The sequence below is a fragment of the Arsenicicoccus bolidensis DSM 15745 genome (genome assembly GCF_000426385.1).
Classification (GTDB): domain Bacteria; phylum Actinomycetota; class Actinomycetes; order Actinomycetales; family Dermatophilaceae; genus Arsenicicoccus; species Arsenicicoccus bolidensis.
Window position 1 is genome coordinate 1 of record NZ_AUFG01000008.1, and the last position, 113,287, is coordinate 113,287.

Here is a 113,287-nt window from a genome sequence, read left to right on the forward strand (position 1 = left end):
GGCCCGCTGATGGACGGCGCCAAGGCGGAAGTGCTCGCCTTCGCGGCGTTCCCGCGCGAGCACTGGCGCAAGATCTGGTCCACCAACCCCCTTGAGCGGCTGAACAAGGAGATCAAGCGACGCTCCCGCGTCGTAGGCATCTTCCCGAACGAAGCCGCCGTCATCCGCCTCATCGGAGCCGTCCTGGCCGACACCCACGACGAATGGCAGGTCGATGACCGCCGCTACCTCTGCGAAGGCTCCATGGCCAAGCTCTACCCAACCCGCGATACTGAGACCGTCGCCCTCGAAAAGAGCGACCGGTAGGCAACGAGCATCACCTCAAAGCCCACCACTCAACGGGGCTCTATCGCGCTGGATGCCCTCGTGGTCTCGGATCAGCGCGGCCCCGTGATCGGGGTCGGCCTTGACCGTGATGATCGGCTTGTCCGGGTCTTCGGTGACGATCAGGAAGACCCTGCCCGCGACCTTGATGACGAGCAGGTGCTTGGTGAACGGGTGTCCCTCGGTCACGCCGGGCAGTGCTCGGGCGACGTCCAGAGCGGTCTGCTGCAGCCGCTCCCCGTCGAGGCTCACCGGTCTCGGCCGAAGGTCGCGGGGTCCACGGGCCGCTGCCGCCGGGGCAGTCCCTCGATCACCAGCAGGTAGGACTCAGTGACCAGGTCCTCGACGAGGCCGGGCTCGATGGTGTCGCCCGGGTGCACCGTGATCCAGTGCTTCTTGTTCATGTGATAGCCCGGCGTGACGTCAGGGTGCGCCTCGCGCAGCGCCTTCCCGTCCTCGGGTGCGGCCTTGAGGATCACGATGGATTCTCCGGTGATCTCGGTCTGCAGCATGAACACCCTGCCGCGGACCTTCCACACCTCCCAGTCCTCGCCGAACGGGTGGGTGAGCTCCGAGCCGGGGAGCTCCTCGGTGCGCCGCGCGGCGAGCGCCGCCAGCTCTGCTTCCTGCATGTCTGCGCCTCCTACAGGTTCGCCTCGGGCCGGCTGTGGTGGAGGAGTGGTTCAGGCGGCGAGGCGCTTCTTGAGGCCCATCAGCAGCAGCACCAGCGACACGGTCAGCAGGATGTGACCCAGCCCGGAGATGCCCGAGATGGCAGGGCTGGACGCCGCGGCGCTGCCCAGCACCTGCAGCGTCCCCTTGATCGTCAGCATGGCAACCGTGACGACCAGCCCGGCGTGGTACGCCACGAGGAAGGGCTTCCACTGCGCGGTGCGGCTCAGCGCGAACGTCCGCTCGAGCACCAGCAGGATCAGCCCCAGCAGCGTCCCGAGGGCGAGCAGGTGCGTGTGCACGACGGACAGCTGCGTGCTGCCCAGGTAGTCGTGGGCCTTGGTGAGCTCGCGGTAGTACACGCCACCGATCAGCCCCAGCGCCGTGTAGGCGACCACGCCCCAGTAGATCGGCGTGAGGGTGCCCGGGTTCGGGGCGTCGGTGCGGGAGGTGGCGGCGTTCGTCATACGGCCCATCCTCCCCGACGGCACCGGCCACCCCCTCCATCAGAAGGTTGACCGGGCCGCTCCCCTGCCCGGGTTCCTCTGCGGGGAGCACCCCTGCGAGGGACCACCCCTGCGAGGGACCAGGCCGTATGACGCGACGGCGGCCCCTCCACCAGGAGGGGCCGCCGCCGGGACGCTGGGGTCGCTCAGTCGCGACGCACGTCGTTGTCGCGGGGCTTGTCGGTGCCCGCGTTGTGGTCCATGGTCTGGCCGGCGCCGTCGTCCGTGCGGTCGAACGCGGTGGCGTCGGAGGGCGTCGTCGCGGCGAACTCCTCCTGGTCCTTGGCGTCCAGGATGACCGGCTCGGTGGAGACGGCGCTGAGCGGGTCGCCGGCCTCGTGGTCGGAGACGATCGCGTCGTCGGAGGTCGTGGCGGTGGTCGTCGACGCGTAACCCGTGGCGGCGCCGGCGCTCGTGCCGATCGTCGAGGAGGCCGGGGTGTAGGGGTCAGCGAGCGGCGTCGCCCACGGGTCGTCCTGCGGGGCGGTCTTCTTGTAGACGACGGCGGCCACGGCGGCAGCCGTGGCGAGCAGGCCGAGAGTCACGAGGAGCTTACCCTGCTTGCGCTCGCGCGCCTTCAGCTCCTTCTTGAGCTGGCGCTTCGACAGGTGGGTCTTGGGGTAGGAGTCGTCCTTGGCCTTGTCGGCGACCTTCTTGGTGGCGAGCAGGCCGAGCGCGGTCTTGCCGGCGTCCTGCGCCTTGTCGCTGGTGGCGGCCTTGGCGGCCGTGCCGGCGGCGAGGAGACCCGGCAGCGCCTCCATCAGGTCCTCGATCAGGCCGTTGCCCTTGTCGGCCTTGCTCGTCTTGGCCTCGACGACGTCGCTGCCGTGGGAGACGGTGTCCTTCACCTTGTCGGCAGCGGCGAGCGCACCCGAGGCGACCGCACCGGCCGCCAGCTTGGGGGCGGTCATGACGCTGTCCTTGACCTGGGCGGCCTTGTCGCCGGCCGAGCTCGTGAAGGCGTGCGCCTTGGCGGCCGCGTCCTCCTGGGCCAGCTCCAGCCGGCTCTTCTTCTCGATCTTGTACTTGTTGCGGAACATGTGTGTCCTCCTGGAGATCGATTTCGCGGGGCGTCGTGCGCCCATCTTGCCCGTGCGGGACAACGCGTGCACGTTTCCTTCGGTTCCTCCACCTACCCGGCCGAGCGGGGTCGTATGCCGCCAGTCTGTGGTGCCGTCACGACGCCTCCGCCATATGGGCTCGTCGTGCGAGGATGAGGCCCATGAACTGGACGCTGCACACCAACCACGGCGACATCTCGATCACCCTCTTCCCCGAGGCTGCCCCCACGACCGTGGGCAAGATCACGGGTCTGGCCAAGGAGGGCTACTACGACGGCCTGACCTTCCACCGCATCATCCCGGGCTTCATGATCCAGGGCGGCTGCCCGCAGGGCACCGGCACGGGCCAGCCCGACAAGCCGGGCTTCCCGTTCGACGACGAGATCTCCCCTGACAAGGACTTCACCAAGCCCTACATGCTCGCCATGGCCAACGCCGGCAAGCGCATGGGCCGCGGCACCAACGGCTCGCAGTTCTTCATCACGGTCGGCGCCACGACCTGGCTGCAGGGCAAGCATACGATCTTCGGCGAGGTCGCGGACCAGGCGTCGCGCGACGTGGTCGACAAGATCGCCGCCGTCCGCACCGGCGCCCAGGACAAGCCGGTCGAGCCCGTCGTCATCGAGAGCGTCACCGTCACCGACTGACCTCGACCCGCGCACTCTCCATCAGCGCACGGGGGCCCCGCGAGCACTCGCGGAACCCTCGCGCCCGACGGCCCGTTCCCTCTCAGGCAGCCACGTGCTGCCGACCGGGACGGGCCGTCGCGCTGTCCCGGACGACCTCCGCGCCTAGGCTCGGACCGACCACCCCCGCTCAGATCTCGACGAGGACGTGCCGATGAGCTCCTCCTACCCGCCGGTGAACCCGCCGATGCCGCCGACCCCCTCGGGGTCCTCGGGGCCCGGGGCCGGGCAGGCGCCGACCTGCCCGCGTCACCCCGACGTGGTGGCGTACGTCCGGTGCAGCCGGTGCGGCCGACCCGCCTGCCCGCAGTGCCAGCGCCAGGCGGCAGTCGGGATCCACTGCGTGGACTGCGTGCGCGAGAGTGCCCGCACCGCGCCGCGTGCGCGCAACCCGCTCGGAGGCTCGGCGTCGGCGCTGTCGATCGGCGGCGGCACCCCCGCGACCACGATCCTGGTGGCGCTGTGCGTGGTGGTCTACTTCCTGCAGCTGATCGTGCCCGGCCTCGAGCAGTCGCTGTGGTTCGCGCCGTATGCCGGGCGCGACGAGCCGTGGCGGTTCGTGACGGCGGCGTTCCTGCACGGCGGAATCACCCACATCCTGTTCAACATGCTCGCGCTGTGGACCATCGGCCAGCCGCTCGAGCGCGCGATGGGCGTCTCGCGGTTCGTAGCGTTGTTCCTGGTCAGCGCGGTCGGCGGCTCGGTGGGCTACCTGCTGATCGCGCAGGCCACCGCGTCGCCGGGGCAGGTGCTGACCCAGTGGCAGACGAGCTGGTTCCAGCCGACGGTGGGGGCCTCCGGCGCGGTGTTCGGGCTGTTCGCAGCCGAGCTGGTGCTCGCGCGCCGGCAGGGCCGAGACCTGCGGGCGATGCTGATCTTCCTCGGCCTCAACCTGGTCATCGGGTTCACGGTCCCCAACATCGCCTGGCAGGCGCACCTCGGTGGCTTCGTGACCGGCGCGGCGCTCGCGTCGGTGATGTGGGCGACCCGGTCGCGCGAGCGACAGCGGTGGCAGTGGCCCGGCGTGGCCGCGGTGCTGGCGATCCTGGTCGCCCTCGCCGTCCTGAAGTACGCCCTCTCACCGCAGCTCACCGGCTTCGTCGTCGGCGGCGCCTGACGCAGGTCCGCCTGGCGGCGGGGCTTCTGTCCACAGCCGGGATCGGCGATCCACAGACGTGACGCTCTGTCCCCACGTCCTCCCCAGGGTTGTCCACCGGGTTGTCCACAGTTCCTGTGGACAACCCGCCCCGGAAGCGTCTTACACACGTGTAATTACCCACACGGTGGGGATAACCCTGTGGATAACTTCATTGGCCATCCACCGGCTTCGCCGAGAGGGCGCAAGTGGCTGCGTCAGGCGCCTCGGGATCGCCATACGCACCCTGGTGGCGAGGATGTCTCGGGCTGCAGGGTGAGACGGGTGAGGCGCCGCGAGCCGGGGCGGCAAGACGCGAGAACCTACCTCGGGTAGTCACATCGACCTGGCGTGCGAAGCCAGGCGAGTGTGACTACCTGAGGTAGGTCCGGGAGAGGGGTGCGTCAGCGCCAGCGGGTCGTCATCATGAAGCCGATCAGCATGAGGCCGAAGCCGATCCCGAGGTTCCAGTACTGGATGTTGGGGATGGGGTACTGCCCGGCGGTGAGGTAGAACGCGACCACCCACACCAGCCCGATCAGCATCAGCGTCACCATCACCGGCGCCCACCAGCGGGGGCTGGGGGTCTTGATCCCCGCGCCCTTCTCGGCGGGCGGGGTGTACGACGCCTTGGCGCGGCGCTTGGACTCGGGCACGGCTCACTCCTCGTTGCGGGGCCCACCGGATACGGTAGGTCTCGGGGTCTGACGCACAGCCTAGCGAGGGGAGGAGGGGCCATGGGTGACACCAGCGCTCGCCGCGCGCGCCTCGGGCGGCTCCTCTTCGGGGGGCGTCCCACCGCGTGGGGGCTGCTCGTCCCTGTCGTCCTCGTCCTGGCGGGTCTGCTGTTCGCGACCAGCGCCGTCACCTCCCGGGGCAGCTCGTTGCGGCCGTCCGACACCCGTGACCTCGCCGGCGTCATCGACGCGCAGGACGCCTCGCTTGAGGCCAAGCAGCGCACGGTCAGCGACCTGACCACCCAGGTCGAGAGCCTCAGCACGCGCAACGCGCCGGCCGACTCACGGCTCCGCGCGATGACCCAGCGGGCCGCGACCCTCGACCGGGCGGCGGGCATGCAGGGGGCCACCGGGCCCTCGTTGACGGTGACGATGACGGACTCGACGCGCTCGGTCGACAGCTTCGGTGGTGAGTTCACGGCTGACGACCTGGTCATCCACCAGCAGGACGTGCAGGCGGTCGTCAACGCGATGTGGCGCGGGGGCGCCGAGGCGATGATGATCCAGGACCAGCGGGTGATCTCGACGAGCGCGGTCCGCTGCGTCGGCAACACCTTGATCCTGCAGGGGCGCGTCTACTCCCCGCCATTCGTGATCAAGGCGATCGGTGACGTCGACGGCATGCGCCAGACCCTCGACCAGGACCCCACCGTGCAGATCATCCAGCAGTACGTCGCGGCCGTCGGCCTCGGCTACGACGTCTCCACGCAGCCGTCGGCGACCTTCCCGGCCTATGACGGCTCTGCCGCGCTGCGGCATGCGTCAGTAGTCGAGTGAAGGCTGTTCGGGCGTTAACAGGGACTCTGGGTGAATTGCTCATCAGCCTCGGTGTGCTGACCTTGCTCTTCGTGGGATGGCAGCTGTGGTGGACCGATGTCGCCGCCAACGCCGTCCAGTCCGACACCGTCGGATCGCTCAGCGAGGACTTCCAGCGCCCCGGAGCGGTCAGCCCGGCGATCGCCAAGCTCAAGGACGTGCCCCTCGGCGAGGCCTTCGCGATCGTGCGGATCCCGGCGCTGGGCCGCGACTACGCCGTGCCCGTCGTCGAGGGCACCACCCGCGACGTGCTGCGCAAGGGCATCGGGCACTACGACGGCACCGCGATGCCCGGTCAGGTGGGGAACTTCGCCATCGCCGGCCACCGCATGACCTACGGCGGGCCCTTCCGCGACATCGAGCGGGTCCTCCCCGGCGACCGGGTCATCGTCGAGACCGCCGCCACCTACTACGTCTATCGGGTCGGCCCGCACACGCTCGTGCCCCCGTCGTACGTCGCTGCCATCGCGGCGATGCCCGAGCGTCCCGGCGTCCGCCCGGACAAGCCCTACATCACCCTCACCGCCTGCCATCCCAAGTACGCCGCCCAGCAGCGCTGGATCGTCCACGGCGAGCTGGAGCGCGCCATACCGCGCAGCCAGGGCCTGCCGGCCGGCTATCTGGACCTGGCGGGAGACCGCTGATGTATGCCGCACTGTGGCGCGCCCTCCCCGGCCCGACCTGGGTGCGGGTGATCCTGTGCCTGCTGCTCGTGGCGCTGGTGGTGTGGGCGTGCTTCCAGGTGGTCTTTCCATGGCTGGCGGACCTCATGCCGTTCAACGACCAGACGGTCGAGCCCTCCGGCTGACCCCGCGACTAGGGTTAGGGAGCCGGACCTCGTCCGCGGCACCCTCGCACCCGCATCCTCTCGCGCCAAGGCAGACCCATGACCCGCATCCTCGTCGTCGACAACTACGACTCCTTCGTGTTCACCATCGTGGGCTACCTCCAGCAGCTCGGTGCGCAGTGCGAGGTCGTGCGCAACGACGCGGTGACGGCGGCCGAGGGCGCGGCCTACGACGGGATCCTGGTCTCCCCGGGCCCGGGCACGCCCGAGGAGGCCGGGGTCTCGATGGCGATGATCGAGGCGTGCGCCGAGCGCGAGCAGCCGATGCTGGGCGTGTGCCTCGGCCACCAGGCGCTCGGCGTGGTCACCGGCGGCACCGTCTCGCGGGCGCCCGAGCTGCTGCACGGCAAGACGTCCGAGGTGCTGCACGACGGGCAGGGCGTGCTGGCGGGGCTGACGAGCCCGTTCACGGCGACGCGATACCACTCGCTGACGATCGAGCCGGAGACGATCGGCGCGGAGCTCGAGGTCACCGGCCGCACCGAGTCCGGCATCGTGATGGCCGTGCAGCACCGCTCGCTGCCGCTGCACGGCGTGCAGTTCCACCCCGAGAGCGTGCTCACCGTCGGCGGCCACCGCCTGCTCGCCAACTGGCTCGAGACGTGCGGCCTGGACGGCGCGGTCGCCGCGAGCGAGGGCCTCAGCCCGTTGATCCACCGCTGACCTCCGCCTCCGATCACGCAGCCGCAGCCTTCCACCCGGGGCCACGCACCGGGAGCCACGCCCTGCAGCCTCGCACCATTGGTCACCAATGACGTTGTGGAACGTTTATATCGGGGTCCCAGACGCCATTGGTGACCAATCGCGTCTGGAGGGGTGTGAGTGCGGCGCGGCTCGGCGCGGCTCAGGGCGTCGGCGGCGTGACCGGGCTCGTGGGGGGCGAGGTCGGCGGGGACGAGGTGGGTTGCGTGGACGGCGGCGTCGTCTGGGTGGGGCGCGGCCGAGGGGTTGTCGGCGTGGGAGCCGGAGCCGTCGTGGTCACCGTGACCGTCGGGACGGCAGCCGGCACGGCCACCGTCAGGGTGATCTTGGTGCCGGGTGGCTGCGAGCCCTCGCGGACGTCCTGGTCGAGGACGAGGTCGCGGGTGTCCCGGCTGGGCTCGTCCTTGCGCGCCACGCGGAAGCCGGCGTCCGTCAGCGTCTTGGCCGCCGACGTGTAGTCCTGCCCCACGACGTTGGGGACCGCCACCTTGCCGGTCGACACGAAGAGCGCGACCGTCGAGCCCACAGGCACGGTCTGCCCGATCGCCGGGTCGGTGCGCACGACCTGACCTGCGGGGATGGTCTTGTCGTCGATCTCGGTGACCTTGCCCGCCACGAGGTTGTAGTTGACGAGTCGTTGCTTCGCGGAGGCCACGGTGTACTTGGTGACGTCGGGCACCGCCGTGTCGCTCGGGCCGGTCGAGACCTGCACCGCGACGGGATACGCGGGGTCCTGCTGGGCGCCCGGCTGGGGGTTCTGCCCGACGACGATGCCCTTGGGCTTGTCGCTCTCCTTGGGCTGGAAGGACCCCTTGAGCTGGCTGGACTCGAGCAGCGAGCGCGCCGTGCCCTCGGTCTGGTCCATGAGGTTGGGGACCGTCTTGTACTGGATCGGGTCGGGCCGCGTCATCCAGTAGACGCCGAACCCCGCCAGCCCGATGAGTAGCAGCAGCGCGACGATCCACGCGATCCAGTTGCGGTCGCGCTCCTCGCCGATCGACGGGTAGCTGGACGTGTGGTGGCCGTCGCGGGGGGGTCCGGCGGCGACGTCGTCGCGCAGCACCGGCTCGGGGCGCTGGCCGGGATCGGGCCGTATGCCGCCCGCCGCCGCAGCACCGGCCGCCGCACCGCCGGCGGACCCGCCTGCTCCGCCGCCCGCCAGGGCGCCTCCGGCCAGGTCGCCTCCGGCCAGGGCGCCCGCAGCACCACCGGCCAGCGCGCCGCCGGCGCCAGCAGCCCCGGCACCGACAGCCGTCGCGGACGTCGCCCCGCCCGGGCGGCCCGCCAGCACGTCGGCCCGGTCGATGCTCTCGGTGGGGGCGAACAGGGCGGCGGCCGTCGCCTGCGCCGCCGGGCTGAGCGGGCGTCCCGCGCGCGCCGCCTCGAGGTCGTCACGGAACTCGTCGGCGGTCTGGTAGCGGCGGTCCCGGTCCTTGACCAGCGCGTGCATGATCACCGTGTCGAGCGTGCGGGGGATGCTGTGCTCGTGGCTGGACGGCAGCGAGGGATCCTCGCCGACGTGCTGGTAGGCGATGGCGAGCGGTGAGTCGCCGACGAACGGCGGCCGCCCCGTCACCAGCTCGAAGAGCAGGCACCCGGCCGAGTAGAGGTCGGAGCGGCCGTCGACGTCCTGGCCGCGGGCCTGCTCGGGCGAGAGGTATTGCGCGGTGCCGATGACGGCCTGGGTCTGGGTCATGGTGGCGGTCGACTCCCCGCCCCCGCGGGCGATCCCGAAGTCCATCACCTTGACGTCGCCGTCGTCGGTCAGCATGACGTTGCCGGGCTTGACGTCCCGGTGCACGATGCCGCGCTGGTGGGAGTAGCCGAGGGCGGACAGCACCCGCATGACGATGCGCATGGCCTCGTCGGCCGAGAAGGCGCCGCGGTCGTGCATGAGCTGGCTGAGGGTGTGCCCCTGGACCCGCTCCATGACGATGTAGGGGATGACCTCCTGCACGCCGACGCTGTTGGTGACGATGTCCTCGCCGGAGTCGAACACCGCGACGATGTGCGGGTGGTTGAGGCTGGCGGCGGCCTGCGCCTCGCGGCGGAAGCGTCCCTGGAAGGTCCGGTCGCCGAGCCGGCCGGCGTGGAGCATCTTGATGGCGACCCGGCGGCCGAGGCGGACGTCGTGCGCCTCGTGGACGGTGGCCATGCCGCCGCGGCCGATCTCCTCGCCGAGCTCGTAGCGGCCGCCGATCAGCCTGCTCACTTGCGGATCACCGCCTCCATGACCTGCTTGGCGATGGGGGCGGCGACCTTGTTGCCACCCGTCTCGCGTCCGGCGGACCCACCATCCTCGACGACGACGGCGACCGCCACCTGGGGCTGGTCGGCGGCGGCGTTCAGCGGCGCGATGGAGGTGAACCACGCGTGCGGGGCCTTGTCGTTGCCCTGCTGGGCCGTGCCGGTCTTGCCGCCGACCTCGACGCCCGAGATGCGGGCGTTGGAGCCGGTGCCGTCCTCGACGACGCCGCGCATCATCTGGGCGATCTGGTCGGCGACCTCGGAGGACACGGCCTTGGACAGCTGCTCGGGCTTGGTCTCGTCGAGGACGCTGAGGTTGTCGCCGCGCACGGAGGCGATGAGGTGGGGCTTCATGACGACGCCCTTGTTGGCGATGGCGGCGCTGACCATGGCGACCTGCAGCGGCGTGACCCGCACGTCGTACTGCCCGATCGCGGCCTGGGCGGACTGGGCCTTGTCCATGCCGGCCGGCACCTTGCTCGGCGTGACCCGCTGGGGGACGCGCAGCTCGTCGCCGAAGCCGAACTTCGACGCCTGCTCGACCAGCGCGTCACCGCCCAGCTTGATCCCGATGCCGCCGAACGCCGAGTTGCACGACGTCTCGAGCGCCTGCTGGAGCGTGATCTGGTCGGAGCCGGTGCACAGGCCGTTCTGCCAGTTGGTGAGCGGCACGGACGACAGCGGGAGCTTGAGCTGCGCGGGCGCCGGGATGCGGGCCTTGCCGTCATACTGCCCGGAGGTCAGGGCCGCGGCCGTGGTCACGAGCTTGAAGACCGAGCCGGGGGGATAGAGGTCGCCGCCGATGGCGCGGTTGACGAGAGGCTTGGAGCGGTCGGCGTTGAGGGACTTCCAGGCGTCGGTGACGGCGGAGAAGCGGTGGCTCGACAGCTCGGCGGGGTCGTAGGTCGGGTGGCTGACCATGGCGAGGATCGCGCCGGTGCGCGGGTCGAGGGCGACGACGGCGCCGCGCTGGTCGCCGAGGGCCTTCTCGGCCGCCTGCTGCACCTCGGGGCGGATCGTCAGCTCGACTGAGGCCCCGGCGGGCTGGCGTCCGCTGACCAGGTCGCTGATCCGGCGGTAGAAGAGCTTGTCGGAGCTGCCGGACAGCAGCTCGTCCTCGGCGCCCTCGATGCCGCCGCCCGCGCCGTAGGTGAACGAGTAGTAGCCCGTGACGTGGCTGTAGAGCCGCCCGGAGGGATAGGTGCGCTCCCACCTGAGCTCGTCGTCGGTGGCGACGGACTTGGCGATGGGGGTGCCCCCGACCAGGATCTGGCCGCGCTCGCGGTCGTACGACGCGAGCACGCTGCGGCGGTTGTCGCTGCGGTCGCCGAGGGCCTTGGCCTGGAAGAACATGATCGAGGTCGACGAGATCAGCAGGCTGCAGAACATGATGGCGGCCACGATCGCAAGCCGGCGGATGGGCGGGTTCACCGGGTCTTCACCACCTGGGTCGCCTCGTCGGAGCCGAGCGGCTGGTCGGGGTCGTCGCCGTCGTCGATCGGGCGCCGGGCCTGGTCGCTGATGCGCAGGAGCAGCGCGATGATGCTCCAGTTGGCGATCAGGCTAGACCCTCCGGCGGACAGGAACGGCGTGGTCAGACCGGTCAGCGGGATGACGCGGGTGAGGCCCCCGACGATGACGAAGACCTGCAGCGCCATCCCGAACGCCAGGCCCGCCGCGAGCAGCTTGCCGAAGCCGTCACGCACGCCGATCGCGGTGCGCAGGCCACGCTCGACGAGGATGGCGTATAGCGCGAGGATCGCGAACAGCCCGAACAGGCCGAGCTCCTCCGCGAGGCTCGCGACGATGTAGTCGGACTTGGCGAACGGTGTGATCTCGGGGTGGCCCTGGCCGAGACCGGTGCCGAGGAGCCCGCCGGACGCCATACCCATGATGCCCATCCCCACCTGCGACAGCCCCTTGTAGAAGGGGTCCATCCACAGGTCGACGCGCGTCTGCACGTGGCTGAACAGCAGCCACGCGACGTAGGCGCCGCCGCAGAACATCGTCAGGCCTAGCGCGATCCAGGACACGCGCTCGGTCGCGACGTAGAGCATGGCGACGAACAGGCCGAAGAACAGCAGGGAGGACCCGAGGTCCTTCTCGAAGACGAGGATGCACAGGCTGAACGCCCACGCCACGAGGATCGGCCCGAGGTCGCGGGCGCGCGGCAGCGGGAAGCCGAGCACCCGCCGGCCGACGAGCGAGAGCACGTCCCGCGTCTGGACGAGGTAGCCGGCGAAGAAGATCGCGAGGACGATCTTGGCGATCTCGCCGGGCTGCAGGCCGAACGGCCCGATGCGGATCCAGATGCGGGAGCCGTACTGCGCGTCGCCGATCACGGGCAGCAGCGGCAGGAGCAGCAGGATCACGCCCGCGGCCATGAAGGTGTAGGTGTAGCGCCGCAGCCGGCGATGGTCGCGCAGCCACAGCAGCAGCGCGATCGCCGCCACCACCGACACGGCGCTCCACAGCAGCTGGCGCGGTGCGAGGACGCCCTCCTGGGTGCCCTCGAGGTCGATGCGGTGGATCATCACCAGCCCGAGCCCGTTGAGCAGCAGCGCGATCGGCAGGAGCAGCGGGTCGGCATAGCTCGCCCGCCAGCGCAGCGCGAGGTGGAAGGCGACGCCGATCCCGAGCAGGCCGGCACCGTTGGTCACCATGTCGGTGGGCAGGCGGCCCTGGGTCTGCAGGCCGACGTTGGCATAGGCGAGCATCACGAGCGCGACGGCGAGCAGGGTGAGCAGCAGCTCGACGTTGCGACCGGTCCGAGGGCGGTATGACGAGACGGTGGTCACGGGGTCACCGCCGTGCTGGAGGCGCTGGTCGCCGCAGGCGGCGAGGCTGGGGTCGTGGCCGGCGTCGCGGCAGGCGTCGTGGTGGTGGTCACGGAGGGGCTCGCGCCGCCGGACGGCGTCGGCGCGGCACCCGGCCCACCGCACGGTCGGCCCTGGGCCTTGGCGGACGCGCAGGCCGTTGCCTGGGTCCGCAGGTCGGCGACCACCGCCCGGGCGGCCTCCAGGCTGCCGGCCGTGACGCCGTCGGTGACCCGCGTGCGATAGAAGTCGGGCAGGTCGGCGACGGGGATGTCGGTGCGCTCGGTCGTGCTGGACAGCGAGACCGGGCCGACCGTCTGGTCCAGGCCCCGATAGATGGTGACGCGGTCGTCCTGGGTGCCCACGTAGTACTGCTGCTGGGTCCAGCGCCAGCCGGCGTAGGCGAGGCCGGCGAGCACGACCAGGGTCAGGACGACGGCGGCGACGACCTTGGCGAGGCGGGACCATCGCGACACGCCGCCCTCCTCGGCCAGGGTGACCTGCGGCTCGGCGGTGGCGCCGCTCGCGGAGCGCGTCAGGGCGGCGGCGCGGGCGGCGGGGGTGTCGGGGATGGCGCGGGGCATCTGCCGCGCGGCGGCGGCCCCCACGACCTGCGGGCGCGTGGACGGGCCCTCCCCGTCGGACAGTCGGACGACGTCGGCGACGATAGCGGTGATGTTGTCCTGACCTCCGGAGCGCAGGGCGAGGTCGACGAGCCGGTCGGCGGCGCGGCCGGGGTCGGGCACGGTGGCGAGGATCTCGGCGATGGTGTCGTGCGCGACGAACCCGCTCACCCCGTCCGAGCAGACGAGGTAGCGGTCGCCGTGGCGCAGCTCGCGCCAGGACACGTCCGGCTCGTCGCCCGGCTGCCCGGTCAGCACGCGCGTCACCATCGACCGCTGCGGGTGGTGCTCGGCCTCGTCGGCCGAGATGCGCCCGTCGTCGACCAGCGTCTGCACATAGGTGTGGTCGTGCGTGAGCTGGGTCAGCTCCTCCCCGCGCAGCAGGTAGGCCCGCGAGTCGCCGATGTGCGCCAGCGCCAGCTTGTTGTCGGTGCGCAGCAGCGCCGTGACGGTCGTCCCCATGCCGTGCAGCTCGGGCTGCTCCTGCGCGACATCGTGCAGCTCGGCATTGGCGCTCGCGATGGCGTCCTCGAGGTGCTGCAGGGCCCGCGACCCGTGGGTGTCGTCGTCCAGGTGCACCATGGCGCCGATCGCCGTGGAGCTCGCCACGTCACCGCCCGCGTGGCCCCCCATGCCGTCGGCCACGGCGAGCAGGTGGGGGCCGGCATACCCGCTGTCCTGGTTGCTGTCCCGGACCAGGCCGACGTGGGATCGTGCGGCATAGCGCACGGCCATGGGCATGGGCTACTTCCTCAGCTCGAGGACGGTGCGACCGATCCGCAGCTGGCTGCCGACCCCGACCGGCGTGATGTCGGTGAGCCGCTCCTCGCCGAGATAGGTGCCGTTGGTGGAGCGCAGGTCCTCGACCTTCCACCCCTGGTCGTCGCGGTAGACGCGGCAGTGGCGCCCGCTCGCGAAGTCGTCGTCGAGGATCAGCGCGCACTCCGGGTTGCGACCGACGAGCACGCCGGACTCCTTGAGGTTGATCGTCGTGCCGCGCAGACCACCCTCGGTGACCACGATGCGGGTCGGCTCGTTGGACCGGCGCCGTGGTGCCACCGCCGGACGACGCCCGGCGCGGGGAGAGACGCGCGTGCCGTAGAGGTCGCGACGCAGCACGCCCGCCAGGCTGAACACGAAGAACCACAGCCCGACCAGCAGGCCCAGCCGGATGATCGTGAGGGTCAGCTCGCTCATGTCATCCCCGGCCCAGGCGGAAGGCGAAGGACGTCCGCCCCACGGTCACGCGATCGCCGTCGGCCAGGCGCTGGCTCGTGATCCGGTGGCCCTCGACGAACGTGCCGTTGGTGCTGCCGAGGTCGCGGATCGAGCCGACGAGGTGCGGGCCGTCGTGGGTGATGCGGATCTCGGCGTGCTGCCGCGAGATGCCCGGGTCATCGAGCACGATGTCGGCCACCCCGTCCCGCCCGACGACCGTGATCGCCCCCAGCAGCGGGTAGCGGTCACCGTCGATGTCCAGCCACGGCCGGCGGGTCGGGTCTGGGCGGCGAGGCTCGGGCGCGGGGCGGGCGGGCTGCTGCGGGCGAGTGGCCTGCAGGTCGTCGTAGTCGTCCTTGTAGGCGCCGAGGTCGTCGCGGTAGCCGATGTCGTCCCGGCCGTAGCGGTCCCCCGCGTCACGGTGGTCTCGGCGCTCTCGGTGGTCGCGGTCGCTGCGGTCGTCGTGCTCGAGCGGCCGGAAGGTGCTCGCCGCCGCTGCCGCTCCCGCCCCGGCTGCCGCGCCGCCCAGGCCTTGGCCGACGCCGCCGGAGACGCCCCCGGGGATGGCGGCCGAGCCCGGGCCGTATGCCGGCGCCCCGCCGCCTCGCGGGTCGGCGTCCTCGCGGCGGCGGTCGGCATACCCGCTCTCGACAGGACCCGGGGCGGGTCGGCGCGCGGGCCGCCGCTCGGCCGACACGGCCCACGGGTCCTTGGCGCTCGCCGGGCGCAGCTTGAAGACGCCGGTCTCGAGCTCGGCGTCCTCGCTGAGGATCACCCGCAGCGGCCCCGCCGGGCGGTAGCGCTGGCTGTCGGCGTGGTCCTCGGCGGCGGCGACGAGCTCGTCCGTCAGGCCGTCGGAGTACTGGCTGAGCTGGTCGTAGTCGCTCGGGCTGAGCGCGATCGTGTAGAGGTTGGGCACGATCGTGCGCCCCTGGCCCACCACCGCCGCCTTGTCGTCCATCGCCGTGCGGATCGCGCTCGCGATCTCCACCGGCTGCACGCTCGACTTGAACGCCTTGGCGAAGGCGCCGTTGACCATGGACGAGAGCTTGCTCTCGAGATTGTCGAACAGTCCCACCGGCGCTCCTCCCTCTGCGACCTACGGCGACACACGGACTCGTCTGGCATCGTAACGGCGGCGTCTGTCCGGCCGGTGGAGGCTGCCCTGGCGCGGGGTCTCGGTTTGGTGACTGGCGCGGGCATAGGGCAAGATGGGGCGTCGCACGTGATCCCCGGATCGCGCGCAGCCACGGGCAAGTGGCGGAATGGCAGACGCGCTGGCTTCAGGTGCCAGTGTCCGCAAGGACGTGGGGGTTCAAGTCCCCCCTTGCCCACCAGGGGTATTTCACGCAAGTGAGCCCAACTGCTTCACGAAACTCCCGACCAGAGATCATCTGGCCGGGAGTTTTCGTGTTCTCGGGCCTGTTTGTCCTCAGGGCTGCCTCCAGAGCGGGCCCACCGGTCGGGCTCTCAGGTCGGAGGCATGTAGAAGCCCCTGCCGGCGCGGGGCATCACCTTGCCTTGGACGTCCTCGGTGAAGTTGCCGCCGATGCGGCGGACAGCCTCCACGTTGATGCTGAGCAGAACCTCGGACGGCCTGGCGCCCTGTGGACGCGCGAGCAGCTGATTCGTCATCATGGCCCTGCTCATGGCGACGCCGAACGGGTCCAGGAACGTTACTACGGGGTCGTTGCCGACCAGGCGCCACGCCTGAGGTAGGCGATCCTCGACGTCGCCCTTCAGGACGGTGACACCGAGTCCGTGCGCCCGGAAGTGTGCCGTGTTCACCTCCAGCGCACTTGCTATCGCGGGGTTGCGCTCGATGAAGATGCTGTTGATGGTTTGCGTCTTGGCCAGTGACCGTGCTGTCTTGAGCATGACCAGCGGTGATCCTTCTGGATGCGAGGCTTCGGGGTTGTCTGACTCGTGGGCACCCGCACCTGCATGGCCGTCGATCACCCAGACGGGGGGAGGCCCCACGGCGCTCGCGAATACGCGCGTGTACTCGCTCAGCACCGCGTGTTTGAGGACCGCAGCGGGCTGCTTCTGCTGGAAGAACGACTCATGCTGGGTCACTGCGCTGTCCTCTGCGCTCTGGTCCGCTGGTGTTCACGCCCGGCGTCAGCCTGTCGCGTAGTCGACATGGCAGCCCCGCCCGTGGGTGTCAGCAACATCGTGGCATGACCGATGTCCGACTGGGCTTCCGTTTCAGGTTTGAGCGTCAATGAGAGCCCCGTTGGGCTTCGCCAAGAACCTTCAGTGCGCCTTCTGTCGGTACTGTCTGGCTGAATAGGAGCATGAAGTTCTGGGGCCTCGACGCGACTGCATGGACAGCCATCTACACACTGCTCACTCTCGGGCTGCTGCTCGTCGCCGCCGTCGCTGCGGTGGTTGCCTGGGGGCAGTGGAAAGCCAGCAGGGAGCAGGTCGCCGACGCCCGGCGCGCAGCCCAAGAGGCAAGCCGCCCCTACGTGATCGTCTCTGCGGTGGAGTCACGGGCAAGCAAGCACTTGTTCGATCTGTCGATCCACAACATGGGCGAAAGGCCCGCCTTCGATGTGAAGGTGGACCTGGACCCGCCCCCAAGGCGGGCCCGTGAGACACATGACGAGTTCATCTTGGCCAACATCAAAATGCTCAAAGAGCCCATCGCCATGCTGGCCCCCAGACAAGAGATGCGAACGTTCTGGGACAACCACATCGAACGCAACGGCAGGGACGACCTGCCGACCGTCCACCACGTGGAGGTCCACTACAAGGACAGCTCCGGGCGCGCTTACAACGAAACATCGGTGATCGACCTGGACGCCACGCGCGGCGCCCTGTTCACCAACATCGAGACCATCCACACCATCGGCAAGACGTTGGATGATCTGGCCAAGCACCTCAAGCAAGCCTCCGTGTTTGGCAAAGCAGGCGAGCTGGACGTCGGAGCCGTCGTGGAGACTCGTCCTGACTACCTAGAGCGCAAGAATCGGGAAGCCGTCCAGGAGCGTGCCGACATGATCCGGACACAACTGTGGGCCATGCGATGGGTGAACGACGCACAGCCCGGCGAGGCCGAGGAGCTTGAGACGCACCGCCGCCAGCTGACCGAGTTCCTGAAAGCTCACCCCGAGCTGGCTACCGAGGAGGACTTCACGGCCTACGGGGTGTCGCGCGAGACGGTGGTACATGCACTGCGTGTCCAAGGGCGGAGCAGGTGGCGGATGTACAAACTCATCGCTTCCCTACGTACCCGATACGAGCGGGGTGGCGGCCCAGCCCGTAGTCACAGGATTGTGTGAACTACCCACCAGATCGGCCCCGGATCTCGCCGTCCGGGGGCCGTTCTCTTAGCCCCCGTCACTCGCCCCGGCTGCCCCCAGTGCTTGGGTGAGGCGAACGGAGTCGCCGCTCGTTTGGACGCCGAGGTCTTCCAGGGTGAACCAGGCGACCTTGAGCCCTTCCTCGACGGCTTGCCGACCGAGGGCTTCGAGAGGAACGTCTTCCCGGTCCCCGACGGGTCGCACACCACCGGGTTCTCCCGTCGGCGGACCCACCCCTCAGGGTCAGCTCAGTTGGTGGCGGGGCTCAACGTGGCGCGGATCTTGTTGTTGGCCTTCTCGACGTCGAGACGACTGAGGAAGAACAGGATGATGGCGGTGGCGATGGCGGGGATCCACAGGTACATGAAATAGAGCATGTTGATCGCCGAGGCGCTCTGGGTAGCGGCCTTGCCGACGTAGCCGCTGGCGGCGAGCAGCCAGCCGGCGAGTGCGGTGCCGATGCCTCCGCCGATCTTCACACCCAGGGTGGTGCAGGAGAACATCATCCCGTCGATGCGCTTGCCCGTGCGCAGCAGCGTGTGCTCAGAGGCCTCGGCGATGAGGGCGTTCAGGGTGCCTTGCAGGGGGCTCATGCCGAACGAGGCGATCGCAGAGAAGGCGAGCATGAGGGGGATGTTGCCCAGATAGCCGCCGATCACGACGCCGATGCGGCCGACGACGGCGATGATGTAGCCCCACAGGTTGACCTTGTACATCTGTCCGAACCTGGCGACCAGGACCGGGGTGAACAGCAGGCCGAGGATGATCGGGATGTTGATGGCCCACGCGAACATGCCCAGAAGGGTCGCGTCGTTGAGGACGTAGGTCATGAAGTAGATGCCCATGTTCAGCGTCGCGGTAAAGATCTGCTGCACCAGGTAGACGACCAGGATGATCAGGTAGAACTTGTTCGCCAGGAGCAGGCGGGCGCCTTCCTTGAAGGTGTACGTCTCGGCGGCCTGGACGTCGCGTCCTTCGTCGAGCTCCGTGGCGGGCAGTTCCTTGACCGACAGCACCGACAGGGTGTTGACCGCCAGGCCGATGACGGCGTAGATCACGGCGATCCAGCGCCATCCGTCGGCGCCGCCTCCCAGGGCGCGCACGCCCTGGACCGTGAGGATCTGGATGAGCATGCTCGTGGTGAAGGCGAACATGAAGCGGATCGAGCCCATCTGGACACGCTCGGCGGGGTTCTTGGTGATGAGTGCTGTCAGCGCGGAGTAGGCGATGTTGTTGGCAGTGAAGAAGACGCTGTTGAGCAGGGTGTAGGCGATGAAGAACCAGACGTACTGGCTGGTCTCGCCGAGGCTGTCGGGGATGGCGAAGCAGGCCACCAGGGTCAGCGCGCAGCCGAAGTAGGGCCACAGCATCCAGGGTCGGGCCTTGCCCATGCGGGTGTGGGTCCGGTCCAGCAGGGCACCGAAGCCGATGTCGGTGACACCGTTGAACAGCTGGGCGACCATCATCAGTGTGCCGATGACGCCGGCGTTCAGTCCGACCTGGTCGGTCAGGTAGATCATGACGAAGGCCGACAGGAGGGCGTAGACGACGTTGCCGGCGACGTCGCCGGAGCCGTAGCCGATCTTGTTGCCCCAGGTCAGGTATTTCTTGTGCGTCAGGGACGCAGGGGATGCCGTGCTCATGGTCGTGTCCTTGTGCGATGGGGGTCAGCGGGCGACCGGGGTGAGGGTGAAGTCGATGAGGTACGTGTCGGCGTCGACGCGGTACTGCTCCAGCAGCTCGGGGCCGCAGCTGTTCGACCCGATGCCGGCCATCGCGTGGTCCAGGCACAGGACGGTGGATCCGCTGGGCTGGACCTCGGTGTCGTGCCGTGCTGCCTGGAGCGCTTCCTGGGTGGTGGTGGAGGCGTTGAAGGAGAACGGGGCGGTGCCGGTCACGGTCAGGGACGCGTTGCCGTCGGTCAGCCTCAGCCAGTCGCAGTCGCCGCGGCTGCCGTTCTCCTGCGGGCGCAGGTAGGGCGTGCCGAGGGTGTCGACGGTGCTGTCGAACCGGCCGTGCCAGCTGGCGCGACGCTTGTCGGGGTAGTTCTCCCCGGGGCCGAGCCCGATGTAGCAGACCTGGTCGACCTGGGGGGGCAGGAAGAAGCGCAGCCCCAGGCGTGGCAGAGGGGGAAACTCCGGCGCGCGGCGCACGTCCATGCGCACCCTGAGGGTGCCGGAGGCGTGGACGGTCCATCGAGTGCTCATCCGCAGGATGGGCTGCACGGTGGGGGCCACCATCGACATGTCGGCGTCGATGATCACGGCCCCGTCGGGGGTCGTGGTGACGTCGCACGTGTAGGCGCGTGCCTGTGCCTGGTGGTAGTGGGCTCGTTCCCACTCCAGGCGGATGCGTCGGTCGTTGTCGGTGGGAGCGCGCCAGATGTTCATCTCGGCGGGCCGCTCGAGCAGGTCCGTGCCGTTCACGCGCAGCGTCTGGGGCAGGCCGGTGGTCGGGTCGAAGACGTACCGGAAGCCCTCACCGGCGACGACGATGCTGCGGTCGGTGCGTGCCACGGTGGGGGTGGCGCCCCTCGCCGCGGGCTTCTCGGCCAGGGCGCGCTGGTTGCGGGGGTCGGCGGTGGGCACCTCGACCTCGTCCATCCCGAGCTCGTGACCGGCCGGGCGTATCCCGTCGTCGTGGCGCAGGTGGTAGCGGACCTGCAGGTGGCATCGTCCGGCCGCGGGGACCGCGGGTCGGCACGACACCTGCACGACCTGGTGGGGGGCCACAGGGCCGTCGAGGACGATGCCGTCCTGGGCGTCGACGACCTCGCCGTCGCACACGAGTCGCCAGGACAGGGTGGCGTGGGCGGCCAGGTCGGTGAAGTCGAGGTCGTTGCGTACGGTGAAGGAACCGTTGTCGTGGTCGTAGCCGAGGACGCGTGCGGGCCGCTGGACGTTCTTCAGCTCCAGCAGCCCCGGATGGGGGCGCCGGTCCGGCGAGACCAGCCCGTCGACGCAGAAGTTGCCGTCGTGAATCGTCTCTCCGGAGTCGCCGCCGTACAGGTACCGCGGTCGCCCGTCAGCGGTTCGGCCCGCAAGGACCGCATGGTCGCACCACTCCCACACGAACCCGCCGCACAGGCGCGGGTCGTCGTTGATCAGCTGCCAGTAGTCCTCGAGGTCGCCAGGCCCGTTGCCCATGGCGTGGCAGTACTCCACGAGGATCAGCGGCTTGTCCGGGTCGGTCTCCAGGTAGTCCTTCATCTCGGCCTGGGTGGGGTACATCCGGCTGTACAGGTCGATGTTGGAGTAGTCGTAGCGCCGCTTGGAGTCCCGATAGTAGGAGCTCTCGTAGTGGGTGAGGCGGGTAGGGTCGAAGCCCTTCATCCACTGCAGCGCCTGCTCCAGGGTGCAGCCGTAGGCGCACTCGTTGCCGGCAGACCACGAGATGATGCTGGGCCGGTTCTTCTCCCGCCGGACGCACAGCTGCACGCGGTCGACCGTGGCGCCGGTCCAGTCCGGGTTGTCGGCGATGAGGTCGTTCCAGTGCTCGACGACGTTGTCCCAGGAGTCGTCGGCCAGGAACTGCGTCTGGGTGCCGTGGCTCTCGTTGTCGGCCTCGGACATGACCAGGAAGCCGTACTGGTCGCACAGCTGGTAGAACCGGGGGTCGTTCGGGTAGTGCGAGCTGCGGACGGCATTGATGTTGTGCTGTCGCATGAGCGCCAGGTCGTGTCGCATGTGTTCCAGGTCGACCACCGGGCCGGTCTCGGGGTCGGAGTCGTGGCGGTTGACGCCACGGATGGTGACCGGGGCGCCGTTGAGCTGCAGTACCACGTCCTGGATCCCGACCTCCCGGATCCCGACCTGGTCCGTGATCACCTCACCGGGGGTCTGCACCTGCAGCGTGTACAGGTAGGGGGCCTCGGGGTTCCACAGCCGCGGCTGGTCCACCCGCAGCTCGCACCGGTGGGTGTACCCCTGCTCGTCTCCTCCCGGCCCCATGTCGCCGGTCGCGACGATCGTCCCGTCCGCGTCGGTCAGGGTGACGCGGGTGGGCACAGGCTCCCCCCGGTAGGTGCCGCGCACCAGGACGCACGCGTCCTCGATGCCCAGGGTGGTGGTGACGAAGTAGTCGAAGAGCACCCACTCAGGACGCGTGAGCAGGTAGACGTCGCGGATGATGCCGCTCGTGCGGAACTTGTCCTGGTCTTCCAGATACGTCCCGTCGCACCACTTGACGACGAGCACGACAAGTCGGTTGCTGCCGGGCTGGAGCATGTCCGTGACGTCAAACTCGCTGGTCGCGTGCGTCACCTGGCTGTAACCCACGTAGCGGCCGTTCAACCACACGTAGAAGCACGAGTCCACGCCCTCGAACACCAGGTAGGAGCGTGGCGTACCGGAGCGGGGCTCGTGCTCGAGGTCCAGGCTGTACACCCCGCACGGGTTGTCCTGGGGGACGAACGGCGGATCCAGCGGGATGGGGTAGCGCACGTTCGTGTACTGGTGCGCGTCATAGCCGGCGGCCTGCCAGGTGCCGGGGACCTGTACCGCGTCCATAGCCCCCAGGTCGCGCTCGGGCGAGCAGAAGTCGTCCGGGAGGTCGCGCACGCTGGCGTGATAGCTGAAGGCCCAGGTGCCGTTGAGCAGGCGCAGCCGGTCGGAGTCGCGACGGGCATTGACCACGTCGGGCAACGGGCCAGACCCGGGGACGTAGTAGGACCGCGCCGGCAGGGTGTTCTCGTGCAGGACGCTCAGATCTTCGTGGTGCTTCGGAACCATCATCGTTGGTGCTCCTGAACAGCTGGGGTGCTCGAGCTCGTGACAGTGAGCCACGAGGGGACTTTCGAGGCCGCGGTCGCCGCCAGGACCGCCCCCGGCCCCCGGAGGGACCCACGACGGACTCGGTCAGCGTCGACCGCGCCACACATATGTTTGCGTCACCATAAACGCGATTTCGTCAAGCATGCGCTCGACGTGGGCAGTTGTCAAGGGTTGCGCAACGGTTGTGATAGCGCAAACATAGGAGTGCTTCCGGTGCCCGTGTCGGTGATGGCTCGCGAGGGACGCATCGGAGGCGACGACAACGACGTCCGACCAGGCAGGGGAAGAAGATGGGTCTCGCACCAGCAGCATGGGATGACGCCGAGGGGGCCAGCAGGGCCCGAGACCTGTTCGCCAGCTGCTTCGCGGCCAAGACCGACGGTGTGTGGGCCGCGCCGGGGCGGGTGAACCTCATCGAGGACCACGTCGACTACAACCAGGGCCGGTGCCTGCCGATGGCTCTGCCTCACCGCACCTTCGTGGCGGCCTCTCGGCGGGGCGCCATCGTGCTGGCCCCCCAACAGTCCGCCAGCTCGATCGCCGTCGCCGTCCTGGAGGCTGCCTCCCGGGAAGGGCTCGCCGAGCCGGTGGTCCACCGGGCCGCCCCTGGCAGCCCAGCCGAGCGGGTGCTGTGATCTCGCCGGGCGCCCGGACGAGCAGGCCCGTGACGGTACCGTTGCCGCGTCCTACCGCCGCCATCGGCCGTGCCTCCGCGGCCACCACTTCCCAGAAGGGGCCCCGCCCATGACCCAGCTGAGCAGCACCGGGCGCCGCGGCGGCGTCGGATGGAGCGGGCGCCCTACCGCCAAGGACGTCGCGTCCCTCGCCGGCGTGTCCGCGCAGACCGTCTCCCGGGTGGCCAACGGCGCCGACAACGTCCTTCCCGAGACGCGCGACCGTGTGCTGGAGGTCATGGCCCGCCTGGGGTACACCCCCAACGCGGCAGCACGTGTCCTGCGTGCCGGCCGCTCCACCAGCCTCGGTTTGGTCGCGCATCACATCAGCCGCACCGGCGAGGCCAACATCATCGAAGCCGTCTGCGCCACGGCCCGCGAACGCAGCTACGACGTGTCCCTGACCATCGCTGCCACCGGCTCCGCCGACGACCTCAACCGCGCGATGCTGCGTTCGCGCCAAGGAGTCGCCGGCCTGGTCGTCCTGGGTCTGGAGACCGCCGAGATCGACCAACTGCGATTCCCCGCGAACATGCCCGTGGTCCTGACCGACTCCCGCACCCTGTCGCTGCCCACCGTCGGACTCGACCAGGCAGGTGGCGCGCAGCTGGCCGTCGAGCACCTGCTCGGCACCGGCGCCCACACGGTGCACCTGGTCGCGGGCCCCAAGAACTCGATCCAGTCCCAGCAGCGGCAGCAGGGGTGGCGACGAGCTCTTCAGACAGCCGGTCGCCCGATCCCCGAACCCCTCCATGGCGACTGGACCCCCGCCTCGGGATACCAGGCGGGACGGCACCTAGCGGCGCAAGACGGCGTCCGGGCCGTCTTCGTCGCGAACGACGAGATGGCCAGCGGTGTCATGCGCGCGATGCACGAGGCCGGGCTGCGAATCCCCGACGACGTCGCCTTGGTCGGTTTCGACGACGTCAGCGCAGAGTGCCTCTGGCCTCCCCTGACCAGCGTGAGGCAGGACTTCCGCGCCATCGGCGAGCACCTGGTCACCCTCCTGCTTGAACGCCTCGACAACCCACCTGCCCAAGGCGCCATCCCAGTGTCCCAGGCCATCGTCGTCCCACCGCGCCTGATCGTCCGCGCGAGCACCGCACGACGGTGATGACCGGCCGGACGGGATCGGCGGTGTCGCCCAGCGTGATCGCATATCGGACCACCCGACGGCGCTGACGCCCGACGAGGAGCCGCCGACGTTCCAGCCGATCCCCTGGCCAACGTCCCCGCCTCCGCCTGACCGGTGCTCACGAGATCGGGGCTGCTCCTGGTGATAGCCACCAGAAGCAGCCCCGATCTCGTGCGTTCGCCCCGTCCGGGCGGGTAGGGCGGCTCGGCATACGAGCGTCTCTGGGCTCTCCCGGTCCGGCGAGACGGTATGACGACGCGCCCGGAGCAGGCCCTGCCGCCGTCAGCTCGCGACGGTGAAGCGCTCGCCGCGGTGGGCGGGGCGCTCGAGCTCGTCGATGAGGGCCACCGCGAAGTCCTCGGCGCTGACCTGGTCGCCGGCGGGCACGTCGAGCTCGACGGTGTAGCGCCCGGTCCGCTCGCCAGGCGCGATGACCGGCGCGGGGGCGAGCATCGTCCAGTCCAGCCCCTCGGCCGCGCGATAGAGGTCGAGCACGGCGGCGAAGGTGTCGGACTCGGGCTTGTACTCCGCGGGGAAGCCTGGGGTGTTGCGCAGCTGGGTGTCCCCGACCTGGAGCGCACCGGCTCCGCCGACGACGACGAGGCGACCCTCGGGACGTGCCTCGATGAGCGCGCGGTGCGCGGCGAGGGTCGGCTCGTGGCTGCCGCCGTCTCGTGCCGGGGGCACCGAGATGACGGTCGCGTCGCTGGCGGCGATCTGGGCGATGACGACGTCGGTGTCGGACAGGTCGATGGTCAGGGCCTCGGCCCCGTCGACGGGAGTGCCGCGGCGCGATCCGGCGACGACCTCGTGGCCGCGGGAGAGTGCCTCCGCGACGACGCGCTGACCGACCATGCCGGTGGCCCCGATGACGGTGATCTTCATGTCTGCCTCCTGTGATGATGTGCTGCCTGGACCAACGATAGTATGGATAGGTAACCAAGTACCTCAAGGTAACCATCACCCCCAGGAGCAGATTCGTCGTGGACCGCCAGCCCCGCTTCGACGTCCTCGACCCCGGCTGCCCCTCGCGCAGCGTGCTCCGCCACCTCACCGACCGGTGGACCCCGCTGGTGGTGGGGGTGCTCGCGGAGGGGCCTGCGCGCTTCGGCGAGGTCCGGGACCAGGTGGGCGGCGTCACCGCCAAGGTGCTCACCCAGACGCTGCGCTCCATGGAGCGGGACGGCCTCGTGAGCCGGCGCGCCCAGCCGACGATGCCGCCGCGGGTGGACTACGAGCTCACCACGCTGGGGCTGACGCTCGTCGAGCCGCTGGACGCGCTGCGGGGCTGGGCGGAGCAGCATGCGGGCGAGGTGCTGGAGGCGCGATCGTCCTACGACCTGGGGCCTGCGCCGGCGCTTGACGGCGGCTGACCGCCGATCAGGACAGGACCCAGCCGTCGGGGGTCTCGCGGATCACCCGGTCCGCGCGCGACCGGGTCGCCCGGATCAGCTCGGCATTGACCTCGTCGACCTCGTCCACCCAGGCCCGTGCCGCTGCGGCCGCCTTGCCAAAGGCCATATGCCGGGCGACCAGCCGCTCGCGGCGCACCGCGTCGTCGAGCTCGACCCACCACACCTCGTCGCACGCGGCGCGCACCTGCTCCCACCCCGGCAGCAGGAGGTAGTTGCCCTCCGAGACGACGACTTGCGCCGCCGCCTCCATGACCAGGGCCGCTGCGAGGGGCTGCTCCAGCTCGCGCTCGAAGCCGGGCACGTAGACGTCCTCGTCGGCAGTGCTGACCCGGGCGAGGGTGGCGGCGTACCCGTCCCGGTCGAAGGTCTCGGGCGCTCCCTTGCGCTCGCGCAGGCCCAGCCGGTCGAGCTGCGCGTCGGCGAGGTGGAAGCCGTCCATCGGCAGGTGCGCCGCGAAGCCCTCGCCGTGCCGGGCGCGCAGCGCGTCCAGGAGGGCCAGCGCCAGCGTGGTCTTGCCGGCGCCGGGCGCCCCCGTGATTCCGAGGACGAGTCGCCGGCCCCCGCCCGGGCCGCGTTCGCCCGAGCCGGGCCCGCCAAGCCCCTCGAGGAGCGTGTCGACGAGCTGCGAGAGGGTGGCGGTCGTCATACGGGACCACCCGGGTGGGCGGTCGAGTCCGGCCGCCTCCCAACCCGGCTCACCAGATCTCGAACGACCCGCGGAACACCCGGGCGGCGTCGTCCTCGGTCACCTCCTTGGGGCAGGCGCTGAGCAGGCGCTGCTGCTTCATGGTGCCGGTGACCAGGTCGTCAACATCCGCGTCGCTATAGCCGACGGCGCCGAGCCCGTTGGGCAGCGCGATGTCGCGCATCAGGCGGGATAGCACGGTCGGCAGCAGGTCGGCCGGGTCGTCGGTCATCGGGGCGTCCGGGTCGAGCATCCGGGCGGCCTCGACGTGCCGGTCCGGGTTGGTGTCGAAGGTGAACCGGAAGGCTTCCGGCGCCGTCAGCGACACCGACATGCCGTGCGGCACCATCGGCTCGTCCCCCGCGTAGTCGTCGGGGTGGAAGTCCTTGACCTGCCCCGCGATCGGGTAGGCATTGGCGTGCGGCAGGTGCACCCCGGCGTTGCCGAAGCCCATCCCCGCGAAGGTCGCTGCGAGCGCCATGTCATAGCGCGCGCCCTCGTCGTCGCCGTGGTGCACCGCCTGGCGGAAGGCGTGCGAGAGCAGCTGCAGCGCGCGGCTGCACCACATGTCCGAGACCGGGTTGGCGCCGCAGTACGGCACGCGCTGCTCGGGCTGCTTGCGGGGGTAGGCGGCATACGGCTTGGCGGTCCAGCTCTCGAGCGCGTGGCACAGGATGTCCATGCCGGCGCTCGCGGTGACCCCCGCGGGCTGGGTCAGGGTCAGCCGCGGGTCCACGACGGCCAGGGTGGGGCGCAGCCGCGCGTGGCTGATCCCCGTCTTGACCTTCTGCGCGAGCACGTCGAGCACGCAGATGGTGGTGCTCTCGGCGCCCGTGCCGGTGGTGGTGGGGACGGCCACGAGCGGCATGAGCGGGTTGACGGGGTCGCGGCCCTCGCCGACGGGCACGTTGACGTAGTCCATGAGCTCGCCGGGGTTGGTCATCAGCAGGTTGATGGCCTTGGCGGTGTCGATGCTCGACCCACCACCGACCGCGACGTAGGCGTCGTAGGGGCCCTGCGCGCGGGCGTGGTCGATGGCCTCCTGCAGGCTCGCATCGGTCGGCTCCACGTGCACCTGGTCAAAGACGTCGGCCCGTATGTCGAACCGGGCCATCTGCTCGGCAACGCGCTGCGGGGTGCCGGTGGCGGCGATGCCGGGGTCGGTGACGACGAGGACGCGCTTGGCGCCCGTGAGGGACAGGTCGTAGCCGATCTCCTCCGACGCGCCGAGCCCGAACTTGAGCTGGGGGGCGCCATACGTGAAGACGGTCTCCTGGTGCGCGTGCTCGCTCACTTGATCGCCACCGGGTTGACGGGGGTGCCCGCGGCCTTGGCGACCTTGAGCGGCGCCGCGACGTAGAAGAAGGTGAACTGGCCGTCCTCGGCGCAGTCCGCGGCGAGCTCCTCCAGGTCGCAGATCTCGGTGAGGGCGACGCCGAGGTTGCGCATGAGCGCGCAGTGAAGCGGGAGCGCGACGCCCGAGCCCGGGTCGTAGGTGACCTCGTTGGCAATGGTGTCGGTCGCGAGGTTGGGGATCTCCATGTCCTGGAACCACTGGGCGAGCTCGAGCGAGTAGGTCAGGCCCGGCTCGCAGAAGTCGTCGTAGAAGGCGTCACCCTTGTCGAAGAAGTGCTTGAGGTAGTTGGTGCGGACCACGAGGATGTCGTGCTTCTCGATCGGGGTGCCCTGCGCCTCCGCGCACGCGACGAGGTCCTCGTGGGTGAACGTCTCGGCTGGGTCCAGAGCCTCCTTGCCGCGCCACCGCGCGATGTCGAGCAGGATGCCGCGGCCGGCCACGCCCCGCTCCGCGATCGGCATGATCGACGCCTTGTCGAGCCCGCCGACGGTGGTGTCGGCGTCGTAGCCGTTCCAGATCTTGCCGTCGTACCAGAGGTGGCCGAGGGCGTCATACTGCGTCGATCCCTGCAGGAAGGCGTCGAGCTTGTCGTCGGCGTAGTGCAGGCCGCCGGGGTACTCGGGGCCGCCCGCGCCGTCGTACCAGTTGGACTCGTCGAGGATCTGGGTGCGCACCGCGGGGGTGCGGCCGGGCCAGACCGGGTCGCCCTTGGGGTCGCCGATCATGCGCTGCAGCGTGAAGACGCGGCCGGTCCTGACGCTGCCGATCCCGCGCATCACCTCGCCCGGGGTGAGGTAGTTGAGGGCGCCGACCTCGTCGTCGGGACCCCACTTGCCCCAGTTGCTGGGGGCGTCCTTGAGCAGCTCGTTCATCGAGGGTGCATCGGTCATCGTCGTGCTCCTGCACTGAGGGGTGGGGCGCCTCGTCGCGGCCCTACGCACCAGTAGACCCCGTCGGCCCGGACACCGCTACTCCGGGATCAGGGCGTATGCCGGGGCCCGCCGCGCGACCCCGTGACGTGCTGGCGCCGTGGGGCAGCGCGTGGGCTAGCGTCCGGGCTAGTCACTCCGGGCTAGTCACTCTGGGCCATCTTTCAGGTCATCGAGGCACCTGGCGCGCACGAGGGTGGACTCGTCACGCAGGATGAACCCGTCGTGACCTCCCGATGACACCGACCACCCGAAGGGCCCACCCCGCATGTCCGCTGCCTCTGTCTCCACCTCCGCCTCTGCCGTGCTGGCTGCGGCCCTGGCCGTGTCTGTCGTCCCCGCCTCCGCTGCCTCGGCCGCTCCGGCCGCCGCGCCGCCCCCGCCGCCGCTGCAGCTGGCGAGGTTCCAGGCCGACGCGGGTGGCACCAAGGTCAAGGACGACAAGAAGAACGTCAACGGGGAGTACCTCCAGGTGCGCAACGCCGCCGCGAAGGCGATCAACGTCACCGGCTACTGGTTCCGTGACACCCACGGGAACCGGTTCGTCTTCCCGCGGGGGTCGGTGATCGGGGCGCGCACGACGGTCACGGTCTACACCGGCGTGGGCACCAACCGCGGCACCGCGTTCTACTGGAAGCAGGCTTCCACAAGTGGAACAACACGGGCGACACGGCCAGCCTCCACTCCCCCAAGAACGTCCGGCTTGACGTGTGCACCTACACGAAGAACGTCGTCGGGTTCGTCAGCTGCTGACCTGCTCGAGGCGAGCCGTAATGCGTGGGCGCCGCGTCCCGGCTGCGCCTACCACCGACGCATCTCCTCACGTCTGACAGCGGTGGTCCACGACGCCGACGACCCCGACCGCCGCGCCCGCTTCTGGGGCGCCCTGCTCGGGCGCACCGACGCGCCCGACCCCCGTGGTCCGCTGCACGCTGCAGACGCCGAGTGGTCAGGTGCCGTTGTCCGTGTAGGTCAGGCGCACGCCGTCGGTGGTCAGGAGGTTAGGCATGGATCTCCTTGAGGGGTCGGCTGTGCCCTGGGTGGCGCACCACGGGGAGAGGTCACGAGGATGACCCCGACGCAGGATCCGCTGTCAACATCTGAGCCACGGGTTCGCGTGGGTGGTCGGGCCAGTCCCGGCGATCAGGCCGTATGCCGAACTGCCCCCCATCCAGACTGGGGAATATGCGCTGGTCATGCCACTTGGCATAGTCATTATGGATCATCTCTGATGGCCAACATCGCAACTCGCAGCGGATGACACGGGCGGGCGCACATAATGAGTCGCTGGGGTTTTCGCCTCAGTTGGCGAGACGACCCCCCCCACATCGAGAGTTGGCCGACGTGATCAAGTACGCTAAGCCCCTCAGTCTGGCGTTGTTCATACCGCTCATCGGCGCTTGTGGCTCGGTGGGCGGGACGTCCGGCTCGATGAAAACCGTCACTGCGTCGCCTGCACCCGCCACCGTCACAGTGACAGCGACGGTGACGGCGGGTGGCGCCCCAACTGCGGAACCAACATCGACGCCCACGGCCGCGCAGGCTGAGGCGCCGGATGATCCGGGCGACGGTCACGGCATGAAAATGGGAACCGCCTTCCCCTTCAACAACACCTCGCGTCTCGATAGCTCAGAGACGGGCCAGGGGACGGTCACAGTGATCGCAGTGAAGGACAGGGACCGGTGCACTGATTCATATTGCTCGGTGGAGTCGGGAAAGCGCCTGTTCTCGATCCAAGTGAAGTACACGGGGACAAAGGGCGAAGTGCCCTACAACCCGTTCAACTGGTCCTTGGTGGACTCCGAGGGTCAGCAGTACAACGAAGGCTTCTTCCAGGATGTGGCAATGGGGCCGAAGCTCAACAGCGGCGATCTGGGTGCGGGTCGTACGGTCAAGGGTGTCGTCTCGTACGAGGTCCCGAAGGCCGCCAAGATCGTTAGCGTGGACTTCTCGAACATCGGTGACTGGAAGGTCGAGTAGCAGGGAGGCGGCCGCGCCTTGGCATTGCGGGTGGGGCGAGGCGCGCTGCTCGGCCGTTCCGCCGGTTGCGCCATCCGCCTCCGGCCTGCCTACGCAGCACCCCTTGATCTCCGCCTTCGTTGACCACGGCGGCCGACTTGCTGGCGTCGACCTGATGTGTACGTTATGCCGTACGCTGGATGTGGAGGGTGGTCCCATGACCGCAGTGAGCGCTACATCTGCGCGCGCCAGCCTGTACCGCCTGATCAACCAGGTCAACGAAGACTCCTAGCCCCTCACCATCACCGGGCAGCGCGGCAACGCCGTCCTGGTCGGGGAAGCGGACTGGAAGGCCATCCAGGAGACGATCTACCTGGAGACCGTGCCTGGATATGCCGAGTCGATCCGGCAGGCCCGCGCCGAGGGCGTCGAGGCGGGTTCGACAGAGCTCGACTGGTGAGAGGCTGGCGGCTGGTCTACTCGCGCCAGGCGCAGAAGGATGCCAAACATCTCGCGGCCTCGGGCCTCAAGCCCAAGGCCCAGCGACTCCTTAAGGCCATCGCGGACGGTCCCTTCCCGACTCCGCCACGTTACGAGAAGCTCGTGGGCAACCTCGCGAGCTGCTACTCGCGACGCATCGACATCCAGCACAGGCTGGTCTACGAGGTCCTGCCGGAGGACCGCGTCGTCCACGTCCTGCGCATGTGGACCCATGACGAGTGAGCGCCTCAGCTCCCGTATGCCGAACCGCCCGCGATGCCGGCGAGGGGACGCGGAGCGGCGGGACACGCCGTCATACGGGTCATGTGCGTCCCCTCGGGCCGAACGATCTCTTCATCTGCGAGGACTCGCACCAGACGGCGCAGAACCTCCGATGGGCGATGGGGATCCTCTCTGCAGGCGCGTTCACCGATATGGAGGGCGAGGACGAGGCGCACGGCTATCGATCGGCGCGCTCGGGACCCGTGCCCCACCTCATCGAAGCTCCGTCGATGGCGGGTGAGCTGGACATTGCCGCTGAGCTGATTCAGTCCTGGCTGCCGGGGTCCCAGCCCATGGCGGAGGGACGAGCGCCGGCACCCGAAGCGATCGCAGTGCTCGTGCCAGATAGGTGGGTCCGCAGCAACGTCGTCAACGGCCTGGCCGAGCGCGGCCTGGATGCGCGCTCGGTGGAGCAGGAGAACGTCAAGCCCGGCAAGCCCTTGGTGATGACCATGCATCGGGCCAAGGGCCTTGAGTTCACCCATGTGTTGCTCTTTGGCGTGCACGAGGGGGCCGTTCCTCGGGTCGTCAAGGACTATGAGGTGAGCGAGCAGGACAAGGCTGACGCGCTCCTGCGGCAGCGATCCCTCGTCTACGTTGCGGCGACGCGGGCCCGAGACGTCCTTGCTGTGACGTGGTCCGGGGCTCGCTCACCCTTCATAGGCTGACTCGCGTCCGTCTGCTCACGCGCCCGGTCCAGATCAGTCGGCGGGGCGAGGGCTGCTTCGCGTTGGGCGGTGGGAAGCTGTCGCCATGCTGAGTCTTGAGGACGAGACGCGCCTGCGGACCGAAGCCATGGCGTGGCTTGCCGCCCGGACGAACGATGGGCGGGACGCCATCACGCGCCAGGAGCTGACTCAGTTCGAGTTCGACGGGCAGCGACTCACGCTCATCGACACCGGTCGAGGCATCCGAAAGCCGAAAAGCTGCCGAGCCGCACTCACGATCATGACCGTCCACACGCCAGAGGGGCGCGAACGTCCCTACGAGGACGTGCTCGGATCTGATGGGCTGCCTCGCTACAAGATGCGCGGCGATGCGCGCAGTGGCGCCGACAACCGCGGCCTTCAGGCCGCCATGGAACTCGGTCTCCCTGTCATCTGGCTCGTCGGCGTCGCTCCAGGACTGTTTCAGACGGTGTTCCCGGTATTCCTCATCGGCGAGGAGCCGGCTCTGCATCAATACGTGCTTGCGTATGACAAGGATCAGGTTCATCAGGCACCCGACTCACCTCTGGAGGAGGTCATGCGGCGCTGGGCCACCCGCGAGACCGAGGTGCGGCTGCATCAGCGCGTCTTCAGATCCATGGTGATGCTGGCGTACAACACGACGTGCGCCGTGTGTTCGCTCAGGCACAGCTCACTTCTCGACGCGGCCCACATCGTCGAGGACAGGCACGCGCTGGGTGTCGCGGCCGTTCGGAATGGTTTGTCGCTCTGCAAGATCCATCATGCTGCCTACGACGCGGGCATCCTGGGCATCAGCCCCGAGCTCACCATCCACATCCGTGCGGACATCCTGGATGAGATCGATGGGCCACTGCTCGAGTACGGCATCAAGGGCCTGCACGGACAGAAGGTGTCAGTGCTGCCTGAGCGGCGTGGAGATCGCCCCGACCCTCAGCTGCTCGATTGGCGCTACCAGCGCTTCCTCTCGGCCTAGGCCGCGCGACCATCCAGGTGGGCTGTCGCGGCAAAAGCCGGCGCCTGACACCTTCTCTACGTTAAGTTGCAAGTTGTCACTCTATGTAGTTGGGCCAGTCGGGAGTCGAAGATGACAGACGTGTTGAGCCATGACGCCGCGACGGTGCGATCGGCGCTAGAGGCGGTCTTGCCTCCAGAGCCGGAGGCCTGGCCCGGCGGCTACCCCGACGATGTCGAGCTTGCGCTCATCGACGCAGTCCTATCGGTGAGGACTCATTACGGACAGCCCCACAACGGTGTGCGTGGGCGAACCGCGAAGTGGCGCGACCACAGGGCCGGCTCAGCCAACGACCTAGCGGCCTTGGCCGGGGACCCGGACCTCGCGGCGGTGCTTGATACCACGCAGAAACTCGGCGGCGGCAAGGTGCTCAAGACGGATGCGATTCGTGAGGCTGCTCGGCGTCTCAGTGAGGCAGGCCTGCGCACCGCTGCCGACGTGGTTGGCCAGCCCGCGATGGCCAGATCGGCCTACACGAGCGTCAGAGGGTTGGGCGGCGTGACGTTCGCCTACTTCATGATGCTGGCGGGCGCCGAGGGCGTGAAGGCCGACACCTGGGTGCTTCGGTTCCTGGAGCAAGCTCTGGAACGCCCCGTCGGCCCCACCGAGGGCGAGGAACTGCTCAGGGCCGCGGCGGAGCAGCTGGGTCACTCGCCCAAGCAGATCGACCACCTGGTGTGGAAGTACATGCGGGGCTGAGCAGCACGAGCTCAGCGTCAAGTGACGTTCGGCGCTGAAGGGTATGTCGGTGGGCGGCGCCATCATGTGAAGCATGCCCCTCATCAACGAGTTGCTCGCTGTGCAGCCGACTCCCGTCCCCACTCTGGTGTCGACGGGGTGGCCGACGCTCGACAAGGTCATGGGCGGGTTCCCCAAGGCCGGGGTCTGGGTCGTCACAGGCGGGCCGAGGAAGGGTGCCAGCACGGTCCTCGTCGAGTGGGTGGGGCGCCTCGCGCTCGCCGGCGCCCCGTCGTTGCTGACTGGACCGGAGCTGGACCCTGTCGCGACAGCTCACCTCCTGGCAGGGGTCCACCGAGACCGATCGGACTGGGGCGACGTGCCTCTACACATCGAGCGCTCCCCCTCGCTGCCGCGCAACGTGGCGACCTGGCGGGCGGTTGCGCTCGACCGGGCGGACCGCGTCCGTGGCGCAACTCCCGGCGCCATACGAGCGATGGCGGATGAGGGCCGGTGCGTCATCGCCAACGTGCCGCTGCGCAAGGTCGTGCATGGGGCTGGGGCGACGGCCGAGCTGGACCACGTGTGGGCGGAAGCGGCCGATGTCATCGTCGAGGTGGAGCTGTATCGCGGTCTGGGGAAGCAGCTCGAGGACCACGAGGTGACCCTGTCAGTGCTGCACAACCGGCACGGGCCGATGACCCAAGGCGCGGGGACGTGGCTCCGCGGGTATTCGCCGATCACGGAGTACGACTTCTGACAGTGGGATGCCTCGCGCCTGGCGGCATCACTCCTGGCTTGGCCTCAAGGGAAAGTCTGGGCCGGGGAAGTGCCGGACCTCCACCAGGTGGTTGCTCAGGTCTGGGACCGCACCCCTGATGGTCACCTCCACCAGCGCATCCCCCGACTTGCCACGCTTCCGCTGCCAGGCGGCGTGGTCGTAGTCGGCAAGGCGCTTGAAGGTGGTCTTGCCGCGGACGGGCGCGTTGGGCACGTGCGCCGAGCCCGAGTTGTAGGGCGACAACTCGATGAGGTCCTCGTAGCCAGACACCAGTGACGCGGTGTCGAGCGTCAGCACCACCTGCTGCATGGCGCGGTAGTGGCGCCCGTTGAGGAGCCGGAGCAGTCGCGCCTCGCTCGCCCAGAAGAAGCACCGGCTGTCGAGGATCTCGAGGAACTGCTCAACCGACGTCTCGTCGTCCAGCACCTGCGAGAGGAACTTCAGGGGCTTCTGATCGCGCAAGATGGCGACATGGCCCTCACCGGGCAGCGTGACGAGCTCAGAGTCAGCGCGGCGTGCGGACGGGGTCGACGCGCCGAGGCCGGCCGTGTCCCTGAGCTGGTTGGCCGGCAGCAGGCCGAAGCGCTGGATCGCCGGCCACGCTCGCGCGTCCGCCGTGTGGTAGATCCGCGGGTAGCGGCTGATCAGTTCGTCTGGGGTCACCGGCCGATCGTAGGGCCGGGCCTGCGGCGACCACGGACTGGAGGGTGTGCAGGGAGCCGGCCGCTGCACGTCTGAGGCGGGCAGGATGGAGGCATGGCTGCACGCTGCAAGGTCCTCAAGGTCACGCTCGTCAGCGGTCGCGGGGAGGACTTCGACCCCGCTCCGGGACGGGTCTTCGCGATCCCGCCGCGCACCACGTACGCGGTCCTCGCCGATGCCATCGACCGGGCGTTCGGCCGCTACGACCTGGGTCACCTCGTCCAGTTCGCATTCGAGGATGATCTGGTCGTCACGGACGAGGAGATGATCGACGAGCTCGACGACGGCAGCGGCACGCCGCGCTACAAGCCGCTGGAGAGTCCGCTGACCGAGCTCAAGGTGGGTGTCACGTTCACCTACACCTTCGACTTCGGCGACAACTGGCTGCACCACTGCGAGGTGCTGCCCACGATGGACCCGCACGAGGTGCTCGGCGGCCTGGTCCTGCAGGTCGTGCCCCTTGACGGGTGGGGTGACCTGCCCGACCAGCACGGGCGGGAGTCTGACCCCGACGAGCGACCCTAGATCGAGCCTGGCTAGGCGCTCGACCCAGTCCACGCACCATCACGAGCACGCTCGTCCGATCGGCGCGACGACCGAGGGTTAAGTCGGATACAACTATTCAGTCATGGGCTGTATCTGATGTTCCGATTTTGGGTTACCCTGGGGATGGGTGCTCGTGGTGACGAGGGGGGCGCGTGAGGCTCGAGTTCGAGGATGACGAGCTGCGTCGCCTTGCCGCCGGCGAGATCCAGGACGTGAAGCGGTGGCCGCCAGCGGTCACCAAGATGTTCCACCGCCGCATCCAGTTCCTGGCGGGTGCGGCGGACGACCGCGACCTCAGAGCGATGAAGTCACTGCACCTCGAGCAGCTCAAGGGCAACCGATGGCGTGGGCACTCGTCCATCCGCCTCGACCAGCAGTACCGACTCATCCTGCGCTTCTACACAGACTCGCAGGGCCGCGTGACCGTCATCGTCGACGGACTCGACTACCACAAGGGGTGATCAAGATGTCCACACAGAGCGTCATGGCCTTCCCCCCTGGCGACTTCCTCGCCGAGGAGCTGGAAGCGCGAGGGTGGACCCAGGCAGACTTCGCCGAGATCATCGGCCGTCCTGCGCAGCTCGTCTCGGGCATCGTCTCGGGCAAGAAGGAGATCACTCGCGAGACGGCCTGCGAGATCGGCACTGCCCTCGGCACGTCCGCGGAGGTGTGGCTCAATCTCCAGAACGCCTACGAGCTGTGGCTCCGAGAGAGCGACCCCAGCGCTGCCAGCAAGCTTGCTGACGTCCGCACGCGCGCCAAGATGAATCAACGCGCACCCATCTCGGTGCTGCGCAAGCGTGGCTTCCTCCCCTCAGGTCCCCTTGTCCAACAACGCGACGCGCTCCTCCGCCTGCTGGGCATCGAGACCTTGGACGACGAACCCGCGTTCGCGGCTGCAGCCCGCCGTCACAACTCCGGCCAGCCCATCACCTCCACGCAGTGCGCCTGGCTGGCCTGCGCGCGTGCGGTCTCACGCGACCTGCGCGTCGCTTCTTACGATCGGGATGCCCTGCTCAAGCTCGCCGCAGGGCTGACTCAAGACGTCCGATCGCCCGAGGACCTGGCGGCGCTTCCGGAGCGTTTCGCGGCTGCAGGTGTGCGGCTTGTCCATGTCGAGGCATTCCCGGGGAGTCGTCTCAGTGGGGCCTCGTTCTCCGAGGGCGATGGCGGCCCCGTCATCGCCCTGTCGGGCTATGGCAAGCGACTGGACCGGGTCGTCTTCACGCTCCTGCACGAGATCGCGCACGTCGTCCTGGGTCACCTGGTCGGCGGCCGCATTGTCGTCGACGAAGGCGTGGATGCCAGCGATCCCCAGGAGGGCGAGGCAGACGAGCTCGCCGGACGATGGGCGCTCCCGCATGTCATGGATCCACCGGCCAACGTCCGTCGCCCTTGGGTGTACGCCGAGGCGGACCGCCAGGGAGTGCACCCCATGATCATCGTCGGTCGGCTGCAGCACGAGGGCCGACTCGACTGGAAGACCGAGCTCGCACGGGGAGCGCCGACGGTCGACGCTGTCCTGGCTCGGTGGTGATCTATCGGGCCCAGGCGAAACATTGTGGCCTGCACCGCGACACAGGGCGGAAACGCGTGAGGCCTAGCTTCTCGGCATACGGCCAAGACACCCGCTGAGGAGCACCCATGCCGAGCACCGACCCCGCCCACCTCGTCGCCGCGCTGGAGCACGGGCTCGGGCGACGGCGCCTGCTGCAGGCCGCTGCCGCCACCGGGCTGGGCGTCACCGCCGCCGCCGTCGGGGCCGAGCAGGCGCACGCATCCCACCAGCTGCCAAGGGGATTGACCGAGGCGCCGCTCGCCTGGCGCAACCCCAAGGGCGTGCTGCAACCGCACAGGGGGCCGATCAAGGGGCAGCACTACCTGGCGTCGGAGACCGACGAGGTGCTGTGGGGCTACGTGCCGACGGTGCACGCCACGCCCGTGCTGAGCGTCCGCTCGGGGGCCACCGTCACGATCGACGCGCTGTCGCACGAGGGGATCCTCGAGGACCAGGGACGCGACCCGGTGGCCTGGTTCGGGTCCAAGGGGGTGCCGCGCGCCGGGGTGCTGCGCGACGCCGTCGACGTGGCGGCGCACTACGACCGCACGCCGCGCAGCTTCGACAAGGACGGGCCGCACGTCGTCACCGGACCGATCGCGGTGGCGGGCGCCGAGCCCGGCGACGTCCTCAAGATCGAACCCCTGCACCTGCTCCCCCGCGTCCCCTACGGCGTCGTGTCCTCCCGCCACGGCAAGGGCGCGCTCGCGGTCAAGGCGGACGGCACTGCGCCGGCGGGCATCTCGCTCGCCGAGGTCATGCCGCCGCGCGCCACCGACGGCCGGGCGAGCGGCGACCCGACGCGCTACGGCAACGTCTCGGCCTTCACCGGCATCGAGCGCGGCAAGGCCGTGATGCGCAGCGGCAGCCGCTCGATCCGGTTCCCGCTCAACTACTTCTTCGGGATGATGGGCGTCGCGTATGCCGACGCCAACGGCCTCACCGACCCGCTCGCCAACTCGGTCCCGCCCACCCTCGGCGGCGGCAACATCGACATCCGCCAGCTCGGGGTCGGCTCCACGTTCTACCTACCGGTGCGCGCACCGGGCGGGCTGTTCTACGTCGGCGACCCGCACATGGCGATGGGCTCCGGCGAGGTGGCGCTCACGGCGATGGAGGGCTCGCTGCGCGGCACCTTCCGACTGACGGTGTGCAAGAAGGGATCCGGCGACGCGCCCGCCGTCGCCCACCGCTATCCCTGGGCCGAGACCCGCGACCACTGGCTCCCCATCGGCCTGTCCGACCCCGACGGCTCCGGTGGCGGCATCAACGACTCCGACCTCGACGTCGCCATGCGCCGCGCCGTGGTCAACGCCCTGGACTTCCTCGAGCAGGAGCAGGGCATCGACCGCGCGGTGGCCTATGCCTACCTGTCGGCTGCGTCCGACTTCGTGGTGTCTCAGGTCGTCGACCGCACGACGGGGGTGCACGGCCTGATCAGCAAGGCCGACTTCCGCTGAGTGCCGTCCTCACTGCATTCCTCAGTGCATTCGTCACTGACATCACTGCATTCGGCACTGTTCAGTGAAGGAGGTAGCACGCCACTGATTGCGGAAGCCTGAGCACCGTCCAGCGTGCCCAGGCTTCCGCAATCGGGCCTGCTGAGGCCTTCACCGTGACGTATGCCGCTGCGGGGCGTCAGGACGATCAGGGGGTGTAGCGCTGCGCCGTGAATGCTGGCGCCGACCCGGAGCACCTGCCGATGACGTCCGGGTTGAGCACCGCTCCCTTGGCGCGCAGCTCGGAGCACAGCGGCACGTCCTGACCGGACCAGACCTTGATCCAGCGCCCCTTCTTGACGCCCCACATCGCCATGCCGCCGCCGCAGCCTGAGCCGAACTCGCTCACCATGGCCGAGCTCTGGGCGTCGAGGGTCTCCACCGTGATCGTCATGGGGCAGCCGTCGTTCTCCTTGGTGACCTGGGCGAGCTGAGCGCGGGCGAAGGCGCGAAGGCCGTTGGTGTTCGGGAGCTTCTGCACGTCGGAGGGCTCGGCGATGGTGAGATTGGGGCGCGTGACGGGGCCGAGGGCACCGGTCGCGCCCGTGCCGCCAGACGACCCAGAGGACGGGGCTGCCCGGATGAACCACGCCTTGGTGATGCGCTCCTTGGTGATCTTGCCGGTCTTGACGGTGTCGTAGCCCAGGGGCCCGCGTCGGGCGTACCACACGTCGCCCTCCTTGATCAGCCCGAAGTCATCGACGTTGCCGGGCGCCGTCAGCAGTGCCTCGCTCTCCCCGCCGCAGCCCTCAGAGCACGAGTACATGGCGGCGGTCTCCTGCGGGCCGGGCGGCCAGGCCCCGCCGGAGCGGATGAACCACCGGGACCCGTCGGCCAGCTCGATCCCGAGCGGCACGGGGTTGGCCGGCTTGGACGTCGTCGGCAACGTCCCGTCGACCGGGAAGCGAGTGGCCTTCCTGGCCCACGGCTGCATCGCGCACAGGATGTTCGAGCCACCGTTGTCCGCCACGCAGGCCACGGCGGAGGCGGCGCTCGCCCCGCAGTGATAGGTCCTCCCGCTCGTCGCCACCAGCGATGGCTCGCCGCCGCAGTTCAGAGCGTCGGCGGACTCCTCGACCTTCCACCCGCCGTCAGGGTTGGGCAGCGTGAGCACGATCTGCTTGGTGGCGGATCCCCCGGTCGCCGTTGAGGTCGCGGTGGCTCCCGACGTGGCCGACGCGCTCGACGCGCTCGCCGTGCCCGGCGCAGCGGTCGACGTCGGTGCCGCCGTGGTGCTCGTGCTCGTCGGCGATGCGGTCACCGTCACCGTCTTGGCGGACTGCGCGCCGGGCGACCCTCCGCCCCCGCACGCAGCCAGCAGTGCCGCGGTCAGCGCGGCGATTCCCCAGCGTCCTGCACGCATGTGAGCCCCCCTCAGAGATGCAGTGACAACACTGTGGCATCCCTGATCGCTCCATGTGAGCAAAATCCCCCAGCTGGCCGCCTGACCAGCGTCACCCCATACCCCGCCGCCCCAATCGACCAAGATTGCGGAAACCTGAGCACCGTCCAGCGTGCCCAGGTTTCCACAATCAGGTGTACCAAGGGTTCCGCTGTGTCTGCACGCGACGCCAGGCTGGAGGACCGGCAGGGTCATCTGGGTGGGTCGCTACATGATTTTTGGAGTAGGCCCCACGCGGCTCCGGGCAGAGCGGATCCACGACGGGCATGCAAGACCCAGGAGTGTGGCGCAGGTCACATCCACAGGTCTAGCGTGGGGACGTGGAGATCCAGCTCGTGCGATCCTTCCTCGCCGTGGTGCGGACGGGTTCCGTGACGGCGGCGGCGCGTGAGCTCGGCTACTCCCAGCCCGCGATCACCGCTCACCTCAACGCTTTTGATCGCCAGGCCGGCGGCTCGGTGCTCGAGCGTGGCCGGGGCGGCGCCATGCTCACCCCGCTCGGTGAGCGCATGCTCCCCCGAGCCGCGCGCGTGGTCGCCGAGCACGACGCGCTCCTCGCCGAGGCGTCCGACGCGGGCGGGACGGGCACGCACCTGGTCGTCGGCTACGCGACGTCGACGATCCTGCCGTATGTCGAGCGCCTGGCGCAGATCGCCGCCCGGGTCCTGCCGCGGGTGCGGCTCAGCGTGGTCGCGCTGGAGCGGCCCTCCCAGATCGGCAACGACCTGCTCGCCCACCTCGTCGACCTGCAGGTCGTGCCCGGTCCGCTCGACGACCCCCGGCTCGTCTCGCGGCTGCTGCACCCGCTGCGGGTGGGGGTCCGGGTGACGGCCGCCAGCCCCCTGGCCCCCATGGCGAGCGTGCCGCTGGAGGTGATCCTCGGTCGACCGCTGCACCGCCTGGAGGGCGTCCCTCTGGCGTGGGACCGCTACTGGTGCGCGTGGACCGGCCACGGCGGTCCGCCCGAGCCTGGTCGCGACGTCGCGACGTCGGGACGTTCGCCGAGTGCCTGTCGACGATGCAGGATCGGCGGCACGTGATGATCTGCCCGTCAGCGCCGTTCGTGGTGCCGCCCACCGGAGACGTGTGGCGCCCCCTCGCCGGCGTCGGAGAGGTCTGGCTCGAGATCGCCCACCGCGCCAACGACCACCGCCCGGCGGTCCGGGCGGTGGCCTCGTTGGCTCCGGCGACGGTCCGGTCGGCCCCCTCGGCGACCGTTCCCACCGCTGACGAGCCGGGTCAGGGCTGGGGAGCCTCGACCACGCTGGCGGCGAGGGTCTCGAGGACCTCCGCCATCGGATAGGACCGTCCCGCCTCGAAGGCGGGCGGCGCCGGCTCGCTCGGGATCACCACGTCGCGCGAGGGATCCGCGTCGTCGTGCAGCCACAGCCCCATGAAGAGGCACGCCGGCACGCGCAGCAACCGCTGCTCCAGCGGGGCCCCGCCGGCGAGGTCGCCGTCCAGGGACCGCGCCGCCTCGCTCAGCCTGGCGACGCCCTGGGCGAGGTCGCCATACGAGACCTGCCGGACCTCGGGCGACGCATCCGCCCGCACGTCCAGCTCGGCCAGCGCGGTCAGCCCGGCGCGCTGCACGACCGCCAGCCAGCCGATCGGCACGACCTGCGACAGCGCGTCGCCGGAGCGGAGGGCGTCGGCACCCAGGTGGTATGCCGGCCACGACGCCTGGGGTGCGGCACCGCCTGCCTGGTCGTCCACGGGTTCCTCCGTCCGGGCATCGATGAGATCGGTGACGGTGCCGGCGATCTCGTCGCCGAGGCCGGGCGGTGGTTCGGGCACGTAGGTGCTCATCGGCATACCTCTCAGCGTGTCAGGTAGGTGTGGGTCACCGAGCCGGTGCCCAGGTAGGAGCTGTGGAGCGTGGAGAGCCGCACGTCGGACGCGCCGTACCAGGGGTCCTCGACCCCGACGAACTGGTCCACCGCGAGGTAGCCGTCGACGACGACCGCGTGGCCGCCCCCACCGCTCCACTCGATGCGCACGCCGACCGGCCGGCCCCCGTCGATCTCGCCCCGCACGGTGTCGAAGCTCGGCCGCGACTCCGAGAAGCTCGCGAGGTGGCCGGCCGCCCGGATCGCGGCGCCCAGCCCGGTCTGCTGGTTGCACGGCCCCGCGCCGCCGGTCGCCGTGCAGCAGTCGGTGCGGCTGAGGTAGGTGTTGGCGAACGTGCACTGCATGAGGTTGGCGCCGTAGAAGTTGGCCACGCTGACCGCGACCGCGCACCAGCACCAGTTGGTCTGCTGCTGGTGCTGCACGGTGAAGGCGAGCCGCCGCCAGTCCAGCGGCGGATGCTGGGAGCCCCGCGGGCGGTCGAGCAGCACGATGTCGGTGACCACGTTGAGCGGTGCCCCCCACGCCACGTCCACGACGAACGTCACGCCGTGGTTGGCGTCGTAGGGCGGGCCGTGCGGCGTGACGTTGCGGACCGTGATGGTCGCGTCCCCGACGAACCGCTGCGACGTGGTGGGCGCCGCGCCGTTGGGCGTGTACTCCGACGCCGTCACGTAGACGGCCGAGTCAGCGTCGACCTGGTCCCAGTTGATGTTGAGCGGGACGCGACCCTTGAGGCCGCGCCAGTACTTGCGGATCGCGACGTCGCTCATGGCGTCCCGATCCAGACCGGCTTGGCGTCCAGGACGGTGATGTCGGTGACCACGTTGAGCGGTGCCCCCCACGCCACGTCCACGACGAAGGTGACCCCGTGGTTGGAGTCGTAGGGCGGGCCGTGCGGCGTCACGTTGGCGACGGTGATGCTCGCCGCGCCGACGAAGCGCTGCGACGTGGCCGGCGCGGCGGCGTTGAGGGTGTACTCCGAGGCCGTGACGAGCACGACGGAGTCGTGGTCGATCGCGTCCCAGTTGAAGTTGAGGGCTCGGCGGCCCTTCAGTCCGGTCCAGTGATGTCTGATGGTCTGGCTCATGACGGTGACGCTAGGGATGACGGGGGCGTCGTGGTCCGCATCATCACGAACCCTGATGACCTACCTCGGGTGGTCACACTCGGCCGGCTCGCGGCACGATGTGGTCATGGCTCGTTGCAAGCTCATCAGGGTCCAGCTCGTGTCCGGCCTCGGCCAGCGCCTCGACCCCTCGCCGGTCCGCCTGATCGTGGTGCCTCGACGAATCCCCTACGCGCAGCTGGCGATCGCCATCAACCACGCCTTCGCGCGCTGGGACGTGGACCAGCCGTGGACGTTCACGCTGCCCGACCGCTCGCAGGTGACGCACTCCCTCGACGGGGCAACGCCGCTGCCGGGGATCCTGCCGCCGTCGACGTCCATCGGCCCGCTCAGCGACCACCAGGAGTTCACGTTCGACTACGACCCGCAGCGCGGCTGGCGGCACGAGTGCCGGGTCCTCGTGACGCGAGAGTCCGTGCAGGAGTGGGGTCGTGAGATCACCGAGCCCACCGTCATCGACGGCTGGGGGCCCATCCCGGACCCCTTCGGCCGCGACGACCCGCTCGACCGGGTCGCGCGTCTCGCGCCGGAGGACGGCGGGCCGGAGGTGGCCCGGCTCGACCTGGGTGCGCTTCGTATGGCGCAGACGCCCGCCGACCTGGCCGCCGCCATCGGCTCGGCCGACGTCACGTTCGCGCTGCAGCAGGTGGGGCTGCGGCTGCTGGCGATGTGGCTCGACGACCGCGATGGTGCGGCGGAGGTGCTGGGCGACCTGACGTCTCGGCTGACCACCCAGATCCAGGAGCGGGAGTGGTACGGCGACGACGAGCTCGCCGCGCTGCTCACCCTGGTGCGGGACGGTGGCGCGCTGCCAGAGGGGGCGCTGGCGATCGACCTCCAGGAGGTGGCGGACGCGCCGGGTGGGGAGGGCGAGGACGGGGCCTACGTGAATCGCCATACGGGCGAGGTGGTCCCGGCGTTCCTGACCGAACCGGGGATGACCATGGACGACGAGCTGGTGGACGTCGACGGGCCGGAGTGGGTGCACGTCGTGCCGGACGGGCGCAGCGAGTACCGCGACATGGAGGTCTTCGCCGCCTGGGTGGAGGACGAGGACCCGCGGTTCGCCGACCTGCTGCGGCGCTCGATCCAGGGCCGCGGGGCGTTCCGCCGTTTCCGGGACGAGCTGCACCAGCAGGGCGAGTGGGTCGACCGCTGGCACTGCTTCGTCGAGGACCGCACGCTCGGCCGGGTGCGCCGCGACCTGACGTGGGAGGGCATCACGCCCCTCCCCGCCTGAGGTCATCCGTCTGGCCTGTAGTCCATGCACCGGGCAGGGCGGGCGGCTAAGCCGACTCCTCAGCCCTCAGCATCGCGGTGGCGGTCTCGACGTCCGTGATCAGGACGTTGATCCAGCGTCCCCGCACTGCGGCGCGGATCGCATCGACCTTGTTGCCACCGCCGGCCACGCCGATACGTCGGGGGATCTGCATGAACGACTCAGGAGATATGCCGAGAACGCTGTCGTTGAAGTCGGATTCGATCAGCTCGCCCTGGCTGTCGAAGTACCGCAGGAGCACGTCCCCGACAGCTCCAAGATCACGAAGCTGTTCCTGCTGTGCCGAGTTCACGGCGTTTCCGCTGCTGCGCAGCATTGGTGAGGGTTCCACGCTTCCGATACCGACCAGAGCGACGGTGAGTGCCGACCATGCTGCCTGCGTCTTGAGAGTTGCTGGGTCGCGTAGATAGACCGCCCGGTCCCCAGGGTCCGGGACTGAGGCAGGGGTGGGCAGGAAGAGGGGCTGCGCACCGGTCGTGGTCGCCAGCCGGTCCAGCAGTCGCGTGGCCGCCACCTGCACCTGGGGGTCCCCGAGCCCGCCGACCAGCTGGGCAACGAGGTCGACGACGGTCTTGTAGCGCGGCCGCAGCGCGTCCACAGTTGCGAGGAGGCTGGCACTCCAGGATGAGATGCCCACACGGTCGCCGCCGGTGAACGTCTCACCGAGGTAGGTCGCGGCGGCCGCGCCGAGCGCCGGAATCACATCGCCGAGAGCCCCCTCGGCATCTACGACGACGCTGTCCACCAGCCCATAGGTCTTTTCCAGGTGCTCCTCCACGTCGGTGTGCACGTCGGCGGGGAGGGTGACGATGGTGCGGACGATGCCGGCTTCCGCCGCCTGCGTGAGCAGCCGAGAGACGCGCGATTGGGAGATGTGCAGGTCAGAGGCAATCTGCGGCTGCTTGATCCCACGCTCGTGGTACATGCGGGCGACCTTGGCCATGAGTCGAAGTTGCTCCGGGCTCGTGAACGTAGGCACGGCTCGAGCATACGACTAGAAATTCACTCTTGACGCTCTATTCACACCGGTGTCAGACTCCTGCATACACGTTCAATGATGAATGGAGATGCATGATGGCAGGTAGGTTCGGCGGGGCATCCGCCGCGGCGGCGCCAGACCTCGTGCTGTCGATCGACCAGGGCACCAGCGCCACCAAGGCCGTCCTCGTGGACGCATCGGGGGCGATAGTCGGCAAGTCCGCGATCCCCTTGGCGCAGCACTTCCCTCGTCCTGGATGGGCCGAGCAGGACGCCTTTGAGATATGGACGTCCGTCCAGACGTCGGTCGCCGATTGCCTCTCCGGGATAGACCCGGCCCTCGTCGTGGCAGTGGGCCTGAGCACTCAGCGTGAGTCGACCCTCCTGTGGGACCGCGCAACCGGCGAGCCACTGGGGCCGGTGCTCGGATGGCAAGACACCCGTGGAGCAGGCTGGTGCGACCGTCTCAGGGCAGCTGGCCACGCCGACGAGATCCGCCGAATCAGCGGGCTACCCCTCGACGCGATGTTCTCAGCCGCCAAGGCCGCCTCCCTGCTGGATGAGCACGACCCCGACCGCACGCGCAGCGCGCGAGGCGAGCTGTGCCTCGGCACCGTCGATGCGTGGCTGTTGTGGCAGCTGGGTGCAGGGCATGTCACCGAGATCGGCAACGCCTCACGCACGCAGCTGCTCAACATCGACACGGGGCGCTGGGACCCCTGGCTGCTGGAGCTGTTCGGCGTGCCCGCAGAGGCCCTCCCGACCGTCGTTCCGTCCGTCGGTCGTATTGCCGACGCCCAGGGCTTGAGCCCTCTCCCTCCGGGGACCCCCGTTACGGGCGTGCTGGGTGACTCGCACGCCGCGCTGTTCGCCCACGCAGGTTGGCGTCCTGGTCGCGTCAAGGTGACCTACGGCACCGGCTCCTCGATCATGGGCATCACCGCGGGCCAGGGAGCTTCGAACGGTGTGGCACGCACCATCGGCTGGCAGGTCCATGAGCCCGCCTATGCCGTCGAGGGCAACATCCGCTCCACCGGGGCAACGCTCGTGTGGCTGTCCCGGATGTTCGGTCTCGCGCCGGCCGACGTGGCCGCACAGGCCGCCGCGGACAGCGACGGCGTGTTCGTCGTCCCTGCGTTCACCGGCCTTGGGGCCCCTTGGTGGGACAACCAGGCCCAGGCCCTGATCAGTGGTCTCAGCGAGGCGACGCAGGCCCCCCATCTGTTCCGAGCGGGTCTGGAGTCAATCGCGTTCCAGATCGAAGACGTGGTCGCCTCGTGCGAGGCGGGAGGCGCACCCATCGACGTCATCCTCGCCGACGGCGGCCCTTCGGCGAACCCCGACTTGATGCAGCTGCAGGCCGACACCTCGGGGCGGCGGGTCGACACCTCACAGGTCTCAGAGCTGTCGGCACTGGGGGCGGCCCACATGGCGGGGCTCGGTGTCGGCCTGTGGACGCAGGCCGATCTCGACCTGCTCGAGCGTCCACGCAGGACCTACCTACCCGTGCTCGACGACGACTGGCGAGCACAACGAACTACCGCGTGGCACAACGCCGTCCACGCGTCACGAACCGTCGGGAAAGGACTAGCGCCATGACGCACCACCGCTTTGAGGGCAAGGTCGTCGCCATCACGGGGGCGGCGAGGGGCATCGGCCGCGGCATCGCCGAGCGTTTCGCCGGGGAGGGCGCCTCCGTCGTCCTTGCCGACCGCGAGGAGCTGGTGATGGATACGGCATCGTCGATCCGCGAGGAATTCGGCGCGGAGGCCATCGGCGTTGTCTGCGACGTGACCGACGAGGCTGCGGTGGCAGCCTTCGCCGAGGCGACGGATGACCGATTCGGACGGCTCGACGTCCTCGTCAACAACGCTGGCGCCATCACCATCGCGCCACTGGATGAGCTGACCCTCGAGGCCTGGGATCGCGTGCTTCGCGTAAACACCACGGGGGCCTTCCTGTGTGCCAAGGCGGCCGTTCCGCTGATGCGGCGCGGTGGGCGCGGGGGCGTCATCATCAACGCCGCTTCCGGGCAGGCCAGGCAGGGCTTCATCTACACACCGCACTACGCCGCCAGCAAGTTCGGGGTGGTCGGGCTCACGCAGTCGCTCGCCAAGGAGCTGGCCAAGGACCAGATCCGGGTCAATGCCTACTGCCCGGGGATCGTCGGCTCGGACATGTGGGACTACAACGACCGTGAGTGGGGTCGCCTCCTGGGTGACTACGGCCCAGGTGAACTCATGGCCGAGTGGGTGTCGAACATTCCCCTCGGACGCCCCGGTAGCAACGACGACGTCGCCAATCTCCTGCTCTTCCTCGCCTCGGACGAGGCGGCCTACATCACCGGCCAGTCGATCAACATCGACGGCGGGATGTTCATGAGCTGACGGCTCAGATGACCACCTCGACCTTCTCCCCACAGGACTTCTCATGAGCACTGGACAAGCTGCAGCCCCCGCCCCCACCAAGACGACGACACGCACCAGCAGATCTGGTGGTCGCCTACGTCAGGTCCTCGGCGGAGCGGGCGGGCCCTTTCTCGGACTCGTCGTCCTGGCTGTCGCGCTCTTCATCGCGACGCCGGCTTTCCTCACCGTCAACAACCTCCTCAACATCCTCGACCAGATCACGATCCTTGGCGTGCTGGCGCTGGGCATGACCTTCGTCATCGTCACGGGTGGCATCGATCTCTCGGTCGGTGCGGTCCTCGCGTTCTCGATGATGGTGCTCGGTTGGACCTCGCACGATGCCGGGTGGCCACTGCCGCTGAGCATCCTCGCCGCGATCCTCGCGGGGGGACTGTGCGGGCTCGTGTCTGGCCTCGGCATCACGAGGGCCAAGCTGCCCCCGTTCATCGCCACTCTTGCCATGCTCTCGATCGCTCGCGGTGCCGCCAACGTCATCACGGACGGTCAGCAGATCGTCGGATTTCCGGACTGGTTCACGGGCCTGTCCACCACGCGCTATTTCGGATTCCTCACGGTCACGGCAGTCATCCTCGTACTCCTCCTTGTCGCCGGGTGGGCATTCATGAGGTACCGCCCGGGTGGCAGGGGGCTATACGCCATCGGCGGTAGCCCGGAGGTGGCTCGGCTGGCGGGCATCGACGTCAAGAGGGCCACCACCGGTGTCTACGTGACCATGGGCCTGCTCGCCGGCCTGGCTGGCGTGATCCTCGCGACCCGCCTCGACTCGGCCCAGCCGAGCGCCGCGAATGGCATCGAGCTGGACACTATCGCCGCCGTGGTCATCGGCGGAGCGAGCCTCAGCGGCGGGGTCGGCCGCATCACCGGAACCATCGTGGGCGTCCTCATCATCGGCGTGCTGCGCAACGGGCTGAACCTCATGTCCGTGTCCCCCTTCGTCCAGATGATCGTCATCGGCGTCGTCATCGCCCTCGCCGTCATGGTCGACGTTCTCCGCCGTCGTGACCAGGTCTGAACCAATTCTCATCCAGCGCAACTCGTCGAAAGGCAATCCCATGAGCACTCGAAAGATCGCCGTCCTGTCCCTGGCCTTCGCCGCCGCCATTCCCCTCTCGGCGTGCAATCGCGACAGCAGCGCCACCTCTGCGGCTGACAGCGGGGGGAAGCCTGTCGTCATCGGCCTGGCCGTGGCCAACCTGCAGGCCGACTTCTTCAACCAGATCAAGCAGTCGGTCGAGGCAGAGGCGAGCGCCAAGGGCGTGAAGGTTCAGGTCTCCGACGCCGGTGGCGACTCCGCCACCCAGGTCAACCAGATTCAGGACTTCATCTCCCGCCAGGTGAGTGCCATCATCTACATCCCCGCAGGGGCCACGGCTGCTGGGGTTCCCGTCAAGGCAGCGCAGCGCGCGAACATCCCCGTGATCAACGTGGACCGTAACGCGCCCGACGCGCCGGGGAAGACCTTCATCGCGACCGACTCCGTGGCTGCCGCCAAGACCTTGGGCGACTGGGTCGTCAAGCAGCAGGGCGGGAAGGGCAACATCGCCATCCTGCAGGGGCAGATCGGCACGACGCCGCAGGTCGATCGTCAGAAGGGGTTCCAGGAGGCGCTGAACGCCGCACCCGGCATGAAGGTCATCGCCCAGCAGCCTGCGGACTGGGCTCAGGACAAGGGATTCAACGTGGCGCAGGACATGATCCAGGCACACCAGAACATCAACGTCTTCTGGGGACAGGCGGACGCCATGGCCCTGGGAGCGGCCCAGGCCGCCTCCAACGCGAACCTCAACCCCAAGCCGCTCATCGTCGGCTTCGACGGTGACAAGGCGGGGATCCAGGCGGTTCGTGACGGCAAGATCGACGCCACGATGGTGCAGCAGACCCAGCTCATGGGCCGACTCGCGGTGGATGCCGCCATAAAGCTGGCCAAGGGAGAGCAGGTTCCCGCGCAGCAGCTCCAGACGGCCACCCTGCTCACCAAGGCCGACAGGGCCAAGGCGGACGAGTTCCTCGCCAAGCACCCGTGACCACCGGCGAGCCGTCCCCAGCAGGGAGTTGAGCACCATGACAACGAGCAGCCATGTGCCGGCGGGCCTGATTGTCCGCGGCGTCTCCAAAAGATTCGGTGCCACGCAGGCACTGCACAGCATCGACCTCGAGATCAGGCCGGGAGAGGTCGTCGCGCTCCTCGGTGAGAACGGGGCCGGCAAGTCGACCCTGTCCAACATCATCGCAGGCGTGTTCACGCCCGACACGGGTGAGATGACGTGGGACGGGAAGCCCTACGCGCCGACGGCCCCGCGGGATGCGCTCGACGCGGGCATCGGTCTTATCCACCAGGAGATGCGGCTGCTGCCTGAGCTGTCCATCGCCGAGAACGTCTTCGTCGGGCGACAGCTCATGTCCGGAGGCCGCATCGATACCAAGGAGATGGAGCGTCGCGCTCACGAACAGCTGCAGCGTCTGGGGCTGGACGTCTCGCCTCGCCGCAAAGTAGGAACTCTTCGGGTCGCAGCCCAGCAGCAGGTCGAGATTGCGAAGGCCCTGGCCCTGGAAGCACGGTTGCTGATCCTGGACGAGCCAACAGCCGCCTTGGGCGCCGAGGAGACCGACAACCTGTTCGCCCAGGTCGAGGCGCTCAAGGCGGAGGGCGTCTCGTTCATCTACGTGAGCCACAGGCTGGAGGAGATCGCGAGGATCTGCGACCGCGTCGTTGTCCTCCGTGACGGCCAGTGGGTGACGTCTCACGACACTGCGCAGGTGCCGGTGCGGACTCTTGTGGAGGGCATGGTTGGACGCAGCATCGACAACGTCTTCCCTGAACCTGTCGAGGCGACGGACGACGTCGTTCTATCCGTCGAGGGACTCACATCAGCCTCAGGCGCCTTTCGAGACGTGAGTTTCGACGTGCGCCGGGGCGAGATCCTTGGCATCGCAGGGATCGTGGGCGCTGGTCGCACAGAGGTCGTTCGGGCCATCGCCGGCGCGGACGGGGTCGCCGCCGGCACCGTCACGGTGGATGGGCAGCGACTCAGGTCTGGCGACATCGGCACGGCCATCAAGGCTGGAATCGTCCTGGTCCCCGAGGATCGCAAGTCCCAGGGCATCGCCCTGGACATGTCGATCGAGGACAACATCGCCTTGGCCAACGTCGAGAGCGTCTCGGGTCCAAGCGGATTCATCAAACCGTCAAAGGTGCGGTCGGTCGCGTCGGAGGCTTGCAACATCCTGACCGTCAAGGGGCGCCCGGAGCAGCCCGTTCGTGCTCTGTCGGGGGGCAACCAGCAGAAGGTCGTCATTGCCAAGTGGCTCGAGCGCAAGCCGAAGGTGGTCATCCTCGACGAGCCCACCAGAGGCATCGACGTGGGTGCACGAGCCGCGATCTATGACGTCATCTCAGCCCTGGCGGCCGAGGGCGTCGCGGTCATCGTCGTCAGCTCCGAGCTGGAGGAGGTCCTGGGCCTGTCTCACCGCGTCCTCGTCCTGGCACGCGGGCAGCAGAAGGGAGTCCTCGACCGTGGCGATGCCACCGACGTCTCGGTCATGCAGCTCGCCGTGGACTGATGCAGGTCGCACGGCGCCATAGCCCATCAGCAGAAAGGCAGGACATGAGCAACGAACCAGATTTCCGCCTGGACGGACGTACCGCGATCGTGACCGGCGCTGCCAGCGGCATCGGCCGGGCCATCGCCCAGGGCATAGCGTCGTCGGGGGCCAGCGTCGCGGCCTTCGACCTCAGCGGCCCCGGCTTGGACGAGACGGTCGCTCGTATCAACGACTCGGGCGGGCGGGCAATCGCGGTTCCGGGCGATGTGACCGACGCTGCCAGTCTCGGCGACGCGGTCGCCCAGACCCAGCGCGATCTCGGACCCCTCAGCCTCGCGGTGAACGCCGCTGGTATCGCCAACGCCGCCCCGGCGGAGGAGATGGCACTAGAGCAGTGGCAGCGGGTCGTCGACGTGGACTACACGGGCGTCTTCCTCTCCTGCCAGGCAGAGGGGAGGGCGATGCTCGCCAACGGCCGGGGATCCATCGTCAACATCGCCTCGATGTCCGGCAGCATCGTCAACCGGGGACTGCTGCAGGTCCACTACAACTCCGCGAAGGCTGCGGTGATCCACCTCGGCAAGAGCCTGGCCATGGAGTGGAGCGACCGTGGGGTCCGGGTCAACACGATCAGCCCGGGCTACACCGCCACCCCGATGAACACTCGACCCGAGGTCGCGGACCAGGTTCGTCAGTTCGAGCAGGACACCCCCCTCGGTCGGATGGCCACGGTCCAGGAGATGGTCGGGCCTGCCGTATTCCTCCTGTCGGACGCCTCCGCCTTCGTCACCGGCGTCGATCTCCTCGTGGACGGCGGCTTCGTCTGCTGGTGAGGTCCCCCGCAGCAGCAGTCAATTTCTCTACGCAACCCCCAGCAAACCATCACCTCCAGACCTGACCCATCAGGAAGGACGCAGTCATGACTGCCCTCAGCACCGAGCACGCGACCATGCCCGTCATGGGACGCTTGGCTCCGGACGCGCCCCGCGAGGAGCTCGTCGCTCATCTCGCCGAGGCCGCCCGCCAGATCCGCCTTCAGGACCTCAAGCTGGTGCACTACGCCAGCGCCGGACACATCGGCGGCGACTTCTCGGCCATCGACATCCTTGCGACCCTATACGGGGCTGTCCTCAACATCGATCCGGACGACCCGGAGGATCCGGAACGCGACCGATTCATCCTTTCGAAGGGGCATGTTGCCGGAGCGCTGTACACGACTCTCGCCGCGTTCGGATTCATCCCCGTCGAGGAGCTGGCGACCTTCCTGAAGCCACTCTCCCGCCTCAACGGTCATCCCAATCGCAACAAGGTGCCCGGCGTGGAGGCCAACACTGGCCCTCTTGGTCATGGTCTGCCCATCGCGGTCGGCCACGCCCTGTCCGCCCAGCTGGACTTCTCGCGGCGACGGACATTCGTCCTGACCGGAGACGGCGAGCTGCAGGAAGGCAGCAACTGGGAGGCCATGATGGCGGCCGCTCAGTACGAGCTCGACAACCTCACCGTCATCTGCGACCGCAACCGGCTGCAGCAGGGCGCCACGACCAAGGAGACCAACGACCTCGATCCCCTCGACCAGAAGGCTGCGGCGTTCGGGTTCGCGGTCGTCGAGGTCAACGGCCACGACCACGCCCAGCTCCTCGACGTCCTCTCCTCCACCCCGGTGCAGCCCGGCAAGCCGACGTTCGTCATCGCCCACACGCACAAGGGGCACCCCATCTCCTACATGAGCAGCAACGTCGCCTGGCACCACAAGGTCCCGAGCTTCGAGCAGCTGTCGTCCGCACTCGAGGAGCTCGACCCGACCCTCGCCACGAGCAAGTGAGGAACCACCATGACCACCGCTGAGCAGCATGACGTGACGTCCATCGTCGACCAGCCCCGTTTCGACTGCCGGAACGCCTATGTCGTGACCCTGGCGGAGCTTGCCAAGGCCGACGAGCGCATCGTCGGTGTCGTCAACGACTCCGTCGGTTCGTCCAAGCTTGATGCTTTCAAGAAGGCCTTTCCCGACCGCCTCATCAATGTCGGCATCGCAGAGCAGGACATGGTCGGTGTGGCGGCCGGTCTGGCCAACGGGGGCCGCATCCCGTTCGTGTCCGCAGCATCCTGCTTCCTGACGGCCCGTGCCTTGGAGCAGATCAAGGCCGACGTGGCCTACTCCAACCGCAACGTCAAGCTGTGCGGCATGAGCCCGGGGATGGCGTATGGGGAGCTGGGCCCGACGCACCACTCGATCGAGGACATCGCCTGGCTACGGGCGATCGACAACATCACCGTCGTCGTTCCCGCCGACCCGACCGAGACCGCCGCGGCGATCCGCTGGGCGGCAGAGACGGAAGGGCCGGCCTTCATCCGCGTGTCGCGGATGGCGGTGCCGGAGGTCAACGCCGAGGACTACACCTTCGAGCCGGGCAAGGCGCACGTCTTGCGTGACGGTGGTGACGTGACTCTCATCAGCAACGGCACTGTCGTCTGGCGATGCCTCGCAGCCGCCGAGAAGTTGGCACAAGAAGGGATCTCGGCTCGCGTGCTGTCGATCCCCACGGTGAAGCCTCTCGATGAGGTGGCCGTGCTTGAGGCCGCTCAAGAGACTGGCGGCATCGTCACGGCGGAGGAAGCCACCGTTGCCGGGGGACTCGGAGGCGCGGTCGCCGAGTTCCTCGCCGAGCGTCATCCCACGCGGATGCGACTGCTGGGCGTGACCGAGTTCGCCCCCACCGGCTCCGCAGACTTCCTGCTCGACCGATTCGGGATGTCGATCGATGGCATCGCGGATGCTGCTCGCAGCGTCCGGCAGGCCTGAATCGCGCTTCGTGATCGCGGAAACCTGAGCACCGACAGAGGTGCTCAGGTTTCCGCGTTGTCCCTGCGGGGGCGCGACCGCCGACGTCGTGGGTCGGGTCGCGGCCGAGCAGCCATGGGATGCCGCCAACAGGACCGACCCTTGACCGCCCCCGGAGCACCTCGCCACCTGCCGCGAGACGGCGGGCCGCGACCTGCAGGACCCCGCCGACGACCCCTATCCCGCCGCGCCGGCCCGCGCCGGACCCGCACCAGGCGCAGGTGCAACACCAAAGGGTCCGGGGATACACTGAGATATGCCGACCACCAGACCGCGCCACATCGTCACCGAGACCGATGACGTCGCCGCCGCACTCGATCGGGCCGCCCGCCGTTGGCCGGCCGAGTCTCGGGGGCGCCTCGTTGCACGGGTGCTCCAGGACTGGAGCCGTCACGCCGAGGGTCAGGAGCGCGCGGACGCCCACGACCGGGTCGCTGCTGTCCGCGAGGCAGCCGGCGCCGGCGCCGGTTACTACGGATCGACGTACCTCGCCGACCAGCGGCAGGAGTGGCCCTCGTGATCGTCCTCGACGCCAGCGTCGTGGTCGCCTGGCTCGAGCCGGAGGATCCGCAGCACGCCGCTGGTGTGAGTCTGCTGGAGGCGTCCGCCGCCGCGACGAGCGACCTGGCCCTCTCGACCCTGACGTTGGCAGAGGTGCTCGTCGGACCCGCTCGCGTCGGGGTCGGTGCGGTTGCCGCAGTCCAGCGGTCGCTCGCCGCGACGGGGATCCGCGAGGTCGCCCTGCCCGCGGCCGCCCAGCTGGCCACCGTGCGCGCGTCGTCAGGGTTGAAGATGCCCGACGCCTGCGTCCTGGCGACGGCTCAGCACCACTCGGCTCCGCTGGCGACGCTGGATCGGCGCCTCGCCCAGGCGGCTCGGGACGAGGGACTCGACGTCATCAGCTGAGGGCCCCGTGACCTCAGGGCTCGCCTCGAGCGTCAGAGCAGTCGTCAGCCGGACGACGTCATTCCGGAACGGGTGGGATCGGCCACCGTCATCGGTGGCCGATCCCACCCGATGGGGCGGCGGCAGGACAGGTGGCGTCAGTGGGCGCGCAGGAAGGGCTCGAGCGCATCGGCACCCGGGGCGGTTCGTCATACGACCGAGACCGGCTCTGCGACGACCGCGCTCGGCTCGGTGAGAGCATAAGGACCATGACAGCGACGTCTTCACCAGGCCAGACCGCCACCGAGGTCCGCCGCCGCGGGGTCGAGACCACCGGCATCGAGATCATCGACGAGTCCGCGCGCACCGCACGCCCGCACGACCTGTTCTGGCCGTGGTTCGCGGCCAACGTCAGCGTCTTCGGGATCTCGTACGGCGCCTACGTGCTCGGCTTCGGCATCTCGTTCGCGCAGGCTGCCGTGGTCGCCGTCGTCGGCGTGATCCTCAGCTTCGCTCTGTGCGGGATCATCGCGATCGCCGGCAAGCGCGGGTCCGCCCCGACGATGATCCTCAGCCGCGCGGCCTTCGGCGTGCAGGGGCAGAAGGTCCCCGGCGTCATGTCCTGGCTCGTGTCGATCGGGTGGGAGACCTTCCTCGCCATCATGGCCGTGCTGGCGACGTCCACGATCTTCGGCCGCCTCGGATGGGGTGGCGGGACGCCCACCAAGGTCGTCGCGACCGTCGTCGTCGCGGCGATCATCGTGCTCGCCTCGGTCGCCGGCTACCACATCATCATGCGGCTGCAGTCGGTCCTGACCTGGGTCACGGGTGCGGCGACGATCGTCTACATCGCCCTCACCGTGAGCCACGTGCGGTGGGATGCCGTGCGCGAGCTCCCCTCGGGCCCATGGCAGTCCGTCGTCGGCGCGCTGGTCATGGTGATGACCGGCTTCGGGCTCGGCTGGATCAACATCGCCGCGGACTGGTCGCGCTACCAGCGCCGTGACGCGTCCAGCGGCGCCATCGTCGCGTGGAACACCCTGGGCGGCGCCGTCGCTCCGACGCTGCTCGTGCTCTACGGCCTGCTGCTCGCCGGATCCGACCCCAAGCTCTCCGAGGGGATCACCGCCGACCCCATCGGCACGCTCGCCACGATCCTGCCCACCTGGTTCCTCGTGATCTTTCTCGTCGCCGCGGTGCTCGCACTCGTGTCGGGGGCCGTCCTCGGCATCTACTCCTCCGGCCTCACGCTGCTGTCCCTCGGTGTCCGGATCCCCCGTCCCGCAGCGGCTCTCGTCGACGGGATCATCCTCACGGCCGGCACGATCTGGGTCGTGTTCTTCGCCCAGAGCTTCCTCGGGCCGTTCCAGAGCTTCCTCATCACGCTGGGCGTCCCGCTCGCGGCGTGGGCCGGCGTGATGATCGGCGACATCGCCCTGCGGCGGCGCGACTACGACGACGACGCGCTGTTCGACGGTGGCGGGCGCTACGGGAGGTTCGACTGGACCTCGTTGGCGCTCATGGCGATCGCCTCGGTCGTGGGCTGGGGTCTCGTGGTCAACACCTTCGCCGCCGACGCCCCGTGGAACAACTGGCAGGGCTACCTGCTCTCCCCGCTCGGCCTCGGCACGCGCACCGGCGACGCGTGGGAGGGCGCCTGGCCCTACTCCAACATCGGCGTCCTGCTCGCCCTGCTGATCGGTCTCGTCGGCTGTCTCCTGCTGCGCCGCAACCGGGTTCGTCGACAGGAGGCCGGCACCTATGGCCGACTCGACGCCTGACGGTGACGCCTGGCTGGTGGTGATCGACCCACAGGTCATCTTCGCGTCGCCCGAGAGCGACTGGGGCTCACCGATGTTCGCGTCGATCGTGCCCCGGGTGCACGCTCTCGCACGGGAATTCGCGGGGCGGGTGGTGGTGACGCGCTTCGTCGCGCCGACGTCGCCGCAGGGGTCGTGGGCGGACTACTACACCCGGTGGCCCTTTGCGCGCGTCGAGGAGAGCGACTCCCTGTATGCCGTCGTGCCCGAGCTGGCGTCACTCGCGGCCGGGGCGCACGTGGTCACCGAGCCGACGTTCGGCAAGTGGGGTGCCGCCCTGCGCGAGATCGTCGGCGCCACACCGCGGCTCGTCCTGACCGGCGTCTCGACCGACTGCTGCGTCATCGCGACGGCCCTGGCGGCGGCCGACGCGGGCGCCAGGGTGACGGTGGTGACCGACGCGTGCGCCGGCTCCACGCCCGACGACCACGCGGCGGCGCTGCGGGTGATGAGCCTGTTCGAGCCGCAGATCACCCTCACCACCACCGCCGAGCTCCTGGCCTGACACCGCTGCCACGCGCCGACCTGACGTCGTGGGTAGGTCTGGTTACCAATAGCGGTGCCCAGACTTCCCCGCGATCAGCGAGGAGACCCGAGCGAACGTTCGGGCGCTCGGGTCTCCGCACTGGTGCTCGGCCGGGGCCTAACCGACGGTGATGGTCGCGGTGCGGGAGTAGACCTTGTCACCCACCTTCGCCACGACCGTCACCCGGACGAGGCCACGGCGGGTCGCCAGGAGTCGGCCGTCACCCGAGACCATCGCCCCTGCGGTGTTGGCCTCGTTCGGCGCCAGCCGGTAGGTGTAGCTCGTGTCGGCCGCAGCAGGCGTGACCTGTGCGCGCAGCCACACCCCGCGGCGAGCGTCCCGCAGCGCCAGCCTCTGGTCGGCGAAGGAGACCTGACCGTCCCCGATGACGACGTCGCCGTCCTGCAGTGCCCCGTCTCGCACGACCACGGGGAAGGTCGTGCTCTTGGTGCCGCCGTCAGCGGTGACCGTCGCGGTGATGTGCGCCTGACCGGCACCGACGGGACGCACGGTCCCAGAGGCGTCCACGCGAGCCACCTTGGCGTCTGAGCTCGCATAGGACACGCGAACCTTCTGCAGGTCGTAGAACGAGTCATCGTTGCGCGTGGCGGACAGGTTGGCGTGGATGACGTTGCTCGGAGCGTCGGTGTTGAGGACGACCCCGTCCGGAACGGCGGCCACGGTGCCGATCTGCGAGCGCAGGTGACCTCCGAGGGCGAAGGTCCCGCGAAGCCCCTGAGACGGCTCGGACGACGGGCCGACGTGCAGCCCCCAACGGCCGAGGTCGAAGGTCTTGCGGCCGGCGCGGGCGTCCCAGAACCACAGGTCCTTGGCGTCGACCTTCATCGTGACCCTGCGGGTCGCGCCTGCCGGTACGGCCACCTTGTCGAAGCCCTTCAGCTGGCTGTCCGGCCGCAGCTTCGAGGAGGCCTTCGGGGACGAGACGTAAAGCTGGACGACCTCGTCGCCGTCGACCCTTGAGGTGTTGCGCACGTCGACGCTCACCTCGAGGGTTCCGTTGACGTCCACCCGCGGACGCTTGACTTGCAGGTTGGAGTACCTGAAGCGGGAGTAGCTCAGGCCGTGTCCGAACGGGTAGGAGACGTTGCCGGTGAAGTACTGGTAGGTCCGACCCTCACGGCCGCCCGTCGGGGTCATCGTGTAGTCCCGAGGATCCGCGAGCTGCTCGATGTCGGCGTACTGCGTGAACGGCAGTTTCCCGCTGGGGTTGGCCAACCCGAACAAGACCCGGCCGACGGTGTCGCCCTGGTACATGCCGTTGTACGTCGACCACACGATGGCGGCCGCGTCGTTCTTGAACGGCTCGATGTCCACGGTGCTGACCGACTGGATCCAGGCGACCGTCCGTGGGTTCATCCTCGCCACGGTGCGCACTAGGTCGGCCTGTCCCCGCGGAAGGTCGATGTTGGGACGGTCCTCGTCCTCCGACGAGTCGGAGGGGTTGCCCGCGATCCTGGGGGTGGTGGAGTCGTTGCCTGCGATCGTGCCCACGTAGGCCACCACGGCGTCGGCCTCCCTGATCGCCTGCTGCTGCTCCGGGGTCAGCTCCGGGACGAAAGACTCGTTCTCGTAGACGAAGGAGAGGCGCTGGCGACCGGTCGGGCCGGCATAGGCCCCGGCCTGCGCAGTGCCGGGGGCCGGCACCTGAGCCACGACCCGTCCCTCGCGGCCACCGAGACGGACGTCAAATCGTCCGCCCTCGAGTGTCGTCGCGGAGCCACCCTGGACGACTTCGACCCGGCTCGTGCCAGCGGGCACGTCGACGTCGGTCTCGAACCAACCTCCCCAGGCGCCGAGCGTCTGCATGCTGTCGTATGCCGTCGCCGGGTTCGACCATGGCTGCACGCCGCGCCAGCCTGAGAACCTCTCGCTGCGCAGGATCGTCCCGGGGGTGACCCGTCCGAGCTCTGCTCCGGAGGCGTCGAGGAAGCGCACGGCGGCGGGGGTGGCGGTCTTCCCGGGCCCCGCAGCGACTCGCGCACCGATCGAGGGCTTGCGCTTGTTCTCCAGGCCGGACTTGTTCATCCCAGGGATGTAGGTCACCTGGGTGCCCGGTGCCGCCTCGCGGACCGCCTTCTGGATGCCCTGGAGGGCGTTCGAGCTCTCAGCAACACGGGTGGGCGAGTAGTCACCGTGGACCTCGGTGGTGGCGAGCGGCCCCACCACGACGACCTTCTTCGCGTCCTTGGCCGTCAGGGGGAGGGCCGGCGCGCTCGTGGTGGCGCCTCGTGGACGGTCGTTCTTGAGCATCACCGCGGCCTGGTCGCTCATCTGCCGGGACGTGGCCAGGTGATCGGGGCTGGAGACCTGGTTGGCGATCGTGTACCGGTCGTTGCGCCACGGCACCTTGGTGGCCGGGTCGAACTCGCCGGTGCGCATCCGCAGCGTGAAGGTGCGCACCAGGGAGACGTCCAGGTCCGCCTCTGTGACCGCGCCCTGAGCGTAGGACTGCTCCAGGTAGGTCGGGTAGTCCTGGTCCATGCAGTCCAGGTCGACTCCGGCCTTGAGCGTCCAGGCGACGGCCTCGGGCGCGGTCAGCGGTGTGGAGGAGCCGGGCGGTGCCCACTGGTGGTTGCCGGGCTGCCAGACGTCGCGGACGGCGTCGCAGTCCGAGGTGACTGCGCCGTTGAAGCCCCAGGTGCGGCGGGCGAGCTTCTCGACGAGGTTCTTGTCGGCCGAGACGGGGATGCCGTTCACCTCGTTGTATGCCGTCATGAGGGAGCCCGCCTTGTACTTCCCGACCAGGTCGGCGAAGGCCGGTGTGTAGTACTCCCGGAGCTCGGCCTGCGTGAGGTTCGAGCTGCCGGTGTGCCGGTTGTTCTCGGAGTTGTTCGCCAGGAAGTGCTTCGGCGTCGCGACCGTCTTGAGATAGGTGGGGTCGTCGCCCTGCATCCCTCGGACGAACTGGCCGCCGATCCGCGAGGTGAGGTGCGGGTCCTCGCCGTAGGTCTCCTCGGCGCGGCCCCATCGCGGGTCACGGTCCATGTTGATGGTCGGGGACCAGTAGGTGAGCCCCTTGTTCGCGGCGGCGACGCCGGGGGACGTGAAGTTGTTCATCGCGCGTGCCTCGTCGGATGCCGCAGAGGCCATGCGCCGCACGAGGTCTGGGTTCCATGTCGCAGCGATGCCGAGGCCGGTGGGGAACTCGGTCGCCTCGCCCCCGTCGTTGAGCTTGTGGTCCGGGTCCTCGGCGGCCCTGGCGACGCCGTGCAGCGCCTCGTTCCAGTAGTTGTAAGCCGGCACGTCCAGGCGTGGGATGGCCGGGGCGACCCCCTGGTTGTGCTGCCGCTCGGCGCGGAACTGCTGGATCTTCTCTGCCCTGGTCATGCGGGACACCAGGTCCGCCGCCCTGACGTCGAAGGGAAGGGACACGTTGCGGTAGGCGGGTTCCTGCTGCGTGGCGGCCTGGGAAGCGTGCGCGGCCGAGGAGATGGTCATGGTGCCGGCGCTGGCCGCCGGCGACGTCGCGGCCAGCGGGAGGAGCATCGCCACGGTGGTGAGGAGTCCGACCAGGGGGGTGCGCCGGGAGGGGTTGCGGTTGTCGCGTGACGTCATCGTCATCTCGTCCTTCGTCTGGTTCCTTGGGGGGACCGCGCGGATGGAGCGCCGGCTGTCGGCAGGGGTGCGCGGGGTGGGGGAACGAGCGCCGGCGTGGGCCTGGCTCGCTCGGGAGGGGAGTTGAGTCAACCGATTTGTTGCGTGATTAAACTAACCCGTGCAGCCCGTAGGGGCAAGAGGTGTCGCCCAGTTCTTTCTGGGCCTGTCCACAGGTGGCTCAACGGTTCTCGTGGTTGCCCCGGGGCGCCGCGCGTCCCGTGACGACGTCGGCCGCGCACCCCGAGTCAACGAGGTCGCGCGGCCGACGTGTGGCGCAAGGGGTCACGCAGAGGCGTTCCTGCGCTTGTTCATGAGGTCGAAGGCGACTGCGGCGAGCAGGACCAGGCCCTTGATGGCCTGCTGCCAGGCAGGGTTGACCGCCATGATGGACAGGCCCATGTTGAGCACGCCCATGATCAGGGCGCCGACGATGGCCCCGCTCACGCGGCCCACGCCACCGGTGACCGCCGTGCCGCCGATGAAGCAGGCCGCGATGGCGTCCAGCTCGAAGTTCTGACCGGCGGCGGCGATGCCCGCACCGGCGCGAGCCGTCGTCACGACGGACGCGACGGCGGCCAGCAGCCCCATGTTGACGAAGACCCAGAAGTTGACCTTCTTGACGTCGACACCGGACAGCACGGCGGAGTGCACGTTGCCACCGATGGCGTAGATGTGACGGCCGAAGACCGTCTGGCCCATGAGGAAGCCGTAGCCCAGGACGAGCAGCGCCACGAGGATGAGCACGTAGGGGAGGCCAATGGCGCTCGAGGCCAGCACCCACGTCAGGAAGACGATGAGGGCCCCGATGACGACGAGCTTGAGGACGAACATGCCGGTCGGTTCCATTGCGAGCCCGTGGCCACGCAGGGTGCGACGCGTACGCAGCTGGCCGAGCACCAGGCCGGCGATGGCGACCAGGCCGATGACGAGGGTCAGGACGTCTGCCTGGCCGAGGAAGCCCAGCCCGCCGAGCAGGCCACCGTTGGAGATGGACACGAACCCGCCGGGCAGCCCGGCGATCGTCTCGCCCACCACGATGATCGCCAGCCCGCGGAAGACCAGCATGCCGGCCAGGGTCACGATGAAGGCGGGCACGCCGACGTACGCGATCCAGAAGCCCTGCCAGGCGCCGATCGCGGCACCGAGGACCAGGGCGAGCAGCACCGCTGCGGGCCACGGGAGGTTCCAGCTCATCATGGCCACGGCGAGGACCCCGCCGACGAAGGCCACGACGGACCCCACGGACAGGTCGATGTGACCGGCCACGATGACCATGACCATGCCCGCCGCAAGGATCATCACGTAGGCGTTCTGCTGGATGAGGCTGGCCACGTTGTCGGCCATCAGCAGCTTGCCGCCGGTGAGGACCTGGAAGAGTCCGACGATCACGATCAGGGCGCCGATGATGCCGTACTCACGAAGGTTGATCCGGCGTCCCCTCGAGGTGGTCTCGGCCGTCGACGAGCTCTGCTCCTCGCTGGTCGCCACCGAGGCGCTCGCGTCTACGTTCGGTGCTGGGGTAGTCATCGTCCCGGCGCCTGCCTTTCCATGGTCATGAGGTGCATGAGTCCTTCCTGGGTGGCCTGCTCACGATCGAGCTCGCCGGTGATCCGACCCTGCGACAGGGTGTAGATGCGGTCACAGATCCCCAGAAGCTCCGGAAGCTCGGAGGAGATGACCAGGACCCCCTTGCCCGCGTCGGCCAGACGGTTGATGTGCGTGTAGATCTCGTACTTGGCCCCCACGTCGATGCCGCGCGTGGGCTCGTCCAGGATCAGCACCTCGGGCTCGGTGAACATCCACTTGCTGAGGACGACCTTCTGCTGGTTCCCGCCCGACAGCTGGCCCACCCCGGCATCCACCGTGGGCGCCTTGGTGTTCATCCGCCGCCGGTAGTCCTCCGAGACGTGGTACTCCGACCCGGCGTCCACGACGCCTCGCCGGCTCACCTTGCCGAGAGCGGCCGAGGTCGTGTTGTGGCGGATGGAGTCGATCAGGTTGAGCCCGAAGCGCTTGCGGTCCTCGGAGGTGTAGGCGATCCCGGCGCGGATGGCGCGCCGGACCGTGTCCACCCGGACCGGGCGGCCGTCGACGCTGACCTGACCGGAGATGCCGGTGCCCCAGCTGCGTCCGAAGATGCTCATGGCCAGCTCCGTGCGCCCGGCGCCCATGAGCCCGGCGATCCCCACGATCTCCCCCCTCCGCACGTGAAGGTTCGCGGAGTCCACGACGACCCGGTGCGGGTCCTGAGGGTGGTGCACCGTCCAGTCCTCGACGCGGAAGACCTCGTTGCCGACGACCGACACGTGCTCGGGGAAGCGGTTGTCGAGGCTGCGCCCCACCATCCCCTGGATGATGCGCTCCTCCGTGACCGGCACGGAGCCGTTCATCTGCAGCGTCTCGATCGTCTGCCCGTCACGGATGATCGTGACCGCATCGGCGATCGCGGCGATCTCGTTGAGCTTGTGGCTGATGATGATGCAGGTGATCCCCTCCTTGCGCAGTCCGCGGATCAGCGACAGAAGGTGCTCGCTATCGTCGTCGTTGAGGGCAGCCGTCGGCTCGTCGAGGATCAGCAGTCGGACGTCCTTGGACAGTGCCTTGGCGATCTCGACAAGCTGCTGCTTGCCGACCCCGATGTCGAGGACCTTGGTGTCCGGGGCCTCGCGCAGGCCGACCCGTTCGAGAAGCCGCGCCGCGGCGCGGTTGGTCTCGACCCAGTCGATGCGCGGCCCACGTCGCCGCTCGTTGCCGAGGAAGATGTTCTCCGCGATCGACAGGTAGGGGGACAGGGCCAGCTCCTGGTGGATGATGACCACCCCGTCGGCCTCGCTGTCGCGGATGCCCCGATACGCGCACGTCCTGCCGTCCAGGACGATCTCGCCCTCATAGCTGCCGTGGGGGTAGATGCCCGACAGGACCTTCATCAGCGTCGACTTGCCGGCGCCGTTCTCGCCGCAGATGGCGTGAACCGTGCCGCGCTCGACCGTGAAGGTGACGTCGGACAGGGCCTTGACGCCCGGAAACGTCTTGGTGATCTCTCGCATCTCAAGGATCACGTCACGTGTGTGCTCGCTCGACATCGTTGTCCTTTCGGGCCGGGCGCCGCGGCAGTCTCTGTCCGCGGCGCCCCGGAGGGTCACAGACCCAGGTCGGAGGTGCTGTAGAAGCCGGAGTCGACGAGCTGGGTCTTGACCGTGTCCTTCGTCACCACCACCGGCGCGAGCAGATAGGTCGGGACGACCTTGACGCCGTTGTTGTAGGTCTTCGTGTCGTTGGTCTCCACCGTCTGGCCCTTCACGACCTGGTCCACCATCTTGGCGACCTGGTCGCCGAGCTTCCGGGTGTCCTTCCACACGGTCATGGACTGCTTGCCTGCCAGCATGTTGATCACATTGGCCTTGTCGGCGTCCTGGCCCGTGACGATGGGGTAGCCGGCGCCGGGCCGGTATCCGGCGCCTTCCAGCGCCTGCACGATGCCCAGCGCCAGGGAGTCGTTGGGGGAGAGCACGACATCCACCTTCTTGCCGCCGGTGTAGAACGAGTTGAGGCGGTTCTGCATCTCGGACTGAGCCGTGTCAGAGGCCCAGTTGAGGACACCGATGGAGGTCCACTGGTCGTTCGTGGCCGGGGCCTTTCCTGAGGGCACGGTGATCTGCCCTGACTTGGCCAGCGGCGACAGCACGTCCCACGCGCCGGAGAAGAAGAACTTGGCGTTGTTGTCGTCGGGGGACCCGGCGAAGGGCTCGAGGTTGACCTTCTCGGCGCCGATCTTCTCCTTGATGAACTGCCCCTGCAGCTGGCCCACCTTGTAGTTGTCGAAGGTGGCGTAGAAGTCCACGTCGGGGGTGCCGTTGATGAGCCGGTCGTAGGCGATGACCTTGGCTCCCTTGGCCTTCGCGGCGGCCAGCGCCGGCGCGAGGACCTTGCCGTCGATGGCCGCGACCACGAGGATCTTCGCACCTTGGTTGGCCATGTTCTGGACCTGGGTGATCTGCTGGTCCGGCTTGTTGTCGGCGTACTGCAGGGTCGTCTTGTAGCCCGCCTTCTTGAGCAGCCCTTCGAGGTGGGCGCCGTCCTTGTTCCAGCGCTCCAGTGACTTCGTGGGCATCGCGATCCCGACGAGCGTGTCGGATGCCCGTGCAGAGCCGTCTGCAGCCGGGGCCTCGGTGGTGCGGCTCGAGCTGCACGCGGTCACGGACAGAGCGAGAGCGACCGAGGCAGCCAGTACGGAGCGGGTCGTCAGGGTGCGGGTCATCGTTGACTCCTTGAACTCAGGTGAGTAGTTTGTTTCGCAGGTAAACATACTACGTCCGGACGCGGTCGACAAGGGGTCTTGGGGTCGAGCCGGAAAAGAGACGACCTGAGGGGAGCGTATGTGCCGATGGTGAAGAGCTGGGGCAGGATGGCCGGCGGCCAGGAGGTGTACGGCTGCACGATCGGGACCGGGAGGCTGCAGGCGACTGTCCTGACCTACGGCGCGACGCTCAACCGGCTTGTGTGGCGAACGGCCAAGGGTCCGCTGTACGTGGTGCTCGGCCTCACCTCGCTCGAGGCGATCCTCACGCATCGCCAGCTGTTCCTCGGTTCGGTGGTAGGTCCTTTCGCCAACCGCATCAGCGGCGCCCGGATGGTGATCGACGGCGCGCCGTATGCTCTGACCGCGAACGATGGGGCGAGCTGTCTTCATGGCGGGGATGCCGGCACGGACATCGCGGTGTGGCAGCTGGCGGACGTCGCACCCGATCGGGTGGCGCTGCAGCTCACGTGTCCGGACGGCGCTGGTGGCTTCCCGGGACCCCTGCACCTTCGTGCGGCCTACGTCCTGGACGACGAGGAGCTGCGGCTGGACCTCTCGGCAACCACCGACGCGCCCACGGTGATCAGCCTCGCGAGCCACGCGTACCTCAACCTCGCCGGCCGCGGCACGATCGACGGCCACGTGCTGCGGGTGCCGGCCCGGCAGCTGCTGGCGGTGGACGAGCACGGCATACCGACCGGGGTCGAATCGGTCGGCGACGTCGCTCTGGACCTGCGGGCGGGCGTCGAGCTGGGCGACCTACGGCGCCGAGACCACCGCCTCGTCGGCATGCTGGGTGGTCTGGACCTCCCCTTCCTCCCCGACGGTGCGGGCACGCGTGTGCTTGCGGAGCTGACGCTGCCGTCGGCCGGGCGGTCCATGCACCTGCGGTCGGACCAGGACTGCCTGCAGGTCTACACGGGTAACAGCCTTCGATCGTCGGCGCCGGGCCATGCCGGGATGCAGTACCGCGAGGCGGACGGCCTCGCGCTAGAACCCCAGCGGTGGCCCGACTCTCCCAATCAGACCTGGATGCCGTCACCCTCGCTGCGGCCCCGGGAGACGTATGCCACGACGACCTCCTGGTCCTTCCGCGAGGAGCGGTAGCTGCCTCAGGCGAAGCTTGCGGCTACCCCGGAGGCCTGTGCCCGAAAGGCCGCGACGACTTCGTCTGCCGGGGCGTCGTCGTGCCGCGAACCCTCGATCAGCCGCCACGCGACGGGTGAGGTCAGGCCCAGCAGGACGGTGGCAGCCTGCCGGGCGGCACCGTCCGCTACGTACTCGCCGGGGTCTGGGACCACCACCGGGATGCCGAGCAGCTGCGAGGCGAGAGCCTGGACGGCGGGCGCCTGCGCCCCACCTCCGACCAGGTACCCCTCGGCAACGGGTGGCCCGAGCGCCTCCACGGCGTCCAGCGCGCCCCGCATGTGGCACAGCAGTCCCTCGACCGCTGCGCGCGCGAGGTTCGAAGGCGTCACGTTGGCGAGGGTCATGCCGTGCAGCGAACCTGTGGCTGTGGGCAGGTTGGGCGTGCGCTCGCCCTCGAGGTAGGGGATGTGGACCAGACCCCCGGCTCCCGGCTGGGCAGACAGGGCCAGCTCGCTCAGCCGGTCGTAGTTCACCCCTAGCAGGGATCGTGCGGCATCCAGGATCCGGCTCGCGTTGAGGGTGCAGGCGAGCGGCAGGAAGGCTCCCGTGGCGTCCGCGAAGCCCGCGATGTCGCCCGACAGATCCACCGCAGGCGTCTCGGACACCGCGGCCACCACGCCCGACGTGCCGAGCGAGATCATCGCCTGCCCAGCGTCCAGCCCGAGACCCAGCGCAGCGCCCGCGTTGTCTCCGCACCCGGGCCCGAGCACCACGCCGGATGGCGTGCTACCCGCGCTCTCGAAGGGTTGCAGCACGCGCGGCAGCCGCACGGTCTCTGCCTGGGGAAACGCGAGTCCGAGCAGGTCTCGTCGGTACTCGCCGGTGAGGGGGGACCAGTACCCGGTGCCCGATGCATCACTGCGGTCGGTGACCAGATCGGCGATGTCGGTCGACCCCGACAGCTTCCAGGTGAGCCAGTCGTGGGGCAGCGCCACGGCCGCCACCTGAGCCGCTGCCTCTGGCTCAATGTCGGACAGCCAGCGAAGCTTGGTGACCGTCAGGGAGGCCACCAGCCCCGAGCCCGAGCCGCGGACCCACGCCTCGGTCCCGTCCCCACCGCCGAGGTGCGCCAGCTCGGTGGTGAGGTCCACGGCCGCCTGCGCCGAACGAGTGTCGTTCCACAGCAGGGCGGGTCGGACCACCTCGCCGCGCGAGTCGAGACACACCATCCCGTGCTGCTGACCTGCCACCGAGATGGCGGCGACGTCGTCCAGGCCGCCGGCTTCGGCGATGGCGCGCCGCAGCGCGTCCCACCAGGCGGCGGGGTTGACCTCGGTGCCTGGAGGGTGCGGCGCACGGCCGTGCCTCACGAGTTCACCGGTCTGGGCGTCCCGGATGACGACCTTGCAGGACTGGGTGGAGCTGTCGACTCCCGCGACGAGGGCCATGACCTCAGCCGATCAGGTGCTCGATGGCAAGCTGGTGCAGCTTCACGAAGCCGTAGTCACGCTGTGCGGCCTTGTCGACGTCGAACTCGTCGGTGCCCTTGAGGAGATCCGCGGCCGTCTCGCCGGCGGCCAGTGTCGGCTCGGCCAGCTCGAAGATGCCCGAGTACGTCATTGCCTCCTGGACGCGCGAGTCCTGACGGAACGCGCGAGCCTTGTCGGCCAGCATGAGGTAGGTCGCCATGTTGGCCTTCGCGGACTCCCATACGCCGTCCATGTACTCGGTGCGCGACGGCTTGTAGTCGAAGTGCTTCGGGCCGGTGTAGCGCGGGGCGTCCGGACTGGCCGCGAAACCGTTCTCGAGCAGGTCGACCGTGAAGAAGGCCGAGAGCAGGTTGCCATGCCCGAACACGAGGTCCTGGTCGTACTTGAGCCCGCTCTGACCGTTGAGGTCGATGTGAAAGAGTTTGCCGCTGAAGAGCGCCTGAGCCAGGCCGTGGGTGTAGTTGAGGTTGGCCATCTGCTCGTGACCGACCTCGGGGTTGAGCCCCACGATGTCGCCATGCTCCAGGTCGGCGATCAGCGCCATCGCGTGGCCCAAGGTCGGCAGGAAGATGTCGCCGCGGGGCTCGTTGGGCTTGGGCTCGAGGCCGATTCGCAGGTCATAACCCTGGCTCTTGATGTAGCCGGCAACGGTGTCGAGGCCCTCCTTGTAGCGCGCCATGGCGGCGTGCAGGTCCTTGGAGGAGTCGTACTCGGCGCCTTCGCGGCCACCCCACATCACGAACGTTGAGGCGCCCATCTCGGCGGCCAGGTCGACCGCCTGGAGCACCTTGCGAAGTCCGTAGCGGCGGACGCCCCGGTCGTTCGACGTGAGGCCGCCGTCCTTGAACACGGGGTGGGTGAAGGTGTTGGTCGTCACCATCTCGATGACCAGGCCCGCCTGGTCGGCGGCGTCCTTGAGTCGCGTGACGATCCGGGTCTTGTCCTCGTCCGAGGATCCGAACGGGAACACGTCGTTGTCGTGGAAGGTGATTCCCCAGGCTCCCAGCTCCGCGAGCTTGTCAGAGTACTCCCAGGGGTCGAGGGCCGGTCGACTTGCGGTGCCGAACGGGTCGATGCCCGTCCAACCGACGGTCCACAGACCGAACGAGAACTTGTCTTCCTTGGTGGGCTGACGGGTCATGATTGCTCCTTCGCACTCGTTTGTTTCATGACAAAACTTATCCTAGTGCTGGGCTACAGTCAATGGGTGGCAACCAACTCTCCAGCCCAGCCGGCGGGCGCATCGTTGAGCGGCCAGGTCAATGCGACGCAGGAGACTCTGCGCGAGTCGAACCTCGCGCTCGTGGCCCGCACGATCTTTGCGTCGATCAACGGCATCTCGCGAGCAGGCGTCTCCGCCGAGGTGGGGTTGACCAGGGCGACGGTGTCAAGGCTCGTCGAGGATCTCCTGAGCGGGGGGCTCGTGCGGGAGGAAGGCCAGGTGTCGGGCGGGCCGGGTCGGCCGGCCACTCGGTTGGTCCCTGCGAGCACGTTGTGCGCGCTCGGGATGCAGGTCAACGCGACCTATCGCATCTGTCGCTTGATGGGCCTCGACGGGTACATCGTCGACGAGATCCACGTCCCCGGAGAGATGGTGGACAGCGATCCTCGTGAGGTGCTCAGCGCACTCGGAAATGACGCTCGTGAGCTGCTGGCACGCTCGCTGGCAGGCCGTCGGCTGGTCGGCGCTGGGCTGGCACTCCCGGGAATCGTCTCCGAGCGCGAGGGCTTGTTGAGGCGCGCTCCTAACCTTGGCTGGACCGATGCCCACCCCGCATCCCTCATGGGCCTGGAAGACCTCGTCCAGCTCGAGGTGCTGGGGAACGAGGCCGACCTCGCCGCCTTCAGCCTCGCCCGTCCAGCTCCGGGTCGCACTAGCGGTCCATCCAGCTTCATCTACGTCTCCGGTGAGATCGGGATCGGTGGCTCGGCGGTCATCGAAGGCGAGGTAATGCGGGGACTGCACGGGTGGGCCGGGGAGCTGGGGCATATGTGCGTCGATCCTCGGGGCCCGAGCTGCCCGTGCGGGTCGCACGGCTGCCTGGAGAGGTATGCCGGATGGCGAGCGTTCGAGGTGGGGGCTGGCCTGCCACACGGGTCCGATGTCGACGACTTCCTTGCCCGCCATCGCGACGGCGACCAGCGGGCTGAGGCCACCCTGGCGGCTGCTGCCGAGGCGCTGGAAACGGCTCTGGTCAGCGTCGTCAACCTGCTCGACATCCCGACCATCGTCATCGGCGGCCATCTGGCCGAGCTGGGGGCCATCATCCTCCCCGGCGTCGAGGAGGGGGTCCGGAGGCGAGCGTTATCCGGGAGGTTCGACGGCCTTACCGTCACCATCTGGCCGGCCGCGACTGCCGATGACCCAGGGCGAGCCGCGGCCGGAGCAGCGGCTGCGGTGCTGGACGAGGTCGTCAAGCACCCCGCTTCGTGGCTCGGCCGCTGAGCTCCTGGGCCGCCGTCGACGACACGCGCGGCTTGACCTCGTGCGGACGTCCGCGTACCGATAGTGGCAACGCACCATTCCTACGAGGCGCGTTCAGCCGGCTGCCGAGCCGGGTCGCCTTCAGTCCGCAGCATGACGGGATGGCGGCGTTCGTCAGCACGCTGAGGTCCGCGGCGAGGGGTTCGCTGCTGGTCGAGGCCGGCGGCGGCACGTGCGACGGTTCAGTGCTGGGAGCGGAGGTGGAGCTCGACGTGGCGGGGCTGCTCGATCTCGCCGCGATCGATGCGGCGGCCGACGTCGTCGTGGTCCTCGTCGCATCTCCCGTGGCCGAGCCGCACGCGCTCACGAGCGCCCCAGCCACCAGCACAGACCCCCACCCCGGTACGGACATGTCTCCTCCTCGAGCGCCGATGAGGTCACTATGGACCTGAACGACACCTGGGAGGGGTGGCTTTGCGGCATACCGTCATGGGACGTCGCGCACAGTGACGGTCTGCCGCAGCCGCCGCCCTCAGAGCTTGCGGGAGTAGGCCCGGGGCAGCGGCATACCGCGCTCGGCCATCACCAGGCGACCACGGTCCGGGTAGTTGGTGATCAGGCCGTCGACCCCCAGGTCGATCAGGTGGTGCATGACGGCCGGGTCGTCGACGGTCCACGGCACGACCTTGAGGCCGGAGGCGCGGGCCTGGCGGATCATGGCCGCGTCGACGTAGTAGCCGGACGGCTTGTTGCCGATGTCCCAGCCGGAGGAGAAGACCTTGACGCCCTCGATGGAGGCGGCGGCGCGCACCACGTTGCCGCCGAAGTCGTCGATGTCGATCCCGCCGAGCCACGGGGAGGCGCCGGGCTTGCCGACCTGCTGGTTCTCGAAGTTGTCGAGCGCCACGAGCGGGATCCGCCGGTCGAGCTTGTGCATGAGCCGCAGCGTCGACCAGTCGAAGGACTGGATCATGACCTGCTCCTGCAGGCCCGCGCGACGCACCTCCTGATAGACGCGCTTGACGAAGTACGGCAGCGGCGCGCTGTTGCTCCGGTCGCCGGCATCCGACTTGGTCTCGATGTTGAGCATGACGCCGCGGGCGCGGTAGTCGTTGACCAGGTCGAGGACCTCGCGCAGCTCGACCAGCGGGCCCTTGACCAGCTGCTGGCCCGGGTGGTCCGGCAGCGTGCGGTAGCCGCACTCGACGGTCTTGATCTGCGCGAGGGTGAGCTTGGCGATGCTCTTGCCGACGTAGGGGTACATCGGGTCACCGGCCGTCAGCGGCTTGGTGTCGCGGCAGTTCACGGCGTTCATCGAGAAGTCGTGGTTGAGGACGACCGCGCCGTCCTTGGTGACGACGGTGTCGAGCTCGAGGGTGTTGACGCCGAGCGCCAGCGCCTTGGCGAAGCCGGGCACGGTCTCCTCCGTGGTGAGGCCGAGGCCGCCGCGGTGCGCCTGGAGGTCGAACGCCGGCAGCGGACGGTAGAGGCCGCCATGCTGACCGGGCTTGCCAGGCTTGCCCGGCTTGCGCTTGTCGGCGTCGGCGGAGTCCGCCGGGGCTGATGCGGCGGCTGGCGTTGTGGAGGTCGCGGGCGTCGCGGCGGCGGGCGTGCCGGTCGGCTTGGGCTGCTGCTCGGCCTGGGCTGCGGTGGCCAGGCCGGCGAGAGCGGTCGCGGTGGCGAGGACGGTGGCGATGGAGCGGCTCGTGCGGATCATGGCTTCTCCTGGAGCGCGTGGGATGGATCCCTCGACGCTAGGCCCCGCCCGGCCAACCTCGCCCGAGAGCGAGATGACATGTGCGTGAACGCACCACACGTGGGGCAGGGTCGTCAGGCCATCCGGTCGAGCCGGACGAGCACCCCACCCTCGTGCTCCCGCACCTCGCCCGTCCGCAGCACGCCGCCCTCGGCGACCCGGTCACCGAGCGCCGACGCCTGCTCGAGCGTCCCGAGCTGCAGCACGGCGGCGCCGCCGGGCACCAGGTGGTGCGAGATCACCTCGAGGCAGAGCCGCGCCACGTCGAGGCCGTCGTCGCCACCGTCGATGGCGAGCAGCGGGTCCTGCGGGAACCGCCCGGTCTCGGCGCGGGGCACCCACGGCGGGTCGGCGATCGCGACGGCGAAGCGTTCGTCCGCGTCCAGGACCTCGTCGAGCTGCCCCAGGCGCACCTCGACCTGTCCCGCGAGCCCTGCGGCGACGGCGTTGTCGGCGGCATGCTCGGCCGCGGTCGGGCTGGCGTCCACGGCCACGAGACGCCGGTCCGAGCCGGCGATCGCGAGCAGCCCGATGTGCCCGGCGCCGGTGCACAGCTCGAGCACGTCGCCCGCGGGTGCCTGCTCGATCAGCTCGGCGGCCCACGCCGACTGGGCCGTCGTCCACGGGCGGGGCTCGAGGACGCGGTCGTCATACCGGATCTGCAGCGACCCGAATCTCATGGTGCGCGTAGCGATCTCAGCCACGGCGCACCACCTTGTGGGTGCCGTCGCACCAGGGCCGTCGGCTGGACTTCCCGCACGCGCAAACGGCGACGACCGGTCGGGTGACCGGGTGGGACCCGCCTTGCTCGTCCCGTATGACGTCCGCCCCCCGCACGAGGAGCGGGCCTCCGGGGCACAGGCGCACCGTGACCTCGGCGCCTCCCGCGCTCATGACGCGCGCCCGACGGACGCGTCGGGAACCCCGACGGGAACCCTCACGAGGGAGGTCGTGCCGGCCTGGACGGACGCGGCGTCCCAGCGCTCGAGCATCCGGGCCCCCGTCACGGCGTCGAGGTGGAGCGACGTGGCGACGCCGAAGAGCACGTCCTCGCGCAGCTGCGGCTCGCGGGCGACGAGCCCTGCGCAGACGTCGCGCACCGCGACCTGCTCGTGCACGGCGTCGGCCTCGACGTGCTCGGAGAAGTACTCGGCGGTCGCGGCGGGCAGGCCCACGCGCTCGATCCCGGTCGCGATCTTGCGGCAGGGCAGCGAGCTCGTCGTCTCGAACGCCGCGAGGAAGCCCATCGCCGCCCCGCGCAGCCGCCGGCGCATCCCGAAGACGGCCTGCACGGTGTTGGCGGCCAGGGTCTCGACGCGCACCTCGGGCAGGTAGGCGCCGTAGGTGCTGTCGAGCCCGGCTGCGTCCAGCGCCGCGGCGTACAGGGTGGAGTGCAACCGTTCGGGGTGGCCGCCGCCGTACTCGTCGTACTGGATCTCGGCGAGCGCCGCCTTGACCGGTCCGTCGAGGCGCCCGAGCACGAACGAGTGCGCGTCGGACTCCTTGAGGGCATAGAGGCTCCGCTGCCGCAGGAACTCCAGCACCTGCTCGCGGGTGGCGTGCCGCTGGAGGTATGACGCCACCGACGGCCCGTCGTCCGCCGCGACGAGCGCGAACAGGTCCTCGGCGAGGTCGCCGCTGTCGGGTGCCGCCTCGACGACGGCGCGGGTCGCCGCGCGCAGCTCCTGCTCCATGCCCGCCTCGAGCCCGCCGCGCAGGCGCAGCAGGTCGGGGTCCCACTCGCGGTCGCCCACGGCGTCCTCGAAGCCGCGGAAGTGCAGCTCGAAGAGCATCCACAGCGCCAGCTGGGCGTCCTCGTCATCGAGGACCGCGGACGGCGCGGCGACGTGCGTGGGCAAGGGGTCGCCGGTGCGCAGCGCCGCACCGACCGCCTCGCTGAGCGGGCCTCGCGGCTCGGGAACTCTCATGTCCTGGTGGTACCCGGGGCTGCGCACCCCCAACCCGGTTCGCCTCCGGCCCCGCGCAGAGCGGTGCAGGTCGATGGTCAGATGTGACGTCGAACCTGCACCGATGTGCGGAGGATGGCGTCGGCGACGCGGTGCGGGTGCTGCAGCATCACCATGTGCCGGGCCGGGCGGATGACCTCGCGCGTGACCTGCGCCGCCGGGTTGTCGCTGGACAGCGCCGCGGCCTGTCGCCGCTGCTGACGGGCCCACCACGACCAGCGTCCCGGCATCGAGCCCGCCAACGCCGTGACCGCGTGCACCGGGATGGCGGGCAGGGGCCGGGTCGAGCGCAGCTGCGCCATCTCGTGCCGCAACCGCGCGTATGCCGCGTCCTCGGTCGCGATCGTCCGCCAGACGTGGGCCCGGGCATAGGTGCGGGCGGAGCGCTCGCGGTGGCGGCGACCCCACTCGCCGGTGGGCAGCCCGCGGTCACCGAGACGCCGCAGCAGCGGTCCCAGCCATCGCCATCCGACCGTGCGGTCACCGATGGTGATCAGGGTGGCCACGGGGCTGGAGTCCTGCTCGGGAGCCGTCTCGTCTCCCTCGCACACGCTGCCGTCCACCGTCACCACGGCCGACACGCGGCGGGGGTGCAGGCGGGCGGCCGCCTCGGCATACCAGGCACCCATGGAGTGCCCGACCAGCACCGCCGACCCGACCCCGCAGGCGTCGAGGACCCCGACGAGGTCGTCGGCGCACCCCACCAGGTCCACCACGACCGGCTCCACGGGCTGCGGGGAGTCGCCGCACCCGGGCCGGTCCATCACGATCACGCGGGCGTGCGGCTCGAGCAGCGCCTGCACCCCTGCCCAGTCGAACCATGCCCCCGCGAGCCCCGAGGCCAGGAGTATGACGGGCGCCGGCCGCCCCTGCGGCCACCCCGAGTCGGCGACGTGGACCTCACGCCCGCCCACGTCGAGCACCCGGGACGTCATCGCGTCCGGGCCCGTCGTCGCGCGGGACGTTCCCAGAGCGGGACCGCGGCGACGACGGCGAGCCAGGCGGCGATGGAGGTGATCTGCAGCCGTTGGCTCTAGCCGAGGGCGTCGAGACCCGTGAAGGGCAGCATCCCGCTGTGCAGCGCCACCTCCACCAGCACCCAGGCCGTGACGAGCACGAAAAGGCCGGCGAAGACGACATACAGGCGCACGACCCACGGCCGCAGGACCGCGGCGCGGGCCCGGGCCACCAGTGCGGTGGCGACCATGGCCGCCGCGGTCAGCACCCACCTCGGCACGTCGGTGACGTGGCGCCGGCGCCGCCAGGCCAGCACGGCGGCGAGGGTGACGAGGCTCCCGGCCGCGACGTCGGCCGCGCGCAGCAGCCCCGATCCGGGCTGGTCGTGGACCAGCAGCTCGCTGACGAATGACGTCCGCGGCGACAGCTGGGAGGGCGAGAAGACCCACATCATGTAGAGCAGGGCCGCCCCGATGGCCAGCACCCTGATCGCGAGCGGCGTCCGCGGCGTCGAGGTCATGCACGCATTGTCACAGACTCGTCGCTGGGTGCGATGGCCCCGCGGTCGCGGCATACAGCCTGCTGACGGTGCGCACCCGCCCGCTCCAGCCGATCGGGCAGCCGCCCAGCGCAGCGCACCGTCACCGGCGCCCACCTCGACCGATCCGGTGACATCGTCGTCGAGCTCGCGCACGGCGAGGGCGTGCCGGGGGCCTCGACGCTCGCCTACGCCACCAAGCCCGGGCGCAACGTCGTGCTCGACCTCACCTACTCGCTCACCCAGACCGCGCCCGTCCGCCTCAAGAGCGGCGCCGCCGTGCAGCTCACGTCCTTCCACCAGGGCGGGGTGGTCGACCCCGAGGTCGACGCCTTCGGCGCCGGCGCGTCCCGCAACGGCCTGAAGTACCGCTACTACGCACCCAAGAAGTCCCTGCGCCCGGCCCGGTCCAAGGCGCCGCTCATCCTCTTCCTCCACGGCGGCGGCGAGGGTGGCTGGAGCAAGGCCAGCAACAACGACCTCCCGCTGCTCGCCAACCGGGGTGCGCTCGCCTTCGCCACCACCGAGTCCCAGCAGATCTTCAAGGGCGCGTATGTCGTCGCGCCCTTGAAGATCTGCTGGGACCCGGTGGCTCGATGACGGCGAATACTCCTACACGCGCCGGCTCAAGAGCCTGGTCGACGAGTTCGCCAAGGGCCACGACGTCGACACGTCCCGGATCTACGTCGTCGGCCCGTCCAACGGCGGCTACATGGCGATGAGGCTGGCGTCGGCCTACCCGCGCTACTTCGCCGCCAACGTGCCGGTCTGCGCGGCCTACGTCCTCAAGGACCAGGCGACCGGGACGACGCAGCGGATGCTCACCGACGCGCAGATCCTGCGGCTGCGCTCGACCCCGACGTGGTTCGTCCACGCCACCAACGACCCGGTCGTGGACTACCAGGCGACGACGGGGCGCGCGGTGCGGCTCCTCGGCAACGCCCGCCTCACGGCCTACCCCAACGTCGTGTGGAACGGCCACGAGTTCCCCGGTCACTGGTCCTGGATCTACGTCGCCCGCAACGACCCGCAGACGGCGTCCGGCGTGACGATCTGGGAGTGGATGGCCAAGCAGCGCCGCCGCTAGCCGGTGCCGGTCAGGCGCGGGTGGCGCCCGACGTCTCGCGGTCGGCGGCGACGAGGTCGACGCGCCGGGAGTCGCGGTGCTCGCCGCGGCGACGGGTGAACAGCAGGAGCAGGCCGAGCAGCGTCAGGAGCGCGCCGGCGATGAAGCCGATCGGTCCGAGCAGGTCGCGCACGAACGCGAGCTTGCCGGCCTTGTCGCCGTACTCGTCGGCGAACTTCCGCTGCGTCTTGTCGTTGTAGCCGATGACGCCCTTGATCAGGGTGACCGTGCCGGCCTCGGAGACGGCCTCGCGGTTGATGTTCTCCTGCGCGCGGATGATCGCGCCGGTGTTGGGCTCGACCCAGAAGGTGCGGGTGTTGGCGTAGTCCGACTGGACCTGCACGTTGCCTGCGCCGCTGCCGAACATCGCGCGAGGCACCTCACGGGACCCGGGGAGGCGGGTGGTGGGGATGGTCTGCTCGTAGACGTAGGTGTTGAGGCCCTTGACCTTCTCCTCGCGCACGAAGGCCGCGTCGCGGGCGGCCTTGAGCTCGCCGTCCCAGAAGGGATAGGACTTCTTCTGCGCGTCGAAGGGGAACTTGAAGAACAGTCCCTCGTGCGTGATCGGCTGGGTGGCGTTCTGGTTCTCGGTGGTGCCCACGCCCACGAAGTCGCCGCAGCAGTTGGTCGCCAGGCCGGTGCGCCGGTTGATGGAGACGCCGTCGGTGCTCAGGGACAGCGGCTGACCGTCGACGATCTCGGTGCGGAGGCCGATCTGCCAGAAGGCGTTGTCGTCGCGCTGGCCCTCGGGCACCTTGCCGGGCAGGCCGATGATGGTGCGGGTGTTCTTGACGTGCTGGTCGGTCAGCTTGTCGAACCTGACCGTGCCGCCCTGCGCGGCCACGCGCAGGGCGCTGACGCCGGTGCCCTCGGACTCGGCCGTGGTCTTCTGGTCGAGCGGGACCGTGGCCAGCTGGTCGTAGATCGAGTCGGCCCGCATGCCGAGGACGAGGGCGAGGATGCCGAGGAAGACGGCGAGACCGCCGAGGATGCGACGCATGGGGGACTCCTGCTCAGGGAACGGCAACAGTGACGTTGACGAGACGAGGTGTGTCGTTCGGTCGGCGACGGGTGCCTACTGGTGAGTAGAGCCGCGGTTCTTGGGACCATAGCAGCGCGGCTGGGAGTTGTCTGCCCCTCGTGACCCAGACGTTGCGCTCCGACCGCCATCCGTGTCGTCCGTGTCACACCAGCAGGCGCTCGGGGTTACTCGCTGGTTACCCTCCTCGGGTGGCTGAGCCCAGGACCACCCGCTTCGCGGCCCTCGACGGGTTGCGGATCGTCGGTGCCCTCATGGTGGTCACCACGCACGTGGGCTTCACCAGCGGGCTGGCGATCCACGGCCCGTATGCCGGGCTCCTCGCTCGCCTGGACGCAGGCGTCCCGCTGTTCTTCGTGGTGTCGGGCTTCCTGCTCTACCGTCCGCACGCCCGGGCCCGCCTCGGGAGCGCGACCGCCACGCAGGTGTCCGGCGCCCGTGACCTGCGGACCTACCTGCGGCACCGGGTGTTCCGCATCCTGCCGGCCGCGTGGGTCGCCGTGCTGGCGGCCTACCTGCTGCTCCAGCACGACAAGGTCGACCTCGTCCACTACCTGCGCGTGGCGACGATGTCGCAGATCTACGTGCCGTCCCCGTCGGTGCCCGGCCTCACGCAGATGTGGAGCCTGTCGACCGAGGTCGCGTTCTACCTCGTCCTGCCCCTGGCGGCGTGGGGGCTGTCGCGCCTGCCGCGGTCGAGCTGGCTGAGCTGGTCCGAGCTCGCCCTCGTCGTCCTCGCCTGCCTGCCCGCCGTCTCGCTCGCCTGGATCGTGCTCACCCACGACAACGTCGAGGGTATGACGAACTACTGGCTCCCGGAGTACGCCGCGTGGTTCGGCGGGGGCATGGCCCTCGCGGTCTGGCACGAGGGGCGTCTCGCGGGCGAGCTGCCCCGCACGGTGGTCGACGACCTCGTCGCCTCGCCGGGGACGCTGTGGGCTGCCGCGGGTGCGCTCTACCTGCTCCTCACCACCCGCCTGGCCGGGCCGTACGGCCTGGATCGCGCGACGCTGCTCGAGGCAGGCAGCAAGAACCTCGGCTACACGATCCTGGCGGTGCTGGTCGTGCTGCCCTGCATCGCCCCCGAGCCGAGCTCGTCCCGCGTCGTCGCGGCCCTCGGCAGCCGCCCGGCCCGGCTGCTCGGAGACCTGTCCTACGGCGTGTTCGTCTATCACCTCGTCGTGCTCGGCCTGCTCGCGCGCGCGATCGGCCACAAGCCCTTCACGGGGGACTTCCTCGTGCTGTGGCCCACGACGATCGTGGCGTCACTGCTGGTGGCGTGGGTGAGCTATCGCTACGTGGAGGCGCCGATCATGCGCCGCGCGCGTCGCCGGGACCCGCGCCGGAGCCGCCCGGCGGCCGTCCCCACCGCGCGGGTCACCGCCGAGAGGGACGCGGCAGCGTCAGCGGCAGCGGCAGCAGCACCGTCGCCACCGCCACGGCGATGAGCACGGCGGCCTGAGGCCACCACGACGCGAGCGCGGCGTTGCCGGACGTCCAGGGACGTGCGGCGACCACGGCGACCGCGACCGTCGCGGACACCGCCACCACCGCGGCCCGGACCAGGTCCGGGCGCGGGGCGAGGCGGGCGAGCAGGCCCACGAGGACGGCCACGCCCACCGCACCCAGCCCCGTGAGCCCCGTCGCGACGGGCAGCAGCACCGCGACGACGCCGGTGGCGGCATGCGGGCTCCAGGCCCCGTCACGCAGCGGTGGCGCGCCGGTGGGGACCCCCTCGAGCAGCGCCGCGCGATCACGACGACCCTCGCGCCAGACGGCGGCGGCGAGGAGCAGCAGCCCGAGGAACCCGGCGACGAGGAGGGCGGCATACGGCCGCTGGGGGGCGAAGCGGGGGTGCACCGTCGTGGCGGGCCCGGCGGGCAGCACCCAGCCCTGACGTCTCCCGTCGAGGCGGATCGGGGTGAGCTCGTGGCCGTCGTCGTCGGTGGCGACCCAGCCGGCGTTGGCGTTGTGCGGGAGCGCGAGCACGGCAGGGGTGGCGCGCTCGGGCACGGCATAGGCATCGCCGTCGGCGACGACGTCCGTGCCAACCGCGCGCGAGGCCGTGGGCACGAGCTCGGGGGTGGTGAGCAGGAGGCTCTCGGGGACGTAGGCCGCCGTGGCGAAGACGGTGACCCGGTGCTCGCCCGGGTCGAGGGTGATCGGCTGCGTGGAGCGTTCGCCGGCCAGGTCGGTGGGCCCGCCGCACGGCACCCAGCGCAGCGGCCGGTCGTCGAGCACGTCACCCACGGTCGCCACCAGGCGGGAGGCGCGGGCGACGCCGTCGATGCGCACGGTCGGGCCATCGCCGCAGGTCGCACCGACGGGCGCGTCCCGGTCGAGCGGGGTCCGGACGTCGTCGGCACCGAGGAGCTCGACCTCGGAGACGCCGACGGGGAGCGTCTCGGCGAGCTTGGTGGCGGCGTCGATCGAGCGCACCTCGTCGACCCCGGTGAACGTGATGTCCACGCGGTCGGTGCGTGCCGTGAAGCGCACGGTGCCGTCCGGCGCGACGGTGAGGTTGCGGGTGCGCCCGTCGCCGGTGCGCACCTGCACGCGACGTGGCCGCGAGGCCGCGAGATGGGGATCGGACAGGAGCCGCACGCCGGTCAGGGCGCGGACCGAGGGGAGGGTCAGGGTCAGCGTGGGCTGCCTGTCCTGGGCGGAGGCGACCCACCCGGTGCCGAGGTCGTCGTCGACGGCGGCTCCGGGGCGGCCCGCGAGCGCGGGCACGCGGGAGGTCGTGGCCTCGGCGTGGACCTTGCCCGGTATGGCGAGGAGCGCCCGGCCCCCCGCGGTCGCCCGGGCCCGCACGTGGCCGGACCAGGCATAGCTCGTGCGCGCGGCGGTGGTGAAGGTGCGGAACATCCCGGCCGCCTCCTCGCCGGTCGCGACGAGGCCCCCGGCGCAGAGCGGGCGGTCGCCCTGGCGCAGGCAGCCGGTGCGGCCGGGCTCCTGGCGTCGGAGGCTGACGATGTCGGGGGTCCCCGAGGGGGTGGGCGGGAGCACGAGACGCGGCACCGGCACGATGCCGGGCAGGGTCAGCTCGGTGATCGCGAAGGCCCGCTCGGTGCCGGCGCCGACGCCCCGCAGGGTGAGGCGCAGGCGCGTCGTGGGGCCGGGGGGCAGGGGGACGGCGGCCGTCGCGCCGGCCGCCTGGTCCGAGGTGATGGTCATGGGGACGGTGCCGGCGTCGGTGGTGACGTCGACGGCCACGGGCGGCGCGGCGCCGGCCCACGGCGAGGCGAGGGTGAGCGTGCTGCCCGTGAGGTCGCGGGGGCGGTCCAGGCGCACCTCGAGCCACTCGCCGACCGCCTGCTGGAACCGGCCGGACACCCACCGGGTGGTCGGGTCCCCGTCGAGGGCAGCGGCCGGGCCGTCCCCGCTCGAGGTGCGGACGAACGAGCCGGCGTCCGAGCCAGAGCTGGAGGCCTCGGCCCCGGCGATGCCCTCCCAGCGCAGGGTGACCTGTCGCGCGCGGGGGTCCACGAGGTAGTCCTGCACCCGGCGGCCGGTCGTGCCGGGGTCCGCGGGGCGCAGCACGGGCGACCGGTTGTCGGAGGCCCGGCCGAAGATCGTCTCGCGCCGCTGGTTGCCGTCGGTGAGGATCTCGGGGAGCGCGGGGGTGGCGGGCAGGGCCGTGCGGTCGTCGCCGAGCACGGTGGCGCCACCCGGCAGGACGCGGTCCAGCGAGGGCAGGTCCTCCGGCCCGCCGGTCAGCTGACGCAGCGCGGACGCCGGGACGAGCCGGGCGTCGGCCACGTCCCCGACGTCGTAGACCTCGACGCTGGGGTAGGGCAGCAGGGTGCGCTCGTCGACCGTGGTGTCGGCGGTCTCGAAGGCGCTGCCCGCGGGCGGGCCGAAGGAGCGCACGCGGTCGATGCCCGCGTCCGTCAGGGCCTGGTGCACCGCGAGGGCGGGGGCCCGCCGGGCGGTGGCGCGCAGGTCGTTGCGGACGACCAGGTAGCGGATGCCCGCGTCGCGCAGCGAGCTGCGCAGGCCGGAGCCGCCGACCCCGGTGCGCAGGTGGCGCTCGACCTCGTCAAGGTAGCGGGTGGAGCCGGCGGACCCGAGGGGCACGGCGTCGCGCACGGCGAAGGGTCGTCGCATCAGCGCCTGGAGCGGCTCGTCGCGAGGCGACCCCCAGGTGAGCTCGGCGGCCGGGGCCGCGGGCACGACGAGCACCGACCCGGAGCCCGGCTGCTCGTCGAGCCAGCCCGCCACGTCGCGCCAGTAGCCCGCGACCTGCTCGTAGGCGCCGGCCCGCGGCAGCATCGCGGCCACGGCGGGGGCGGCTGCCGCGACGACGAGGATGCCGGTGACCGCGGCGACGAGCTCCCGTGGGACCCACCGGACCGGCCCTGCGGGGCCGGCGCTGCGCTCGCCGCTGGACCGGGTGCCGACGACATGGACGGCGTGGACGAGGCCGATCAGCAACGGGATCCGCAGGACCAGCTCGAACTTGTGGATGTTGCGGAAGGGCGCGAGCGGGCCGTCGAGGAGGGTGCGGACGTCCTCGGCGAAGGGGCCGTGCGCGGGTCCGGCGAAGCCGGCGACCAGCAGCACCAGGCCGACGACGGCGCCCAGGCGCCAGAAAGACCGGTCCGGGAGGCCGCGCAGGGTCAGGCCGACCAGCCCGATGACCGCCGGCACCGTCGTCGTCACCACGAGGATCGGCACGGTCACCGTGACCCAGCCGGCCGGCCAGGTCGGGCCGTCCGCCACGCGCAGGTAGGACAGCCAGTGCGTGGTCCCCTGCAGTGCCGTGAAGGGGCTCGCGGTGCCGGTCGTGGCGGCGGCGTTCTCGATCCAGTCGAGGAACGGCGGGCTGTAGCGACCCAGCACCACGAGCGGGCCGATCCACCACAGACCCGCGAGGACGCACGCGCCGAGCCACGCCGCGAACGCCCGCAGGGACCGGGCCGGGCGCTCGCGGGTCAGCCACCACAGGGTGGGCAGCACAAGGGCGGCACCCGTGGCGATGGCGTTGACGCCCCCGATGCAGCCGAAGGCGAGCGCCGAGCGCAGGACCCGAAGGCGGGTGCGCTGGGGGGTCGGGTCGACCAGCGGCAGCAGCACCCACGGCGCCACGGCCATGGGCCACACCTCGATCGAGGTCACCGCGATCTCGGCGAGGAAGCGCGGCGACAGGGCGAACAGCAAGGCCCCGAGGTAGCGCGTCCACGGCCCACCCACCCCCACGGCCCGCGCCAGCCGCCAGAAGCCGAGGAAGGCGGTGCACAGCACCAGCGACCACCACAGCCGCTGCGTCACCCACTCGGGCACCTGCAGCACCCGCAGCACCAGGTGGAACGGCCCCATGGGGAAGAGGTAGCCGTAGGCCTGGTTCTGCAGCTGCCCGAGGTGGCCCCCGTCCCACACGTGCAGGGCCCGGCCGAGGAAGGCCGCCGGTGACAGGGTCAGGTCGAGCTTGGTGTCCGGGACGACCCGGCCCCCGCCCTGCAGGAAGCTCGCGGCCGTGAGCAGCACGCACGCCGTGAGCAGCCGCACCCGCCATACGTGCTGGTCAGCACGACCCGCACGATCGGACCGACCGGCCTGGTGGGGCCGGTCGGTCCGGGGAGCGGGGGGAGCCGAGGTCATCGAACACGCAGGACCAGCACGGCGTTCCACGCGACGATCTCGCGGACGCCCGGCACGCGGATCAGCCACCGGGCCCAGGCCGGGTGGTAGCGGGGCAGGATCTCGACCCGCTCGACCCGGCCGGCGCGCTCCGCGGCGGCGAGCCAGGTGAGCATGCGGGCGATGGAGCAGGCATAGAGGGAGCGGCCGAAGTCGTTCTTGGGGCGATGGCCGTGCCGGTCGGCGTAGCGGTCCGCCGCGCGACGGCCGCCGAGGTAGTGCCAGGGGGCGGTCTCGTGGCCGCCCCAGGGGGACAGCCAGGGCGTCCAGGAGATGACGACGGTGCCGCCGGGTCGGGTGATGCGGACCATCTCGTCCGCCATCTCCTCCGGCGCGGGCACGTGCTCGAGCACGTTGCTGGAGTAGGTGAGGTCCACGACGTCGTCCGCGATGGGCAGCGACAACCCCGAGGCGCGCAGGGTGTTGGAGGCGACCGTCCCGCGGCGCTCGAGCTCCCCGGCGTCGGGGTCGATACCGGCATAGCGGGCCCCGGTGGCCATGAAGGCGTCCGCGAAGTAGCCCGGTCCGCCCCCCACGTCGACCATGGTGGCACCGTCGAGCTCGCACCAGCGGCTCGCCTCGCGGACCGAGTCCAGCGCGAGCAGGCCGTAGAAGTAGGCGGGGTCGGTCTGCTCGACCGTGAACGCGCGGAAGAGCTGGACCGAGCGGGCCAGGGAGCCGACGCGGGCCAGGGGCGGCAGCGGGCGCCCCGCACCGGGATGCTCCGGCACGGGGGCGCGCTGCTGCTGGTCCGCGGTCATGCGCTCGCGCGCCGGCCGGGTCGGTGGCCGACCCGCTCGGGTGCGGCGACGACCTGGTCGATCTCGGCGACGGCCGGGCGGTGCGCGGCAGCCCGGGCGAGCGTGCGCTCCCAGCTGTCGACGGTCGCGCCCCAGGAGAAGCGGCGGGCGTGGGCGCGGGCCGCGAGGTCCATCTCGTGCCGCAGGTGATGGTCGGCGAGGAGCTCGGCGGTGGCCTCGACGAACTCGTCGAGGTCGTGCGCGAGGGTGCCCGTATAGCCGTCGACCACGGACTCGGACAGGCCGCCGGCGTCGTGGAAGGCCACCGTGGGGGATCCGTGGATGGCGGCCTCGATGACGTTGAGCCCCCAGCCCTCCTTGAGGCTCGGGGCCAGCGAGACCCACGCCGACGAGAGCTCGTGGTGCTTGGTGACCTCGTCGACGAAGCCCAGCACGTCGACGATGTCGTCGGCCCCGACCGAGCGGGCGTGCTCCTCGACGCGCTCGCGCCACCAGCCGTCGCCGACGACCCGCAGCCGCAGCCCGGGGAACCGGTGGCGCAGGCGCTGGGCGGTGTCGATGGCCAGCTCGACCCGCTTGTGGGGGACGAGCCGCCCGAGGACGACGAGGCTGGGGTGCTCGGTGCGCGACTCCCGCGTGCTCCACGGCAGCTCGGTGCCGTTGTGGATCACCGAGACGTCCTCGGCGTCGACCCCGAGCTCGACGAGCTCGTCACGGGTGCGACCGGAGACGGTGACGTACTGGCAGCCGCGGTAGAGCCACGGCGAGATGCGGGACTCGAGGAACCAGCCCACGGAGGCGACGGCGCGGTTGAAGACGACCGGCCACTGCTCCTTGTGCACGTGGTGGATCAGCACGACCACCGGGGACAGGGTGCCGAGGCGCGAGCCGAAGGGCAGGCCGTTCTGGATGTCGACGACGACGTCGAAGTGGCCCTCGGTGCGCTCGAGCTCGCGCAGCCGCCGGACGGTCGCGGGATAGACGGAGGCGCGTCCCCCTTGACGGAGGATGCGGTAGCCGTCGAGGTGCTCCTGCTCGGGGGCGTCGCCGTGGGCGGCGCACAGCAGGGTGATGTCGTGGCCGCGGGCGGCGAGCCCGCTGCAGACGGTCTGGGCGTAGCGCTCGGCCCCGCCACCCTCGGGGTGGGTGAGGTCGCGCCAGCTGAGGAAGGCGATACGCACGGCTGTGGGCGTAGTCGTGGTGCGGAAGGTGTCGATGCGGTGACGGGGAGCCGTCAGCCGCCGTAACCGATGATCTCGGCCGGGGCGACCTGGGCGGCCGGTCCGGACGTCGCGGCCTTGGCGTCGTCGGGAGCGGCGGCGCTCACGGCGTTGACGGCGAGGGCGGAGGCGCCGAGGCCGAGCAGGCAGGACAGGGCGGCGATGACGACGGCGGCGGTGCGGCCACTGAGGGAAGACATGGTCAGACCTCGATCTGCAGGGGGCGGGAGGCGGGGCCCGCGCTGGATGGCGCCGTTGCAGGTGGTGCTGGGTGCTGGGTGCTGCTGGGGGTGCTGCTCGCTCGTGACCAGTGCTACTGATCGGTACTACTGGTCGGTAAGAGTACGTGCCGCAGCTCAGCCTGTCCTGTGGTCTGTGTCACCTTACCGACATATCGCCCCGATGGGCGGACTCAGGACCGGGCGCTGGAGGGCCCGTCGAGGGGTCGTCGACGAGCCAGACGCGCAGGGGTCCGGTCGTGTCGACGCGGCGTGCCCCGGGTGGTGGCTGCGGCGTCTCCCCTGGAGTGTCTGCCCAGGTCACGACCGCTTCGACCCCGGCCGATCGGAGGGCCTCCAGGTCGCCTCTGGCCCAGGCCTCGACCGCGGTCGTGTCGTCGGACCCGACCACCACCGCGCCCCCGTCGCGGGCGACCGAGAGGTTGCGTGATGCGATCGCACGACCACGCAGAGCGAGGGGCAGGGGGTCGAGGAAGGGCTGGTCGCCCACCCAGGCCTGGCGTCGGAAGGGCTGCCAGGGCAGGACGAGCGTCGTCCGGTCGCCCACCGCGGCGACGGCCTCGGACCAGCCGGCGGGGAAGCTCGTGGGGCGGTAGGCCGCGTGGACGCGGGCCGGGGCGTCCGGGGCGCCGAGCACGGCGAGCGCCACGACGGTCGCGGCTGCGCCGGCGGCGGCCACCGGTCCGAGGCGCCGGGCCAGGGCGGCCACCCCGAGGCCGAGCAGCACCGCGGTCGCGAGCACCATCAGGCCGAGCAGCCGGTGGGTGTCGCGCAGGATGCCGACGCCGGGCACGCGCTGGGCCTCACCCCAGAGCACCAGCCCGGGTCCGGACGCCAGCGTCAGGGCGACCACGACGGGCAGCGACAGCGCGACGGCGAGCACCCACCGGTCCGCCCGGCCGGCTAGGACACCGCCCACGGCCAGCACGAGGGCCGCGACGATCACCAGGGCTGCCGAGGCCAGCAGGGCCGGGGCGTGGGCGCGTGAGCCGAGGGCGGCGGCGGGCGCCCAGATGCCCCCACCACCGAGCACGTCGAGCGCCCCCTGCACCCCGTCCGCCCGCACCGCGAACGCGCGGGCCCCCGACGTCTCGCCCGCCGCGCTGGCCCCCCGCAGGCCGGCGACGACCCAGGGCAGGCACCAGGCCGCGCCGAGACCCGCGAGGGCCAACCACTCCCGACGATGCCGCCCGGGGCGATGCCTCGTCGTCAGGGCGGTCACCACCACGACCGCCAGCGCCAGCAGCCCGCCGAAAGGCGTCAGGGCGGCGGGCAGGGCGGCGACCAGCACCGCGAGGATGCGGCGTCGCGGCGACCCGTCGAGCCGCACCGCCGCCACCAGCCACGGCACCATGGCCCACCCCAGCAGCGTGGGGGGCTGTCCGACGAGCAGCCGCTGCGCGGCATACGGGCTCCAGACCGCGACGGCGGCGGCGATCACGCAGGTCGCGGCCCCGTGCCGGCGCAGGAGGACGGCCAGGCCGCACCCGGCGAGGGCGAGGGAGGCCACGAGCATGACCTGCTGCTGGACCCCCGACGGGACGACGGGCGCGAGCAGGGCCGTCACGGCGTCGAGCGGGACCGCGCGCGGCGCCTGGCCGACGGCTCCCAGGACGGAGGGGCCCAGCACGGGGTCGGGCACCTGCACGAAGTCGCGGTAGAGGAGCTGACCACGGCCCAGCGCGGGCCAGGTCCAGGCCAGGGCGAGGAGGATGGAGGCGACGCATCCGGCGAAGGCGGCCCGTCCAGGAGATCCCGGCCACACGTCGCGGCGTCGCATGCTGGCACTATGGCACGCTGACGACCCCGTGCCCGGGCATCACCGACCAAGGAGCTCCCATGAGCCGCACCACCTCGGACGCCGCCGCGCGGCCCGTCGTGTCGCGAGCGCTCGCGCAGGTCACGTCGGCCCTGTCGTCCGGTGGGCTGCTCTTCGCCGGCACCTTCCTCGGGGCGCTGCTCGGCTACGCGTTCTTCGTGGTGCTCGGGCGGTCGATGACCCCCGACGACCTGGGCGCCGTGGGCTCGCTGATCAACCTGTCGACGATCCTGACCGTGCCGGGCCTCGGGCTGCAGCTCGTGACGGCGCGCGGCGTCGCGTCGCAGTCGGCGCCCGCGCACGGCCGATCGGGCGGCCCCGTGGACGGCGGGCTGCTGGTCGGGGCGCTGCTGGTCGGTGGCGTGCCGGCGTTGCTGCTCGCCGTCACGGCACCCCTCGTGGCTCCGCTGCTGCACCTGCCCTCCGTGGCGCCGTTGGTCGTGCTGGCGCTGTCGGCCGTGCCCATGACCGTGGCCTTCGCGGCGCTCGGGGTGCTGCAGGGCGCCGAGCGGTTCGCGGCGCTCGGGCTCTCGGCGCTGCTGGTCGGCGTCGCCAAGATCGCCTCCGCCGTCGCCGCCTCCGCACTCGGCCAGGGCGTCCTGGGGGTGATCGGGTGGTATGCGGTGGGCTGGGTCGTGGTCGCCGTCGTCGCGGGGGCGCTCGCCGTCCGCGGGGCCGGCCGGGGTGGCGCCGGCGAGGATGGCCCGGGCTCGGACGGCATACCTGATCTTGAACGAGGTGGATCGGTGACGGCGCCCTCGTGGTGGGCCGCCGGGATCGCGCGCGCCCGGGCCGGCCTGGTGGGGTCCATGCCGACCGCCGGGCTGCTGGTCCTGTCGAGCCTCGACCTGATCCTCGCCCGCCACCACCTGTCGCGCGACGGGTCCGGCGTCTACACGATGGGCGCGCTGTTCGAGAAGGTCGCCTTCTGGGGGCCGCAGTTCATCGCCACCATCTACTACCCGCGCATGGCCCGCCCCGCCGAGCGCGCCGCCGCCGTCCGCGCCGCCGTGGGGATGACCGCGGCCGTCGGCGTGCTGGGGGTGCTGGTCGCGGCGGTCGCGGGCGACCTGCTCACCTCCTTCGTCGGCGGGCGCGCCTATGTCGGCGAGCTCGGCCACCAGGCCTGGGTGTTCACCGCCCTCGGCGTCGCCCTCGCCCTCGTCCAGGTGCTCGTGTATGCCGACCTCGCCGACCACCGCCACGGCGTGGGGGCCCTGGTGTGGGTCGCCGTGGCCGTCACGGTCGGCGCCGTCGCCCTGTGGCACGGCAGCGTGGCCGCCGTCGTGGCGACCGTGCTCGTGTGCGTGCTGGGCCTGCTCCTCGTGGCCGGGACGGTGGTCGCCCGGCGCGCCTGAGGGTCCCGCCCGTGAGACGGCGGCGTTCGGCATACGGGACGCACCTGTGCCAGGGGAGTGCTCGGTCAGCGGACCTGCCCCGGGCAGGGAATACTTGACGCGCCCGAGCGGCTCCCCCAGGAAAGAAGTACCTCATGGCATCAAGCCCTGCCAGCGACATCGTCTCGAGCGTCGGCGGCCCCTCCAACATCACCAGCCTCACGCACTGCGCGACCCGGCTGCGGTTCCAGCTCAAGGACGCGTCCGGCGTCGACCAGGCGCAGGTGGAGAAGATCCCCGGCGTCATGGGCGCCGTCCCGCAGTCCGGCGACCGCTACCAGGTCGTCATCGGTGGCGCGGTCCAGAACGTCTTCAACGACATCATGGCGCTGCCCGAGATGGCGTCCGGCGGTGGCGGCTCCGCGGCGGCCGCAGGCGCATCTGGCGCCAAGTCCGACGACGAGCTCAAGGCCGAGCTGCGCTCCGGCGGCCCCCGCGGCGGACGCGCCTGGCTCGACAACTTCTTCGAGTTCCTCTCCGACTCGTTCCGCCCGATCCTGGGCGCGCTGCTCGGTGCCTCGCTGTTCATCACCTTCATGGCGCTGATGTCCACCCTCGGCGTCATCGGCAACTGGGCCGACCCCCGCGTCAAGCTCGAGGGCGGCTGGGCGTTCATCAACCTGCTGTGGCAGGGCGTGTTCACCTTCCTGCCGCTGATGGTCGCCTACAACGCGTCCAAGAAGCTCGGCGCCGACCCCTGGGTGGGCTTCGCGATCATGGGTGTGCTGATGCTGCCCGGCTTCACCGCCCTCGGTGACGCCGCCCGCACCGCCACGGTCGCCGGCTCCGAGGTCAAGATCTTCGACGTCTTCGGTCTGCCGCTGACGATCTTCAACTACGGCTCGACGGTGTTCCCGCCGCTGCTGATGGCCGCGGTGCTCGGCCCGCTGTACAAGCTGCTCAAGCGCCTCATCCCGAGCAACCTGCACCTGATCTTCGTGCCGTTCCTCGCGATGTTGGTGATGATCCCGCTGACGGCCTTCCTCATCGGCCCGATCGGCGTCTACGTCGGCGCCGGCCTCGGCAGCTTCCTGAAGTCCATCAACGACTTCAGCCCGCTGATCTTCGCGATCGTCATCCCGCTGGCCTACCCCTTCATGGTGCCGCTGGGCCTGCACTGGCCGATCAACGCGATCATGCTGCTCAACATCCAGCAGAACGGCTTCGACTTCATCCAGGGCCCCATGGGCGCGTGGAACTTCGCCTGCTTCGGCGCCACCGCCGGCGTCCTCTACCACGCCATGAAGGACAAGGACGTGGCGATGCGCCAGACGGCGACCGGTGCCCTCGCGGCCGGACTGCTCGGCGGCATCTCCGAGCCCTCCCTGTACGGAATCCACCTGCGGTTCAAGCGGATCTATCCGCGCATGCTCGTCGGCTGCCTCGTCGGTGGCGTGATCATCGGCCTCGGCGGCGGCCTCAAGACCAGCGCCTTCGTCTTCACCTCGCTGCTGACGATCCCCGCGTTCGACAACATCCCGCTCTACGCCATTGCCGTGGCCGCGTCCTTCTTCATCTCGATGCTGCTGATCGTGTTCACCGACTACCGCACTCCCGAGCAGAAAGCCGAGGCGCTCGCCGCCAACGCCGGCGCCACGGACACCGCGATCCCGGAGCAGGACCCGGTCGACAACGAGAACGTCACCCTGTCCACCGACGACCGTATGGCGCACGCCGGGGCCGTCGCTGGTGGGGCTGCTGCCGGCGCTGGCGCTGGATCGCTCGCGGGCGACGCCCCGACGACCGGTCGTGCTCCTGAGGCTCCCGCCGGGCACTCCCGCCCGGAGGCCGCCGCGGGCGGCGCGAGCGTGGTCACCGACACCGCTGGTGCGGGGACGGCCGGTGCGGGTGCCGCGGCGACCGGTGCTGCTGCCGGCGCGGGTGCTGCCGGTGCTGCTGGCTCTGCCGGTGCTGGGGTCGTCGAGGTCGGCGCGCCCTGCGACGGCGTCGTCGTGCCGCTGGCCGAGGTGCCGGACAAGGTGTTCAGCGCGGGCCTGGTCGGCCCGGGCGTCGGCATCGACCCGCGCGACGACACGATCTGCGCGCCGGCCGCCGGCACCGTGGTCGTGGCCCAGTCGACGGGTCACGCCTTCGGCCTGGCCGTCGAGGGTGGCGTCGAGCTGCTCATCCACGTCGGCATCGACACCGTCAACCTCGACGGCCGTGGCTTCGACGTGCATGTCAAGGCCGGCGACAGGGTGGCCGCGGGCGACCCGCTCGTGACCTTCGACCGTGCGGTGATCGAGGAGGCGGGCTACTCGCTCATCACGCCCGTCCTCGTGACCAACTCGTTCGCGACGGGTCCGGTCGAGCCGCTGGACGTGTCCGGCGAGGTCGCCAAGGGCACGCCGATCATCCGCGTCACCCCCGCCTGACCTACCTCAGGTAGTCACATCCGCCCGGGTTAGCACGCCAGGCGGATGTGACCGCCTCAGGTAGGCACATCGGCCTGGGTTCGACGGTCCTGCCCCTCCCGGCTGATGGACCTACCCCCGGCAAAGGCATCGACCGGCCTCCGTTCCCCAGGCCGGTGTGACCAGGGCCGGTTGATCTGATCAGGCACCCTGCACCGGCCGTATGCCGAGAGGCCCGGCGTCATCCCCGATCGGGGCATGGCGCCGGGCCTCCCGCACGCCTGGACCCCGGCCTGGGGGCGTTCTTCCGGCATACGGACCGATCGGTGCCGGACCGAGGTCAGGGTGTGCGGGCTCGGCGGGAGGTGATGAGTTGCGCGCAATTGAGTTGCACACAACCGACTAACGTGGCAGGGTGGACGACATGGAGGACGACCTGGCGCTCGACCAGCAGCTGTGCTTCGCGCTCTACAGCGCGTCGCGCGTCGCGACCGGCGCCTACCGCGAGGGGCTCACGCGTCTCGGCCTGACCTACACGCAGTACGTCACGCTGCTCGCGCTCTGGGAGGCCGACGGCCCGAGCGTCTCCGAGCTCGGCGAGCGGCTCCAGCTCGACAGCGGCACGCTGTCCCCGCTGCTGCGGCGGCTGGAGGCTGCCGGGCACGTCGAGCGTCGGCGGGACCACCGCGACGAACGACGGGTCACCGTCCACCTCACCGACCAGGGCTGCGGGCTCGAGTCGGAGGCGGCGGGCCTGCGCCGGCAGCTCTACGACTCCATGCACCTGACCCCGCAGGAGGCAGAGACCTTGCGCACCCTCGCGCAGCGGTTCTGCCACCTGCCCACCCCGCACGACTCGAACGAAGGGCACACGTCATGAACGCGATCTACACCGCAGAGGCGCTCGCCACCGGCGCCGGCCGCAACGGCCACGTCCTCACCAAGGACGGCCGCGTCGACCTCGACCTCGCCGTCCCCACCGAGATGGGTGGCTCCGGCCAGGGCGCCAACCCCGAGCAGCTGTTCGCCGCCGGCTACGCGGCGTGCTTCCACTCCGCGCTGCAGATGGTCGCCCGCGAGGCCAAGGCCAACCTCGGCGAGTCCAGCGTCGGCGCCCGCGTCGGCATCGGCCCGCGTGACGGTGGCGGCTTCGGGCTGGAGGTGACCCTCGAGGTCGTCATACCGGCCCTGCCCCACGACCAGGCGCAGCAGCTCGCGGACCAGGCCCACCAGGTCTGCCCGTACTCCAACGCCACGCGCGGCAACATCGACGTCACCGTCACGGTGGTGGAGGACTGATGACGGCCCCGACCAGCACGCGCCAGATCGTCCTCGCGGCGCGACCGCAGGGGTGGCCCACGCCCGGCGACTTCCGCATCGAGACGATCGAGCTCCCCGAGCTCGCCGACGGCCAGGTCCTCGTGCGCAACACCGCGATGTCCGTCGACCCCTACATGCGCGGTCGCATGAACGATGTGAAGTCCTACGTGCCGCCGTTCCGGCTCGACGAGCCGCTCGACGGCGGCGCGGTCGGTGAGGTCGTCGCCTCCCGCAGCGAGTCCGTGCCCGTCGGGGCGCGCGTGCTGCACGGTCTGGGCTGGCGTGAGCACGCGATCCTGCCCGCCGACGGGGTGACGGTGATCGACACCGAGCGGGTGTCCGAGACGGCATACCTCGGGGTCCTCGGCATGCCCGGGTTGACCGCGTATGCCGGACTGACCGCCGTCGCCGGGTTCCGCGAGGGCGACGCAGTGTTCGTGTCCGGCGCGGCCGGCGCCGTGGGCTCGCTCGTGGGCCAGATCGCCCGGCTGATGGGCGCGTCGCGGGTCATCGGGAGCGCCGGCTCGCCGGACAAGGTGCAGCGCCTGCGCGACCTCGGCTTCGACGCCGCGTTCGACTACCACGACGGGCCGGTCGCCGACCGGCTGCGCGAGGCGGCCCCGGACGGCATCGACGTCTACTTCGACAACGTCGGGGGCGAGCACCTCGAGGCCGCCATCGGACGCCTCAACGTGCAGGGACGGGTCGCCATGTGCGGCGCCATCGCGCAGTACAACGCGACGGAGCCCACCCCCGCCCCGCGCAACCTCGCTCTGGCCATCGGCAAGCAGCTCACCCTGCGCGGCTTCATCGTCGGGTCCTACTCCCACCTGGCCGAGGAGTTCCGAGGCCGTATGACGGAGTGGATCGCGGCGGGCGAGATCAGCGTCGACGAGACGCGGCGCGAGGGGCTGGATGCGGCCCCGCAAGCGTTCATCGACCTGATGCGCGGGGCCAACACCGGCAAGATGGTCGTCACGCTCTGACCCCACTGCCTCGGCCTCTCGCCCCTGCAGGATCGAGGGTCTCGTCCAACATCCTTGGACGAAACCCCGACGATCGTGGGGGCGGAGGCGGAGGCGGAGGCGGAGGCGTGGCGGGTGGGGCGGGTGTCCTGGAGGGCGGGGCACGACATACGGTCGGTGCATGACCCACACCTGGAGCCAGCGACTGCGTCACGCCACCGACCGCGACTGGACGGCCTCGACCGGCCACCGGTTCGTCGACGAGCTGCTCGCGGGGACGGTCGACGACGACGTGCTCGCCCACTACCTGGTGCAGGACTACCAGTTCTGCGACGCCTTCACCGCGCTGCTGGGGCAGGCCTGCGCGTCGGCGCCCGGGCTGCCCTCGCGGCTGCGGTTCGCCCGGCAGCTAGGCATGTTCGCGAGCGACGAGGACACCTACTTCATCGACTCCTTCGACGCCCTCGGTGTGCCGGAGGCCGAGCGGTTCGAGCCCACGCTGACCCAGGCCACGCTCGACTTCGACCGAGTGATGCGGGACGCCATCGAGTCCCGGTCCTACGCCCAGGTGCTCGCGGTCCTGCTGGTCGTCGAGCAGCTCTATCTCGACTGGGCCGAGCGTGCCGACCGCGAGGGGATGGCTGCGACTCGTCCGGAGCACGTCGGCTGGGTCGACCTGCACCGCGGTCCGGACTTCCGCGCCTGGGTGGAGTGGTTGCAGGCCGAGCTGGACGCCAACGAGCCCAGCGACCCACGCGACAAGGACGCCGCCGAGAGGGCGTTCACGCGGTCGGTGGCGTGCGAGCGGGCGTTCTTCGACGCGGCATACGGCCGCTGACCACCTGGCAAGGCTCCCCGGCCGGGCCCGTTCGGTCATGCTGGAGGCACAGCACACCCGCTCCCGGCCGTGGGCCGGCTCAGGAGGACAGATGCACACCGAGCAGCGCCGCACCACCGCCACCGTCGAGCAGGTGTGGGCCGTGCTCGCCGACGGATGGACCTATCCGTGCTGGGTGGTCGGGGCGTCGCGGATGCGCGCGGTGTCGGCCGACTGGCCCGCCGTCGGCGCACGGCTGCACCACTCCGTCGGGTCCTGGCCCGCGCTGCTGAACGACGAGACCGAGGTCCGCGAGTGCGAGACCGGGCGTCGGATCGTGCTGAGCGCCAAGGCTCGTCCCGTCATGGGGGTGGCCACGGTCGAGATCACGCTCGAGCCGCAGGACGGCGGCACGCTGATCAGCATGCGGGAGGACGCGTCGCGGGGGCCTGGTCGACTGGTCCCGCACGCCGTCCGCCAGGCGGGCATCGCGCGCCGCAACCACGAGGCCCTGCTGCGCCTGGCGCTGCTCGCGGAGCGCCGCACTCAGCCCCGCAGCTGATGCACCGACGGGGGTAGACCCGTCAGCCTCCGGTGCGAAGTCGGGCGATTGCTCCTATGTCAAGCGGCCGTCTGTAGCGCGGTGGTGGGGGTGGGTTGGCGGCGTTCGTGGTCGGTGGTCAGGGCCCGGAAGGTGATCCTGCACAGGTGGCGCTTGAGTCGTCGTAGGGCGTCGGCCTTGCCCTTGCCGGCGGCTCGTTGCTTGGCGTAGTAGGCGTGGCCCTGGCTGTTCTTGTCGCGGATCTGGGTGATGGCGATGCGGTGGATCGCGGCGTTGATCTGGCGGTTGCCGCTGCGGCTGAGGCGGACCTTCTTGTTGTTGTCGGCGCCGGACCAGACCGGGATCGGGGCGATGCCGCCGTGGCGGGCGAACGCGGCTTCGCTCTTGAACCGCAGCGCGCCGGCGGACTCGCCCAGCAGCTTGACCGCGCTGAGGTCGCCGCACCCGACGATGTCCAGCAGGGCGGGGGCGTGCTGGCGGGCCAGGTCGCGGATCTGCTTGTCGTAGGCCTTGATCTTGCGGGTGCAGGCGATGATGTCGTCCAGCTCGTCCAGGGCGATCTGGGCCAGCACCCCGGGCTGGGTGGACAACCACTGGCGCAGGTGTTCCTGGTGCTTGAGCGCGGTGAGCTTGCGGGGGCCTGGCTCCCGGTCGGGGTCCATCTCGTGGACTCGGTTCCGTAGTGAGTTGGTCAGACGAGTCCGGTTGACCACCAACGCGTCTCGTCGATCAGTGAGCAGCTTGGCCTGTCGGGAGACGTCGTCGTGAGACGCGACGGGCAGGTCGGGATCGTGCAGGTAGGCCCGCGCCACAGCAGCCGCGTCGATCGGGTCGGACTTGCCGCGGGTGCGAGCCGCGGCGCGAGCCGCAGCCATCATCTTGGTGGGCACCCGCACCACGTGCTGGCCCGCCGCGAGCAGATCGCGTTCCAGGCGAGCGGACAGGTTCCGCACGTCCTCGATCGCCCAGACCAGCTCGGTGCCGAACTGCTCGCGGGCCCACGCGACGGCCCGCGCGTGACCGCTGCTGACGGCCTTGACCGTGAGCTGGCCCAGCTCGCGGCCTACCGGGTCGACCGCGACGAACGTGTGGTTGTGCTTGTGAACATCAGTACCAACGACAACCATGGGGTCGTCTCCTTCACCTGATCCGTGATCAACAAGGAGGCTGGGCCGGTCAGCTGACACTTCTCAGTCGGGGCGATGCCACGCTCCTATCAAGTCAAGCTGGCCGGTCCAACACGTCACGGGTTCGGCACAACCGCCAAATAGCTAGACCCCAGATCCCAGGGCAGCAATGCGCCTACGAGCCATCCCCCATGACGTGTTGGACCCAACCACCGCAAGGCGGCACTGTCCAGACTCACACTGAGATGTGCCTACCTGAGGCGGTCACATCGGCCTGGCGTGCTAGGTCGGGCGGATGTGCCTACCTGAGGTAGGTCAGCGGATGGCGGGTGGGTCGGCGTAGAGGCGGTGCAGGGCGGCCAGCGACAGGCTGCGCACCGGGCGGCCCCACCAGCGGTTGTCCTGCAGCGCGGCCCGCGCGGCGAGATAGCCGCACCCGCCGTGCACACCCCCGCCGGGATGCGTGGCGGCACTGCCGAGGTAGAGGCCCTCGACGTGCGTGCGGGGCCCGCCGAGCCCGGTGACGGGACGCCAGATCGCCTGCTGGAACAGCTGCATCGTGCCGCCCCCCACCGCGCCGTCGCCCAGGTTGGCGTTGCTGTCGTGCAGGTCCCGGGGGCGTTGGTCCCAACGGTCGATGACGTGGTCGCGCCAGCCGGGGGCCAGGTCGTCGAACATCTCCTCCGACGCGTCCGTCAGCCGGTCCGCCGACGCGGCGTCGGTGATGCCCCGCGGCAGGTGGGTGTAGAGCCACAGCGCCTCGGTGCCCTCGGGCGAGCGCGACGGATCGATCGTCGTCATCTGCCCGACCAGGGCGAACGGGCGCTGCGGCACCCGTCCGGAGCCGAGGTCGGCGGTCCACCGGACCAGACCCTGGCGGTCCTGGCCGGCGTGCACCACCGCCGCGCCGTGCGCGCGCTCGGCGAGCCAGGGCATCGGCGCCGACAGGCGGTAGTTGAGCTTGAGCGTCGGCAGGTCCCACTCGAAGCGGTCCAGTCGTGATCGGAGCCCGACGGGGACGGCGGCGCTCGGCAGGAGCCGGTCATAGAGGTCGGGTGCGCTCGTGTCGGCGATGACCGCGCGTCGAACCTGGATACGCCGACCGTCGACCGTCTCGACGCCGTGCGCCCGCCCACCGGCCACGGCGATCCGAGCCACGCGCTGACCGGTCTCGAGGCGCGCGCCGGCGGCGCGGGCGCGCGAGGCGAGCGCGTCGGCCAGTCGCTGCGTGCCACCACGGGGCGACGGGAAGCCCACGTCCTGCGCGAGCATGGACATGATCCAGCCGAACAACCCGCTGCCGGGCGCCTCCGGGGGGATGTCTGCGTGCATCGCGTTGCCGCTCAGGATCTGCCCGGCGCGGGCGCCGCCGAAGAGCTCGGCACCCATCCGGTCGACGGGCAGGAGCGCGAACCGCACGAAGTCCGGCACCTGGGTCGCCCCGAGGCGCGCCAGCAGCGGCCCGACGGAGCGGACCGGCGGCCAGCGGGTGAGGAGGCTCGCCAGCAGCGGCTCTCGTATGGCGTCCCACTGCCGCACCAGGCGCAGCCAGGTGTCTCCGTCGCCGGGATGGTCGGCGTCCAGCAGCGCGGCGGTCGCCTCGGCGTCGCCCTCCATGGTCGAGCCGACGCTGTCGTCGCCGGACGCCACGTGCACGACGGGACGCTCGGCGTGCGACCACTGCAGACCGTGGGCCGTGAGGTCCAGCTCGCGCAGCACGGGCGAGGCCGCGCCGAGGGGGTGGCAGGCGCTGAACTCGTCGAGCACCCAGCCGTCGACGTCGCGGGACGACACGGCGCCGCCGAGAGTGTCGCGGGCCTCGAGCAGGAGCACGTCCCAGCCGGCGTCGGCGAGGGTGGCGGCGGCCACCATCCCGTGGTGACCACCGCCGACGATCACCGCGTCGACGACCTCGACGCCCCGGCTGGGCCCGGACGAAGACACGGCCGAGGACGAAGCCGACTCCGACGCCCGGGACCTGGACCCGGGGTCGCGCTGCGGCGTGCGGGTGCTGGGCCTGAGTGCGTCAGTCGTGGCCATGCGTGACCCATGCCCCGCCCAGCCTCGATCGACACCTGACCCGACGCCCCAGGCCCGATACACGAGCCGACGCCCGACGCGAACCCTGGCACGACACCCGGCATGACGTCCGCGCTGGGTGATCTCCCTGGCCCCCGCGTCAGCTGCCCACGGCCCGCCCCCACTGGAGCGAGGCCTGGTCGGCGGCGCGGCGGCCGCGGTCCCAGCCCTCACGGTCGCGCCCGAGAGACATCGACACGTGACGCACCCGCGGGAACAGCTCCTCGACGTACGACTCGACGGCCTCGGTGCGCTCCTGGAGGACCGGCACGAGCTCGCGACCTCCCACGGCCGACATCTCCTCGGCGGCCTGGGCGGTCTCGGCGGCGGTCACCTCGGCCAGGCGCTCGCCGATGCGCGCGCCGAAGGCCGCGAGGAAGGACTGGCGGAAGCTCCGCGTCCGGGACCCGCCGCGCCGGTCGAGCCGCTTGCCCTCGGCGTGCATGGCGCGGGTCGCCTGGACGAGGAGGGACGTGTAGAGGGTCTCGACGGCGTCCAGGTCGTGGGGGAAGCCCAGCAGCGTGACGTAGCCGTCCTCCTTGGCCCACACGCTGCGCGACCGGTTGGCGTCGGCGACCGCTCCGAGCAGCATGACCTTCTCCCGGACGTAGGGCGTCTCCATCCACAGCCGCCGCCCGTCCGGTCGCTCGCCGCCACCGGCTGACGACGCGCTCGCGGCCAGCACCGCGTGGTCGATGCTGTGCCGCGCCATGAGGGCCTGGGCCCCGGCGGTGAAGGTCTCGGCCTCGGCCTCGTAGGGCGTGGACTCGGCCTTGGCCAGCAGCTGACGCACCCGCGCCAGGATCTTGTCGTCGACGTCGATCGGCGTGGACGAGGCCTGCGCCGTCGCCTCGCCCGGCCTGGCGCCGAGCTGCTGCATGGCGGGGAGAGACCGCAGCACGTGCTCGAGCCGCAGCGCCACCTCGTAGGCGATCGCCTCGCTGCCCCACCGCCCGACCCGCGCCGTCACGCACGAGTCCGCCGCCGGCCACCAGACGGAGGCCTCGACGAGCTCGAGCTGGTCGTGCCAGCGCTGCTCGACCGTGGCCCGCGGGTAGGACGCCAGGTCCGCGGCCATCAGGTCCCCCAGCAGCTCGACGACCCGCGTGACCGTCTCGGGCTCGGCCCGCACGTGCAGCGCGGACCGTCGGACCAGGTGGTGCAGGTCCATCGGCTGCCAGCCGCTGCGCCACCTCTCCTCGAGGACCCCGCGCAACCGCGACGTGAGGGTCTGCTCGACCACGGCCCGGCCGCCGGTGGCGTGCGCGAGCGTGATCAGGTCGACCACCGCGTCGTCGAGGTCCCAGACGGACCCTGCGCTCAGCCCTCGCACCCCGGCCAGCGCCAGCTCGTCCGCCTGCGCGGACACCTCTCCCCGTTCGGACCGCTCCCGCGGCCCCGACCTATCCGACCCCGTCGACCCTTTCGACCCCGTCGACCCAGCCGACCATGACTGTCTCTGCCTGCTCACCATGACACCTCTCAGAACACCTCAGGACCGTTCGCCGGTCCAGCTCGTCGCCCCCAGTCCTGACAACACTTACTCAACCACGTGGGTCTGACAGACCCCTCTTCACCGCGCCCTGGGAATAATCTGACGTTATGGTTGATTGTTGCTGACGTTATCCACGTCTGCCCCACCCCCGCGCCGGAGAAGGTCCCCATGTCCTCGACAGCGAGCACCACGCCCACAAGGCGTCGCCGCCTCCCGTCCTTCAGCATCCAGATCCTGATCGCCCTCGTCCTGGGCCTCGCCCTCGGCTGGGTCGCCCTGACCATGGGCCCCACCGCGAACGGCGACGACAACTGGCTCACCGTCGTGCTCGACACGATCGGGTCGACCTTCGTCACCCTGCTCAAGGCCCTGGTGCCGCCGCTGATCCTCACGGCGATCATCGCCTCGATCGCCAACCTGCGCGGTGTCGCCAACGCCGCCCGCCTGGCCGGCAAGACCCTCCTGTGGTTCGGGATCACGGCTCTGGCCTCGGTGATCATCGGGATCGTCCTCGGCCTGGTCATCCAGCCCGGCCGCAACACGAGCGTGAGCGAGAGCGCCGCCAAGGCCCCCAGCACGCAGGGCGGGTGGCTCGACTTCATCGACCAGCTCGTCCCCGGCAACTTCCTGGGCCTGTCGGTCAGCTCCCACCCCGTGACCGGCCCCGGCGGAGCGCTCACCTCGGTCGACACCAGCGTCAGCTTCAAGGCGCTGCAGCTGGTCGTCATCGCCCTCGTCGTGGGCATCGCCGCGCTCAAGGTGGGCAAGGCCGCCGAGCCCTTCCTGGCCTTCAACGCCTCCGCGCTCGCCATCGTGCAGAAGGTCCTGTGGTGGGTCATCCTGCTGGCCCCGATCGGCACGGTCGGGCTCATCGGCCGCGCGATCGCGACCTACGGCTGGTCCTCGCTGACCCAGCTCGGCACCTTCGCCCTCGCGATCTACGCCGGGCTGCTGATCGTGCTCCTCGTGCTCTACCCGGTGCTGCTCCTGGCCCACGGCCTCTCCCCGCGCAGCTACTTCCGCGGCGCCTGGCCGGCCATCCAGCTCGCCTTCGTCTCGCGGTCGTCCCTCGGGACGCTCCCCGTCACCCAGCGCGTGACCGAGTCCCTGGGTGTGCCGCGCGAGTATGCCGCCTTCGCGTCGCCTCTCGCGGCCACCACCAAGATGGACGGCTGCGCCGCGATCTACCCCGCCATCGCCGCGATCTTCGTGGCGCAGTTCTTCGGCGTCGACCTCGGCCCGCTGGACTACCTGCTCATCGTCGTGGTGTCGGTCATCGGCTCGGCCGCGACCGCGGGGCTGACCGGCGCGATCGTCATGCTGACCCTCACGCTGTCCACCCTCGGCCTGCCCCTCGCCGGCGTCGGCCTGCTGCTCGCCATCGACCCGATCCTCGACATGGGCCGCACCGCGGTCAACGTCGCCGGGCAGGTGCTCGTGCAGATCATCGTGGCCCGTCGCGAAAGCATCCTCGACGAGGACGAGTTCGCCCGCGCCGAGCCCATCTCGATGGACTCCCAGCCCGCCCTCGCCAACGCCTGACAGGCACACCCACGCCTGACGGCGTCCCCGGCGCAAGGCCGGTCACCCCCGAGGTGGCCGGCCTTCGTCATACGCAGCCTGCCAACCTGGGTTGACACCACCGTGGCGGGCCTTCGTCATACGAGCTCCAAGGGCCCCATGATCCGCTCTACCACGCGGACAACTAATAATGATTGTCATTTCGGGCTAGGGTGCGCGGCATGCGCTCGAACTCCCTCCGCGTCCTCGCAGGCCTCGCCTGCTCCTCCGCCCTCCTCGCTGCGTGCGGCACCAATAGCGGCTCCTCCTCGTCCTCCGGCACCGCCGCGCCCTCCACCGCCAAGGCCAAGGCCGGCAGCAACGAGCGCGAGGTCAAGACCGTGCAGCCGCGCCTGGTCATGAGCCACGACCAGGGCCTCACCACGATCGACACCGCGACCGGCAAGGTCGTCGACGAGACCCAGCACCCCGGCTTCCTGCGCCTCAGCAACGCGGGCGACGGGCGCCACGTGATGGTCGTCGACGGCGACACCTTCCGCGTCTATGACGCTGGCATCTCGTCGCAGAAGCACGGCGACCACGCGCACAACTTCGAGTTCCAGCCCGGGATGACCGACGTCGCCTACCCCGCCAAGCACGCCGGCCACGTGGTGCTGCACAACGGCCTGACCACGCTGTTCGCCGACGGGACGGGCGACATCACGACGGTCGACTCCGCCAAGATCGCCGACCCCAAGGCCAAGGCAGAGCGCGCCAAGACCGACGCGGCCCACCACGGCGTCGCGTTCGAGCTGGCCGACGGCTCGCTGATCACGACCCAGGGCACCGAGAAGTCCCGCTCGACCATCCAGGTCAAGAAGGACGGCAAGGTCGTCGCCCAGACCACCGACTGCCCCGGCGTGCACGGAGAGGCGGCCGCGCAGCCGACGGCCAAGGGTGACGTGGCGGTCTTCGGCTGCGAGAACGGCCCGGTCGTCTTCCGTGACGGTGCGTTCCACAAGGTCCCGGTCAAGGACGCCTACTCGCGGTCGGGCAACCTCGCCGGTGGCCACGAGTGGCCCGTCGTGCTCGGCGACTACAAGGTCGACAAGGCCGCCGAGCAGGAGCACCCGACCCGCGTCGCGCTGATCGACACCCGCGCCGACAAGCTCGACCTCGTCGACGTCGGCTCGTCCTACTGGTTCCGGTCGCTGGCGCGCGGACCCCACGGCGAGGCGCTCGTCCTGACCTACGACGGCTCGATCAAGGTCAACGACCCGGCGACCAAGAAGGTCACGAGCACCATCAAGGCGATCGAGCCCTGGCAGGAGAAGAAGGACTGGCAGGAGCCCGGCCCGTCGATCAAGGTCGTCGGCTACAAGGCCTACGTCACGGACGCGGACCGCAAGAAGCTCGTCGTCGTCGACCTGTCCGCCGGGTCGGTCGCCAAGACGATCGACCTGCCGCACGTCCCCGTCGAGATCGCGGTCGTCAACGGCAAGCCCGAGGCCCCCGCAGAGGGCGGCGGGCACGCGGGTCACCAGCACTGACAGCCCGTATGGCGAGCGCCCACCGCATCCGGCGGTCGGGCGCTCGCGCGCGTCTGCGGCGGGGTGCGCGTCTCGGGTTGCCGCGCTGGTCTCATGCTGCAGGGCGAGACATGTGCGCCGCGGCGAGACGCGGGTGGGGGGGGCGCGCTGGACGTCTCGGGTTGCCGGGCCGGTCTCATGCTGCAGTGCGAGACATGTGCGCCGCGGCGAGACGCGGGTGGGGGGGCGCTGCGGCGAGACGGCGGCCCGACGCCGGCGCACCGATCAGACCCGCCCCCGGTAAAGGCATCAGCCTGGCGAACGAAGGCCGGTCGATGCCTCTACCCGCGGTAGGGGAAGCCGGTGCGGGTGTCCACCTGGTTGAGCAGCGCCTCGCCCGCGACATACCGGCGCAGGTTGTCCTCGAAGAGCAGTGCCAGCTCGTCCCGCCACCCGACCACGTCGCCGCACATGTGCGCGGAGATCGCGACCTGCGGCAGGTCCCACAGCGGTGACGCCTCCGGGAGCGGCTCGGTCTCGACGACGTCCAGCGACGCCGCGGCGATCTCGCCCGCCTGCAGCGCCGTCACGAGCGCGGTCTCGTCGACCAGAGCCCCGCGGCCGACGTTGATCAGGTGCGCGGTCGGCTTCATCGCGGCGAGCACGGCGCCCGACACGACGTGCCGCGTCTCGGGGGTCAGCGGTGCGGTCAGCACGACGTGGTCGGCCCACCCCACGTGCTCGGCCAGCGCGGAGGTCAGCACGATGTCCCCGAGATCAGGATCCCCGGTCACCTCGCGACGACCCGCACCCCGCACCGTGAGCCCCACGGACTGCAGCAGCCGGCCGCACGCCCGCCCGATGGCTCCGGTCCCCACGACGAGCACGTGCTGCCCCGCCGACCGCGTCACCTCACGGTGGACCCAGCGATGCTCCCGCTGCAGGTCCTTGCTCTCGTGCAGCCGCTTGTCGTGCGCGAGCACCGACGCGAGCACGAACTCCGCGATGGGCTGGTCGAAGACGCCCCGCGAGTTGGTGAGCACCACCGACGACTCGGCCAGCGCGTCGAACAGCATCGCGTCGACCCCCGCCGCGGCCACGTGGACCCAGCGCAGCGCGTCCGCCGCGCCCCAGGCGTCGCGCAGCGCCGTGCTCAGGAAGTCCCAGGACAGGAGCACGTCGGCACCGCGCAGCGCCGGCTCCAGGTCGGCCGCCGTCGCCCACCGCACGTCCGCCAGCTCCTGCAGCGCCGCCTCGTTGCACGGCCGTGGTGTGCCCTCGGCGGTGAGGACGACGAGGCGTGGGCGAGGCAGCGTCATACGGCCATCCTAGGGAGGGTTGCAGATTGTTGACAATCCGACCGACGCGGGGTCAGGATCGAACCATGACCTCCCTGAGCCCCCTCCTCAAGCAGGCCACGCCCGTGGTCGTCGACCACGCGTCTGGCTGCTGGATCCACGGCCAGGACGGCGTGGACTACCTCGACTTCACCACGGGCATCGGCGTGACCAGCACGGGTCACTGCCACCCGCGCGTGGTCGAGGCCGCCCGCGAGCAGGCCGGCTCGATCATCCATGCGCAGTACACGACGGTCATGCACCAGCCGCTGCTCGACCTCACCGAGCGCCTCGGCGAGGTCCTGCCCGAGGGGCTCGACTCCGTCTTCTACGCCAACTCCGGGTCCGAGGCCGTGGAGTCAGCGGTCCGCCTCGCCCGTATGGCGACCGGCCGCCCCAACATCGTCGTCTTCCAGGGCGGGTTCCACGGACGCACGGTCGCCGCCGCCACGCTGACCACCGCCGGCACGCGCTTCGCGGCGGGCTTCTCGCCGCTCATGGGCGGCGTGCACATGGCGCCGTTCCCCTACGCCTACCGCTACGGCTGGGACCTCGACACGACCATCGACTTCTGCCTGCAGGAGCTCGACTACCTCTTCGCGACCCGCACCGCGCCCGCCGACACGGCCGCCTTCCTCATCGAGCCGGTGCTCGGTGACGGCGGCTACCTGCCGACCCCGCCGCGCTTCCTGCAGGGGCTGCGCGAGCGCGCCGACGAGCACGACATCCTTCTCGTCATCGACGAGGTCCAGGCCGGTTGCGGCCGCACGGGTCGCTTCTGGGGGCACGAGCACGCCGACGTGCGCCCGGACATCCTGCTCACCGCCAAGGGCATCGCGTCGGGCTTCCCGATCAGCGCCATGGCTGCCTCCGAGGAGCTCATGAGCAAGGGCTGGCCCGGCTCGCAGGGCGGCACGTATGGCGGGAACGCCGTCGCCGCCGCGGCCGGGTGCGCGACGCTCGACGTCATCCGCGACGAGCACCTCGTCGACAACGCGCGCGAGCGCGGCGAGCAGCTGCGCGCCGGGCTCGACGCCATCGCCGCCGACCACCCCGCCATCGGCAACGTGCGCGGCCTCGGCCTCATGCAGGGCATCGAGCTCACCACCCCCGACGGCCGACCGGACACCGCCACCGCGGTCGCCATCCAGCAGGCGACCACCCGCCACGGTCTGCTGACGCTCACCTGCGGTCCGCTCGGTAACGTCGTCCGGGTCATGCCCGCGCTCGTCGTCTCCGCCGAGGAGATCGACCTCGGGCTGGAGAGGTTCCGGGCCACCGTCGAGGAGATCACCAACGGCCCGACCACCGACCGCTGAGCCGAACGAGGAGATCCCCCATGACCGTGCAGCTCGTCACCGCGTCCGACACCGAGTCCCGCCGCGCGCAGGAGGCCCTCGCCGCCGTCCACACCGGCCTGTTCATCGACGGGCAGTGGGGCGACGCGGCCTCCGGCAAGACCCACGACGTGGTCAACCCGGCCACCGAGCAGGTCATCGCGACCATCGCCGACGGCGGTCCCGAGGATGCGCAGCGCGCCATCGAGGCGGCCGCGGCGGCCCAGCGCGACTGGGGCCGCACCGCCCCGCGCGAGCGCAGCGAGATCCTGCGCCGGGCCTACGACCTGATCATGGAGCGCCAGGACGACCTGGCCCTGATCATGACCAGCGAGATGGGCAAGCCGCTCGCCGAGGCTAGGGGCGAGGTCGCCTACGCCGCCGAGTTCTTCCGCTGGTTCTCCGAGGAGGCCGTCCGCATCGGCGGCGACATGACGCTCAGCGGCGACGGCAAGACGCGGATCTTCGTGTCCCGCCAGCCGGTCGGCCCGTGCGTCCTGGTCACCCCCTGGAACTTCCCGCTCGCCATGGGCACCCGCAAGATCGGCCCCGCCATCGCCGCCGGCTGCACGATGGTCTTCAAGCCCGCGCACCTGACGCCGCTCTCCAGCTTTGCGCTCGTCGACATCCTCGTCGAGGCGGGTCTGCCCGCGGGCGTCCTCAACGTCGTCTGCTCCTCCGACGCCGGCTCGGTCGTCGGGCCGTGGATGAGCAGCGGCCTGGCCCGCAAGGTCTCGTTCACCGGCTCCACCGCCGTCGGCGTGAAGCTGCTCGAGCAGGCGTCCGAGCACGTCATGCGCTCCTCGATGGAGCTGGGCGGCAACGCGCCGTTCGTCGTGTGCGAGGACGCCGACCTCGACAAGGCGGTCGACGGCCTGATGATCGCCAAGATGCGCAACATGGGCGAGGCCTGCACCGCCGCCAACCGGATCTTCGTCCACCGCTCGGTCCACGATGCCCTCGCCGACAAGCTCGCGGAGCGCATGGGTGCCCTGACCGTCGGCGACGGCCTCGCCGACGGCGTGCAGGTGGGTCCGCTGGTCGAGCCCAAGGCCCTCGACAAGGTCACCGAGCTCGTCGCCGACGCCGTGGGCCGCGGGGCCGAGATCCGTTGCGGTGGAGCCGCTCCCGAGGGGGCCGGCTACTTCTACCCGCCCACCGTGCTCACCGGTGTCGACCCGGGCTCGGACCTCATGTCGCAGGAGATCTTCGGCCCCGTCGCGCCGCTGATCCCCTACGACGACGAGGACGAGGTGATCGAGCTCGCCAACGCCACCCCGTGGGGCCTGATGGGCTACGTCTACACCGAGAGCCTCGAGCGGGCGTTCCGCCTCGGCGAGGCGATCGAGACCGGCATGGTCGGCCTCAACACCGGCCTCGTCTCCAACCCGGCGGCGCCGTTCGGTGGCGTCAAGGCCTCCGGCCTCGGGCGTGAGGGCGGCAAGCTCGGCATCGAGGAGTTCCTCGAGGTCAAGTACCTCGCGACCCCGCGGACCTGACGAGGAGGGTGGCATGACCTTCACCCCGGAGGAGTTCGCGCAGCGCCTCGCCGCTGTCCGAGCCCGTATGGCGCACCAGGGGCTGGCCGCACTCGTGGTCACCGACCCCGCCAACCTCTACTACCTGACCGGCTACAACGCGTGGTCCTTCTACACCCCGCAGATGCTCTACGTCCCCTCCGAGGGCGACCTGATCCTCTTCGCGAGGGCGATGGACGCCCAGGGCGCGCACCGCACCTCGTGGCTGCCTCAGGAGCAGATCGTCGGCTACCCCGAGAAGCTCGTGCACCGCCCCGACACGCACCCCTTCGCGTGGGTCGGCGCGCAGCTGCAGCGGCGGGGCCTCGTGGCGCCGTTCGCGGGGCAGTGCGTGGGCGTCGAGATGGACTCGCACTACTTCTCGCCCAAGGCCTACCGCCACCTCGAGCACGCCCTGCCGCAGTGGCGGCTCGTCGACTCCTACGAGCTGGTCAACTGGGTGCGGGCGATCAAGTCCGACGCCGAGATCGCCCTGATGCGCAAGGCCGCGCAGGTGACGACGCGGGCGATGCAGACGGCGATCGACACGATCGGGGTGGGGGTGCCGCAGAACGTCGTGGCGGCCGAGATCTCTCGCGCGCAGGCACTCGGCGACGGGGACGTGTGGGGCGACTTCCCGGCGATCGTGCCGATGCTGCCGACCAGCGAGTCCGCGGACACCCCGCACCTGACCTGGACCGACCGGCGCCTGGTCGACGGGGACGCGGTGGTCGTGGAGCTCGCTGGCGCCTACCGCCGCTACCACGTGCCCCTGGCCCGCACGATCACCCTCGGCACGCCTGACCCGCGCATCGAGCGGCTCGAGGAGGCGGTGGCCGCCGGGCTCGACGCCGTCCTGGCGGTGACCCGGTCGCAGACGCCGGTGACCCGGCTCGCGCAGGCCTGGAACGAGACCCTCGAGACATACGGCCTGTCCAAGGCGTCCCGGCTGGGCTACTCCGTCGGGATCGCCTACCCGCCCGACTGGGGCGAGCGCACGATCTCGCTGCGCTCCGACGACGACACGGTCCTGCAGACCGACATGACCTTCCACGTCATCTGCGGCATGTGGATGGACAGCTTCGGCTACGAGGTCTCGGAGTCCATCCGCGTGACCGACGACGGCGTCGAGTGCTTCACGAGCGTGCCGCGAGGCCTCATCCGCACCTAGACCGCGACATCCCACCAGGAGGCAGCACATGCTCACGACCATCGAGGGCCTGGGCCCCAAGCCCACCGCCGGCCTCGTCGGGCCCGCCTCCGAGGGGCTGCAGCCCCTGGCCCGGCGCGCGGACGGCCTGGTCGGGTCCGTCATCGACTCGTCGACCTCGCTGCTCGCGGCGCAGGAGCACGACATCGTGCGGTTCGCGATGGGCGCGCCCGCGCCCGAGGTGATCCCGGTCGAGCTGTTCAAGCAGCTGGCGACCCAGGCGCACGACGAGGGCTCCTACACCTACGGCGCGACCGAGGGCGAGCCCGGCCTGATCGAGGCGCTGGTCGCGGTCACCGCCGGCACCGACGAGCCCGTGCGCGAGGAGCGGGTGGTCATCACCTCCGGCGGCATGCAGGGCCTGGACCTGGCCTTCAAGCTGTATGTCGACCCCGGTGACCTCGTCGTCGTCGAGTCGCCGACCTACACCAACGGGTCCGGCACCGCGCTCGCCTACGGCGCGGACCTGCTGGAGGTGCCCTGCGACGACGACGGCATGGACGTGGAGCAGCTCGAGCGCCTCGTCGACGAGACCGGGCGCACGCCCAAGGCGATCTACACGATCCCCAACTTCCAGAACCCCTCCGGCGTGACCCTGTCCGAGGAGCGACGCGTCCGGATGATCGAGCTGGCTCACCGGTGGGGCTCCGTGATCGTCGACGACGACCCCTATGGCCTGCTGCGGTTCGCCGGTCAGCCGGTGCGCGGCTTCAACCAGCTCAGCCCCGACGACCCGCTGATCTTCTCCGTGCGGACGTTCTCCAAGATCCTGGCGCCCGGCCTGCGGGTGGGCTGGGTCGACGCGGACCCGCGGCTGCGCCAGCTGCTGATCAACGCCAAGCAGGCCATGGACACCTGCACCAACGTCCCCAACCAGCACGTCGTCGAGGGCTTCATCCGCTCCGGCGGGCTCGAGGCGCACCTTGAGGGCCTGCGCAGCGAGTACCGCAAGCGCAAGGACGCCATGCAGGACTCCATCCGCCGCCACCTCGGCGACCGGGTGCGCACCACCGACCCCGAGGGCGGGTTCTTCCTGTGGGTGACCCTTCAGGGCGAGGACGCGCAGGTCTCCAGCCAGCAGCTGTTCGAGATCGCGCTGGCCGAGGGCGTGGCGTTCATCCCCGGCACGGCGCTGTCGCCGTCGGGCCAGTTCGCCGACGCGTTCCGGCTCTGCTTCGCCTCGACCTCGCCGGAGCGCACCGACGTCGGCATCGAGCGGCTGGCCCGCGCCCTCGACCGGGCCCGCGCGCAGGGGCCTGCCGTATGACGGAGACCGCCCCCAGGCCGGACCCCGCTCGTATGCCGGAGGCGGCCCCTGGCCCCGACCCCGCCCGCACGCCGCAGGCCGGCCCCATGCCCGACGCCGCTCGTCCGTCTGAGGCCGCCCGTCTGACCGAGACCGAGCGACGCGTGCTGGAGCTCGTCGACGAGGCCGCCCTCGTCGACCTCGCGAGCGCGCTGATCCGCGCGGGCGGGGAGAACCCCGGCAGCACCGAGGGGCCTGGCGTCGCAGTGCTGCGCGCGGCATGCGAGGAGCGCGGGCTGACCGTCGACACCTGGGAGGTCGCCCCGGACCGCCCCAACCTCGTGGCCACCCTCGAGACGTCTGTGGCGGCCTCCACCACTCAGGCTGGTCGCAGACCTTCGGGTTGCAACCCGAAGGTCTACGACGCAGGCGAGTGTCAGGGCCTGCTCTTCGTCGGTCACTCCGACGTCGTGCCCGCCGGCCCCGGGTGGTCCACCGACCCCTTCGAGCCCACCGTCGTGGACGGGCGGCTCGTCGGGCGAGGGTCCGCCGACATGAAGGGCGGGCTCGCCGCCGTCCTCGTCGCCCTCGACGCGGTCCGCCGCGCAGGGGTCGAGCTGACCGGTCCTGTGACGCTGGCCTGCACGGTCGACGAGGAGGACCTCGACATCGGGATCCGCGACTTCGTCGCCCAGCCCGACCGGCTGCCCGGGCGCTACACCGCCTGCGTGGTGGCCGAGCCCACGGACCTCGACGTGGTGGTGGCCTGCCGCGGTGACGCCTACCTCGAGGTCGAGGTCACGGGCGTGCCCGCCCACTCCGGTCGCCCGTCCGACGGGCGCAACGCCATCGACGCCGCCTCGCGGATCCTCGACCTCGTGCGTGCCGACCACGAACGGCTCGTTGCTGCCGCCGACGACCCGCTCGGCTCGGGCACCTGGAACGCCGGGCGCATCGAGGGCGGACGCGGCACGTCGATCGTCGCCCCCTCCTGCCACCTGTGGCTCGACCGCCGGCTCATGCCGGGCGAGGACCCCGCCACCATCGCCACCGACCTGGCCCGCCGCGTCGACGAGGCCGGCATCACCGGCGACGGCATCGACGTCGAGATCGCGGTGACCATGGAGATGCCCGGCTTCCGCACCGTGCACGACCACCCGCTCGTCGCGGCCTGCGTCGACGCGACGCGTGCGGTCGGGTGGTCCGGGGACGTCGACGTGTGGACGGCCGCCTGTGACGGTGGCTTCGTCGCGCGTGACCTGGGGATCCCCACCGTGGTCCTCGGCCCCGGCAGCGTGAGCGAGCAGGCCCACCAGCGGGACGAGTCCGTCGCCGTCGCCGAGCTGGTGGCGGCGGCGCGCGCCTACGCCCTCCTCGTCATACGACTGGCAGGTGGGTCGACCACCAGGTCGCGCTGAGAGGATGGCTCCCATGCCCAGGCGCGCCCGGCCCGACGACTCCCTCACCCCGATCGTGCAGGACTCCACCCCCTCCCTGATCGCCGCGCGGCTGCGCGAGGCGATCGCCACCGGGGTGTTCGGGCCGGGGGACCAGCTGGGCGAGGCGGCGCTCGCGGCCAGCTTCGGGGTGAGCCGGGGGCCGCTGCGCGAGGCCATGCAGCGCCTCACCCAGGAGGGGCTGCTGGTCAGCCACCGCAACCGCGGGCTGTTCGTCATGGAGCTCGACGAGGCCGAGATCACGGACATGTACCTCGCCCGCGAGGCCATCGAGCGCGCCGCCGTCGAGCAGGTCATCACGCAGGGCCGGGCCGCCGAGGCCGCTTCGTTGCTGGACATCGTGCGCGAGATGCGCGACCCCGAGCCGCAGGGCGCGGCCAGCGCCGACATGCGCTGGCACGTCGCGCTCGTGCGCCTGTCGGGGAGCCGTCGGCTGCGGGCCATGCACGCGTCCCTGATCACCCAGATCCGCATGTGCCTGACCCGCATGGACCCGACCTTCCAGGCGGCGGAGGACCGAGTGGCAGAGCACGAGGCGCTGACCCGCGCGATCCTCGCCGAGGATCTCGAGCTCGCCGACCGGCTGATGCGCGAGCACATGCGGGACGGCCTGGAGCGACTGGGCCACGCGGGGGACGCCGCCGGCAGCGGTCGCCCTGCTCAGCCCTGACCCCGTCTCGGGGTGGCGTGCTCGTCTCGTGCTGCAGGGTGAGACGTCCTCGGCGCCGGTGCGCGCTGGTGATGGTCTCGGGGCGCCGCGCTCGTCTCGTGCTGCAGGGTGAGACGTCCTCGCCCCCGGGTGCGCGCAGGGTGCCCGCCGGTCCAGCCACCCCTCGCTGCCGCCCACAAAGTTCCGTCCGACCCCTTTCCTGGGAGCAAACCACCCGCTAACGTCAGATTGTCAACAATCCAACGACTTCTCCCTGCGGAGATGCTGGAGGTGGTCCTGATGGGGGCACACACGCACGAGGCCGGTCAGGACCACGGTCGCGGCGACGGTCACGCGCCTGCCGAGATCGACCCGAGCCTGCTGCGGCGGGCCATCGGCGCCTCCGCCATCGGCAACGCGGTGGAGTGGTTCGACTACGGCATCTACGCCTACGGCACGGCCTACATCGCCGCCGCGCTCTTCCCCGAGCACGCCACCAACGCGATGATCTTCACCCTCGGCGGCTTCGCCGTCTCGTTCCTCATGCGTCCCCTCGGCGGTCTCGTGTGGGGTCCGCTCGGCGACAAGGTCGGACGCAAGGCCGTCCTCGCCACCACCATCATCCTGATGGCGGGCGCAACGGTGCTCGTGGGTCTCATCCCGTCCTACACCTCGATCGGCATCTGGGCGCCGGTCCTGCTCTACCTGCTGCGCATGGTGCAGGGCTTCTCCGCCGGTGGGGAGTATGGCGGTGCGGCGACCTTCATGGCGGAGTACGCCCCCGACCACAAGCGCGGCTTCCTCGGGAGCTTCCTGGAGTTCGGCACGCTGGCGGGGTTCAACCTCGGCGCGTTGCTCATGCTCGGCATCATCGAGCTCACCAACGACCAGCAGATGCACAGCTGGGGCTGGCGCATCCCCTTCCTCATCGCCGGCCCGCTCGGCCTGATCGGCATCTACCTGCGGTCCAAGATGGAGGACACCCCCGTCTTCCGCGAGATGGCGGAGCAGGAGGAGCACCAGCACTCCCACCGCGGCATGGTGAGCACGATCAAGGAGCTCTTCACCGAGCACCTCGGCGCCATGATGAAGCTCATGGGCCTGGTCCTCGCGCTCAACGTCGTCAACTACACGCTGCTGACCTACACCCCGACCTACCTCGAGGGGCTGGCCTTCACCCCCAGCCAGGCGCTGCTGGTCCCGATCTTCGGCCAGTTCCTGATGATGGCCTTCCTCCCGCTGGCCGGCAAGGTGTCCGACCGGTTCGGCCGCAAGCCCAGCTGGTTGTTCTCGCTCGCGGGCATCGCCATCCTCGCGCTGCCCTGCTACAAGCTGATGCAGACCGGGTTCGCCGGCGCCATCGCGGGATTCGCGATCCTCGGCCTGGCCTACATCCCGCAGCTCGCCACCATCTCGGCGACCTTCCCGGCGATGTTCCCCACGCACGTCCGCTACGCCGGGGTGGCGCTGGGCTACAACATCGCGACGTCGCTCTTCGGCGGCACCGCCGCGCTCGTCAACCAGTACCTCATCGACCGCACCGGCGACCAGCAGTGGCCCGCGTACTACATGATCGCGGCCTGCCTCATCGGACTCGTCGCGCTGTTCTTCACCATCGAGACCAAGGGCGTCTCGCTGCGCGGCAGGCACACGCCGGGCTCCGACGAGGCCCTGGCCGAGCAGTCCGCCACCTGACCTACCGCGGGCAGAGGCATCAGCCGGGCTTCGTTCGGCAGGTCGATGCCTTTACCCGCGGCGGGTATGTCGCACCGGCCGCCCCGCCGCCGCCGACGACAGGAAGTGACCCGCCAGGGCGCGTCGAGCCGCCGAGCAGGCGGTTTGACAGCTCGAAGTGACCCGTCGGGTCACT

At 70.4% G+C, this 113,287-nt stretch carries 105 protein-coding genes and 1 tRNA gene; 60 read left to right on the forward strand and 46 right to left on the reverse strand.

Going from position 1 to position 113,287, the window contains the following annotated elements; translation table 11 throughout:
- A partial coding sequence (locus K313_RS20235) for an IS256 family transposase (protein WP_034252088.1) occupies nt 1-306 on the forward strand: 306 nt, incomplete at its 5' end.
- A 15-nt stretch (nt 307-321) separates the two neighbouring features.
- Here K313_RS20235 and K313_RS20240 read toward each other — a convergent pair.
- The 4 genes from K313_RS20240 to K313_RS0106150 all read right to left on the reverse strand — a co-directional run bounded on the left by K313_RS20240 (nt 322) and on the right by K313_RS0106150 (nt 2,542).
- Nucleotides 322-576: an MmcQ/YjbR family DNA-binding protein gene (locus tag K313_RS20240; protein WP_029210857.1), complete on the reverse strand. Its 255-nt coding sequence runs from the start codon at nt 574-576 to the stop codon at nt 322-324.
- A complete protein-coding gene (locus K313_RS0106140; RefSeq protein WP_029210858.1) occupies nt 573-956 on the reverse strand; it encodes an MmcQ/YjbR family DNA-binding protein in 384 nt (127 codons plus the stop codon). Before K313_RS0106140 ends, K313_RS20240 begins: the two co-directional genes overlap by 4 nt.
- A gap of 51 nt (nt 957-1,007) precedes the next feature.
- Nucleotides 1,008-1,463, reverse strand: a complete 456-nt coding sequence (locus K313_RS0106145) for a DUF2871 family protein (protein WP_029210859.1) — start codon at nt 1,461-1,463, stop codon at nt 1,008-1,010.
- 185 nt (nt 1,464-1,648) lie between these two features.
- On the reverse strand, nt 1,649-2,542 hold the full coding sequence (locus tag K313_RS0106150) for a hypothetical protein (RefSeq protein WP_029210860.1): 894 nt from the start codon (nt 2,540-2,542) through the stop codon (nt 1,649-1,651).
- Between the two features lie 182 nt (nt 2,543-2,724).
- Between K313_RS0106150 and K313_RS0106155 the strand changes: the two genes are divergently transcribed.
- Nucleotides 2,725-3,210, forward strand: a complete 486-nt coding sequence (locus K313_RS0106155; RefSeq protein ID WP_029210861.1) for a peptidylprolyl isomerase — start codon at nt 2,725-2,727, stop codon at nt 3,208-3,210.
- Nucleotides 3,211-3,403: 193 nt separating this feature from the next.
- Entirely contained in the window at nt 3,404-4,366 is a 963-nt protein-coding gene (locus tag K313_RS0106160) for a rhomboid family intramembrane serine protease (protein WP_240483946.1), read from the forward strand.
- A gap of 422 nt (nt 4,367-4,788) precedes the next feature.
- Here the strand turns inward: K313_RS0106160 and K313_RS0106165 are convergent, their stop codons facing one another.
- Nucleotides 4,789-5,040: a cell division protein CrgA gene (locus K313_RS0106165; protein ID WP_029210863.1), complete on the reverse strand. Its 252-nt coding sequence runs from the start codon at nt 5,038-5,040 to the stop codon at nt 4,789-4,791.
- An 81-nt stretch (nt 5,041-5,121) separates the two neighbouring features.
- On the opposite strand from K313_RS0106165, the gene K313_RS0106170 reads away from it, so the two are divergent.
- The 4 genes from K313_RS0106170 (at nt 5,122) to K313_RS0106185 (ending at nt 7,447) form a co-directional block, all read left to right on the forward strand.
- A complete protein-coding gene (locus K313_RS0106170) occupies nt 5,122-5,898 on the forward strand; it encodes a DUF881 domain-containing protein (protein WP_029210864.1) in 777 nt (258 codons plus the stop codon).
- Nucleotides 5,895-6,581 (forward strand): class E sortase, encoded by a 687-nt coding sequence (locus K313_RS0106175; RefSeq protein ID WP_276203031.1) that lies wholly within the window; start codon nt 5,895-5,897, stop codon nt 6,579-6,581. Before K313_RS0106170 ends, K313_RS0106175 begins: the two co-directional genes overlap by 4 nt.
- Nucleotides 6,581-6,745 carry a hypothetical protein gene (locus K313_RS23855; protein WP_034252091.1) on the forward strand — a complete coding sequence of 55 codons (165 nt, stop codon included), beginning with the start codon at nt 6,581-6,583 and terminating at the stop codon, nt 6,743-6,745. The genes K313_RS0106175 and K313_RS23855 overlap by 1 nt, the downstream gene beginning before the upstream one ends.
- A 78-nt stretch (nt 6,746-6,823) precedes the next feature.
- Nucleotides 6,824-7,447: an aminodeoxychorismate/anthranilate synthase component II gene (locus K313_RS0106185; RefSeq protein WP_029210866.1), complete on the forward strand. Its 624-nt coding sequence runs from the start codon at nt 6,824-6,826 to the stop codon at nt 7,445-7,447.
- Between the two features lie 181 nt (nt 7,448-7,628).
- On the opposite strand, the gene K313_RS0106190 is transcribed toward K313_RS0106185, so the two are convergent.
- Genes K313_RS0106190 through K313_RS22930 form a run of 6 tightly spaced genes read right to left on the reverse strand, consistent with a single transcriptional unit; the run spans nt 7,629 to nt 15,468 of the window.
- Nucleotides 7,629-9,698, reverse strand: a complete 2,070-nt coding sequence (locus tag K313_RS0106190; protein ID WP_029210867.1) for a protein kinase domain-containing protein — start codon at nt 9,696-9,698, stop codon at nt 7,629-7,631.
- Nucleotides 9,695-11,164, reverse strand: a complete 1,470-nt coding sequence (locus K313_RS0106195; RefSeq protein WP_019285951.1) for a peptidoglycan D,D-transpeptidase FtsI family protein — start codon at nt 11,162-11,164, stop codon at nt 9,695-9,697. Before K313_RS0106195 ends, K313_RS0106190 begins: the two co-directional genes overlap by 4 nt.
- A complete protein-coding gene (locus K313_RS0106200; RefSeq protein WP_029210868.1) occupies nt 11,161-12,531 on the reverse strand; it encodes an FtsW/RodA/SpoVE family cell cycle protein in 1,371 nt (456 codons plus the stop codon). The genes K313_RS0106195 and K313_RS0106200 overlap by 4 nt, the downstream gene beginning before the upstream one ends.
- Nucleotides 12,528-13,913 carry a Stp1/IreP family PP2C-type Ser/Thr phosphatase gene (locus tag K313_RS0106205; RefSeq protein ID WP_029210869.1) on the reverse strand — a complete coding sequence of 462 codons (1,386 nt, stop codon included), beginning with the start codon at nt 13,911-13,913 and terminating at the stop codon, nt 12,528-12,530. The genes K313_RS0106200 and K313_RS0106205 overlap by 4 nt, the downstream gene beginning before the upstream one ends.
- Before the next feature lie 3 nt (nt 13,914-13,916).
- Nucleotides 13,917-14,369, reverse strand: coding sequence for an FHA domain-containing protein FhaB/FipA (locus tag K313_RS0106210; RefSeq protein WP_029210870.1), 453 nt, complete (start codon nt 14,367-14,369; stop codon nt 13,917-13,919).
- 1 nt (nt 14,370) lies between these two features.
- Nucleotides 14,371-15,468 (reverse strand): FhaA domain-containing protein, encoded by a 1,098-nt coding sequence (locus tag K313_RS22930; protein WP_029210871.1) that lies wholly within the window; start codon nt 15,466-15,468, stop codon nt 14,371-14,373.
- Nucleotides 15,469-15,641: 173 nt separating this feature from the next.
- On the opposite strand from K313_RS22930, the gene K313_RS0106220 reads away from it, so the two are divergent.
- A tRNA-Leu gene (locus K313_RS0106220) sits at nt 15,642-15,727 on the forward strand.
- A 133-nt stretch (nt 15,728-15,860) separates the two neighbouring features.
- Here K313_RS0106220 and tcmP read toward each other — a convergent pair.
- Nucleotides 15,861-16,466, reverse strand: coding sequence for a three-Cys-motif partner protein TcmP (gene tcmP / locus K313_RS20250; protein ID WP_029210872.1), 606 nt, complete (start codon nt 16,464-16,466; stop codon nt 15,861-15,863).
- 221 nt (nt 16,467-16,687) lie between these two features.
- Here tcmP and K313_RS0106230 point away from each other — a divergent pair, with 221 nt between their 5' ends.
- Nucleotides 16,688-17,677: a hypothetical protein gene (locus K313_RS0106230; protein ID WP_029210873.1), complete on the forward strand. Its 990-nt coding sequence runs from the start codon at nt 16,688-16,690 to the stop codon at nt 17,675-17,677.
- A 269-nt stretch (nt 17,678-17,946) separates the two neighbouring features.
- Here K313_RS0106230 and K313_RS0106235 read toward each other — a convergent pair whose 3' ends face one another.
- Together K313_RS0106235 and K313_RS0106240 are read right to left on the reverse strand one after the other, a co-directional pair.
- Complete coding sequence (locus K313_RS0106235; protein WP_029210874.1) at nt 17,947-19,341, reverse strand: MFS transporter; 1,395 nt, start codon at nt 19,339-19,341, stop codon at nt 17,947-17,949.
- A 24-nt stretch (nt 19,342-19,365) separates the two neighbouring features.
- Nucleotides 19,366-22,431, reverse strand: coding sequence for a glycoside hydrolase family 2 TIM barrel-domain containing protein (locus K313_RS0106240; RefSeq protein ID WP_029210875.1), 3,066 nt, complete (start codon nt 22,429-22,431; stop codon nt 19,366-19,368).
- 329 nt (nt 22,432-22,760) lie between these two features.
- Here K313_RS0106240 and K313_RS24850 point away from each other — a divergent pair, with 329 nt between their 5' ends.
- Both K313_RS24850 and K313_RS0106250 read left to right on the forward strand, forming a co-directional pair.
- Nucleotides 22,761-23,105 carry a galactokinase family protein gene (locus K313_RS24850; protein WP_029210876.1) on the forward strand — a complete coding sequence of 115 codons (345 nt, stop codon included), beginning with the start codon at nt 22,761-22,763 and terminating at the stop codon, nt 23,103-23,105.
- A 109-nt stretch (nt 23,106-23,214) separates the two neighbouring features.
- Nucleotides 23,215-24,258 carry a LacI family DNA-binding transcriptional regulator gene (locus K313_RS0106250; protein WP_029210877.1) on the forward strand — a complete coding sequence of 348 codons (1,044 nt, stop codon included), beginning with the start codon at nt 23,215-23,217 and terminating at the stop codon, nt 24,256-24,258.
- 303 nt (nt 24,259-24,561) lie between these two features.
- Here the strand turns inward: K313_RS0106250 and K313_RS0106255 are convergent, their stop codons facing one another.
- Nucleotides 24,562-25,164 carry an NAD(P)-dependent oxidoreductase gene (locus K313_RS0106255; protein WP_029210878.1) on the reverse strand — a complete coding sequence of 201 codons (603 nt, stop codon included), beginning with the start codon at nt 25,162-25,164 and terminating at the stop codon, nt 24,562-24,564.
- 98 nt (nt 25,165-25,262) lie between these two features.
- Between K313_RS0106255 and K313_RS20255 the strand changes: the two genes are divergently transcribed.
- Nucleotides 25,263-25,652, forward strand: a complete 390-nt coding sequence (locus K313_RS20255) for a winged helix-turn-helix transcriptional regulator (protein WP_156188125.1) — start codon at nt 25,263-25,265, stop codon at nt 25,650-25,652.
- A gap of 7 nt (nt 25,653-25,659) precedes the next feature.
- Here the strand turns inward: K313_RS20255 and K313_RS0106265 are convergent, their stop codons facing one another.
- From K313_RS0106265 to K313_RS0106275, 3 genes are read right to left on the reverse strand one after another with little or no spacing between them, the layout of a single operon-like run.
- Nucleotides 25,660-26,340 (reverse strand): nucleoside/nucleotide kinase family protein, encoded by a 681-nt coding sequence (locus tag K313_RS0106265; RefSeq protein ID WP_029210879.1) that lies wholly within the window; start codon nt 26,338-26,340, stop codon nt 25,660-25,662.
- A gap of 49 nt (nt 26,341-26,389) precedes the next feature.
- Nucleotides 26,390-27,673, reverse strand: a complete 1,284-nt coding sequence (locus K313_RS0106270) for a hydroxyacid-oxoacid transhydrogenase (RefSeq protein ID WP_029210880.1) — start codon at nt 27,671-27,673, stop codon at nt 26,390-26,392.
- Nucleotides 27,670-28,626 (reverse strand): cyclase family protein, encoded by a 957-nt coding sequence (locus K313_RS0106275; RefSeq protein ID WP_029210881.1) that lies wholly within the window; start codon nt 28,624-28,626, stop codon nt 27,670-27,672. Before K313_RS0106275 ends, K313_RS0106270 begins: the two co-directional genes overlap by 4 nt.
- Before the next feature lie 307 nt (nt 28,627-28,933).
- On the opposite strand from K313_RS0106275, the gene K313_RS22940 reads away from it, so the two are divergent.
- From K313_RS22940 to K313_RS0106310, 7 genes are all read left to right on the forward strand, one after another.
- On the forward strand, nt 28,934-29,686 hold the full coding sequence (locus K313_RS22940; protein WP_084412528.1) for a lamin tail domain-containing protein: 753 nt from the start codon (nt 28,934-28,936) through the stop codon (nt 29,684-29,686).
- A 323-nt stretch (nt 29,687-30,009) separates the two neighbouring features.
- Nucleotides 30,010-30,645: a DUF4352 domain-containing protein gene (locus K313_RS22945; protein ID WP_156911169.1), complete on the forward strand. Its 636-nt coding sequence runs from the start codon at nt 30,010-30,012 to the stop codon at nt 30,643-30,645.
- 435 nt (nt 30,646-31,080) lie between these two features.
- Entirely contained in the window at nt 31,081-31,347 is a 267-nt protein-coding gene (locus K313_RS24170) for a Txe/YoeB family addiction module toxin (protein ID WP_029210884.1), read from the forward strand.
- Nucleotides 31,348-31,505: 158 nt separating this feature from the next.
- The gene (locus tag K313_RS0106295) at nt 31,506-32,054 is read left to right on the forward strand and encodes a 3'-5' exonuclease (RefSeq protein ID WP_156911171.1); all 549 of its coding nucleotides are present in this window, start codon (nt 31,506-31,508) and stop codon (nt 32,052-32,054) included.
- A gap of 85 nt (nt 32,055-32,139) precedes the next feature.
- On the forward strand, nt 32,140-33,048 hold the full coding sequence (locus tag K313_RS0106300; protein ID WP_034252097.1) for an HNH endonuclease: 909 nt from the start codon (nt 32,140-32,142) through the stop codon (nt 33,046-33,048).
- A 111-nt stretch (nt 33,049-33,159) separates the two neighbouring features.
- On the forward strand, nt 33,160-33,786 hold the full coding sequence (locus K313_RS22180) for a hypothetical protein (RefSeq protein ID WP_050347315.1): 627 nt from the start codon (nt 33,160-33,162) through the stop codon (nt 33,784-33,786).
- Between the two features lie 73 nt (nt 33,787-33,859).
- A complete protein-coding gene (locus tag K313_RS0106310; RefSeq protein WP_029210888.1) occupies nt 33,860-34,525 on the forward strand; it encodes a P-loop NTPase family protein in 666 nt (221 codons plus the stop codon).
- A gap of 27 nt (nt 34,526-34,552) precedes the next feature.
- On the opposite strand, the gene K313_RS0106315 is transcribed toward K313_RS0106310, so the two are convergent.
- Nucleotides 34,553-35,209 carry a DUF7002 family protein gene (locus K313_RS0106315; RefSeq protein ID WP_019284475.1) on the reverse strand — a complete coding sequence of 219 codons (657 nt, stop codon included), beginning with the start codon at nt 35,207-35,209 and terminating at the stop codon, nt 34,553-34,555.
- Between the two features lie 93 nt (nt 35,210-35,302).
- Between K313_RS0106315 and K313_RS0106320 the strand changes: the two genes are divergently transcribed.
- The 4 genes from K313_RS0106320 (at nt 35,303) to K313_RS0106335 (ending at nt 38,812) form a co-directional block, all read left to right on the forward strand.
- Complete coding sequence (locus tag K313_RS0106320) at nt 35,303-35,773, forward strand: IS1096 element passenger TnpR family protein (RefSeq protein ID WP_029210889.1); 471 nt, start codon at nt 35,303-35,305, stop codon at nt 35,771-35,773.
- 173 nt (nt 35,774-35,946) lie between these two features.
- Nucleotides 35,947-36,255: a type II toxin-antitoxin system RelE/ParE family toxin gene (locus K313_RS0106325; RefSeq protein ID WP_029210890.1), complete on the forward strand. Its 309-nt coding sequence runs from the start codon at nt 35,947-35,949 to the stop codon at nt 36,253-36,255.
- A 5-nt stretch (nt 36,256-36,260) separates the two neighbouring features.
- Nucleotides 36,261-37,331, forward strand: coding sequence for a HigA family addiction module antitoxin (locus K313_RS0106330; protein ID WP_029210891.1), 1,071 nt, complete (start codon nt 36,261-36,263; stop codon nt 37,329-37,331).
- Between the two features lie 107 nt (nt 37,332-37,438).
- A complete protein-coding gene (locus K313_RS0106335) occupies nt 37,439-38,812 on the forward strand; it encodes an acetamidase/formamidase family protein (protein ID WP_029210892.1) in 1,374 nt (457 codons plus the stop codon).
- Between the two features lie 187 nt (nt 38,813-38,999).
- On the opposite strand, the gene K313_RS22185 is transcribed toward K313_RS0106335, so the two are convergent.
- Nucleotides 39,000-39,965: a hypothetical protein gene (locus K313_RS22185; protein ID WP_029210893.1), complete on the reverse strand. Its 966-nt coding sequence runs from the start codon at nt 39,963-39,965 to the stop codon at nt 39,000-39,002.
- Between K313_RS22185 and K313_RS0106345 the strand changes: the two genes are divergently transcribed.
- Together K313_RS0106345 and K313_RS22190 are read left to right on the forward strand one after the other, a co-directional pair.
- On the forward strand, nt 39,958-40,218 hold the full coding sequence (locus K313_RS0106345) for a hypothetical protein (protein WP_156911173.1): 261 nt from the start codon (nt 39,958-39,960) through the stop codon (nt 40,216-40,218). The genes K313_RS22185 and K313_RS0106345 overlap by 8 nt on opposite strands.
- Nucleotides 40,219-40,573: 355 nt before the next feature.
- On the forward strand, nt 40,574-41,293 hold the full coding sequence (locus K313_RS22190; RefSeq protein WP_029210895.1) for a LysR family transcriptional regulator: 720 nt from the start codon (nt 40,574-40,576) through the stop codon (nt 41,291-41,293).
- A 199-nt stretch (nt 41,294-41,492) separates the two neighbouring features.
- On the opposite strand, the gene K313_RS0106355 is transcribed toward K313_RS22190, so the two are convergent.
- Genes K313_RS0106355 through K313_RS0106365 form a run of 3 tightly spaced genes read right to left on the reverse strand, consistent with a single transcriptional unit; the run spans nt 41,493 to nt 43,191 of the window.
- Entirely contained in the window at nt 41,493-42,068 is a 576-nt protein-coding gene (locus K313_RS0106355) for a hypothetical protein (RefSeq protein ID WP_156911175.1), read from the reverse strand.
- A gap of 5 nt (nt 42,069-42,073) precedes the next feature.
- Nucleotides 42,074-42,874, reverse strand: a complete 801-nt coding sequence (locus K313_RS22955; protein ID WP_029210897.1) for a C39 family peptidase — start codon at nt 42,872-42,874, stop codon at nt 42,074-42,076.
- A complete protein-coding gene (locus K313_RS0106365; protein ID WP_029210898.1) occupies nt 42,871-43,191 on the reverse strand; it encodes a hypothetical protein in 321 nt (106 codons plus the stop codon). The genes K313_RS22955 and K313_RS0106365 overlap by 4 nt, the downstream gene beginning before the upstream one ends.
- A gap of 106 nt (nt 43,192-43,297) precedes the next feature.
- On the opposite strand from K313_RS0106365, the gene K313_RS0106370 reads away from it, so the two are divergent.
- Nucleotides 43,298-44,470: a hypothetical protein gene (locus tag K313_RS0106370; RefSeq protein WP_156911177.1), complete on the forward strand. Its 1,173-nt coding sequence runs from the start codon at nt 43,298-43,300 to the stop codon at nt 44,468-44,470.
- A 46-nt stretch (nt 44,471-44,516) separates the two neighbouring features.
- Here K313_RS0106370 and K313_RS0106375 read toward each other — a convergent pair whose 3' ends face one another.
- On the reverse strand, nt 44,517-45,452 hold the full coding sequence (locus K313_RS0106375) for a sugar-binding transcriptional regulator (RefSeq protein WP_051274026.1): 936 nt from the start codon (nt 45,450-45,452) through the stop codon (nt 44,517-44,519).
- A gap of 179 nt (nt 45,453-45,631) precedes the next feature.
- On the opposite strand from K313_RS0106375, the gene K313_RS0106380 reads away from it, so the two are divergent.
- From K313_RS0106380 to K313_RS0106435, 12 genes are all read left to right on the forward strand, one after another.
- A complete protein-coding gene (locus K313_RS0106380) occupies nt 45,632-47,086 on the forward strand; it encodes an FGGY-family carbohydrate kinase (RefSeq protein ID WP_205621825.1) in 1,455 nt (484 codons plus the stop codon).
- Nucleotides 47,083-47,874, forward strand: coding sequence for a glucose 1-dehydrogenase (locus K313_RS0106385; RefSeq protein WP_029210902.1), 792 nt, complete (start codon nt 47,083-47,085; stop codon nt 47,872-47,874). The genes K313_RS0106380 and K313_RS0106385 overlap by 4 nt, the downstream gene beginning before the upstream one ends.
- 43 nt (nt 47,875-47,917) lie before the next feature.
- Nucleotides 47,918-48,928 (forward strand): ABC transporter permease, encoded by a 1,011-nt coding sequence (locus tag K313_RS0106390; protein ID WP_029210903.1) that lies wholly within the window; start codon nt 47,918-47,920, stop codon nt 48,926-48,928.
- A complete protein-coding gene (locus tag K313_RS0106395; RefSeq protein ID WP_205621826.1) occupies nt 48,915-49,940 on the forward strand; it encodes a sugar ABC transporter substrate-binding protein in 1,026 nt (341 codons plus the stop codon). The genes K313_RS0106390 and K313_RS0106395 overlap by 14 nt, the downstream gene beginning before the upstream one ends.
- 37 nt (nt 49,941-49,977) lie before the next feature.
- Complete coding sequence (locus K313_RS0106400) at nt 49,978-51,477, forward strand: sugar ABC transporter ATP-binding protein (RefSeq protein ID WP_029210905.1); 1,500 nt, start codon at nt 49,978-49,980, stop codon at nt 51,475-51,477.
- 44 nt (nt 51,478-51,521) lie between these two features.
- Complete coding sequence (locus K313_RS0106405; RefSeq protein WP_029210906.1) at nt 51,522-52,292, forward strand: SDR family oxidoreductase; 771 nt, start codon at nt 51,522-51,524, stop codon at nt 52,290-52,292.
- A gap of 86 nt (nt 52,293-52,378) precedes the next feature.
- On the forward strand, nt 52,379-53,281 hold the full coding sequence (locus K313_RS0106410) for a transketolase (RefSeq protein WP_029210907.1): 903 nt from the start codon (nt 52,379-52,381) through the stop codon (nt 53,279-53,281).
- A 9-nt stretch (nt 53,282-53,290) separates the two neighbouring features.
- Nucleotides 53,291-54,262 (forward strand): transketolase family protein, encoded by a 972-nt coding sequence (locus tag K313_RS0106415; protein WP_029210908.1) that lies wholly within the window; start codon nt 53,291-53,293, stop codon nt 54,260-54,262.
- Between the two features lie 295 nt (nt 54,263-54,557).
- A complete protein-coding gene (locus tag K313_RS23860; protein ID WP_029210909.1) occupies nt 54,558-54,821 on the forward strand; it encodes a hypothetical protein in 264 nt (87 codons plus the stop codon).
- The gene (locus K313_RS0106425) at nt 54,818-55,207 is read left to right on the forward strand and encodes a type II toxin-antitoxin system VapC family toxin (RefSeq protein WP_034252146.1); all 390 of its coding nucleotides are present in this window, start codon (nt 54,818-54,820) and stop codon (nt 55,205-55,207) included. The genes K313_RS23860 and K313_RS0106425 overlap by 4 nt, the downstream gene beginning before the upstream one ends.
- Nucleotides 55,208-55,455: 248 nt before the next feature.
- A complete protein-coding gene (locus tag K313_RS0106430; protein ID WP_029210911.1) occupies nt 55,456-56,967 on the forward strand; it encodes a purine-cytosine permease family protein in 1,512 nt (503 codons plus the stop codon).
- Nucleotides 56,948-57,511: a cysteine hydrolase family protein gene (locus tag K313_RS0106435; protein WP_029210912.1), complete on the forward strand. Its 564-nt coding sequence runs from the start codon at nt 56,948-56,950 to the stop codon at nt 57,509-57,511. Before K313_RS0106430 ends, K313_RS0106435 begins: the two co-directional genes overlap by 20 nt.
- A gap of 138 nt (nt 57,512-57,649) precedes the next feature.
- Here the strand turns inward: K313_RS0106435 and K313_RS0106440 are convergent, their stop codons facing one another.
- From K313_RS0106440 to K313_RS0106455, 4 genes are all read right to left on the reverse strand, one after another.
- Nucleotides 57,650-61,108 carry a glycoside hydrolase family 3 N-terminal domain-containing protein gene (locus K313_RS0106440; protein WP_156911181.1) on the reverse strand — a complete coding sequence of 1,153 codons (3,459 nt, stop codon included), beginning with the start codon at nt 61,106-61,108 and terminating at the stop codon, nt 57,650-57,652.
- Nucleotides 61,109-61,432: 324 nt separating this feature from the next.
- Entirely contained in the window at nt 61,433-62,677 is a 1,245-nt protein-coding gene (gene mmsB, locus K313_RS0106445; RefSeq protein WP_205621827.1) for a multiple monosaccharide ABC transporter permease, read from the reverse strand.
- Entirely contained in the window at nt 62,674-64,233 is a 1,560-nt protein-coding gene (gene mmsA / locus K313_RS0106450) for a multiple monosaccharide ABC transporter ATP-binding protein (protein WP_029210915.1), read from the reverse strand. The genes mmsB and mmsA overlap by 4 nt, the downstream gene beginning before the upstream one ends.
- Nucleotides 64,234-64,289: 56 nt before the next feature.
- Entirely contained in the window at nt 64,290-65,408 is a 1,119-nt protein-coding gene (locus K313_RS0106455) for a substrate-binding domain-containing protein (RefSeq protein WP_029210916.1), read from the reverse strand.
- Nucleotides 65,409-65,534: 126 nt separating this feature from the next.
- On the opposite strand from K313_RS0106455, the gene K313_RS0106460 reads away from it, so the two are divergent.
- A complete protein-coding gene (locus tag K313_RS0106460) occupies nt 65,535-66,557 on the forward strand; it encodes an aldose epimerase family protein (RefSeq protein ID WP_029210917.1) in 1,023 nt (340 codons plus the stop codon).
- Between the two features lie 5 nt (nt 66,558-66,562).
- Here the strand turns inward: K313_RS0106460 and K313_RS0106465 are convergent, their stop codons facing one another.
- Nucleotides 66,563-67,987 carry a xylulokinase gene (locus K313_RS0106465; protein WP_029210918.1) on the reverse strand — a complete coding sequence of 475 codons (1,425 nt, stop codon included), beginning with the start codon at nt 67,985-67,987 and terminating at the stop codon, nt 66,563-66,565.
- Between the two features lie 4 nt (nt 67,988-67,991).
- On the reverse strand, nt 67,992-69,170 hold the full coding sequence (xylA, locus tag K313_RS0106470) for a xylose isomerase (protein WP_029210919.1): 1,179 nt from the start codon (nt 69,168-69,170) through the stop codon (nt 67,992-67,994).
- Between the two features lie 66 nt (nt 69,171-69,236).
- Between xylA and K313_RS0106475 the strand changes: the two genes are divergently transcribed.
- Nucleotides 69,237-70,475, forward strand: coding sequence for an ROK family protein (locus K313_RS0106475; RefSeq protein WP_239262137.1), 1,239 nt, complete (start codon nt 69,237-69,239; stop codon nt 70,473-70,475).
- A 140-nt stretch (nt 70,476-70,615) separates the two neighbouring features.
- A complete protein-coding gene (locus tag K313_RS0106480; protein WP_029210921.1) occupies nt 70,616-70,906 on the forward strand; it encodes a hypothetical protein in 291 nt (96 codons plus the stop codon).
- 80 nt (nt 70,907-70,986) lie between these two features.
- Here the strand turns inward: K313_RS0106480 and K313_RS20285 are convergent, their stop codons facing one another.
- The 6 genes from K313_RS20285 to K313_RS0106505 form a co-directional block, all read right to left on the reverse strand.
- Nucleotides 70,987-72,171: a glycerophosphodiester phosphodiesterase family protein gene (locus tag K313_RS20285; protein WP_029210922.1), complete on the reverse strand. Its 1,185-nt coding sequence runs from the start codon at nt 72,169-72,171 to the stop codon at nt 70,987-70,989.
- 113 nt (nt 72,172-72,284) lie between these two features.
- Nucleotides 72,285-72,914, reverse strand: a complete 630-nt coding sequence (locus K313_RS0106490) for a methyltransferase domain-containing protein (RefSeq protein WP_034252101.1) — start codon at nt 72,912-72,914, stop codon at nt 72,285-72,287.
- On the reverse strand, nt 72,907-73,104 hold the full coding sequence (locus tag K313_RS22960) for a CDGSH iron-sulfur domain-containing protein (protein WP_084412536.1): 198 nt from the start codon (nt 73,102-73,104) through the stop codon (nt 72,907-72,909). Before K313_RS22960 ends, K313_RS0106490 begins: the two co-directional genes overlap by 8 nt.
- Nucleotides 73,101-74,138 (reverse strand): iron-containing redox enzyme family protein, encoded by a 1,038-nt coding sequence (locus K313_RS0106495; protein WP_029210924.1) that lies wholly within the window; start codon nt 74,136-74,138, stop codon nt 73,101-73,103. The genes K313_RS22960 and K313_RS0106495 overlap by 4 nt, the downstream gene beginning before the upstream one ends.
- 77 nt (nt 74,139-74,215) lie before the next feature.
- Nucleotides 74,216-75,112 (reverse strand): alpha/beta hydrolase, encoded by an 897-nt coding sequence (locus tag K313_RS0106500; RefSeq protein ID WP_029210925.1) that lies wholly within the window; start codon nt 75,110-75,112, stop codon nt 74,216-74,218.
- Nucleotides 75,113-75,210: 98 nt separating this feature from the next.
- Complete coding sequence (locus tag K313_RS0106505; RefSeq protein WP_029210926.1) at nt 75,211-75,654, reverse strand: DUF998 domain-containing protein; 444 nt, start codon at nt 75,652-75,654, stop codon at nt 75,211-75,213.
- A 183-nt stretch (nt 75,655-75,837) separates the two neighbouring features.
- Between K313_RS0106505 and K313_RS22195 the strand changes: the two genes are divergently transcribed.
- The gene (locus tag K313_RS22195; RefSeq protein WP_029210927.1) at nt 75,838-76,272 is read left to right on the forward strand and encodes a hypothetical protein; all 435 of its coding nucleotides are present in this window, start codon (nt 75,838-75,840) and stop codon (nt 76,270-76,272) included.
- 34 nt (nt 76,273-76,306) lie between these two features.
- Nucleotides 76,307-76,759 carry a carboxylesterase family protein gene (locus tag K313_RS22200; RefSeq protein ID WP_084412538.1) on the forward strand — a complete coding sequence of 151 codons (453 nt, stop codon included), beginning with the start codon at nt 76,307-76,309 and terminating at the stop codon, nt 76,757-76,759.
- A 10-nt stretch (nt 76,760-76,769) separates the two neighbouring features.
- Here K313_RS22200 and pgfA read toward each other — a convergent pair whose 3' ends face one another.
- Nucleotides 76,770-77,798: a cell envelope lipid trafficking protein PgfA gene (gene pgfA / locus K313_RS0106520; RefSeq protein ID WP_029210929.1), complete on the reverse strand. Its 1,029-nt coding sequence runs from the start codon at nt 77,796-77,798 to the stop codon at nt 76,770-76,772.
- A gap of 230 nt (nt 77,799-78,028) precedes the next feature.
- Between pgfA and K313_RS0106525 the strand changes: the two genes are divergently transcribed.
- Complete coding sequence (locus tag K313_RS0106525) at nt 78,029-79,285, forward strand: acyltransferase family protein (RefSeq protein WP_029210930.1); 1,257 nt, start codon at nt 78,029-78,031, stop codon at nt 79,283-79,285.
- Here K313_RS0106525 and K313_RS0106530 read toward each other — a convergent pair.
- The 5 genes from K313_RS0106530 to K313_RS0106550 form a co-directional block, all read right to left on the reverse strand.
- On the reverse strand, nt 79,215-83,348 hold the full coding sequence (locus tag K313_RS0106530; protein WP_051274027.1) for an alpha-(1->3)-arabinofuranosyltransferase domain-containing protein: 4,134 nt from the start codon (nt 83,346-83,348) through the stop codon (nt 79,215-79,217). The genes K313_RS0106525 and K313_RS0106530 overlap by 71 nt on opposite strands.
- Nucleotides 83,349-83,437: 89 nt before the next feature.
- Nucleotides 83,438-84,241, reverse strand: a complete 804-nt coding sequence (locus tag K313_RS0106535) for a class I SAM-dependent methyltransferase (RefSeq protein WP_029210932.1) — start codon at nt 84,239-84,241, stop codon at nt 83,438-83,440.
- Nucleotides 84,238-85,422, reverse strand: coding sequence for a glycosyltransferase family 4 protein (locus K313_RS0106540; protein WP_051274028.1), 1,185 nt, complete (start codon nt 85,420-85,422; stop codon nt 84,238-84,240). The genes K313_RS0106535 and K313_RS0106540 overlap by 4 nt, the downstream gene beginning before the upstream one ends.
- A 53-nt stretch (nt 85,423-85,475) precedes the next feature.
- Nucleotides 85,476-85,661 carry a hypothetical protein gene (locus K313_RS22205; RefSeq protein ID WP_029210934.1) on the reverse strand — a complete coding sequence of 62 codons (186 nt, stop codon included), beginning with the start codon at nt 85,659-85,661 and terminating at the stop codon, nt 85,476-85,478.
- Between the two features lie 178 nt (nt 85,662-85,839).
- Nucleotides 85,840-87,480 (reverse strand): MmpA family trehalose lipid delivery protein, encoded by a 1,641-nt coding sequence (locus K313_RS0106550; protein WP_029210935.1) that lies wholly within the window; start codon nt 87,478-87,480, stop codon nt 85,840-85,842.
- A gap of 59 nt (nt 87,481-87,539) precedes the next feature.
- On the opposite strand from K313_RS0106550, the gene K313_RS0106555 reads away from it, so the two are divergent.
- The 7 genes from K313_RS0106555 (at nt 87,540) to K313_RS0106585 (ending at nt 94,934) form a co-directional block, all read left to right on the forward strand.
- On the forward strand, nt 87,540-88,877 hold the full coding sequence (locus K313_RS0106555; RefSeq protein WP_029210936.1) for a lipopolysaccharide biosynthesis protein: 1,338 nt from the start codon (nt 87,540-87,542) through the stop codon (nt 88,875-88,877).
- A 134-nt stretch (nt 88,878-89,011) separates the two neighbouring features.
- Complete coding sequence (locus K313_RS0106560) at nt 89,012-91,291, forward strand: glucose PTS transporter subunit IIA (protein WP_029210937.1); 2,280 nt, start codon at nt 89,012-89,014, stop codon at nt 91,289-91,291.
- Nucleotides 91,292-91,694: 403 nt separating this feature from the next.
- Entirely contained in the window at nt 91,695-92,150 is a 456-nt protein-coding gene (locus K313_RS0106565) for a MarR family winged helix-turn-helix transcriptional regulator (protein WP_029210938.1), read from the forward strand.
- Complete coding sequence (locus K313_RS0106570; protein WP_029210939.1) at nt 92,147-92,569, forward strand: organic hydroperoxide resistance protein; 423 nt, start codon at nt 92,147-92,149, stop codon at nt 92,567-92,569. Before K313_RS0106565 ends, K313_RS0106570 begins: the two co-directional genes overlap by 4 nt.
- Nucleotides 92,569-93,576, forward strand: a complete 1,008-nt coding sequence (locus K313_RS0106575; protein WP_029210940.1) for an NADP-dependent oxidoreductase — start codon at nt 92,569-92,571, stop codon at nt 93,574-93,576. The genes K313_RS0106570 and K313_RS0106575 overlap by 1 nt, the downstream gene beginning before the upstream one ends.
- A gap of 160 nt (nt 93,577-93,736) precedes the next feature.
- On the forward strand, nt 93,737-94,393 hold the full coding sequence (locus K313_RS0106580) for a TenA family protein (RefSeq protein ID WP_029210941.1): 657 nt from the start codon (nt 93,737-93,739) through the stop codon (nt 94,391-94,393).
- Nucleotides 94,394-94,484: 91 nt separating this feature from the next.
- Nucleotides 94,485-94,934, forward strand: coding sequence for an SRPBCC family protein (locus tag K313_RS0106585; protein ID WP_029210942.1), 450 nt, complete (start codon nt 94,485-94,487; stop codon nt 94,932-94,934).
- A 59-nt stretch (nt 94,935-94,993) separates the two neighbouring features.
- On the opposite strand, the gene K313_RS0106590 is transcribed toward K313_RS0106585, so the two are convergent.
- The 3 genes from K313_RS0106590 to K313_RS0106600 form a co-directional block, all read right to left on the reverse strand.
- Nucleotides 94,994-96,061: an IS110 family RNA-guided transposase gene (locus tag K313_RS0106590; protein WP_019287959.1), complete on the reverse strand. Its 1,068-nt coding sequence runs from the start codon at nt 96,059-96,061 to the stop codon at nt 94,994-94,996.
- A gap of 315 nt (nt 96,062-96,376) precedes the next feature.
- Nucleotides 96,377-98,005 (reverse strand): phytoene desaturase family protein, encoded by a 1,629-nt coding sequence (locus K313_RS0106595; protein ID WP_029210943.1) that lies wholly within the window; start codon nt 98,003-98,005, stop codon nt 96,377-96,379.
- A 235-nt stretch (nt 98,006-98,240) separates the two neighbouring features.
- Nucleotides 98,241-99,509 carry a DUF2786 domain-containing protein gene (locus tag K313_RS0106600; protein ID WP_029210944.1) on the reverse strand — a complete coding sequence of 423 codons (1,269 nt, stop codon included), beginning with the start codon at nt 99,507-99,509 and terminating at the stop codon, nt 98,241-98,243.
- Between the two features lie 294 nt (nt 99,510-99,803).
- Here K313_RS0106600 and K313_RS0106605 point away from each other — a divergent pair, with 294 nt between their 5' ends.
- Both K313_RS0106605 and K313_RS0106610 read left to right on the forward strand, forming a co-directional pair.
- A complete protein-coding gene (locus K313_RS0106605; RefSeq protein ID WP_029210945.1) occupies nt 99,804-101,177 on the forward strand; it encodes a dicarboxylate/amino acid:cation symporter in 1,374 nt (457 codons plus the stop codon).
- 200 nt (nt 101,178-101,377) lie between these two features.
- On the forward strand, nt 101,378-102,685 hold the full coding sequence (locus tag K313_RS0106610) for a hypothetical protein (RefSeq protein WP_029210946.1): 1,308 nt from the start codon (nt 101,378-101,380) through the stop codon (nt 102,683-102,685).
- A gap of 320 nt (nt 102,686-103,005) precedes the next feature.
- Here K313_RS0106610 and K313_RS0106615 read toward each other — a convergent pair whose 3' ends face one another.
- Nucleotides 103,006-103,983 (reverse strand): D-2-hydroxyacid dehydrogenase, encoded by a 978-nt coding sequence (locus tag K313_RS0106615; RefSeq protein WP_029210947.1) that lies wholly within the window; start codon nt 103,981-103,983, stop codon nt 103,006-103,008.
- Nucleotides 103,984-104,048: 65 nt separating this feature from the next.
- On the opposite strand from K313_RS0106615, the gene K313_RS0106620 reads away from it, so the two are divergent.
- The 7 genes from K313_RS0106620 to K313_RS0106650 all read left to right on the forward strand — a co-directional run bounded on the left by K313_RS0106620 (nt 104,049) and on the right by K313_RS0106650 (nt 113,112).
- Nucleotides 104,049-105,320 carry an aspartate aminotransferase family protein gene (locus tag K313_RS0106620; RefSeq protein ID WP_029210948.1) on the forward strand — a complete coding sequence of 424 codons (1,272 nt, stop codon included), beginning with the start codon at nt 104,049-104,051 and terminating at the stop codon, nt 105,318-105,320.
- A 20-nt stretch (nt 105,321-105,340) separates the two neighbouring features.
- Entirely contained in the window at nt 105,341-106,837 is a 1,497-nt protein-coding gene (locus K313_RS0106625; protein ID WP_029210949.1) for an NAD-dependent succinate-semialdehyde dehydrogenase, read from the forward strand.
- A gap of 13 nt (nt 106,838-106,850) precedes the next feature.
- Nucleotides 106,851-108,026 carry a M24 family metallopeptidase gene (locus K313_RS0106630; RefSeq protein WP_029210950.1) on the forward strand — a complete coding sequence of 392 codons (1,176 nt, stop codon included), beginning with the start codon at nt 106,851-106,853 and terminating at the stop codon, nt 108,024-108,026.
- Nucleotides 108,027-108,054: 28 nt separating this feature from the next.
- The gene (locus K313_RS0106635; protein ID WP_029210951.1) at nt 108,055-109,332 is read left to right on the forward strand and encodes an aminotransferase-like domain-containing protein; all 1,278 of its coding nucleotides are present in this window, start codon (nt 108,055-108,057) and stop codon (nt 109,330-109,332) included.
- Entirely contained in the window at nt 109,329-110,729 is a 1,401-nt protein-coding gene (locus tag K313_RS0106640; protein ID WP_240483947.1) for a M20 family metallopeptidase, read from the forward strand. The genes K313_RS0106635 and K313_RS0106640 overlap by 4 nt, the downstream gene beginning before the upstream one ends.
- Nucleotides 110,730-110,742: 13 nt before the next feature.
- Entirely contained in the window at nt 110,743-111,438 is a 696-nt protein-coding gene (locus tag K313_RS0106645; RefSeq protein WP_029210953.1) for a GntR family transcriptional regulator, read from the forward strand.
- Between the two features lie 279 nt (nt 111,439-111,717).
- A complete protein-coding gene (locus K313_RS0106650; protein WP_029210954.1) occupies nt 111,718-113,112 on the forward strand; it encodes an MFS transporter in 1,395 nt (464 codons plus the stop codon).
- The last annotated feature ends 175 nt before the right edge of the window (nt 113,113-113,287 follow it).

Bases quoted from the DNA above. Each gene is read 5' to 3' on its own strand.
- K313_RS0106140 (WP_029210858.1), bottom strand. From the start codon at position 956: ATGCAGGAAGCAGAGCTGGCGGCGCTCGCCGCGCGGCGCACCGAGGAG.
- K313_RS0106145 (WP_029210859.1), bottom strand. From the start codon at position 1,463: ATGACGAACGCCGCCACCTCCCGCACCGACGCCCCGAACCCGGGCACC.
- K313_RS0106150 (WP_029210860.1), bottom strand. From the start codon at position 2,542: ATGTTCCGCAACAAGTACAAGATCGAGAAGAAGAGCCGGCTGGAGCTG.
- K313_RS0106155 (WP_029210861.1), top strand. From the start codon at position 2,725: ATGAACTGGACGCTGCACACCAACCACGGCGACATCTCGATCACCCTC.
- K313_RS0106160 (WP_240483946.1), top strand. From the start codon at position 3,404: ATGAGCTCCTCCTACCCGCCGGTGAACCCGCCGATGCCGCCGACCCCC.
- K313_RS0106170 (WP_029210864.1), top strand. From the start codon at position 5,122: ATGGGTGACACCAGCGCTCGCCGCGCGCGCCTCGGGCGGCTCCTCTTC.
- K313_RS23855 (WP_034252091.1), top strand. From the start codon at position 6,581: ATGTATGCCGCACTGTGGCGCGCCCTCCCCGGCCCGACCTGGGTGCGG.
- K313_RS0106185 (WP_029210866.1), top strand. From the start codon at position 6,824: ATGACCCGCATCCTCGTCGTCGACAACTACGACTCCTTCGTGTTCACC.
- K313_RS0106205 (WP_029210869.1), bottom strand. From the start codon at position 13,913: ATGCCCATGGCCGTGCGCTATGCCGCACGATCCCACGTCGGCCTGGTC.
- K313_RS0106210 (WP_029210870.1), bottom strand. From the start codon at position 14,369: ATGAGCGAGCTGACCCTCACGATCATCCGGCTGGGCCTGCTGGTCGGG.
- K313_RS0106230 (WP_029210873.1), top strand. From the start codon at position 16,688: ATGAAGTTCTGGGGCCTCGACGCGACTGCATGGACAGCCATCTACACA.
- K313_RS0106235 (WP_029210874.1), bottom strand. From the start codon at position 19,341: ATGAGCACGGCATCCCCTGCGTCCCTGACGCACAAGAAATACCTGACC.
- K313_RS0106240 (WP_029210875.1), bottom strand. From the start codon at position 22,431: ATGATGGTTCCGAAGCACCACGAAGATCTGAGCGTCCTGCACGAGAAC.
- K313_RS24850 (WP_029210876.1), top strand. From the start codon at position 22,761: ATGGGTCTCGCACCAGCAGCATGGGATGACGCCGAGGGGGCCAGCAGG.
- K313_RS0106250 (WP_029210877.1), top strand. From the start codon at position 23,215: ATGACCCAGCTGAGCAGCACCGGGCGCCGCGGCGGCGTCGGATGGAGC.
- K313_RS0106255 (WP_029210878.1), bottom strand. From the start codon at position 25,164: ATGAAGATCACCGTCATCGGGGCCACCGGCATGGTCGGTCAGCGCGTC.
- K313_RS0106265 (WP_029210879.1), bottom strand. From the start codon at position 26,340: ATGACGACCGCCACCCTCTCGCAGCTCGTCGACACGCTCCTCGAGGGG.
- K313_RS0106275 (WP_029210881.1), bottom strand. From the start codon at position 28,626: ATGACCGATGCACCCTCGATGAACGAGCTGCTCAAGGACGCCCCCAGC.
- K313_RS22940 (WP_084412528.1), top strand. From the start codon at position 28,934: ATGTCCGCTGCCTCTGTCTCCACCTCCGCCTCTGCCGTGCTGGCTGCG.
- K313_RS0106295 (WP_156911171.1), top strand. From the start codon at position 31,506: ATGGGGATCCTCTCTGCAGGCGCGTTCACCGATATGGAGGGCGAGGAC.
- K313_RS0106300 (WP_034252097.1), top strand. From the start codon at position 32,140: ATGCTGAGTCTTGAGGACGAGACGCGCCTGCGGACCGAAGCCATGGCG.
- K313_RS22180 (WP_050347315.1), top strand. From the start codon at position 33,160: ATGACAGACGTGTTGAGCCATGACGCCGCGACGGTGCGATCGGCGCTA.
- K313_RS0106310 (WP_029210888.1), top strand. From the start codon at position 33,860: ATGCCCCTCATCAACGAGTTGCTCGCTGTGCAGCCGACTCCCGTCCCC.
- K313_RS0106320 (WP_029210889.1), top strand. From the start codon at position 35,303: ATGGCTGCACGCTGCAAGGTCCTCAAGGTCACGCTCGTCAGCGGTCGC.
- K313_RS0106330 (WP_029210891.1), top strand. From the start codon at position 36,261: ATGTCCACACAGAGCGTCATGGCCTTCCCCCCTGGCGACTTCCTCGCC.
- K313_RS0106335 (WP_029210892.1), top strand. From the start codon at position 37,439: ATGCCGAGCACCGACCCCGCCCACCTCGTCGCCGCGCTGGAGCACGGG.
- K313_RS0106355 (WP_156911175.1), bottom strand. From the start codon at position 42,068: ATGCCGATGAGCACCTACGTGCCCGAACCACCGCCCGGCCTCGGCGAC.
- K313_RS22955 (WP_029210897.1), bottom strand. From the start codon at position 42,874: ATGAGCGACGTCGCGATCCGCAAGTACTGGCGCGGCCTCAAGGGTCGC.
- K313_RS0106365 (WP_029210898.1), bottom strand. From the start codon at position 43,191: ATGAGCCAGACCATCAGACATCACTGGACCGGACTGAAGGGCCGCCGA.
- K313_RS0106370 (WP_156911177.1), top strand. From the start codon at position 43,298: ATGGCTCGTTGCAAGCTCATCAGGGTCCAGCTCGTGTCCGGCCTCGGC.
- K313_RS0106375 (WP_051274026.1), bottom strand. From the start codon at position 45,452: ATGGCCAAGGTCGCCCGCATGTACCACGAGCGTGGGATCAAGCAGCCG.
- K313_RS0106385 (WP_029210902.1), top strand. From the start codon at position 47,083: ATGACGCACCACCGCTTTGAGGGCAAGGTCGTCGCCATCACGGGGGCG.
- K313_RS0106390 (WP_029210903.1), top strand. From the start codon at position 47,918: ATGAGCACTGGACAAGCTGCAGCCCCCGCCCCCACCAAGACGACGACA.
- K313_RS0106400 (WP_029210905.1), top strand. From the start codon at position 49,978: ATGACAACGAGCAGCCATGTGCCGGCGGGCCTGATTGTCCGCGGCGTC.
- K313_RS0106405 (WP_029210906.1), top strand. From the start codon at position 51,522: ATGAGCAACGAACCAGATTTCCGCCTGGACGGACGTACCGCGATCGTG.
- K313_RS0106410 (WP_029210907.1), top strand. From the start codon at position 52,379: ATGACTGCCCTCAGCACCGAGCACGCGACCATGCCCGTCATGGGACGC.
- K313_RS0106415 (WP_029210908.1), top strand. From the start codon at position 53,291: ATGACCACCGCTGAGCAGCATGACGTGACGTCCATCGTCGACCAGCCC.
- K313_RS23860 (WP_029210909.1), top strand. From the start codon at position 54,558: ATGCCGACCACCAGACCGCGCCACATCGTCACCGAGACCGATGACGTC.
- K313_RS0106430 (WP_029210911.1), top strand. From the start codon at position 55,456: ATGACAGCGACGTCTTCACCAGGCCAGACCGCCACCGAGGTCCGCCGC.
- K313_RS0106435 (WP_029210912.1), top strand. From the start codon at position 56,948: ATGGCCGACTCGACGCCTGACGGTGACGCCTGGCTGGTGGTGATCGAC.
- K313_RS0106440 (WP_156911181.1), bottom strand. From the start codon at position 61,108: ATGACGTCACGCGACAACCGCAACCCCTCCCGGCGCACCCCCCTGGTC.
- mmsB (WP_205621827.1), bottom strand. From the start codon at position 62,677: ATGACTACCCCAGCACCGAACGTAGACGCGAGCGCCTCGGTGGCGACC.
- mmsA (WP_029210915.1), bottom strand. From the start codon at position 64,233: ATGTCGAGCGAGCACACACGTGACGTGATCCTTGAGATGCGAGAGATC.
- K313_RS0106455 (WP_029210916.1), bottom strand. From the start codon at position 65,408: ATGACCCGCACCCTGACGACCCGCTCCGTACTGGCTGCCTCGGTCGCT.
- K313_RS0106460 (WP_029210917.1), top strand. From the start codon at position 65,535: ATGGTGAAGAGCTGGGGCAGGATGGCCGGCGGCCAGGAGGTGTACGGC.
- K313_RS0106465 (WP_029210918.1), bottom strand. From the start codon at position 67,987: ATGGCCCTCGTCGCGGGAGTCGACAGCTCCACCCAGTCCTGCAAGGTC.
- xylA (WP_029210919.1), bottom strand. From the start codon at position 69,170: ATGACCCGTCAGCCCACCAAGGAAGACAAGTTCTCGTTCGGTCTGTGG.
- K313_RS0106480 (WP_029210921.1), top strand. From the start codon at position 70,616: ATGGCGGCGTTCGTCAGCACGCTGAGGTCCGCGGCGAGGGGTTCGCTG.
- K313_RS20285 (WP_029210922.1), bottom strand. From the start codon at position 72,171: ATGATCCGCACGAGCCGCTCCATCGCCACCGTCCTCGCCACCGCGACC.
- K313_RS22960 (WP_084412536.1), bottom strand. From the start codon at position 73,104: ATGAGCGCGGGAGGCGCCGAGGTCACGGTGCGCCTGTGCCCCGGAGGC.
- K313_RS0106495 (WP_029210924.1), bottom strand. From the start codon at position 74,138: ATGAGAGTTCCCGAGCCGCGAGGCCCGCTCAGCGAGGCGGTCGGTGCG.
- K313_RS0106500 (WP_029210925.1), bottom strand. From the start codon at position 75,112: ATGACGTCCCGGGTGCTCGACGTGGGCGGGCGTGAGGTCCACGTCGCC.
- K313_RS0106505 (WP_029210926.1), bottom strand. From the start codon at position 75,654: ATGACCTCGACGCCGCGGACGCCGCTCGCGATCAGGGTGCTGGCCATC.
- pgfA (WP_029210929.1), bottom strand. From the start codon at position 77,798: ATGCGTCGCATCCTCGGCGGTCTCGCCGTCTTCCTCGGCATCCTCGCC.
- K313_RS0106535 (WP_029210932.1), bottom strand. From the start codon at position 84,241: ATGACCGCGGACCAGCAGCAGCGCGCCCCCGTGCCGGAGCATCCCGGT.
- K313_RS22205 (WP_029210934.1), bottom strand. From the start codon at position 85,661: ATGTCTTCCCTCAGTGGCCGCACCGCCGCCGTCGTCATCGCCGCCCTG.
- K313_RS0106550 (WP_029210935.1), bottom strand. From the start codon at position 87,480: ATGCGACGCCGCGACGTGTGGCCGGGATCTCCTGGACGGGCCGCCTTC.
- K313_RS0106555 (WP_029210936.1), top strand. From the start codon at position 87,540: ATGAGCCGCACCACCTCGGACGCCGCCGCGCGGCCCGTCGTGTCGCGA.
- K313_RS0106560 (WP_029210937.1), top strand. From the start codon at position 89,012: ATGGCATCAAGCCCTGCCAGCGACATCGTCTCGAGCGTCGGCGGCCCC.
- K313_RS0106565 (WP_029210938.1), top strand. From the start codon at position 91,695: ATGGAGGACGACCTGGCGCTCGACCAGCAGCTGTGCTTCGCGCTCTAC.
- K313_RS0106570 (WP_029210939.1), top strand. From the start codon at position 92,147: ATGAACGCGATCTACACCGCAGAGGCGCTCGCCACCGGCGCCGGCCGC.
- K313_RS0106575 (WP_029210940.1), top strand. From the start codon at position 92,569: ATGACGGCCCCGACCAGCACGCGCCAGATCGTCCTCGCGGCGCGACCG.
- K313_RS0106580 (WP_029210941.1), top strand. From the start codon at position 93,737: ATGACCCACACCTGGAGCCAGCGACTGCGTCACGCCACCGACCGCGAC.
- K313_RS0106585 (WP_029210942.1), top strand. From the start codon at position 94,485: ATGCACACCGAGCAGCGCCGCACCACCGCCACCGTCGAGCAGGTGTGG.
- K313_RS0106590 (WP_019287959.1), bottom strand. From the start codon at position 96,061: ATGGTTGTCGTTGGTACTGATGTTCACAAGCACAACCACACGTTCGTC.
- K313_RS0106605 (WP_029210945.1), top strand. From the start codon at position 99,804: ATGTCCTCGACAGCGAGCACCACGCCCACAAGGCGTCGCCGCCTCCCG.
- K313_RS0106610 (WP_029210946.1), top strand. From the start codon at position 101,378: ATGCGCTCGAACTCCCTCCGCGTCCTCGCAGGCCTCGCCTGCTCCTCC.
- K313_RS0106615 (WP_029210947.1), bottom strand. From the start codon at position 103,983: ATGACGCTGCCTCGCCCACGCCTCGTCGTCCTCACCGCCGAGGGCACA.
- K313_RS0106620 (WP_029210948.1), top strand. From the start codon at position 104,049: ATGACCTCCCTGAGCCCCCTCCTCAAGCAGGCCACGCCCGTGGTCGTC.
- K313_RS0106625 (WP_029210949.1), top strand. From the start codon at position 105,341: ATGACCGTGCAGCTCGTCACCGCGTCCGACACCGAGTCCCGCCGCGCG.
- K313_RS0106630 (WP_029210950.1), top strand. From the start codon at position 106,851: ATGACCTTCACCCCGGAGGAGTTCGCGCAGCGCCTCGCCGCTGTCCGA.
- K313_RS0106635 (WP_029210951.1), top strand. From the start codon at position 108,055: ATGCTCACGACCATCGAGGGCCTGGGCCCCAAGCCCACCGCCGGCCTC.
- K313_RS0106640 (WP_240483947.1), top strand. From the start codon at position 109,329: ATGACGGAGACCGCCCCCAGGCCGGACCCCGCTCGTATGCCGGAGGCG.
- K313_RS0106645 (WP_029210953.1), top strand. From the start codon at position 110,743: ATGCCCAGGCGCGCCCGGCCCGACGACTCCCTCACCCCGATCGTGCAG.
- K313_RS0106650 (WP_029210954.1), top strand. From the start codon at position 111,718: ATGGGGGCACACACGCACGAGGCCGGTCAGGACCACGGTCGCGGCGAC.